At 71.4% G+C, this 110,454-nt stretch carries 110 protein-coding genes, 1 rRNA gene and 1 riboswitch (1 of these 112 only partly in view); of the genes, 59 read left to right on the top strand and 52 right to left on the bottom strand.

All coding sequences use genetic code 11. The features are described from left to right. The 11 genes from rrf to IF54_RS0108610 all read left to right on the top strand — a co-directional run. Positions 1–99, top strand: a 5S ribosomal RNA gene (gene rrf, locus IF54_RS40455); the annotation flags it as partial. Between the two features lie 107 nt (positions 100–206). Next, complete coding sequence (locus IF54_RS0108565) at positions 207–815, top strand: CDP-alcohol phosphatidyltransferase family protein (RefSeq protein WP_030316181.1); 609 nt, start codon at positions 207–209, stop codon at positions 813–815. A 116-nt stretch (positions 816–931) separates the two neighbouring features. Continuing rightward, complete coding sequence (locus IF54_RS0108570) at positions 932–3,427, top strand: mannose-1-phosphate guanyltransferase (RefSeq protein ID WP_030316184.1); 2,496 nt, start codon at positions 932–934, stop codon at positions 3,425–3,427. Positions 3,428–3,532: 105 nt separating this feature from the next. Further along, positions 3,533–4,429 (top strand): DUF881 domain-containing protein, encoded by an 897-nt coding sequence (locus tag IF54_RS0108575; protein WP_234438941.1) that lies wholly within the window; start codon positions 3,533–3,535, stop codon positions 4,427–4,429. Further along, complete coding sequence (locus IF54_RS0108580; protein WP_003988855.1) at positions 4,426–4,758, top strand: small basic family protein; 333 nt, start codon at positions 4,426–4,428, stop codon at positions 4,756–4,758. The genes IF54_RS0108575 and IF54_RS0108580 overlap by 4 nt, the downstream gene beginning before the upstream one ends. A 5-nt stretch (positions 4,759–4,763) precedes the next feature. Then, positions 4,764–5,606 (top strand): DUF881 domain-containing protein, encoded by an 843-nt coding sequence (locus tag IF54_RS0108585; RefSeq protein WP_030316189.1) that lies wholly within the window; start codon positions 4,764–4,766, stop codon positions 5,604–5,606. A 61-nt stretch (positions 5,607–5,667) separates the two neighbouring features. Continuing rightward, entirely contained in the window at positions 5,668–6,576 is a 909-nt protein-coding gene (locus IF54_RS41000; RefSeq protein WP_078851911.1) for an FHA domain-containing protein, read from the top strand. Positions 6,577–6,594: 18 nt separating this feature from the next. Next, positions 6,595–7,332 (top strand): MerR family transcriptional regulator, encoded by a 738-nt coding sequence (locus tag IF54_RS0108595; protein ID WP_030316192.1) that lies wholly within the window; start codon positions 6,595–6,597, stop codon positions 7,330–7,332. Positions 7,333–7,409: 77 nt separating this feature from the next. Then, entirely contained in the window at positions 7,410–7,883 is a 474-nt protein-coding gene (locus tag IF54_RS0108600) for a bifunctional nuclease family protein (RefSeq protein WP_004002801.1), read from the top strand. 264 nt (positions 7,884–8,147) lie between these two features. Beyond that, entirely contained in the window at positions 8,148–8,795 is a 648-nt protein-coding gene (locus tag IF54_RS0108605) for a MerR family transcriptional regulator (protein ID WP_078851912.1), read from the top strand. Positions 8,796–8,853: 58 nt separating this feature from the next. Beyond that, positions 8,854–10,290 (top strand): DNA polymerase IV, encoded by a 1,437-nt coding sequence (locus IF54_RS0108610; protein WP_078851913.1) that lies wholly within the window; start codon positions 8,854–8,856, stop codon positions 10,288–10,290. Here the strand turns inward: IF54_RS0108610 and IF54_RS0108615 are convergent. Continuing rightward, positions 10,206–10,583: a PRC-barrel domain-containing protein gene (locus tag IF54_RS0108615; RefSeq protein ID WP_030316195.1), complete on the bottom strand. Its 378-nt coding sequence runs from the start codon at positions 10,581–10,583 to the stop codon at positions 10,206–10,208. The two genes, IF54_RS0108610 and IF54_RS0108615, sit on opposite strands and share 85 nt — an antisense overlap. Positions 10,584–10,705: 122 nt before the next feature. After that, positions 10,706–10,801: riboswitch (glycine riboswitch) on the top strand. A gap of 179 nt (positions 10,802–10,980) precedes the next feature. On the opposite strand from IF54_RS0108615, the gene gcvP reads away from it, so the two are divergent. After that, positions 10,981–13,866 carry an aminomethyl-transferring glycine dehydrogenase gene (gene gcvP, locus IF54_RS0108620; RefSeq protein ID WP_030316196.1) on the top strand — a complete coding sequence of 962 codons (2,886 nt, stop codon included), beginning with the start codon at positions 10,981–10,983 and terminating at the stop codon, positions 13,864–13,866. A gap of 56 nt (positions 13,867–13,922) precedes the next feature. Here the strand turns inward: gcvP and IF54_RS0108625 are convergent, their stop codons facing one another. The 3 genes from IF54_RS0108625 to IF54_RS42675 all read right to left on the bottom strand — a co-directional run bounded on the left by IF54_RS0108625 (position 13,923) and on the right by IF54_RS42675 (position 16,998). Further along, positions 13,923–14,342, bottom strand: coding sequence for a TOBE domain-containing protein (locus IF54_RS0108625; protein ID WP_030316198.1), 420 nt, complete (start codon positions 14,340–14,342; stop codon positions 13,923–13,925). Positions 14,343–14,405: 63 nt separating this feature from the next. Continuing rightward, positions 14,406–16,358 carry an APC family permease gene (locus IF54_RS0108630; RefSeq protein WP_030316200.1) on the bottom strand — a complete coding sequence of 651 codons (1,953 nt, stop codon included), beginning with the start codon at positions 16,356–16,358 and terminating at the stop codon, positions 14,406–14,408. A gap of 502 nt (positions 16,359–16,860) precedes the next feature. Then, on the bottom strand, positions 16,861–16,998 hold the full coding sequence (locus tag IF54_RS42675) for a hypothetical protein (protein WP_159002102.1): 138 nt from the start codon (positions 16,996–16,998) through the stop codon (positions 16,861–16,863). Positions 16,999–17,190: 192 nt separating this feature from the next. Between IF54_RS42675 and IF54_RS0108640 the strand changes: the two genes are divergently transcribed. Genes IF54_RS0108640 through IF54_RS0108655 form a run of 4 tightly spaced genes read left to right on the top strand, consistent with a single transcriptional unit; the run spans position 17,191 to position 21,427 of the window. Further along, entirely contained in the window at positions 17,191–18,486 is a 1,296-nt protein-coding gene (locus tag IF54_RS0108640; protein WP_030316201.1) for an extracellular solute-binding protein, read from the top strand. A 6-nt stretch (positions 18,487–18,492) separates the two neighbouring features. Beyond that, entirely contained in the window at positions 18,493–19,491 is a 999-nt protein-coding gene (locus tag IF54_RS0108645; protein WP_030316203.1) for a carbohydrate ABC transporter permease, read from the top strand. A gap of 32 nt (positions 19,492–19,523) precedes the next feature. Next, positions 19,524–20,321 (top strand): carbohydrate ABC transporter permease, encoded by a 798-nt coding sequence (locus IF54_RS0108650; protein WP_051735367.1) that lies wholly within the window; start codon positions 19,524–19,526, stop codon positions 20,319–20,321. Between the two features lie 59 nt (positions 20,322–20,380). Then, positions 20,381–21,427, top strand: a complete 1,047-nt coding sequence (locus IF54_RS0108655) for an endo-1,4-beta-xylanase (RefSeq protein ID WP_030316207.1) — start codon at positions 20,381–20,383, stop codon at positions 21,425–21,427. A gap of 124 nt (positions 21,428–21,551) precedes the next feature. On the opposite strand, the gene IF54_RS0108660 is transcribed toward IF54_RS0108655, so the two are convergent. From IF54_RS0108660 to IF54_RS0108670, 3 genes are all read right to left on the bottom strand, one after another. Beyond that, positions 21,552–22,589, bottom strand: a complete 1,038-nt coding sequence (locus tag IF54_RS0108660) for a LacI family DNA-binding transcriptional regulator (protein WP_030316209.1) — start codon at positions 22,587–22,589, stop codon at positions 21,552–21,554. A gap of 257 nt (positions 22,590–22,846) precedes the next feature. Continuing rightward, positions 22,847–23,044, bottom strand: coding sequence for a DUF5999 family protein (locus IF54_RS0108665; protein WP_020140274.1), 198 nt, complete (start codon positions 23,042–23,044; stop codon positions 22,847–22,849). A gap of 370 nt (positions 23,045–23,414) precedes the next feature. Beyond that, positions 23,415–23,981: a hypothetical protein gene (locus IF54_RS0108670; protein WP_030316211.1), complete on the bottom strand. Its 567-nt coding sequence runs from the start codon at positions 23,979–23,981 to the stop codon at positions 23,415–23,417. A 525-nt stretch (positions 23,982–24,506) separates the two neighbouring features. Here IF54_RS0108670 and IF54_RS0108675 point away from each other — a divergent pair. After that, positions 24,507–26,024 (top strand): glutamate-cysteine ligase family protein, encoded by a 1,518-nt coding sequence (locus IF54_RS0108675; protein ID WP_030316213.1) that lies wholly within the window; start codon positions 24,507–24,509, stop codon positions 26,022–26,024. 79 nt (positions 26,025–26,103) lie between these two features. Here IF54_RS0108675 and IF54_RS0108680 read toward each other — a convergent pair whose 3' ends face one another. From IF54_RS0108680 to IF54_RS0108690, 3 genes are all read right to left on the bottom strand, one after another. Further along, the gene (locus IF54_RS0108680) at positions 26,104–27,693 is read right to left on the bottom strand and encodes a hypothetical protein (RefSeq protein ID WP_234438942.1); all 1,590 of its coding nucleotides are present in this window, start codon (positions 27,691–27,693) and stop codon (positions 26,104–26,106) included. Between the two features lie 47 nt (positions 27,694–27,740). Beyond that, complete coding sequence (locus IF54_RS0108685; RefSeq protein ID WP_030316217.1) at positions 27,741–28,310, bottom strand: VanZ family protein; 570 nt, start codon at positions 28,308–28,310, stop codon at positions 27,741–27,743. A 205-nt stretch (positions 28,311–28,515) separates the two neighbouring features. Continuing rightward, on the bottom strand, positions 28,516–30,300 hold the full coding sequence (locus tag IF54_RS0108690; protein WP_030316219.1) for a substrate-binding and VWA domain-containing protein: 1,785 nt from the start codon (positions 30,298–30,300) through the stop codon (positions 28,516–28,518). 187 nt (positions 30,301–30,487) lie between these two features. On the opposite strand from IF54_RS0108690, the gene IF54_RS0108695 reads away from it, so the two are divergent. Continuing rightward, a complete protein-coding gene (locus IF54_RS0108695; protein ID WP_030316220.1) occupies positions 30,488–31,288 on the top strand; it encodes a CPBP family intramembrane glutamic endopeptidase in 801 nt (266 codons plus the stop codon). An 85-nt stretch (positions 31,289–31,373) separates the two neighbouring features. Here IF54_RS0108695 and IF54_RS0108700 read toward each other — a convergent pair whose 3' ends face one another. Next, complete coding sequence (locus IF54_RS0108700; protein WP_030316222.1) at positions 31,374–32,186, bottom strand: PhzF family phenazine biosynthesis protein; 813 nt, start codon at positions 32,184–32,186, stop codon at positions 31,374–31,376. 186 nt (positions 32,187–32,372) lie between these two features. On the opposite strand from IF54_RS0108700, the gene IF54_RS0108705 reads away from it, so the two are divergent. From IF54_RS0108705 to IF54_RS39505, 4 genes are all read left to right on the top strand, one after another. Next, positions 32,373–33,566 carry an NAD(P)/FAD-dependent oxidoreductase gene (locus IF54_RS0108705; RefSeq protein ID WP_030316224.1) on the top strand — a complete coding sequence of 398 codons (1,194 nt, stop codon included), beginning with the start codon at positions 32,373–32,375 and terminating at the stop codon, positions 33,564–33,566. 30 nt (positions 33,567–33,596) lie between these two features. Next, complete coding sequence (locus IF54_RS0108710; protein ID WP_030316230.1) at positions 33,597–34,502, top strand: RNA polymerase sigma-70 factor; 906 nt, start codon at positions 33,597–33,599, stop codon at positions 34,500–34,502. Between the two features lie 200 nt (positions 34,503–34,702). Continuing rightward, a complete protein-coding gene (locus IF54_RS0108715) occupies positions 34,703–35,599 on the top strand; it encodes an alpha/beta hydrolase (protein WP_030316232.1) in 897 nt (298 codons plus the stop codon). A 174-nt stretch (positions 35,600–35,773) separates the two neighbouring features. Next, a complete protein-coding gene (locus IF54_RS39505) occupies positions 35,774–36,403 on the top strand; it encodes a PadR family transcriptional regulator (RefSeq protein ID WP_028810074.1) in 630 nt (209 codons plus the stop codon). Between the two features lie 88 nt (positions 36,404–36,491). Here IF54_RS39505 and IF54_RS0108725 read toward each other — a convergent pair whose 3' ends face one another. Then, on the bottom strand, positions 36,492–36,920 hold the full coding sequence (locus IF54_RS0108725) for an SRPBCC family protein (protein ID WP_030316234.1): 429 nt from the start codon (positions 36,918–36,920) through the stop codon (positions 36,492–36,494). 113 nt (positions 36,921–37,033) lie between these two features. Then, a complete protein-coding gene (locus IF54_RS42680; RefSeq protein ID WP_159002104.1) occupies positions 37,034–37,222 on the bottom strand; it encodes a hypothetical protein in 189 nt (62 codons plus the stop codon). A gap of 197 nt (positions 37,223–37,419) precedes the next feature. Here IF54_RS42680 and IF54_RS0108735 point away from each other — a divergent pair, with 197 nt between their 5' ends. The 3 genes from IF54_RS0108735 (at position 37,420) to IF54_RS0108745 (ending at position 40,222) form a co-directional block, all read left to right on the top strand. Beyond that, positions 37,420–38,016, top strand: a complete 597-nt coding sequence (locus IF54_RS0108735) for a Clp protease N-terminal domain-containing protein (RefSeq protein WP_030316235.1) — start codon at positions 37,420–37,422, stop codon at positions 38,014–38,016. A gap of 105 nt (positions 38,017–38,121) precedes the next feature. Then, positions 38,122–39,120, top strand: coding sequence for an EamA family transporter (locus IF54_RS0108740; RefSeq protein ID WP_030316236.1), 999 nt, complete (start codon positions 38,122–38,124; stop codon positions 39,118–39,120). Between the two features lie 190 nt (positions 39,121–39,310). Continuing rightward, positions 39,311–40,222: a DMT family transporter gene (locus IF54_RS0108745; RefSeq protein WP_030316237.1), complete on the top strand. Its 912-nt coding sequence runs from the start codon at positions 39,311–39,313 to the stop codon at positions 40,220–40,222. 64 nt (positions 40,223–40,286) lie between these two features. On the opposite strand, the gene IF54_RS0108750 is transcribed toward IF54_RS0108745, so the two are convergent. Beyond that, positions 40,287–40,919: an FMN-binding negative transcriptional regulator gene (locus IF54_RS0108750; RefSeq protein WP_030316239.1), complete on the bottom strand. Its 633-nt coding sequence runs from the start codon at positions 40,917–40,919 to the stop codon at positions 40,287–40,289. Beyond that, complete coding sequence (locus tag IF54_RS0108755) at positions 40,919–41,602, bottom strand: pyridoxamine 5'-phosphate oxidase family protein (protein WP_030316241.1); 684 nt, start codon at positions 41,600–41,602, stop codon at positions 40,919–40,921. The genes IF54_RS0108750 and IF54_RS0108755 overlap by 1 nt, the downstream gene beginning before the upstream one ends. A 35-nt stretch (positions 41,603–41,637) precedes the next feature. Between IF54_RS0108755 and IF54_RS0108760 the strand changes: the two genes are divergently transcribed. After that, positions 41,638–42,987 carry an aminotransferase class I/II-fold pyridoxal phosphate-dependent enzyme gene (locus IF54_RS0108760; RefSeq protein WP_030316243.1) on the top strand — a complete coding sequence of 450 codons (1,350 nt, stop codon included), beginning with the start codon at positions 41,638–41,640 and terminating at the stop codon, positions 42,985–42,987. Between the two features lie 5 nt (positions 42,988–42,992). Further along, positions 42,993–43,895 (top strand): LysR family transcriptional regulator, encoded by a 903-nt coding sequence (locus IF54_RS0108765; protein WP_030316244.1) that lies wholly within the window; start codon positions 42,993–42,995, stop codon positions 43,893–43,895. A 1-nt stretch (position 43,896) separates the two neighbouring features. Here the strand turns inward: IF54_RS0108765 and IF54_RS0108770 are convergent, their stop codons facing one another. Beyond that, the gene (locus IF54_RS0108770; protein ID WP_030316245.1) at positions 43,897–44,364 is read right to left on the bottom strand and encodes a pyridoxamine 5'-phosphate oxidase family protein; all 468 of its coding nucleotides are present in this window, start codon (positions 44,362–44,364) and stop codon (positions 43,897–43,899) included. Between the two features lie 137 nt (positions 44,365–44,501). Between IF54_RS0108770 and IF54_RS0108775 the strand changes: the two genes are divergently transcribed. Beyond that, on the top strand, positions 44,502–45,158 hold the full coding sequence (locus IF54_RS0108775) for a cysteine hydrolase (RefSeq protein ID WP_030316247.1): 657 nt from the start codon (positions 44,502–44,504) through the stop codon (positions 45,156–45,158). On the opposite strand, the gene IF54_RS0108780 is transcribed toward IF54_RS0108775, so the two are convergent. Next, positions 45,145–45,618 carry a Rieske (2Fe-2S) protein gene (locus IF54_RS0108780; RefSeq protein WP_030316250.1) on the bottom strand — a complete coding sequence of 158 codons (474 nt, stop codon included), beginning with the start codon at positions 45,616–45,618 and terminating at the stop codon, positions 45,145–45,147. The two genes, IF54_RS0108775 and IF54_RS0108780, sit on opposite strands and share 14 nt — an antisense overlap. 154 nt (positions 45,619–45,772) lie before the next feature. On the opposite strand from IF54_RS0108780, the gene IF54_RS0108785 reads away from it, so the two are divergent. The 7 genes from IF54_RS0108785 to IF54_RS0108815 all read left to right on the top strand — a co-directional run bounded on the left by IF54_RS0108785 (position 45,773) and on the right by IF54_RS0108815 (position 51,959). Next, positions 45,773–46,537 carry a HipA family kinase gene (locus IF54_RS0108785; RefSeq protein WP_030316251.1) on the top strand — a complete coding sequence of 255 codons (765 nt, stop codon included), beginning with the start codon at positions 45,773–45,775 and terminating at the stop codon, positions 46,535–46,537. Continuing rightward, positions 46,534–46,983: a DUF3037 domain-containing protein gene (locus IF54_RS0108790; RefSeq protein ID WP_037819627.1), complete on the top strand. Its 450-nt coding sequence runs from the start codon at positions 46,534–46,536 to the stop codon at positions 46,981–46,983. The genes IF54_RS0108785 and IF54_RS0108790 overlap by 4 nt, the downstream gene beginning before the upstream one ends. 132 nt (positions 46,984–47,115) lie before the next feature. Then, positions 47,116–47,877, top strand: a complete 762-nt coding sequence (gene fabG, locus IF54_RS0108795; protein WP_020140547.1) for a 3-oxoacyl-ACP reductase FabG — start codon at positions 47,116–47,118, stop codon at positions 47,875–47,877. A 12-nt stretch (positions 47,878–47,889) separates the two neighbouring features. Further along, entirely contained in the window at positions 47,890–48,654 is a 765-nt protein-coding gene (locus IF54_RS0108800; protein WP_030316255.1) for an SDR family oxidoreductase, read from the top strand. 191 nt (positions 48,655–48,845) lie between these two features. Further along, positions 48,846–50,426, top strand: coding sequence for an ABC transporter substrate-binding protein (locus tag IF54_RS0108805; protein ID WP_030316257.1), 1,581 nt, complete (start codon positions 48,846–48,848; stop codon positions 50,424–50,426). 147 nt (positions 50,427–50,573) lie between these two features. Next, positions 50,574–51,257, top strand: a complete 684-nt coding sequence (locus tag IF54_RS0108810; RefSeq protein ID WP_030316258.1) for a uracil-DNA glycosylase — start codon at positions 50,574–50,576, stop codon at positions 51,255–51,257. A gap of 186 nt (positions 51,258–51,443) precedes the next feature. Next, on the top strand, positions 51,444–51,959 hold the full coding sequence (locus tag IF54_RS0108815) for a hypothetical protein (RefSeq protein WP_030316259.1): 516 nt from the start codon (positions 51,444–51,446) through the stop codon (positions 51,957–51,959). Between the two features lie 157 nt (positions 51,960–52,116). Here the strand turns inward: IF54_RS0108815 and IF54_RS0108820 are convergent, their stop codons facing one another. Further along, the gene (locus tag IF54_RS0108820; protein WP_051735368.1) at positions 52,117–52,608 is read right to left on the bottom strand and encodes a hypothetical protein; all 492 of its coding nucleotides are present in this window, start codon (positions 52,606–52,608) and stop codon (positions 52,117–52,119) included. A 245-nt stretch (positions 52,609–52,853) separates the two neighbouring features. After that, positions 52,854–53,366, bottom strand: a complete 513-nt coding sequence (locus IF54_RS0108825) for a DinB family protein (RefSeq protein WP_030316261.1) — start codon at positions 53,364–53,366, stop codon at positions 52,854–52,856. 99 nt (positions 53,367–53,465) lie between these two features. Here IF54_RS0108825 and IF54_RS0108830 point away from each other — a divergent pair, with 99 nt between their 5' ends. Beyond that, complete coding sequence (locus IF54_RS0108830; RefSeq protein ID WP_030316262.1) at positions 53,466–54,371, top strand: Gfo/Idh/MocA family protein; 906 nt, start codon at positions 53,466–53,468, stop codon at positions 54,369–54,371. Here IF54_RS0108830 and lnt read toward each other — a convergent pair. From lnt to IF54_RS0108860, 6 genes are all read right to left on the bottom strand, one after another. After that, positions 54,295–55,860: an apolipoprotein N-acyltransferase gene (gene lnt, locus IF54_RS0108835; RefSeq protein WP_030316264.1), complete on the bottom strand. Its 1,566-nt coding sequence runs from the start codon at positions 55,858–55,860 to the stop codon at positions 54,295–54,297. The genes IF54_RS0108830 and lnt overlap by 77 nt on opposite strands. A gap of 65 nt (positions 55,861–55,925) precedes the next feature. Beyond that, positions 55,926–56,405: a nuclear transport factor 2 family protein gene (locus IF54_RS0108840; RefSeq protein WP_037819631.1), complete on the bottom strand. Its 480-nt coding sequence runs from the start codon at positions 56,403–56,405 to the stop codon at positions 55,926–55,928. A gap of 84 nt (positions 56,406–56,489) precedes the next feature. After that, the gene (locus IF54_RS0108845) at positions 56,490–57,662 is read right to left on the bottom strand and encodes an FAD-dependent monooxygenase (RefSeq protein ID WP_030316268.1); all 1,173 of its coding nucleotides are present in this window, start codon (positions 57,660–57,662) and stop codon (positions 56,490–56,492) included. A 103-nt stretch (positions 57,663–57,765) separates the two neighbouring features. Further along, positions 57,766–57,945, bottom strand: a complete 180-nt coding sequence (locus IF54_RS41005) for a hypothetical protein (protein WP_030316269.1) — start codon at positions 57,943–57,945, stop codon at positions 57,766–57,768. A 151-nt stretch (positions 57,946–58,096) separates the two neighbouring features. Beyond that, positions 58,097–58,972 (bottom strand): undecaprenyl-diphosphate phosphatase, encoded by an 876-nt coding sequence (locus IF54_RS0108855; RefSeq protein ID WP_030316271.1) that lies wholly within the window; start codon positions 58,970–58,972, stop codon positions 58,097–58,099. Positions 58,973–59,095: 123 nt separating this feature from the next. Next, positions 59,096–59,569: a winged helix-turn-helix transcriptional regulator gene (locus IF54_RS0108860; protein WP_030316274.1), complete on the bottom strand. Its 474-nt coding sequence runs from the start codon at positions 59,567–59,569 to the stop codon at positions 59,096–59,098. A gap of 95 nt (positions 59,570–59,664) precedes the next feature. Here IF54_RS0108860 and IF54_RS0108865 point away from each other — a divergent pair, with 95 nt between their 5' ends. Next, positions 59,665–60,834, top strand: coding sequence for a thiolase family protein (locus tag IF54_RS0108865; protein ID WP_030316276.1), 1,170 nt, complete (start codon positions 59,665–59,667; stop codon positions 60,832–60,834). A gap of 68 nt (positions 60,835–60,902) precedes the next feature. Here IF54_RS0108865 and IF54_RS0108870 read toward each other — a convergent pair whose 3' ends face one another. After that, positions 60,903–61,670 (bottom strand): TVP38/TMEM64 family protein, encoded by a 768-nt coding sequence (locus IF54_RS0108870; protein ID WP_030316277.1) that lies wholly within the window; start codon positions 61,668–61,670, stop codon positions 60,903–60,905. A 328-nt stretch (positions 61,671–61,998) separates the two neighbouring features. On the opposite strand from IF54_RS0108870, the gene tuf reads away from it, so the two are divergent. Both tuf and IF54_RS0108880 read left to right on the top strand, forming a co-directional pair. After that, complete coding sequence (gene tuf, locus IF54_RS0108875) at positions 61,999–63,168, top strand: elongation factor Tu (RefSeq protein ID WP_030316279.1); 1,170 nt, start codon at positions 61,999–62,001, stop codon at positions 63,166–63,168. Positions 63,169–63,294: 126 nt separating this feature from the next. After that, positions 63,295–64,140 (top strand): spermidine synthase, encoded by an 846-nt coding sequence (locus tag IF54_RS0108880; protein WP_030316281.1) that lies wholly within the window; start codon positions 63,295–63,297, stop codon positions 64,138–64,140. Here IF54_RS0108880 and IF54_RS0108885 read toward each other — a convergent pair. Further along, on the bottom strand, positions 64,102–65,400 hold the full coding sequence (locus IF54_RS0108885) for an MFS transporter (RefSeq protein WP_030316283.1): 1,299 nt from the start codon (positions 65,398–65,400) through the stop codon (positions 64,102–64,104). The genes IF54_RS0108880 and IF54_RS0108885 overlap by 39 nt on opposite strands. A 149-nt stretch (positions 65,401–65,549) precedes the next feature. Here IF54_RS0108885 and IF54_RS0108890 point away from each other — a divergent pair, with 149 nt between their 5' ends. After that, positions 65,550–65,987, top strand: a complete 438-nt coding sequence (locus tag IF54_RS0108890; protein ID WP_030316285.1) for a DUF4442 domain-containing protein — start codon at positions 65,550–65,552, stop codon at positions 65,985–65,987. A gap of 106 nt (positions 65,988–66,093) precedes the next feature. Here the strand turns inward: IF54_RS0108890 and galU are convergent, their stop codons facing one another. Further along, the gene (galU, locus tag IF54_RS0108895) at positions 66,094–67,059 is read right to left on the bottom strand and encodes a UTP--glucose-1-phosphate uridylyltransferase GalU (protein WP_030316287.1); all 966 of its coding nucleotides are present in this window, start codon (positions 67,057–67,059) and stop codon (positions 66,094–66,096) included. Between the two features lie 586 nt (positions 67,060–67,645). On the opposite strand from galU, the gene IF54_RS39510 reads away from it, so the two are divergent. After that, entirely contained in the window at positions 67,646–69,346 is a 1,701-nt protein-coding gene (locus IF54_RS39510) for an RICIN domain-containing protein (RefSeq protein WP_234438943.1), read from the top strand. Positions 69,347–69,490: 144 nt separating this feature from the next. Further along, positions 69,491–70,153: a DedA family protein gene (locus IF54_RS0108905; RefSeq protein WP_030316290.1), complete on the top strand. Its 663-nt coding sequence runs from the start codon at positions 69,491–69,493 to the stop codon at positions 70,151–70,153. A gap of 120 nt (positions 70,154–70,273) precedes the next feature. Here the strand turns inward: IF54_RS0108905 and IF54_RS0108910 are convergent, their stop codons facing one another. Beyond that, positions 70,274–70,807: a gamma carbonic anhydrase family protein gene (locus IF54_RS0108910; RefSeq protein WP_030316292.1), complete on the bottom strand. Its 534-nt coding sequence runs from the start codon at positions 70,805–70,807 to the stop codon at positions 70,274–70,276. Positions 70,808–70,912: 105 nt separating this feature from the next. Between IF54_RS0108910 and IF54_RS0108915 the strand changes: the two genes are divergently transcribed. Then, positions 70,913–71,668: an acyltransferase gene (locus IF54_RS0108915; protein WP_030316294.1), complete on the top strand. Its 756-nt coding sequence runs from the start codon at positions 70,913–70,915 to the stop codon at positions 71,666–71,668. A 153-nt stretch (positions 71,669–71,821) separates the two neighbouring features. On the opposite strand, the gene IF54_RS0108920 is transcribed toward IF54_RS0108915, so the two are convergent. Further along, positions 71,822–72,679, bottom strand: a complete 858-nt coding sequence (locus IF54_RS0108920; RefSeq protein WP_030316296.1) for an EamA family transporter — start codon at positions 72,677–72,679, stop codon at positions 71,822–71,824. A gap of 93 nt (positions 72,680–72,772) precedes the next feature. On the opposite strand from IF54_RS0108920, the gene IF54_RS0108925 reads away from it, so the two are divergent. After that, positions 72,773–73,345: a helix-turn-helix domain-containing protein gene (locus IF54_RS0108925; RefSeq protein ID WP_030316298.1), complete on the top strand. Its 573-nt coding sequence runs from the start codon at positions 72,773–72,775 to the stop codon at positions 73,343–73,345. A 20-nt stretch (positions 73,346–73,365) separates the two neighbouring features. Next, entirely contained in the window at positions 73,366–73,923 is a 558-nt protein-coding gene (locus tag IF54_RS0108930; RefSeq protein WP_030316300.1) for a YbaK/EbsC family protein, read from the top strand. A 157-nt stretch (positions 73,924–74,080) separates the two neighbouring features. On the opposite strand, the gene IF54_RS0108935 is transcribed toward IF54_RS0108930, so the two are convergent. After that, positions 74,081–75,250 (bottom strand): cation diffusion facilitator family transporter, encoded by a 1,170-nt coding sequence (locus IF54_RS0108935; protein ID WP_234438944.1) that lies wholly within the window; start codon positions 75,248–75,250, stop codon positions 74,081–74,083. Positions 75,251–75,259: 9 nt separating this feature from the next. Between IF54_RS0108935 and IF54_RS0108940 the strand changes: the two genes are divergently transcribed. Further along, complete coding sequence (locus tag IF54_RS0108940) at positions 75,260–75,619, top strand: ArsR/SmtB family transcription factor (protein WP_037819635.1); 360 nt, start codon at positions 75,260–75,262, stop codon at positions 75,617–75,619. Positions 75,620–75,647: 28 nt separating this feature from the next. Here IF54_RS0108940 and IF54_RS0108945 read toward each other — a convergent pair whose 3' ends face one another. From IF54_RS0108945 to IF54_RS0108955, 3 genes are all read right to left on the bottom strand, one after another. Continuing rightward, positions 75,648–76,859, bottom strand: a complete 1,212-nt coding sequence (locus IF54_RS0108945) for a 4-hydroxybenzoate 3-monooxygenase (protein ID WP_030316307.1) — start codon at positions 76,857–76,859, stop codon at positions 75,648–75,650. Between the two features lie 97 nt (positions 76,860–76,956). Next, complete coding sequence (locus IF54_RS0108950) at positions 76,957–78,594, bottom strand: APC family permease (RefSeq protein ID WP_030316309.1); 1,638 nt, start codon at positions 78,592–78,594, stop codon at positions 76,957–76,959. A 167-nt stretch (positions 78,595–78,761) separates the two neighbouring features. Beyond that, the gene (locus tag IF54_RS0108955; RefSeq protein ID WP_030316311.1) at positions 78,762–79,169 is read right to left on the bottom strand and encodes a CoA-binding protein; all 408 of its coding nucleotides are present in this window, start codon (positions 79,167–79,169) and stop codon (positions 78,762–78,764) included. 203 nt (positions 79,170–79,372) lie between these two features. Between IF54_RS0108955 and IF54_RS0108960 the strand changes: the two genes are divergently transcribed. The 5 genes from IF54_RS0108960 to IF54_RS0108980 all read left to right on the top strand — a co-directional run bounded on the left by IF54_RS0108960 (position 79,373) and on the right by IF54_RS0108980 (position 85,583). Continuing rightward, on the top strand, positions 79,373–80,089 hold the full coding sequence (locus tag IF54_RS0108960) for a hypothetical protein (protein WP_030316313.1): 717 nt from the start codon (positions 79,373–79,375) through the stop codon (positions 80,087–80,089). Further along, positions 80,086–80,625 carry a SixA phosphatase family protein gene (locus tag IF54_RS0108965; RefSeq protein WP_030316315.1) on the top strand — a complete coding sequence of 180 codons (540 nt, stop codon included), beginning with the start codon at positions 80,086–80,088 and terminating at the stop codon, positions 80,623–80,625. The genes IF54_RS0108960 and IF54_RS0108965 overlap by 4 nt, the downstream gene beginning before the upstream one ends. A 74-nt stretch (positions 80,626–80,699) precedes the next feature. Then, complete coding sequence (locus IF54_RS0108970) at positions 80,700–81,326, top strand: YigZ family protein (protein ID WP_030316316.1); 627 nt, start codon at positions 80,700–80,702, stop codon at positions 81,324–81,326. A 103-nt stretch (positions 81,327–81,429) separates the two neighbouring features. Next, positions 81,430–82,593, top strand: a complete 1,164-nt coding sequence (locus IF54_RS0108975; RefSeq protein WP_030316318.1) for an exonuclease SbcCD subunit D — start codon at positions 81,430–81,432, stop codon at positions 82,591–82,593. After that, a complete protein-coding gene (locus IF54_RS0108980; protein WP_030316321.1) occupies positions 82,590–85,583 on the top strand; it encodes an AAA family ATPase in 2,994 nt (997 codons plus the stop codon). The genes IF54_RS0108975 and IF54_RS0108980 overlap by 4 nt, the downstream gene beginning before the upstream one ends. A gap of 173 nt (positions 85,584–85,756) precedes the next feature. Here IF54_RS0108980 and IF54_RS0108985 read toward each other — a convergent pair whose 3' ends face one another. Beyond that, entirely contained in the window at positions 85,757–86,203 is a 447-nt protein-coding gene (locus tag IF54_RS0108985) for an Lrp/AsnC family transcriptional regulator (protein ID WP_030316323.1), read from the bottom strand. Positions 86,204–86,297: 94 nt separating this feature from the next. Here IF54_RS0108985 and IF54_RS0108990 point away from each other — a divergent pair, with 94 nt between their 5' ends. Together IF54_RS0108990 and IF54_RS0108995 are read left to right on the top strand one after the other, a co-directional pair. After that, the gene (locus IF54_RS0108990; RefSeq protein ID WP_030316324.1) at positions 86,298–86,783 is read left to right on the top strand and encodes a rhodanese-like domain-containing protein; all 486 of its coding nucleotides are present in this window, start codon (positions 86,298–86,300) and stop codon (positions 86,781–86,783) included. 134 nt (positions 86,784–86,917) lie between these two features. Beyond that, positions 86,918–87,433: an immunity 21 family protein gene (locus IF54_RS0108995; RefSeq protein WP_030316326.1), complete on the top strand. Its 516-nt coding sequence runs from the start codon at positions 86,918–86,920 to the stop codon at positions 87,431–87,433. A 58-nt stretch (positions 87,434–87,491) separates the two neighbouring features. On the opposite strand, the gene IF54_RS0109000 is transcribed toward IF54_RS0108995, so the two are convergent. Continuing rightward, a complete protein-coding gene (locus IF54_RS0109000) occupies positions 87,492–89,183 on the bottom strand; it encodes a DUF885 domain-containing protein (protein ID WP_030316331.1) in 1,692 nt (563 codons plus the stop codon). Positions 89,184–89,216: 33 nt separating this feature from the next. After that, the gene (locus IF54_RS0109005) at positions 89,217–89,711 is read right to left on the bottom strand and encodes an Lrp/AsnC family transcriptional regulator (RefSeq protein WP_028810110.1); all 495 of its coding nucleotides are present in this window, start codon (positions 89,709–89,711) and stop codon (positions 89,217–89,219) included. Positions 89,712–89,771: 60 nt separating this feature from the next. Here IF54_RS0109005 and IF54_RS0109010 point away from each other — a divergent pair, with 60 nt between their 5' ends. Then, complete coding sequence (locus IF54_RS0109010) at positions 89,772–90,950, top strand: trans-sulfuration enzyme family protein (protein WP_030316332.1); 1,179 nt, start codon at positions 89,772–89,774, stop codon at positions 90,948–90,950. Here the strand turns inward: IF54_RS0109010 and IF54_RS0109015 are convergent. From IF54_RS0109015 to IF54_RS0109025, 3 genes are all read right to left on the bottom strand, one after another. Continuing rightward, a complete protein-coding gene (locus IF54_RS0109015; protein ID WP_199821192.1) occupies positions 90,928–92,352 on the bottom strand; it encodes a GNAT family N-acetyltransferase in 1,425 nt (474 codons plus the stop codon). The genes IF54_RS0109010 and IF54_RS0109015 overlap by 23 nt on opposite strands. Positions 92,353–92,520: 168 nt before the next feature. Further along, a complete protein-coding gene (locus IF54_RS0109020; protein ID WP_030316338.1) occupies positions 92,521–94,107 on the bottom strand; it encodes an alkaline phosphatase D family protein in 1,587 nt (528 codons plus the stop codon). 165 nt (positions 94,108–94,272) lie between these two features. Beyond that, positions 94,273–95,103, bottom strand: coding sequence for an alpha/beta fold hydrolase (locus tag IF54_RS0109025; protein ID WP_030316341.1), 831 nt, complete (start codon positions 95,101–95,103; stop codon positions 94,273–94,275). A gap of 155 nt (positions 95,104–95,258) precedes the next feature. Here IF54_RS0109025 and IF54_RS0109030 point away from each other — a divergent pair, with 155 nt between their 5' ends. Together IF54_RS0109030 and IF54_RS0109035 are read left to right on the top strand one after the other, a co-directional pair. After that, a complete protein-coding gene (locus IF54_RS0109030; protein WP_030316346.1) occupies positions 95,259–96,143 on the top strand; it encodes an RNA polymerase sigma-70 factor in 885 nt (294 codons plus the stop codon). Between the two features lie 240 nt (positions 96,144–96,383). After that, a complete protein-coding gene (locus IF54_RS0109035) occupies positions 96,384–97,145 on the top strand; it encodes a GntR family transcriptional regulator (protein ID WP_030316347.1) in 762 nt (253 codons plus the stop codon). A 97-nt stretch (positions 97,146–97,242) separates the two neighbouring features. Here the strand turns inward: IF54_RS0109035 and IF54_RS0109040 are convergent, their stop codons facing one another. From IF54_RS0109040 to IF54_RS0109050, 3 genes are all read right to left on the bottom strand, one after another. Further along, positions 97,243–98,400, bottom strand: a complete 1,158-nt coding sequence (locus IF54_RS0109040; protein ID WP_030316348.1) for an ROK family transcriptional regulator — start codon at positions 98,398–98,400, stop codon at positions 97,243–97,245. Between the two features lie 178 nt (positions 98,401–98,578). Next, the gene (locus IF54_RS0109045) at positions 98,579–99,241 is read right to left on the bottom strand and encodes a response regulator transcription factor (protein ID WP_030316349.1); all 663 of its coding nucleotides are present in this window, start codon (positions 99,239–99,241) and stop codon (positions 98,579–98,581) included. Between the two features lie 14 nt (positions 99,242–99,255). Beyond that, positions 99,256–100,425: a sensor histidine kinase gene (locus IF54_RS0109050; protein WP_030316351.1), complete on the bottom strand. Its 1,170-nt coding sequence runs from the start codon at positions 100,423–100,425 to the stop codon at positions 99,256–99,258. 108 nt (positions 100,426–100,533) lie between these two features. Between IF54_RS0109050 and IF54_RS0109055 the strand changes: the two genes are divergently transcribed. Genes IF54_RS0109055 through IF54_RS0109065 form a run of 3 tightly spaced genes read left to right on the top strand, consistent with a single transcriptional unit; the run spans position 100,534 to position 102,686 of the window. After that, entirely contained in the window at positions 100,534–101,454 is a 921-nt protein-coding gene (locus IF54_RS0109055) for an ABC transporter ATP-binding protein (RefSeq protein WP_030316353.1), read from the top strand. A gap of 1 nt (position 101,455) precedes the next feature. Then, positions 101,456–102,181, top strand: coding sequence for an ABC transporter permease (locus IF54_RS0109060; RefSeq protein ID WP_030316355.1), 726 nt, complete (start codon positions 101,456–101,458; stop codon positions 102,179–102,181). Positions 102,182–102,239: 58 nt separating this feature from the next. Beyond that, on the top strand, positions 102,240–102,686 hold the full coding sequence (locus IF54_RS0109065) for a hypothetical protein (RefSeq protein ID WP_030316357.1): 447 nt from the start codon (positions 102,240–102,242) through the stop codon (positions 102,684–102,686). Positions 102,687–102,723: 37 nt separating this feature from the next. On the opposite strand, the gene mug is transcribed toward IF54_RS0109065, so the two are convergent. The 9 genes from mug to IF54_RS0109110 form a co-directional block, all read right to left on the bottom strand. Next, positions 102,724–103,224 (bottom strand): G/U mismatch-specific DNA glycosylase, encoded by a 501-nt coding sequence (gene mug, locus IF54_RS0109070; RefSeq protein WP_030316359.1) that lies wholly within the window; start codon positions 103,222–103,224, stop codon positions 102,724–102,726. 44 nt (positions 103,225–103,268) lie between these two features. Beyond that, positions 103,269–104,708, bottom strand: coding sequence for an adenylosuccinate lyase (gene purB / locus IF54_RS0109075; protein WP_030316361.1), 1,440 nt, complete (start codon positions 104,706–104,708; stop codon positions 103,269–103,271). Between the two features lie 59 nt (positions 104,709–104,767). Then, on the bottom strand, positions 104,768–105,109 hold the full coding sequence (locus tag IF54_RS0109080; protein WP_030316364.1) for a DUF4326 domain-containing protein: 342 nt from the start codon (positions 105,107–105,109) through the stop codon (positions 104,768–104,770). Positions 105,110–105,115: 6 nt separating this feature from the next. Further along, the gene (locus IF54_RS0109085) at positions 105,116–105,889 is read right to left on the bottom strand and encodes an SGNH/GDSL hydrolase family protein (protein ID WP_030316367.1); all 774 of its coding nucleotides are present in this window, start codon (positions 105,887–105,889) and stop codon (positions 105,116–105,118) included. Positions 105,890–105,958: 69 nt separating this feature from the next. Continuing rightward, positions 105,959–106,972 (bottom strand): hemolysin family protein, encoded by a 1,014-nt coding sequence (locus IF54_RS0109090; protein ID WP_030316369.1) that lies wholly within the window; start codon positions 106,970–106,972, stop codon positions 105,959–105,961. Then, positions 106,969–108,330 (bottom strand): hemolysin family protein, encoded by a 1,362-nt coding sequence (locus tag IF54_RS0109095; RefSeq protein WP_030316371.1) that lies wholly within the window; start codon positions 108,328–108,330, stop codon positions 106,969–106,971. The genes IF54_RS0109090 and IF54_RS0109095 overlap by 4 nt, the downstream gene beginning before the upstream one ends. Before the next feature lie 49 nt (positions 108,331–108,379). Beyond that, positions 108,380–108,805 carry a GNAT family N-acetyltransferase gene (locus IF54_RS0109100; RefSeq protein ID WP_030316373.1) on the bottom strand — a complete coding sequence of 142 codons (426 nt, stop codon included), beginning with the start codon at positions 108,803–108,805 and terminating at the stop codon, positions 108,380–108,382. A 139-nt stretch (positions 108,806–108,944) separates the two neighbouring features. Further along, a complete protein-coding gene (locus IF54_RS0109105) occupies positions 108,945–109,970 on the bottom strand; it encodes an LLM class F420-dependent oxidoreductase (RefSeq protein WP_078851915.1) in 1,026 nt (341 codons plus the stop codon). Between the two features lie 49 nt (positions 109,971–110,019). Then, positions 110,020–110,454: the 3' portion of an ABC transporter permease gene (locus IF54_RS0109110; RefSeq protein ID WP_030316376.1), read on the bottom strand. The gene runs 2,133 nt beyond the window's last position; only the last 435 of its 2,568 coding nucleotides appear in the window; its start codon lies off the right edge, out of view; its stop codon occupies positions 110,020–110,022.

The raw sequence follows: 110,454 nt of genomic DNA on the forward strand, positions 1-110,454 counted from the left end.
AGGGAAACGCCCGGTTACATTCCGAACCCGGAAGCTAAGCCTTACAGCGCCGATGGTACTGCAGGGGGGACCCTGTGGGAGAGTAGGACACCGCCGAACTCCTTTTATAGCTCTGGCTCTTGGGCACTGCCCAAGAGCCAGAGCTTTTTTGCGTTGAGGTAGGGTCAGGGAGCATCGTTGGCACGTTTCCCACAGGAGGCCCCCGGGTGGAGGTCCAGGAGACCCGGGTCCAGACGGACCGGGTCCTCACCATCCCCAACATCCTCAGCATGGCGCGGCTCGTTGGGGTGCCGCTCTTCCTGTGGCTGATCCTCAGGCCCGAGTTCGGGGGGCCGAAGAGTGACGGCTGGGCGTTGCTGGTACTGGCGCTGAGCGGGATCAGCGACTACCTCGACGGCAAGCTGGCACGCAAGTGGAACCAGATCAGCAGCCTCGGCCGGCTGCTCGATCCTGCCGCTGACCGGCTCTACATTCTGTCGACCCTGGTCGGACTCACCTGGCGCGAGATTCTGCCGATCTGGTTGACGGCTGCACTTCTCTTGCGAGAGCTGGTTCTCCTGGTGATGGTGGGCATCCTCAGGCGTCACGGTTATCCGCCGCCCCAGGTGAACTTCCTCGGCAAGGCCGCCACCTTCAACCTGATGTACGCCTTCCCCTTGCTGCTGCTCAGTGACGGAACGGGTTGGCTCCCGTCACTCGCTGCTATTTTCGGATGGGCGTTCGCTGGATGGGGTACAACCCTGTACTGGTGGGCAGGAGTCCTCTACGTGGTGCAAGTCCGCCGCCTCATTCGCGCGGACGCCATGGCCGATTGAACTCGTCCCTGCGGCACGGCCGAAGCGGCTCGATGGCCCCCTGCGGAAAAGTGCGGGACAATCTGGACGGGTGAAGTCGGCTAGACCGTCATCTCTTGGAGGAGGACGCTTCCGACATGAAGGCCGTCGTGATGGCCGGAGGCGAAGGCACACGCCTTCGTCCCATGACCTCAAGCATGCCCAAGCCGCTCCTGCCGGTGGCCAACCGGCCGATCATGGAGCACGTTCTGAGGCTGCTCAAAAGGCATGGGCTCAACGAGACCGTGGTCACCGTCCAGTTCCTGGCCTCTCTGGTCAAGAACTACTTCGGTGACGGCGAGGAGCTCGGCATGGAGCTCACCTATGCCAATGAGGAGAAGCCACTCGGTACCGCCGGAAGCGTCAAGAACGCCGAAGAGGCGTTGAAGGACGATGCTTTCCTTGTCATCTCCGGTGATGCCCTGACCGACTTCGACCTCACCGAGCTCATCAACTTCCACAAGGAAAAGGGCGCGCTGGTCACCGTCTGTCTGACGCGTGTGCCCAATCCCCTTGAATTCGGTATCACCATCGTCGACGAAGAGGGCAAGGTCGAGCGCTTCCTGGAGAAGCCGACCTGGGGCCAGGTCTTCTCGGACACCGTGAACACGGGCATCTATGTCATGGAGCCCGAGGTCTTCGACTATGTCGAGGCCGACGTGCCCGTCGACTGGTCCGGTGACGTCTTTCCCCAGTTGATGAAGGAAGGCAAGCCGGTCTACGGCTATGTCGCGGAGGGCTACTGGGAGGACGTCGGTACCCACGAGAGCTATGTGAAGGCCCAGGCCGACGTCCTCGAGGGCAAGGTCGACGTCGAGATCGACGGGTTCGAGCTCTCCCCGGGCGTGTGGGTGGCCGAGGGTGCCGAAGTGCATCCCGATGCCGTTCTCCGCGGCCCCCTGTACATCGGGGACTACGCCAAGGTCGAGGCCGGCGCCGAGATCCGGGAACACACCGTCGTGGGCTCCAACGTCGTCGTGAAGAGCGGGGCCTTTCTGCACAAGGCCGTCGTGCACGACAACGTGTACGTGGGTCAGCAGAGCAATCTCCGCGGCTGTGTCGTCGGGAAGAACACCGACATCATGCGTGCCGCGCGGATCGAGGACGGCGCCGTCATCGGCGACGAGTGTCTCGTCGGCGAGGAATCGATTATTCAGGGGAATGTCCGGGTCTACCCGTTCAAGACCATCGAAGCCGGCGCCTTCGTCAACACCTCGGTCATCTGGGAGTCCAGGGGACAGGCGCACCTCTTCGGCGCCCGAGGGGTGTCCGGCATCCTGAACGTCGAGATCACGCCGGAACTCGCCGTCAGACTGGCCGGTGCCTACGCGACGACCCTCAAGAAGGGCTCGACGGTCACCACGGCCCGCGACCACTCCCGAGGCGCCCGGGCGCTGAAGCGGGCGGTGATCTCCGCCCTTCAGGCCAGCGCCATCGACGTACGCGACCTGGAGAACGTACCGCTGCCCGTTGCGCGGCAGCAGACCGCGCGGGGCAGTGCCGGCGGGATCATGATCCGGACGACACCCGGGGTGCCGGACTCCGTGGACATCATGTTCTTCGACGGGCGGGGCGCGGACCTTTCGCAGGGCAGCCAGCGGAAACTGGACCGGGTGTTCGCACGGCAGGAGTACCGGCGGGCGTTCCCCGGCGAGATCGGGGATCTGCACTTCCCGGCGAGCGTCTTCGACTCGTACACGGGTTCGCTGTTGCGGAACGTGGACATCACCGGAATCGCCGAGTCCGGCCTGAAGGTGGTCGTCGACGCCTCCAACGGCAGCGCGGGTCTGGTGCTGCCCAGTCTGCTCGGCAAGCTCGGAGTGGACTCGCTCACCATCAACCCGGGACTCGACGAGTCCCGGCCGACCGAGACGGCCGACGCACGGCGGTCCGGCCTGGTGCGGCTGGGCGAGATCGTGGCATCCGCTCGGGCCGCGTTCGGTGTGCGGTTCGACCCCGTGGGCGAGCGGCTGTCCCTGGTGGACGAGAAGGGGCGGATCATCGAGGACGACCGCGCCCTGCTCGTCATGCTCGACCTGGTCGCCGCCGAGCGGCGCAGCGGCCGTGTGGCGCTTCCGGTGACGACCACGCGGATCGCGGAGCAGGTGGCGGCGTATCACGGTACGCAGGTCGAGTGGACCACCACCTCGCCCGATGATCTCACCAGGGTCGGAAGGGACGACTCGACGATCTTCGGCGGTGACGGCAAGGGTGCCTTCATCGTGCCGGAGTTCAGCAGTGTCTTCGACGGTACGGCGGCCTTCGTACGCCTGATCGGGCTGGTGGCGCGGACGCAGCTCACGCTCAGCCAGATCGACGCGCGGATCCCGCGGGCGCATGTCCTCAAGCGGGACCTGGCGACGCCGTGGGCCGTCAAGGGACTGGTGATGCGGCGGGTCGTGGAGGCGGCGGGCGATCGCTTTGTCGACACGACCGACGGTGTCCGGGTCGTCGAGACCGACGGACGCTGGGTGATGGTCCTGCCCGACCCGGCGGAGGCGGTCACTCATCTGTGGGCCGAGGGGCCGGACGACGCGTCCGCGCAGGCCCTGCTGGACGAGTGGTCGGCGGTCGTGGACAGCGCCGGCCGCTGAGCCCACGCACGCGCGCGTGCCGGACATGTGTCCCCAAGGGGGCGTGTCCGGCACGCCGATGGGGCCATTCGGAGGTAGGGGCCGCGACGTGCGACGATGTGCGGCATGCCGCAGCAGCCCCCCATTCGGAGCACCCCCACGCGCCCCCCGCGTCCGGACGCCTCCATGTCGCTGCTCACCAACGTCATGGATCACAGCCTCGACGACGGGTACGCCGAGGCGGCGGCCCGCAAGAAGGCCGCCGGCGAGGGTGGGCTGCCCAAGACGTTGCGGGCGAGGCTCGGTCTGGCCCTCGGCCTGGTGCTCGCCGCCCTGGTGGTGACCGTGGGGGCGGCTCAGGCGCGGGTGGCCGCTCCGGTGGTGGCCAAGGAGCGCCAGGAGCTCATCGACCGCATCGACCGCGAGGGCGACACGGCTGACACGCTCGAGGAGAACGTCGACAAGCTGCGCGACGACGTGAGTTCGCGGCAGCGGGAGGCGCTGAAGGCGAGCGGGGAAAGCGGCAAGGCGGACCTCGTGGGCATCCTGTCGGGCGCCGCGGCGGTGCACGGCCCCGGCGTCAAGCTGGTCGTGAACGACGCCAAGGAAGCCACCACGGGCGGTGACGGCGACCCGCGTGAGACGTCGGGGTTCTCCGACACCGGGCGGGTGCGCGACCGGGACATGCAGCGTGTGGTCAACGGGCTGTGGGAATCGGGTGCCGAGGCCATCTCCATCAACGGACAGCGGCTGACCGCGCTGTCGGCGATCAGGGCCGCGGGTGACGCGATACTGGTCGACAACAAGCCGCTGGTTCCGCCGTATACGGTGCTTGCGGTGGGGGACGGGCAGCGGCTCAGCACCAAGTTCCAGAACAGCGCCGACGGGCTGTATCTGCATGCCCTGCAAGGGGACTACGGCATCCGGACCGCGATCTCCGTGGAGGACGACCTCCGGCTGCCGGCCGCACCGAGTGTGATCGTACGTACAGCAAAGCCGAGAACTGAGAAGGGCACATCGTGATCGCCGTACTGGGCCTCGTCGTGGGAGTCGTGGCCGGCCTGTTGGTCCGGCCCGAGGTTCCGGCTGTTGTCGAGCCTTATCTGCCGATCGCCGTGGTGGCGGCGCTGGACGCCGTCTTCGGTGGTCTGCGCGCCATGCTCGACGGCATCTTCGACGACAAGGTCTTCGTCGTGTCGTTCCTGTCGAACGTGGTCGTGGCCGCGCTGATCGTGTTCCTGGGCGACAAGCTGGGTGTGGGCGCCCAGCTGTCGACCGGTGTCGTCGTCGTGCTCGGGATCCGCATCTTCTCGAACGCCGCGGCGATCCGCCGGCACGTCTTCAGGGCGTGACGCCGATGAGCGAGCAGGAGGAGACGCCCGGCAACGGGCTGCGCAGGGAACTGCCCGAGGAACTCCCGGCGGAACAGCCGGCGACGCCTGTCGAGGAGACCGCCGGTCCGGCGGCGGAGCCCGGCCTGACCGGTCGTCAGAGGCTGGTCGAGGGTCTGTGGCCGCCGCGTGTGACCCGGGCCCAACTCATCGTCGCGGTGCTGCTGTTCGGCCTCGGGTTCGGTCTCGCCGTACAGGTGGCGTCGAACAGTGACAGCGACAGTGCGCTGCGCGGGGCGAGGCAGGAAGATCTCGTCCGCATCCTCGATGAACTGGACGACCGTACCCAGCGTCTTGAAGACGAGAAGCAGGGCCTCGAGAAGCAGCGGGACGAGCTGGAGAACAGCTCCGACCAGGCGGAGGAGGCCCGCAAGCAGACGGTCGAGAAGGAGCGGCAACTCGGCATCCTCGCGGGCACGGTGGCCGCGCAGGGGCCGGGCATCGAGATGACGATCCAGGACACCAAGGGGACGGTCGAGTCGGACATGCTGCTCGACGCGATCCAGGAGCTGCGGGCGGCGGGCGCGGAGGCGATCCAGGTGAACGGCGTGCGGGTCGTCGCCGGTACCTATCTGTCGGAATCCGACAAAAGCGTCAGCGTCGACGGGAACAAGATCACCGCTCCGTTTCGTTTCAAGGTCATCGGCAATCCGCAGGACCTGGAACCGGCGCTCAACATCCCTGGAGGCGTGGTGCAGACTCTGGAGAAGGAGCAGGCCACCGTGGTCGTGGAGCGGTCGGACGAGATCGTCGTGGACGCCTTGCGAGCGGCGAAGCAGCCTGACTACGCTCGGTCGTCCTCCCGGTGAACCGGGGGTGCATGCGGCGCGTCGGGCAAGGGCATGAGGTTGCGGGGGGTCGGCGCACCGATTGGGTGGTGCGTGGTGGAAACTGTCTGGTGGAAACGGACGTTGTCAGGGTGTCCGGGTCGGCCGGTGTGTTCAATCAGGGTTCGTCCTGCCCCACGGGCGGGTCTGTTTCGGTCAAGGGGAATCGCCCGTGAAGTTGTTTCAGAAGTTGTTCGGCAAGAGCGCGCGAGAGGGCAGCGACAACAACGCCACCGCTCGGCACCGCGCACAGCCCGAAGCCGAGGGCCAGCGCCCGCTGTTCCGGGACCAGGTCGGCGGCCCGGGCGGAGACATTTCCGGAGGTCAGGACGTGCCGTCTGTTGACCCTGCCCAGTCCGGCGGCATAGGTTTCGGGCAGCCGTCAACCTCAAGTACGGGTGGAGGGTTTTCCCCTATGTCGGCCCAGGTGTGTACGAGGTGCGGTAACCGCAACGCGGAGAACAGCCGCTTCTGCTCCAACTGCGGCGCCCCGCTGCGGGCCGGGGCGGTTCCCGAGCGTCCCTCCGAGACGACCTCCACGATCTCCATCTCCGGCCTCGAGGCCTACGACTCGGAGGTCACAGGCCAGACGCAGATGCCGGCGCTCTCCCCGGAGGCCCAGGCCGCCGTGGACGCGCTGCCGCTGGGCTCCGCGCTGCTGGTCGTGCGCCGCGGTCCGAACTCGGGCAGCCGCTTCCTGCTGGACGGCGAGCTGACCACGGCCGGCCGTCACCCGCAGAGCGACATCTTCCTCGACGACGTCACCGTCTCGCGCCGCCACGTGGAGTTCCGCCGGGGCCAGGACGGCTCGTTCACGGTGTCCGACGTGGGCAGCCTCAACGGCACGTACGTCAACCGTGAGCGGATCGACTCGGTCGCCCTGAACAACGGCGACGAGGTGCAGATCGGCAAGTACCGGCTGGTGTTCTACGCGAGCCAGCAGGGCTACTGACCCTCCCAGGGAAGGTCCATGCTTCAATCACCGAGCGGCGGTGCCGGACACGGCACCGCCGCGACGGACAGTGGACTGATGAGCATCGGCACGGTGCTGAACGTGCTGCGCGACGAGTTTCCCGAAGTGACCATCTCCAAGATCCGTTTCCTGGAGTCCGAGGGCCTCATCGAGCCGCAGCGGACGCCCTCCGGGTACCGCAAGTTCAGCAACCGGGACGTCGAGCGACTCGGCCACGTCCTGAGGATGCAGCGGGACCACTACCTGCCGCTCAAGGTCATCCGGGAGCATCTGGACGCCATGGAGCGGGGCGAGGCCGTCGCGCTGCCCACGGTGGGCCGTCAGCGGGACGGAGAAACGGTCCTGGAGGTCTCCGAGGGACCCACCGCGGCCCGGATCGGCCGAGCCGAGCTGCTGGCCGCCGCCGAGATCGGTGAACCGGAGCTCGCGGAGTGGGAGTCGTACGGGCTCATCACCCCGCTGCCGGACGGGGCGTACGACGCCGAGGCGGTGACCGTGGCCGCGCTCGTCGTCGAACTCGGACGGTTCGGGATCGAGCCGCGGCACCTGCGGGCGATGAAGGCCGCCGCGGACCGTGAGGCGGGGCTCGTGGACCAGGTGGTGGCCCCGCTGAAGCGCCACCGCAATCCGCAGACCCGCGCGCACGCGGAAGCCCGCGCGAAGGAACTGGCGGGGCTCACGGTGCGGCTGCATGCCGCGCTGGTGCAGACCGCCCTCGGTGTGCGGCTGCCCTGAGGACGGCACGTGCAGGAACTGTCACCCGTTTCCTGCCCGACTACCCAAACGTCCCGGGCACGGCCTAGGGTTGCTGTGTGAACGAGCTCGATGTCGTAGGTGTCCGGGTCGAAATGCCCTCCAACCAACCGATCGTGCTTCTGCGTGAAGTGGGAGGCGACCGCTACCTCCCCATCTGGATCGGGCCGGGGGAGGCGACCGCGATCGCCTTCGCGCAGCAGGGCATGGCCCCCGCACGACCGCTGACCCACGACCTGTTCAAGGACGTGCTGGAGGCGGTCGGCCAGGAGCTCACCGAAGTGCGCATCACGGACCTGCGTGAGGGCGTCTTCTACGCGGAGCTGGTGTTCGCCAGCGGGGTCGAGGTGAGCGCGCGGCCGTCCGACGCCATAGCGCTGGCTCTGCGCACCGGGACGCCGATCTACGGCAGCGACGGGGTGCTCGACGACGCCGGCATCGCGATCCCGGACGAGCAGGAGGACGAGGTGGAGAAATTCCGCGAGTTCCTCGACCAGATCTCCCCCGAGGACTTCGGCACCAGCAGTCAGTGAGACGGGGTGCGGCCGGTCCGGCGGATCGGTGGTCCATGACGGGTCGGCCATGTCCGGTCGTCACCAAAATGCCGGCATTTGCCACCGGCGCGTGAGAGCGTCCTGCGGCCCGTTCGGAGCGCATTCGGCTAGCCTTTCCCCGCGGATGGCTACGGGAAACCACTCTCAGGGTGATTATCACTCGGCGTGCCGAGTGTGGCGATCGTTGACGCACCCCTGGTGACTGCCTACCGTCGAGAAGGCAGGTCAAGGACGGAGGTCGGCGTGAGAAGCAGCGGCGACGGTACGGCTGGGGGTGCCCCCGGACGGAGTCTCGGGGCGAGCGGTCCGTACCCGCTTCACAGCAGCGCGGCCGATCATCACGTTCCGCAGCGACCGGCGGCCGTGCCGAGCAGCGGAGGGGCGACGTCCATGGCGTCCGAGCAGATCGGCTATCGCGGCCCTACGGCGTGTGCGGCGGCCGGCATCACGTACCGGCAACTCGACTACTGGGCGCGCACCGGACTCGTCGAGCCGAGTGTGCGGCCCGCCTACGGGTCGGGGACGCAGCGGCTCTACAGCTTCCGGGACGTCGTCGTCCTGAAGATCGTCAAACGGTTCCTGGACACCGGCGTGTCGCTTCAGAACATCCGCACCACGGTCCAGCACCTGCGGGAGCGGGGTTTCCAGGACCTGGAGCGCATGACGCTCATGAGCGACGGGGCCACGGTCTACGAGTGCACCTCGCCGGACGAGGTCCACGCTCTGCTCCAGGGCGGACAGGGGATCTTCGGGATCGCCGTGGGTGTGGTGTGGCGGGACGTCGAGAGCGCGCTGTCGCAGTTGCACGGGGAGCGGGTGGACACCGGCGAGACGCTCGTCGGGAGCAACCCCGCGGACGAGCTGGCGCGGCGGCGCAACCGGGCTGTCTGAGGTCCTGCCCCGCTGTCCCGGCGGGGCATTGTCAGTGGTGTAGGGCAGCATCGGACATGTGAGAAAAGCGCCCACGATCCTGCATCTCGACATGGATGCCTTCTACGCCTCGGCGGAGCAGGCGTCCAAGCCGAGTCTGCGCGGGAAGGCCGTCGTCGTGGGCGGGCTGGGGCCGCGGGGTGTGGTGGCCACCGCGTCCTACGAGGCCCGGGTGTTCGGGGTGCACTCGGCGATGCCCATGGCCCAGGCGAGACGGCTCGCGCCGAACGCCGCGTATCTCGTGCCGCGCTTCGGGTTCTACAAGGCGATCAGCGAGCAGGTGATGGGGCTGCTGCGGGAGCTGTCGCCGCTCGTGGAGCCGCTGAGCCTGGACGAGGCGTTCGTCGATCTGGAGGCCGGTGGAGCGGCCTGGGACGAGGGGTCGGCCCGGCTGGCCGGAGCGAGGCTGCGGGCCGACATACGGGCCGTCACGGGGCTCACCGGGTCCGTGGGGCTCGCCGCCTCCAAGATGCTCGCGAAGATCGCCTCCGAGCAGGCCAAGCCGGACGGGCTGGTGGTGATCGAGCCGGGGACCGAGCGGGCCCTGCTGGGGCCCATGTCGGTGCGGACCCTGCCGGGGGTCGGGCCGGCGACGGGGGACCATCTGCGTCGGGCCGGGATCCACACCGTCGAGGAGATCGTGGAGGCGGGGGAGGACGAGCTCGTACGGCTGCTGGGGAAGGCGCACGGGCACGGCCTGTACGCGATGGCGCTGGCGCGGGACGAGCGGGCCGTGGTGGCGGAGCGGGAGACGAAGTCGGTGTCGGTGGAGGACACGTACGACGTGGACATCCATGACCGGGTCCGGGTCGGGCTCGAGGTGCAGCGGCTGGCGGACCGGTGTGTGCGGCGGTTGCGGGGGGCCGGACTGTCGGGGCGGACCATCGTGTTGAAGGTGCGGCGGTACGACTTCTCGACCCTGACGCGGTCCGAGACGCTGCGGGGGCCCACGGACGACCCCGCGGTGGTGCGGGAGGCCGCTCTGCGGTTGCTGGAGGGGGTGGACTCCACCGGGGGCGTGCGGTTGCTGGGGGTCGGGGTCTCGGGGCTCGCCGACTTCACTCAGGAGGATCTGTTCGCCCAGGCCGCGGGGGAGGCGCATCACGATCACGCCGTGGAGGAGGTCGCCGATGACGTGCCGGTCGAGGGGCGGGAGCCGGCGGTCGAGCGGCGGTGGGTCGCCGGGCACGACGTGCGGCATGCCGAGTACGGGCACGGGTGGGTTCAGGGGAGCGGGGTGGGGCGGGTGACCGTGCGGTTCGAGACGCCGGAGTCCCCTCCGGGGCGGGTGCGGACGTTTCCTGTCGACGATCCTGCGCTGGAGGTCGCCGAGCCGTTGCCGTTGGTCGAGCGGAAGGGTGTGCCGGGGTCTCAGGGCTCCACGTCCTCCGGGCCTGCGATCTTGCCGAAGGAGCGGTCCGGCAGCGGTGGTGGTGGGGCGAGGTCCAGGCCGTAGTGGTGGTAGAGCTGGAGTTCCTGGGCCGGGGAGAGGTGGCGGCCCACGCCGAAGTCGGGGGCGTCCTTGATCAGGGAGCGGTCGTAGGGGACCTTCAGGTTGCCCTCGACCAGTTCGCTGGGCTCCAGGGGGACGAAGGCGTCGCGTGAGAAGAGGCCGGTGCGTATCGCCGCCCACTCCGGGACCCCGGTGGCGTCGTCGAGGTAGACCTCGTCGACGGTGCCGATCTTCGTGCCGTTGCGGTCGAACGCCTTGCGGCCGATCAGGTGGCGCGGATCGATGTCGGTCTGCACGGGCCCTCCACTTGGTCGCACCTCATCCGAAGCGGTCGTAAGACTACGAAAGAGCACATTGGGGTGGGCGGCCACTCGAACGCTCGATCGTGGACCTCGCTGGTAGGCTTGCAAGCGGCTGTCGACCCCGTGCGGGAGAGTCCTCCAGACGACATCGGAGGCGCCGAAGGAGCAAATCCTCCCCGGAATCTCTCAGGCTCACGTACCGCACGGACGAGGTCACTCTGGAAAGCAGGGCGGGTGTCGACGGCGGCCTCCGCTCTCACCGACGGTGAAAGCCGGTGGCCCCTCGGGCGACCGGTGAAGCTCTCAGGTTGAGATGACAGAGGGGGAGGCCGTCGGGGTACCCGCGCCGGGGTACCCCTCGAAGGTCGCGTCAGACCAGGAGGCCTCCGCAATGACCGCCCACCGCATTCCGCTCGCAGAGCTCGAGCAGGGGATCCCGTTCGAGCAGCGTCACATCGGTCCCGACCACGAGGCCCGGGCCAAGATGCTCGCCCACGTCGGGTACGGCTCGCTCGACGAGCTGACCGCCGCCGCGGTGCCCGATGTGATCAAGAACGCCGATGCCCTGGAGCTGCCCGGAGCGCGCACCGAAGCCGAGGTGCTGGCCGAGCTGCGGTCGCTGGCCGACCGGAACCAGGTCCTCGCCCCCATGATCGGACTCGGCTACTACGGCACCTTCACGCCGCCCGTCATCCTGCGGAACGTGATGGAGAACCCGGCCTGGTACACCGCCTACACGCCGTACCAGCCGGAGATCTCGCAGGGTCGGCTGGAAGCCCTGCTGAACTTCCAGACCATGGTCGCCGAACTCACCGGGCTGCCGACCTCCGGCGCCTCGCTGCTCGACGAGGGCACGGCGGCCGCCGAGGCCATGGCCCTGTCCCGGCGCATGGGGAAGAACAAGAAGGGCCTCTTCCTCATCGACGCGGACGCCCTTCCGCAGACCATCGCCGTCATCGAGACCCGCGCCGAGCCGACCGGTGTCGAGGTCGTCGTGGCGGACCTGAGCCAGGGCATCCCGGCCGAGGTCGCCTCCCGTGAGATCAACGGCGTGCTCCTCCAGTACCCCGGGGCCTCCGGGGCCGTACGCGACATCAAGCCCGTCATCGACCAGGCTCACGAGCTCGGCGCGCTCGTGACCGTCGCCGCCGACCTGCTCGCGCTGACCCTGCTGAGGTCGCCGGGTGAACTCGGTGCTGACATCGCGATCGGGACCACGCAGCGGTTCGGTGTGCCGATCGGCTTCGGCGGGCCGCACGCGGGCTACATGGCCGTGCACGAGAAGTTCGCGCGCAGCCTGCCCGGGCGGCTCGTGGGTGTGTCCGTGGACGCCGACGGGAACAAGGCGTACCGGCTCGCGCTCCAGACGCGTGAGCAGCACATCCGGCGGGAGAAGGCGACCAGCAACATCTGCACCGCGCAGGTGCTGCTCGCGGTCATGGCCGGCATGTACGCGGTCTACCACGGGCCCGACGGGCTCAAGGCCATCGCGCGGCGGACCCACCGGTACGCGAACATCCTCGCCGCGGGGCTCACCGCCGGTGGCGTGGAGGTCGTGCACGGCTCCTACTTCGACACGCTCACCGTGCGCGTGGCCGGCAAGGCGGCCGAGGTCGTCGCCGCCGCGCGGCGCAACGGCGTCAACCTGCACCTCGTCGACGCCGACCACGTGTCCCTCGCCTGTGACGAGACCACCCTGCGGGCCCAGGTGACCGCCGTGTGGGACGCGTTCGGGGTCGAGGCCGACATCGAGGCGCTGGACGCGGCCACCGAGGAGGCACTGCCGGACGCGCTGCTGCGGGGCGACGACTTCCTCACCCACCCCGTGTTCCACCAGTACCGCTCCGAGACCGCGATGCTGCGCTACCTGCGCCGGCTCGCCGACCGGGACTACGCGCTGGACCGGGGCATGATCCCGCTGGGCTCCTGCACCATGAAGCTCAACGCGACCACCGAGATGGAGCCGGTCACCTGGCCCGAGTTCGGGCAGCTGCACCCCTTCGCGCCCGCCGAGCAGGCCGAGGGCTATCTGACCCTGATCCGGGAGCTGGAGGAGCGGCTCGCCGAGGTCACCGGGTACGACAACGTGTCGCTCCAGCCGAATGCCGGGTCGCAGGGCGAGCTGGCCGGGCTGCTCGCGGTGCGCGGATACCACCGGGCCAACGGGGACGAGCAGCGGACCGTGTGTCTGATCCCGTCGTCCGCGCACGGGACCAACGCCGCCAGCGCCGTGATGGCGGGCATGAAGGTCGTCGTCGTGAAGACCGCCGGGGACGGCGAGATCGACGTCGAGGACCTGCGGGCCAAGATCGAGCAGCACCGGGACGAGCTCGCGGTGCTGATGATCACCTACCCCTCGACGCACGGCGTGTTCGAGGAGCACGTCGCCGACATCTGCGCGCAGGTGCACGAGGCCGGCGGGCAGGTGTACGTCGACGGGGCCAACCTCAACGCGCTGGTGGGGCTCGCCAAGCCGGGGCACTTCGGCGGCGACGTCTCGCACCTGAACCTGCACAAGACCTTCTGCATCCCGCACGGCGGCGGTGGTCCGGGCGTCGGTCCGGTGGGCGTGCGGGCGCACCTCGCGCCGTACCTGCCCAACCACCCGATGCAGCCCGCGGCCGGCCCCGAGACGGGCGTGGGGCCCATCTCGGCCGCGCCCTGGGGTTCCGCGGGCATCCTGCCGATCTCGTGGGCGTACGTGCGGCTCATGGGCGGTGAGGGGCTCAAGCGGGCCACGCAGGTGGCCGTGCTCTCCGCCAACTACATCGCCAAGCGGCTCGAGCCGCACTACCCCGTGCTCTACACCGGGCCCGGCGGGCTGGTCGCGCACGAGTGCATCATCGATCTGCGGCCGCTGACCAAGGCGACCGGGGTGAGCGTCGACGACGTGGCCAAGCGGCTCATCGACTACGGCTTCCACGCGCCGACCATGTCGTTCCCGGTGGCCGGGACGCTGATGATCGAGCCGACCGAATCCGAGGACCTGACCGAGCTCGACCGGTTCTGCGAGGCGATGATCGCCATTCGCGGGGAGATCGAGAAGGTCGGCTCGGGGGAGTGGGACGCGGACGACAACCCGCTGCGGCACGCCCCGCACACCGCCGGTGCGCTGGGCGGCGCCTGGGAGCACGCGTACACGCGTGAGGAGGCCGTCTTCCCGGGTGGTGTGTCGGTCGCGGACAAGTACTGGCCGCCGGTACGGCGGATCGACCAGGCGTTCGGCGACCGCAACCTGGTGTGCTCGTGCCCGCCGTTGGACGCGTACGAGGACTGAGCTTGAGATGAGGAGGGCCCCGTTTTGGCGGGGCCCTCTTTGCGTGCGCGAGGCTTCTAGGCCGTGGCCAGGGACACCTCGGTCGACTTGATCAGCGCGACGACCGGGGTACCGGTCGTGAGCGCGAGCTCGGTCGCGGATTCCGCGGTGATCGCGGACGTGAGTTCGCCTCCTTCCACGGCGATCCGCACGGTGGCCATGGCGGCTCCGGCGGCCACGCCTGTGACCGTGCCGGGAAGCTGGTTGCGGATGGACACACCGCTGACCGGGGCGGTGGCGAGGGAGACCTCCGTCGCCTTCACCAGGGCGCGTACCGCGGAGCCCTGGGAGAGGCCGAGGTCCTCGACGGCGTCGAGGGTGATCGCGGCCGTGAGGTCCTGGCCGCCGTCGAGGCGGACCTTGACCGTCGCCATGGCGTCACCGGGGGTGACGGCTGTGACGGTGCCGGGGAGCTGGTTGCGGATGCTCAGGGTCATGGGGTCACGGTAGGGCTGGTGCGGGAGCGCGGTCGGCAGGGCACGGCCGGGCGCGCTCGCGGGTCAGCCCGTGTGGACGCGGGGGCGGCGGGCGCGGTCCGGTTCCGCCTCGCGCAGGACCTCCCGGGTGACCGGGGCGACCTCGCCCTGTCCGAAGAGGAAGAACCGCAGGAAGTTGTGGAACGGGTTGCCCTCGGTCCACTCGAAGTAGATGTGGGGCGTGCAGCCGGTCGAGTCGCGGATGTGCAGGAGCAGGGCCGCGAGCGCGTTGGGGATGGAGGAGGACTCCAGGGTCAGGACGCGGTAGCGCTTGTGCAGGACCTCGCCCCGGACGGTGAGGCCGGCCTCGAACTCCGAGGGGTCCAGGACGGTGACCTCGACGAAGACGAAGTCCTCGCCGGGGATGTCGTTGTCCTCGCGGATCTGCTCGATCTTGTCGCGGTACTCGGCGGTGTCGCGCGAGTCCGGTTCGTTGGCGATCAGGCGGATCTTGCGGCTGGCCATGTCTCGGACGAAACGTTCCGCCATCGGGTCGAGCGTGACGCTGGTGACGCGGAGCTCGAAGGCACGGGCCAGCCGGGACAGCAGCGAGACCAGGATGATCGCGGCGATGAAACAGGCACCGATCTTCACGCCGTCCGGGCGTTCGATGACGTTGACGACGGTCGTGTAGAGGAACACCGCGGAGATGACCGCGAAGCCGATCGTCCAGCCCCGCTGACCCGCCTTGTGGGCGGCGATGGTCACCGCGATCGCCGCCGAGCTGATCAGCACCAGCACGCCGGTGGCGTACGCGCCGCCCTGGGCGTCGACGTCGGCGTCGAAGATCCACGTCACCAGGAAGGCGATCAGGATGAAGACGATGACCATGGGGCGGACGGCGCGGGCCCAGTGCGGTGCCATGCCGTAGCGGGGCAGGTAGCGGGGCATCAGGTTGAGCAGGCCTGCCATGGCGGAGGCGCCGGCGAACCACAGGATGGCGATGGTCGAGACGTCGTAGACCGTGCCGAAGACGCCACCGAGGTAGTTGTGGGCGAGGTACGCCAGCGCACGGCCGTTGGCCGGGCCTCCCGACTCGAAGTCCTTCTCCGGGATGAGGAGGGTGGTGATGAAGCTGGTGGCGATCAGGAAGCCGCTCATGATCAGGGCGGCGGTGGTGAGCAGCTTCTTGGTGTCGCGGATACGGCCGGTGGGGCGCTCCTCGGTGTCCTCCGGGTCGCCCTGGACGTGAGGCATGACGGCGACGCCGGTCTCGAAGCCGGAGAGGCCGAGGGCGAGCTTGGGGAAGACGATAAGGGCGACGCCGATCATCACGAAGATGTTGCCGTGCTCCGACGTCAGGGCGCTGGACCAGTCGGTGACGACATGGCTCGCGGTGATGATGTGCCAGAAGCCGACGATCACGACGACGACGTTCAGGGCGAGGTAGAGGCCCACCAGGACGACCGCGACGCCGACCGCCTCCAGGAAGCCCTTGAGGAACACCGCGCCGAGCAGGGCGACCAGGACGAGGGTGATCAGCATCTGCTGGTCGTGCAGGGCGCTGTTCAGGTGCGGGTTCTCGACGAGGTGGGTGGAGGCGTCCGCGGCGGACAGGGTGATGGTGATCAGGAAGTCGGTGGCGGCGAAGCCGAGCAGGGTGAGGACGAAGAGCTTGCCCTGCCAGAAGGACAGCAGCCGCTCCAGCATGGCGATGGAGCCCTCGCCCCGGGGGCTCTCCTCGGCGACCCGGCGGTAGACGGGCAGGGCGCCCGCGAGCGTGACGATCACGAGGACGATCGTCGCGACGGGGGAGAGCAGGCCGGCCGCGAGGGCGGCGATGCCGGGCTGGTAGCCGAGGGTCGAGAAGTAGTCGACGCCGGTCAGGCACATCACCCGCCACCAGCGCTGGCCCCGGTGCGCGGGTTCCGGTTCGGCGTGGGGGCCCGTGTGGCCGCCCGGCCTGCCCATGTCGGACAGGCCTTCCAGCATCCAGGCGCGCAGGCGACTGGCGGGCGGCTGTTCGGTCGTGGCCATCGGGGGGTGCTCCTGCGGTGCGGCTCAGCGGGGTTGCGGCCGCCCGGCAGACGGCGGAACAAGCGTAAGCGGAGAGTGACGTTTGGGCCTTCGGATCGGGGCCTTCGGGGCGTCAAGCTTCCGTTAAGACTCGGTCTGCGGGGGCCCGGAGTGGGCGAATGGGGGATTCGTCCTGGTTCGAGCTCCGCGGGTGGAGGGGCGTTGGGCGGATACGCAGCGTCATGGTGAGAGGCGGCGGGGCGGGGCGGTGAAAGGAGAACTCCACTGCGGTTGTCGGGTTCGGCTGTTGGGGGCGAGGGGGCGAGGGGGCGTGGGGCGAGGCTGCGGGGCGGTCGGCAGGGTGGGGCGTGGGTCTGGGGAGAGGTGTCCGGCGGCGGGTCGCGTGGGTGGGGGCTTCGCCCTGGACGCCTAGAGGGTGCTCACCGGCAGCTCGACAGGTTGCTCCGTAAGGATCGCTTTAGAAGGCGAATGTTTCGGGCGAGCGGGAGGCGATGACCGCCCGTCACGGCGGCTCCGGGCTGAGCGGGCCGGGGCTCGCTGCGGTCCTCTCCTCGCGCTCGTCCTGCTGTGGGCGGCCTCTCCCTTCGTCGGCCGGATCATCGTCGTCCACGGCATCCAGGAGGCCACGGAGTTCGTTCATGGCGATCACCTCACCGCCTCCCGCGACGAGTTGAGTGGTTGTTCTTCGAACATTCCCTCTGCACAGGGGGTTGCCACCCCTCCGTAGCTGTCTCTAGGGTGCGGCAGCAGCGAAGCTTTCTGGATCTCTTTCGAAACTTTCGAGACGCAGGGCGGACCAGGACGTCTCCGTCCCGTACCCAAGGAGCGCAAAATGGGCGACCCGGCACTGTCCCGCCGTGGATTCATAGCGGCGTCCGCCGCGGCCGGTCTGAGCATGACGGCACTGACAGGCTGCGGCGGTGACTCGGACGGAGGGTCGTCCGACGGCACGACCACGGTGGAGTGGTGGAACATCTCCACCACCGAGCCGGCGAAGACGGTCTGGGCCGGTCTCGCCAAGAAGTTCGAGGCGCAGAACCCCAAGGTGAAGATCAAGATCGTCCAGCTGGAGAACGACGCCTACAAGTCGAAGATGACGGCGCTGACCGCCTCCGGCAAGCTCCCCGACATCTTCCACACCTGGGGCGGCGGTGTCCTCAAGCAGCAGGTCGACGCCGGTCTCGTCGAGGATCTGAGCGACCGGACCAAGCCCTGGTCCGATGGTCTGCTGAAGGTCACCAAGGAGCCGTACATCCTCGACGGCAAGCTCTACGGCGTTCCGTTCGACATGGGCATGATCGGCTTCTGGTACAACAAGAAGCTCTTCAAGCAGGCCGGGATCAGCGAACCCCCCACCACCTGGAGCGGCTTCCTCGATGCCGTGAGCGAGCTGAAGGCGAAGAACATCACGCCCATCGCCCTCGCCGGCAAGGAGAAGTGGCCGGGGATGTACTACTGGGCCTACCTCGCGATGCGCACCGCCGGCATCGCCGCCCTCCAGAAGGCCAGCGAGGACAAGGACTTCACCGGCGCCGGCTTCGTCGAGGCCGGCCGCCACCTCAAGGACCTGGTGGACCTCCAGCCCTTCCAGAAGGGCTTCCTCAACGCCGCGTATTCCACCCCGACCGGCCAGGCGGCCGCCGTGGGCAACAGCAAGGCGGCCATGGAACTCATGGGCCAGTGGGCGCCCTCCGTGCAGGCCGACTCCGGCAAGGGACTCGGCTCCGATCTCGGGTTCTTCCCGTTCCCCGCGGTCGAGGGCGGCAAGGGGGCCATCACCGAGGTGTTCGGCGGTGGCGGCGGCCACGCGCTGCGCCGCGGCGCCCCGCAGGCGGCCGTCGACTTCCTGAAGTTCTTCGCCTCCGAGGCCACCGAACTGGAACTGGTCAAGAAGACCAGCATCCTTCCCGTGCTGCCGAACGCGGAGAAGGCCATGACCGACCCCAACCTCAAGCTCGTACAAGCCCAGTTGAAGGCGGCCACCGGCTTCCAGCTCTACCTCGACCAGGCGTACGCGCCCGCCGTCGGCCAGGAGGTCAACGACAGCGTGGCCGCGCTCATCGCCGGCTCCAAGTCCCCCGAGCAGGTCGCCCAGTCGATCACGCAGACCGCGAAGGAAGAGCAGTAGCCCGCGATGACCTCCACGTTCCTCGCAGACAAGCGGAGCGGTCCGGGCACCGAACTCCCGCCCCCGGAATCAGTCAGGGCCCGGGGGCGGGGCCGTCGGCGGATGCTGCACTGGCTCACCGCGGTCGGCTTCCAGCTCCCCGCGCTGGTGCTGTTCATCGGCATGGTCCTGCTGCCGATGCTGTTCGCGCTCTACGCCGCGTTCTTCCGCTGGGGCGGCTTCGGCATGCCGTCGGACTACGTCGGCACCGACAACTTCACGGACCTCTTCGACAACCCGGTCTTCCTGGGCGACCTGTGGCGCTGCCTCCTCCTGGTGCTGCTCTCCCTCGCCTTCCAACTGCCGTTCGCGCTCGCCATGGCCGTCCTGCTCAACCAGCGGCTGCGCGGACGGGCCGTCTACCGGATGCTGTTCTTCGCGCCTTACGTGCTCTCCGAGGCGATCACCGGTGTGCTGTTCAGCATGGTCTTCGCGCCGGACGACGGGCTCGCCGACCACGTGCTGGGCGCGGTGGGGCTCGACGGCGTGGGCGGGCTGTGGTTCGCCGATCCGTCCTACGTCATGGCGACGCTCTTCCTCGTCATGACCTGGAAGTACTTCGGCTTCCACATGATGCTCTACCTGGCCGGACTCCAGTCGATCCCACGGGAGTTGACCGAAGCCGCGCTCATCGACGGCGCCACTGCCTGGCAGCGGTTCCGCAACGTCACCCTGCCGCTGCTCGCGCCCACCCTGCGCATCAGCGTCTTCCTGTCCGTCATCGGGGCGATCCAGCTCTTCGACCTGGTCTGGGTGATCACCCAGGGCGGGCCCGACCACCACTCCGAGACGATGGCCGTGACCATGTTCCAGTACGGCTTCAAGCGCTACCAGGTCGGCTACGCCAGCGCGATCAGCGTGGTCATGTTCGGCATCTGCCTCGTCTTCGCCCTCGCCTACCAGCGGTTCGTGCTCCGCCGCGACCTCGAAGGGGCTACCACGACGATGAGGGGGGACGGCAAGTGACCAGCCGTACAAGCGGTGTTCGCACCCTGCCGATGCACGTGATCCTCGTCGTCGTCGGCGCGGTGATGGTCGTACCCCTCGTGTACGCCGTCCTGTCCGGCTTCAAGTCGACCGACGAACTCTCCAGCAATCCGTTCGGGCTGCCGAGGAAGTGGCTCACCAGCAACTACACCGACATCCTCGGCGGGAGCGACTTCTGGCGGCTGCTCGGCAGCAGCACGCTGATCGCGGTCGGTACGACGGTGCTGGTGGTCGCCCTGTCCGCGCTGGCCGCGTTCTCGTTCGCGCGGTTCGCCTTCCGGGGGCGGGAGGCGCTGTTCACGCTCTTCACGATGGGGCTGATGTTCCCCTTCGCGGTGGCGGTGCTCCCGCTGTTCCTGCTGTTGCGCTCGCTCGGCCTGCTGGACAACCCGCTCGGGGTGATCCTGCCGCAGGCCGCCTTCGGGCTGCCCATGACGATCATCATCCTGCGGGCCTTCTTCCGGGAGATCCCGGGGGAGCTGGAGGAGGCGGCCACGCTCGACGGGTGCAGTTCCTTCGGGTTCTTCTGGCGCGTCCTGCTGCCGATGGCGCGGCCGGCGCTCGGCACGGTGTCGGTGCTCGCCGTCGTCACCAGCTGGAACAACTTCATGCTGCCGCTGCTGGTGTTCACCGACAACACGTGGTGGACGCTGCCCGTCGGTGTGCAGCAGTTCCAGGGGCAGTACTCCGCAGAGTACGCGCGGGTCTTCGCCTATCTCGTGCTGGCGATGGTGCCCGCCCTCGCCTTCTACTCGGTCGCCGAGCGCCAGCTCGTCGGCGGCCTGACCGCCGGAGCAACGAAAGGCTGACACCGGCGTCCGCACAAAAAAGTACGGCTCACCCACCCCCGCACGTGAGGAGTCGCACCATGCGCAAGAACCGTCTCAGACTCGCCGGAGTGCTGGCCGCGGCCCTGGTCGTCACCGGGCTCGGCGCGCCCGCCGCGCAGGCCCAGGCCCATGGCAAGCCGGCCACGCTCGCCGACCTCGCCCAGCGGCACGGCCGGTACTTCGGCAGCGCCACCGACAATCCCGAGCTCGTGGACGAGCCGTACAAGAAGATCCTCGGCAGTGAGTTCAACCAGATCACGCCGGGCAACGGCATGAAGTGGTACGCCACCGAGCCCTCGCAGGGCGTGTTCGACTTCTCCGCGGGCGACGAGATCGTGAACCTGGCGCGGGCCCATCACCAGAAGGTGCGCGGGCACACCCTCGTCTGGCACAGCCAGTTGCCCGACTGGGTCACCTCGCGCGCGTGGACGGCGGGTGAGCTGAGGGCCGTACTGAAGAAGCACATCCAGACCGAGGTACGGCACTACCGGGGCAAGGTGTTCGCCTGGGACGTCGTCAACGAGGCCTTCAACGAGGACGGTACGTACCGGGAGACCGTCTTCTACAAGACGCTCGGTCCGGGTTACATCGCGGACGCGCTGCGGTGGGCCCGGCAGGCCGACCCGAAGGTCAAGCTGTACCTCAACGACTACAACATCGAGGCGGTCGGGGCGAAGAGCGACGCCTACTACAACCTGGCCAAGGAGCTGAAGGCACAGGGCGTTCCGCTCGACGGGATCGGGCTCCAGGCGCACCTGGCGCTCCAGTACGGCTATCCAACCACCCTGGAGGACAACCTCCGCCGCTTCTCCAAACTCGGCCTCGACACCGCGCTCACCGAGGTCGACATCCGGATGATCCTGCCGGCCACGGAGGAGAAGCTGGCCCAACAGGCCGAGTGGTACGCCGACGTGACCGACGCGTGTCTCGCCGTGCGGCGGTGCGTCGGCATCACGGTGTGGGACTGGACCGACAAGTACAGCTGGATACCGGCCTTCTTCGAGGGCGAGGGCGCGGCACTGCCGTGGGACGAGCAGTTCCAGCCGAAGCCGGCGTACTTCGCGATCAGGGGGGCGCTGAAGTAGGAGGCGGACGCGTACGGGTCCGGGGCGGGTCCGGTCGGGGCACCTTCGGGGGGCGCTGACCGGACCTGTGCTGTGGCTCTTCTCGGGGTGGTGGGCGTGCTGGGTTCGAGTGCTGGGGCGTCCGTCAGGGGGCCGCAGGAGGGGCCGTGCTGGATCGGAGCATCAGTTCTGTGCCCAGTTCTACGCGGGGGCTGTCCGGGGGTTCGTTGCGGGTCAGTTTGAGGATGGTGCGGACGGCCAACTTGCCCATCTCCGAGAGAGGTTGGCGGATGGTGGTGAGCGGGGGTGCGGACCAGCGGACTTCCGGGAGGTCGTCGAAGCCGACCAGGCTCATGTCCTCCGGCACCCTGAGGCCGCGTCGTCGCAGGGCCTCGATCGCGCCCAGGGCCATCTGGTCGCTGGCCGCGAAGATCGCCGTCGGCGGCTCGGGGAGGTCGAGGAGCTTCTGACAGCCGGCGAAGCCGGACTCCGGGTGGAAGTCGCCCGGCACCACCAGTGACTCGTCGAGGGGGAGCCCGGCGCCCTCCAGTGCGGCCCGGTAGCCGTCGAAGCGGGCCCGGGAGCACAGCAGTCGGGGCGGGCCCGCGATCAGGCCGATCCTGCGGTGGCCCAGCGACAGCAGGTGCTCCGTGGCCGCCAGGCCCCCCGACCAGTTCGCGGCGCCGATGGTCGGGGCCTCCAGTGCGGGTGAGCCCGTCGGGTCGACGACCACCAAAGGGACGCCGAGGGCGCGCAGTTCGTCGTGGAGGACGGTGTCCAGCGCCGAGGTGACCAGAATGACCCCGTCGGAGGCGCGGGCGCGGAGGTTGCGCATCCAGTCACGGGCCGCGCCGGAACGGCCGTGGATCGCGGAGACCACGGTGCCGACGCCCTCCGCCTGGGCGACCTCCTCGACACCCCGGATGATCTCCACGGCCCAGGGGCTGTCGAGGTCGTGGAAGACCAGGTCGAGCAGGGCGGCACGGGTGCCGGGGGCCGCCGGGCGCCTGCGGTAGCCGTACTGCTGGAGGAGTTCCTCGACCCGGGCGCGGGTCCGTGGGGAGACGTCAGAGCGGCCGTTGACCACCCGGGACACCGTCGGCACCGAGACTCCGGCCTGCCGGGCGATCTCCGTGATGGTGACTCTGCCCCGGGGCTCGGCACCGGCCTCGCCTGTTCTCATCTGCCCACCTCCGCGTCGTAGCCCGAAAGGGTTCGAGTTCCGAAAGCGTCCGCGTGCTGAAAGCACCCGCGTGCCGAAAGCTTCCGAGCTCCGAAACTTCCAGGAGTCTTCCGGAAAAGTGGGTCCATATACAAGGCGTCACGGTAAGTGATCGCCCTCCGATATGCGTCGGGGCCGGTGCGCAGGCGGTCGCTGCGAGCCGGCCCCTCAAGGTCTCCGGGCGGTACGGCGGCCAGGCCGTGGCCGCCGGGCAGTGCTCAGGCCGCCGTGGCCCCCGCGAGCGGGCGGTGCGGGGCGATGACCCGGCCGTCGGGCAGGAGCTCACCGGTGTCCTCGAAGAGCAGGACGCCGTTGCACAGCAGGCTCCAGCCCTGTTCCGGGTGGTGCGCCACGAGGCGGGCGGACTCCCGGTCGGCGGAGTCGGCGGTGGGACACGGCGGCTGGTGCTGGCACATGGGTGGGATCTTTCGCTGTGTTGTGGTCATGACGTCCCCCGTCGTGATTACTCAGTCGGAACCCAGTGTTGCCCTACGGGCGTCAATCCGCAGGTATTTCGCATCACCACTTCTTCACAGATTGGAGACGCGTCACCCGGCCGGGCGGTTCATCTGAACTGCACTGTCACTTCGGGTGGTTCGAGGGGGCCGGATAGGGCTAGTCCCCTTGGATTCAGCATCGTATTCGGCTCTTTCGAGCAATTCCGTGCTCGTACGAGCATCGTGATTTCCGTCGGCCGCTCGTCGACCGCGTCGGTGGCGTCCGAAACGCCGACGTACCCCGCCATCCGGAATTCGGGGCGGGGTACGAGGGGTCTCGGGTGGTTCTTCAGGCCGGTGAGCTCAGCAGGGGTGCCGGAGTCAGCCGATGGGTCAGCAGCGGCAGGAGTTCGGCGGCCCGGTGCGGACGGTGGGCGGCGATGCCCGGCGGGGCCGGGGCGAGCGGGACGAGCAGGTCGGTGGCGGCGGGGGTGCCGGTGGCGGCGTCCGCCGCGCAGTCGCCGTGCAACCACAGCGCGAGCATGTACAGGGCCGGGATCGACAGCAGTCGCGGCTGGTACGGCTGCTGCATCACCTCCGCCTGACGCAGGGCGTGCTCGGTGGACGCCAGGTAGGGGCCCTCGAAGAAGTGCGAGAACGTCCAGCCGTCCGCGGTCAGCCTGGTCTCCGCCGCCGCCACCGAGCGCTCGCCGCAGCGGATCAGGAACCGCCACCCGGTCAGTCGGGTGGCGGTGCCGTCCAGTACGTGCACGGGTAGGGGCAGCTCGGGTGTGACGGGTCCCTGGGCGCGCAGCAGGGAAGGGGTCCGGGCCTCTCGGACGGCGGTGGGCGAGGCGAGGGCGGTGAGGACGGAACGGAGTGCGGGCGCGGGAGCCGGGGGTACATGCAGCGGCATGGTGGGTCGCCTCTCATTCGACAGGCACGATGGCGCGAGGGCGGGGGCGGACGGCGCTGTCAGCTCACGGGGTCAGAGAGGCGGGGGCCGGGGTCCGGTGACGCGGGGGCGGATGAGGATTGCCGTACGTCACCTGACGGCAGGATCCAGGACCGCGGGTGCCAACCCTCTGCCTTGTTCGCGGAGTTTATACGACAAATGTTCACACGGTGTTTCGTCTAGCCGTTTCCTTCGCGCGGGGCAAGGGCCCAATCGGTCGGCGATACGCGGGAATCATCCCGATACCGCGCCCGCTTCACGGCGGTGACCTCGGGGAATGTTCCCGAACTGGTCGGCCAATTCTCGTCGGCGTTTCTCACGAGTTCTTCAGGGAACTCGAAACTGCTGAACGCTTCATGCCGAGTGAATGTGCCACCGGACACATCCAACAGGGTAGCGGCATCGGGGCCGGTGCGGGGACGTTACCGATCGTTCCGGCTGGGCATCCTCTCACCTGACCGATGACGTATCGAGGAGGGACTCCCGATGGGGGAGAAGGTCGTGGCAGGCCGGTTCGACCTGTCCGATCGCCAGAACTACCGCGACAAGCTCCGCAGGTGTCTGACGGGGCTGGAGCGGCTCCTGGCGGAGCAGCGGTTCGATCGCCCCAGGAATCTCATGGGCCTGGAGATCGAATTGAATCTGGTCGGTTCCGACGGCATGCCGAGAATGCTGAACGGGGAGGTCCTCGAACGCATCGCGAGCCGAGATTTCCAAACAGAACTCGCCATGTTCAATCTGGAAGTCAACATAGCCCCACACGAGTTGGGCGGGCGCGTATTCGACCGGCTCGCGGAGGAAATCCGCACCTCGCTGGCGTACGCCGACCGCAAAGCCGGCGAGCTCGATGCGGGAATCGTGATGATCGGCATTCTGCCGACCCTCGACCGGGACGACCTGGTCTCCTCGAACCTTTCCGACGTCGACCGCTACACCCTGCTCAACGACCAGATCGTGGCCGCGCGCGGTGAGGACTTCCTCCTCGACATCGACGGCGTGGAACGCCTCACCTGCACCTCGAAGTCCATCGTCCCGGAGGCCGCCTGCACCTCGGTGCAGCTGCACCTCCAGGTCACCCCGGGCCGGTTCGCCGACGTGTGGAACGCCGCGCAGGCGGTGGCCGGGGTGCAGATAGCCGTGGGCGCCAACTCGCCCTTCCTGTTCGGGCGCGAGCTGTGGCGCGAGTCCCGGCCGCCGCTCTTCCAGCAGTCCACGGACACACGTCCGCCGGAGCTCCAGGTCCAGGGGGTACGGCCGCGGACCTGGTTCGGGGAGCGATGGATCTCCTCGGCGTACGACCTGTTCGAGGAGAACCTGCGCTACTTCCCGGCGCTGCTGCCGATCTGCGACGAGGAGGAACCGCTGGAGGTCCTCGACGAGGGCGGGGTGCCCTCGCTCGCCGAACTCGTCCTGCACAACGGCACGGTGTACCGCTGGAACCGACCGGTCTACGACATTGCCGACGGAGTCCCGCACCTGCGCGTGGAGAACCGGGTGCTGCCGGCCGGGCCCACCGTCACCGACGTCATCGCCAACGCGGTCTTCTACTACGGCCTCGTCCGCGCCCTCGCCGAGGAATCGCGGCCGGTGTGGACCCGGCTGCCGTTCGAGGCGGCCGAGGCCAACTTCGACGCGGCCTGCCGGTACGGGATCGACGCGCGGATGATCTGGCCCCGGCGCGGGCGGCACGGCGGCACGGTCGCGGTCGACGCGGTGAGCCTCGTACGCGACGAACTGCTGCCGCTGGCCGAGCAGGGGCTGGCCGGATGGGGCATCGAGCCCGCCGACCGGGACCTGTATCTCGGGGTGATCGAGGAGCGGTGCCGGCGCCGGACCAACGGGGCGTCCTGGCAGGCGGCGACCTTCCACCGGGCGCTGGAGGCGGGAGTGTCACGGGACGCGGCGCTCGCCGCCACCACCCGGCGGTACAGGGAGCTGATGCACCAGGGCGAGCCGGTGCACACCTGGCCGGTGGGGTTGCCGGAGCCGGTGCCCTTGGGGTGACGGGGCCAGATGCAGCCGGGGCGGTGTTCCCGCGCGGATGCACCGCGCGAGAACACCGCCCTGGCTGACCTACCGCTGGTCAGCGGTGGCTGTGCTGCCGCATCCTCCGGGCCGTGAGGAAGACCAGCGCGCCGCCCGCCACCAGCAGCGCGGCGATGCCCGTGCGCAGCAGGACGCCGTCCGTGCCAGTGGCGGCGAGTCCGCCGCCGGTCGTCGTGCCGCCGCTCCCGGTGCCCGCCCCGGAGCCCGTGGGGCTCGCCGTGGCCGACGGGGACGGGGTGCCGGACGGCGACGCGGAGGTGCTGGGCGACGGGCTCGGCGAGCCGTCGGCCTGCACCGCGATCACCGCGGTGTCGTTCGCCGTGTCGTCGTCACGGTTGGGGTAGTCGGGATTCTCCACGGCCTTGACGCTGCCCTGCGCGCCGGGGACGACCCGGTCGATCCGCACCGTGAACTCCTGGGTCACCGAGTCGCCCGGCCCGAACTCCGTACTGGCGATGGCGCAGGTGTAGCTCTTCGCGCCGGCCTTGCGCGGGGTGCAGTTCCACTGCGGCCCGGGGTCGCCCTGCTCGTCGGGGCCGGGGGCACCGGTGATGGTGGTGCCGGCGGGCGGGGTCACCACGAAGGTGCCGGAGTCGTCGGCGTCCATCCAGCGGAAGTTCATCAGGCCCGGCCCGGCGTTGCGCACACCCACGGTGATGCTCACCGTGTCGCCGACCTTGCCCTCGACGGTGTCACCGATCGCCTGGTAATCGGCGTGCTGGGAGGTGGCGAAGGTGCCGTACCCGGAGCCGGTGAAGCCGGAGCCGGGGGCGACGGACTTCAGGCCGAGCGGGGCACCGGTGCCGGCCTTGGGAAAGTCGGCCGGGTCGAAGGAGTCGGGCGCGGTGCCGCCGACCGGCCACACGACGTAGGTGTTGTAGCCGTACATCGTCTCCGTGGCGGCGGTGTAGCGCAGCGGAGCGTTCGTCTCGTAGGCCGAGCCGGGCGCGACCGAGGTGTCGAAACGGCACCAGGCCCCGGCGTCGGGCCGGTCCGCGTAGTGGCAGTTGGAGTGGTCGCGGGCGAGCTTGACGCCCTCGGAGTCCTGCACCAGCAGCATGACGCCCTTGTCGGCGGGGGCGGTCCCGGTGTTGGCGAAGGCCGGGGTGCGCTCGAAGACGGCGTCGGGCGCGATGTCCTTCAGCGCCGGGTAGGGCCGGGCGACGAGCTTCGGACCGCCGACCAGGACGTCCGTCCTCCCGGTCACGGTGGGGGCGTCGGAGGCGGTGGCGGTGTAGGTGATCGCGCCGGTGTCGCCCGCCCTGGCGGCCGCCGTGGGCTTCAGGAAGAACGGGTCGATCGACTCCTTGCCCGACAGCGCGCCCACCGAGCACGTCACCTTGAGGGAACCGGTGCTCTCGCAGTCCCCCGTGACCACCATCGTCGCCTTACCGGCGAGGGAGGAGGCGTCGACCGCGACCGACACGTCATGGGCGTCCCCGCCCGAGGCGGTGACGGCGAGGTTCAGGTTGGGTCCCTCACCCGCGGTCGGCAGGTAGTAGTTCTCCTGGGTGTCCAGGACGAGCGTCGTTCCGGCGGCGTGCGCGGCCGGGGTCACGACCGCGAGGGCGGCCGTCGCGAAAGCGGCAGCGGCCGCTGTCCGCCAAGATCTGGATATCGTCAGCACGCTACATGGACACGCCAGTTGACTCGAAGGTTGCATCCGAGGGGCCGTCAGTTGACGGACGGGGTGCGTTCCTTCTCTCCCGCAGGCGTCACGCCGTTGCCGGCGGGCCACCAGCGGCGGGACGCCAGTGCGGCCAGTCCGGCACCGGCGGTGTTGAGCAGGACGTCGTCCACGGACGACACCCGGTCCAGGTGCAGGACGTACTGCGCCGTCTCGACCAGGATCGAGCAACCGGCCCCGAGCGCGAGAACCCGCCGCAGCGATGCCAGGGCCGTGAACCGCAGCGGGCCGAGGGAACCCAGCGCCGCGAACACCAGGAGGTTGCCGACGATCTGGCCCGCGTCCATCGTGAGCAGGTCCCGCAGCGGCACCAGGTTCACGACCGCCCGGCCCTCGTCGCCCGGGAGCAGGATCAGCCAGACCGGCGGCACGGTCCCGTAGACGATGCCGACCTCGGCGACCGACCTGCGCCACGCGCCGGCCGCCCCGGCGCCGGGGAGCCTGCGCCGACGGGCCAGAGCCCACGCCGTCAGCGCCGCCACCGGCAGCGCGGCCACCGTGAGGAGCACCACCCCGGTGAACGTACCGACCCAGCCGTGCCATCCTTCGAGCCGCACCTGTTCCCCCAGCTTCCGTCCGGTTGTCCTCAGGAGTCTCACCGGCGGGACGTATCGGGGGCGTATCGGACGGGTCGGTGGCGTATCGGACGGGTGGGCGGTGGACAGGGCGACGGCGTAGGGGACGGGTCGGTGGCGTATCGGACGGGTGGGCGGTGGACCGTATCGGTCCGGTGGCGTATCGGTCGGCGGTCGAGGGCGACGATCAGCTCGTGCCGCTGCTCTGGGCTCCCGCCGCCACGATCGCCTTCAGGATGACCGTGTGGATCTGGGACGGGTCGTTGACCTGTTGGCCCGAGCCGCGGGTGGCGCCGGCCAGCTGCTGGGCCTCGGCCCGGTCGGAGTCGGGGCCGACCGCGATGACGATGAGGGGGACGGGGCGCTGAGGGACGGAGAGCCTTTCGAGTTCGGAGATCAACTTCGCGCGCGAGATGCTGCCCGGGTCCTGGTTGACGCCGTCGGTCAGGACCACCAGCGCGTTGAACTTGCCCCGGGCGTAGGAGGAGGTCGCCGACCGGTACGCGGCGAGCGTGGTGTCGTACAGCCCCGTCGCCCCGCCCGGCACCGGCTTCAGCCCGCCGAACGCCGCCGACAGGCGCTCGCGTTGGGTGCCGGCGCCGCTCCCGCCCCCGCTGCCGCCCAGCCGCTGTGTCGGCACCAGGACCTTGTAGTCCTTGTCGCCGTCGAGCTTGGTGGAGAACTCCCACAGGCCGATCTCGTCCTCCTGGGTGAAGGTCGAAAGGGCCTGGAGGAGGGACTCCTTGGTGACGTCCATCCGGGAACGGCCGGTGCCCGGAACCGTCTCCGACATGGACGCGGACGCGTCCACCACCGTCGTGATCCGCGCGCTCTGCACAGTGATCGTCCAGGTGCCGAGCGCCTGCTGGAGGGCCGCCGCCGAGGCGGGCTCGACCGCTGCCGCCGTATAGGGCTGCGGCACCTTCCCGCCGGCCTTCGCGACCAGGGAGGACGAAACCTGGTCGTCGGACGTCCTGAACCCCTGTTCCGTCAGCAGCTGTTGCTGCTCGGGCCTGCGCAGATACGTCATGAACCGGATCGCCGCGCGGCTCTCGTCCGTGCTCAGCCGGGTCTCGTCGACGAGCGCGTACGGGTAGTCCAGCCGGGGTGAACCGTCCTTCGGGTAGAAGAAGTCGAGGCCGTCCCCCGAGTCCGTCGAGGAGTTGTGCGCGAACGCCGCCTGTTCGGACAGGACCAGCGCCTGGTTGCGCCTCGGGTTGCCCTGCTCGGTGCCGGAGGCGCCCCGGGGAAGCGTCTCCACCACCTGGCCGTCGCTGTCCGAGATGCGCTGCGAGAGCGCCTTCATCATCCCCGCTGCCTGGGTCTCCCCGCCCTTGACCTGCCCGGCCGCGTCACTGAGCCGGGTGAGGGCGAGCAGCCCGGTCGCACTGCGCGCGGGATCGGCGGCGCCCAGCCTGAGGGAGTCGTCCTTCAGCGTGGCACCGGCCAGCTCGAGCCAGCCGTACGTCTTCTTCGGCCAGCCCAGCGACCGCGCGGCGGCCGGCACCATCGCCACCCCGACCGGGCTGGAGGCCACGTTGCCGACCCGTGCCACCTCCGTCGCGCCGCCGTCCGCGTCGATCTGCTCCACCCACACGTCCGAGTCCGGCACCCACACCTGGGCGCCCGGGTCCTTTCCGGCCGCGAGGGTGTCCCGGACCTTGTACGACTCGCGCGCGGTCACCGCGATGTCGACGCAGCGGCCGTCCGAGGTGAGGTTCTCGTCGTGGGCCCGCTCTGCGGCGGCTCGCAGGGCCGGGGCCACGTCGGGGGAGGCGGCGACCTCCAGCCGTACCGCATCGTCCCGGCAGGAGGAGCCGAAGGAGAGCAGACCGCCCTGGACGGCGGCGGCCGTACCGCCGGCGACGGCCAGGGCGAGCGCCGTCGTGATGCCCACGGTCCGGCGGCGTGAGCGTGGACGGGGGTCGCTGCCGCCCGCCTCATACTGATCGGGCAAGCTGTGACGTCCCATGACGGTGGTGCCCTCCCCTGTCGCTCTCTCCGTACCGGCACGGCCGTGTATGGCAGGACAGGGGCGGTGAACCCCGTACGGCGTCCGTCCCCCCGACGGCCTGGCGCACGATCTTCGTCACTTCTTTCGAAGGACCCTAGCGGGGCGGTGGTGGGGATGAGGCTGGATTACTCAACTGGAGGCAGGTGTGCAGGCGGAGGAAGGGGCAGTGGCCGATTCTTTTCCGCAGCGGGCGCTCTCGCGGAAGTTCTTCCGTGACGAGACGCTGCTCGTTCTGGGGCTTTCGCTCGGTGCGAGCGGTGTGTCCGCGCTGATCAGTTTTGTCGGATCGGTCACCAAACCGGGGGGACTCAAGGACCAGGCGGCGACCCTCAACGCCTCGGCCGCGCCCGGCCGTCCCTGGCTGGATCTCGCCTGGCAGCTCTTCGGGATCGCGTCGGCCCTCGTGCCCGTCCTCCTGGTCGCGCACCTTCTGCTGCGGGAGGGCGAGAGCCTCAGGACCCTGGGCTTCGACCGCACCCGGCCGCGGTTCGACCTCGTGCGCGGGGCCGGGATCGCGGCCGTGATCGGCAGTACCGGGATCGCCTTCTACCTGGCCGCGCGCGGGCTCGGCTTCAACCTCACGGTGGTGCCCGAGGCGCTTCCCGACGTCTGGTGGAAGTACCCGGTGCTGATCCTCTCGGCGATGCAGAACGCGATCCTCGAAGAGGTGATCGTGGTCGGCTACCTGCTGCGCCGGCTCGGGCAGCTGGGCTGGACCCCGGGGACGGCGCTGGTGGCCAGTTCCGTGCTGCGGGGCAGCTACCACCTGTACCAGGGCGTCGGCGGGTTCATCGGCAACATGGTGATGGGCGTGGTGTTCGTCTACCTGTACCGGCGCTGGGGGCGGGTGGGGCCCCTGGTGGTGGCGCATTCCCTGCTCGACATCGGGGCTTTCGTGGGGTACGCGCTGCTCGCGGGGAAGGTGGGCTGGCTGCCTACGGCCTGACTCGGGCGAGCAGCCCTTCAACTGGGCAGCTCGCTCCCCACGTTCACTCAAGCAGCGCGTCGACTGGGCGGCTGGCTCCCGCCCTTCATGCGAGCAGCTCGCCCTCGATGACCGTGACCGCGCGACCCGTCAGCAGGGTGCGCTCGCCGCGCAGACGGGTGCGCACCCGGCCGGAGCGGGGTGAGGCCTGGAGTCCCGTGAGTGTCGTACGGCCGAGGCGCTGCGACCAGTAGGGGGCCAGGGCGGTGTGGGCGCTGCCGGTGACCGGGTCCTCGTCGATGCCGACGTTCGGGAAGAAGCAACGGGAGACGAAGTCGTAGCCCAGCTCCGGGTTCTCGGCGCGCGCGGTGGCGATGATGCCGCGCGCCGAGTACGCGGCCAGTGCCTTGATGTCGGGGTGCAGGGCGCGGACCGTCTTCTCGTCGCCGAGTTCGAGCAGCAGGTCGCCGATGTTCGGGCCGGTGTCGAACGCCGTGAGCGGTTCGGCGCCCAGCGCTTCGGCGACCCCCGCGGGGGTCGCCACCGGGGTGAGCGGAGCCGTCGGGAAGTCCAGGGTGATCGAGCCGTCCTCGGCCGGCGTGGCGACGAGGACCCCGCTGCGGGTGGCGAACCGCACCGGGCCCGTGTGGGCTCCGGTGGTGTGCAGGACGTGGGCCGTGGCGAGGGTCGCGTGGCCGCACATGGCCACCTCGGTGGCGGGCGTGAACCAACGCAGCGCCCAGTCGGCCTCGCCACCCCCGGGGAGCCGGTGGGCGAAGGCCGTCTCCGCGTGGTTGACCTCCAGGGCGATGTTCTGGAGCCGGTCGTCGTCCGGGAAGGCGTCGTCCAGGAGCACGACGCCGGCCGGGTTGCCGGCGAAAGGGCGGTCGGTGAAGGCGTCGACGATTCGGATACGCATGGGCCGACAGTAGGGGGCGGATTGGCCTGGAGGAAAAGGCCAATCCGGTGCGGCTGGACCGACTTTCCCGACGTGAGAAGTGATCTGGGCCACATCCTGTCACGGTGGTCCGCCGCCCGGTGTCTTGTGGCCGAACCCCTTGAGGGACGGCCTCGAGGGGGACGCAACCGAAACCAAGGAGACACCATGAACACCGAGGTCCTCGTGATCGGTGGCGGCTACGCGGGCGTCATGGCGGCCAACCGGCTGACCCGGCGCGACGACGTGTCGGTGACCCTGATCAACCCGCGCCCGGACTTCGTCGAGCGGATCCGGCTGCACCAGCTGGTGGGCGGCACGCACCCCGCCGTCGTCGAGTACCGGAAGGTCCTCGCCGAGGGCGTCCGGCTGGTCGTCGACACGGTGTCGCGGATCGACGCCGACAGGCGCGAAGTGGCGCTCGCGAGCGGCGGCTCGCTCGGCTACGACTACCTGGTCTACGCGGTGGGCAGCGGCAGCGCCGACCCGAGCGTGCCGGGAGCGGCCGAGTTCGCCCACCCGATCGCCACCCTGGAGGACGCCGAGCGGCTGCGGCCCCTCGTCGAGGCCGTCTCCGCCGCGGCCCCGGTGACGATCGTCGGTGCCGGGCCGACCGGCATCGAGACCGCCGCCGAACTGGCGGAGCAGGGCCACGCCGTGACGCTGGTCTGCGGCGGCGTGCTCGGCCCGTACCTGCACCGCAAGGGCCGGCGCTCGGTCGCGGGCCGACTCGCCGGGCTCGGCGTGACGGTGGTGGAGGGCGTGCGTGTGACGGCCGTGACCGGCGATGCCGTACGGCTCTCCGACGGCCGTACGCTCCCCAGCGCGCTGACCGTCTGGACCGTCGGATTCGGCGTGCCAGACCTGGCCGTGCGCAGTGGCCTGACCACTGACGCACTGGGCCGACTGCTCACCGACGAGACCCTGACCAGCGTGGACGACGAGCGCATCGTGGCGGCCGGTGACTCCGCGGCGCCCTCGGACCTGCCCCTGCGCATGAGCTGCCAGGCCGCGATCCCGCTGGGCGCCCGCGCCGCCGACACCGTCCTCAGCCGGATCGAGCAGGAGGTGCCTGAGTCCCTCAACGAGGCGTTCGCCGGTCAGTGCATCAGCCTCGGCCGGGGTGCCGGGATCTTCCAGTTCGCCCGCCGCTCCGACGTCGCGGTGGGGTTCCACATCGGCGGTCGTCCCGGCGCACGCGTGAAGGAGTTCGTGTGCCAGGGCATCATCAAGCACCTCGCGGGCGAGGCCGGCAAGCCCGGTTCGTACCGGCTGCACAAGGTCTCGGGCGGCCCCGCGCGACAGGCGCAGCTCGACGCCCGGCGCGCGGAGACCACGACCACCGTCGAACAGATGGCCTGATCCGCTCGGGATCGGGGGAGGGACCGGAACATGACTGATCACGCCACCGACACGTTCGTCGCCCACCGCAACCTGCTCTTCACCGTCGCCTACGAGATGCTCGGATCGGCGGCCGACGCGGAGGACGTCCTCCAGGAGACCTGGATGCGCTGGGTCAAGGTGGACCTGGAGCGGGTGCAGGACCCGCGCGCCTACCTGGTCCGCATCACCACCCGGCAGGCCCTCAACCGGCTGCGGAGCATGACGCGCCGCAAGGAGGCCTACGTCGGCCAGTGGCTGCCCGAGCCGCTGATCACGGCGCCGGACGTGGCCGAGGACGTCGAGCTGTCCGAGAGTCTGTCGATGGCGTTGATGTGCGTCCTGGAGACCTTGTCACCGACGGAGCGCGCGGTGTTCGTGCTGCGTGAGGTCTTCGACGTGGACTACGACGAGATCGCGGCCGCCGTGGAGAAGAGCCCCGACGCGGTGCGCCAGATCGCGCACCGCGCCCGTCGGCACGTCGACGCGCGCCGCCCCCGGAGAACGGCCTCCGCGAGTGAGACCCGGGCCGCGGTGGAGTCGTTCCGGCTCGCGCTGGAGACCGGGGACCTGCAAGGACTGCTCGATGTGCTCGCGCCCGATGTCGTCCTGGTCAGCGACGGCGGCGGTATCAAGCAGGCGGCGATGCGGCCGGTCGTCACCGCCGACAAGGTCGCCCGCTTCATCTTCGGCGGCATCGCCAAGTTCGCCGTCTCCTTCACCTCCGAGCCGACCGTGGTCAACGGCAGCCCGGCGCTCGTGCTCCACGTCAACGGCGAGATGGACGGCGTCCTCGCGGTGCAGGTCGAGGACGGGCGGATCAGCGGCATGTACTACGTCCGGAACCCGGAGAAGCTGACGCGGGTGGGGGCGCAGACGCGGTTGACGTTGGAGCCGGGGGAGCCGGGGGTCGGCTGATCGTGAGCCCCGGGCTCCGGGCCCCGCTGTCCTTGCGGCCGGTACCGGGGGCTTCGCAGTCCGGCCGCCCGGGGCCGGGGCTTCGCCCTCCGAGGGGCCCGTGCCGACGGCGGAGCGGCACGACTGTTGCGCGATGGGCGGACAGACCCCCATCATCAGGAATCCTGTTACTTTAATTTTGTAGCGATGGGTGTCCTGCCATGCCGTTCAGCCCCCGAATCCAGGCCAGAGGGATCCAGCTCCTGCTGGGCCGGGTCATGGCCCAGGTCCACAAGGACCTCCGCTTCACCGACATCCCGGCGTACACCGAGAGCCTCCGGGTGGAGACCGGCGCGGGTCCGGTGAAGTGCACCGTCTACCGCCCCACGGGCACCGCCGCCGACACGCCCGCCCCCGTGTACGTCAACTTCCACGGGGGCGGGTTCGTGGTGGCCCGCCCCGAGCAGGACGACCACCTCTGCCGCTGCATCGCGGCGACCGCCGGCTGTGTCGTGGTCAACGTGGACTACGCCGTCGCGCCGCAGCGGCCGTACCCGGCCGCCGTGACCCAGGCCTACGACGTCACCGCGTGGGTCGCCGGAAACGGTGCCGCGGGTGGCTGGGACGGCTCGCGCCTCGCCGTCGGCGGACACAGCGCCGGGGGCAATCTGGCCGCCGCGGTGTGCCGCCTCGCCAGGGAGCGCGGCACCTTCACGCCCCGCCTCCAGATCATCGACTCGGCCCCGCTGGACCAGCGGGCGGAACCGGCGACCAAACGGTCACTCGTCGCCAAGCCGCTGCTGTCCCCGCGGCTCATGCGGATCTTCACGGCGGCCTACGTCCCGGACCCCGCCGACCGCGCCCACCCCCTGGTCTCGCCCGCGCTCGCCGGCGACCTGGCCGGCCTTCCGCCCGCGTTGGTCATCACGGCGGAGAACGACCGTCTGCGAGACGAGGGCGACGCCTATGCCAAGGCCCTGGAGGCCGCGGGCGTCCCGGTCACCCACCGCGTCTTCGAGGGCGTGGACCACTACTTCACCCACGCGGGTCCGGCGCCGAGCGGGAGGGCGGCGATCGACCTGATGGCGAGCAGTCTGCGGGCGGCACTGGGCAGTTGAGGCGGTCGGGTCGGCGGGCTTCCCGAACTGGACGAACGCTGCCGACCCGGAGCCCCTGCACGCGCTCCCGTCCGCCAACGCACGGGAGCTCCGTCGCCGGGCCTTGCCATGCGAACAGTTCCGATATATCGTTGAAGCATCGCGACAGATCAACGATGGAATGGAGTGATTGCGATGCGTTCCCACGGATTCGAGCGTGGACATGGTGGAGCCGGTCGTCAGGGCCGAGGTGGCTTCGAGGGGCGGCGTGGTGCCTTCGGGCCGTTCGGTCCCGGAGGGCCGGGTGGTCCCGGCGGACCCTTCGGCGGGCCGGGGTTCGGCCCCGGGCCGTGGGGCCCGAGGGGGAGGGGCGGACCCAGGGGAAGGGCGCGGCGCGGTGACGTGCGGGCCTCGATCCTGGCCCTGCTGAAGGACCGGCCCATGCACGGTTACGAGATGATCCAGGAGATCGCCGAGCGCAGCGGCGGGGCGTGGAAGCCCAGCCCCGGCTCGGTGTACCCCACCCTCCAGCTGCTGGAGGACGAGGGGCTGATCGCCAGCGAGAGCGAGGGCGGCAAGAAGCTGTTCTCGCTCACCGAGGCCGGCCGTACCGCTGCCGACGAGGGCCCCGACGCGCCCTGGGAGGAAGCCTCCCGCGGCATCGACTTCGAGGCGCTCGGTGAGATCCGCCAGGCCGGCTTCGGTCTGATGGAGGCCTTCGGTCAGGTCTGGAAGACCGGCAACAAGGAGCAGCGCGACAAGGCGGTGGCCGTCATCAACGAGGCCCGCAAGAAGCTGTACCTCATCCTCGCCGACGAGGACTGACGGTCGCAGGACGGTCCAAGGGCGCCCCGTGGGAGATCCGCGGGGCGCCCTTGGCATGCGTGCCGCTCACTCCATGCTCACTTCGCGCTCACTCCACCAGTCCGGCCAGCTTCCGCAGGGACTCGTTCAGTGCCGCGGTCCCCGAGTCCTTGAGCTTGCCCGCCATCAGCGACACGGCGGCGCCCGTGAACTCCCCGTCGATGCGGACATGGGTGGCGTCGCCGTCGGGGGTCAGCGTGTAGCGCGTGGCCACGCTCACCGCCATCGGACCCTTGCCCCGGATGGCCAGCAGCCGGGCCGGCTCCACTTGGTCGACGGTCCACTCGACCTCGGCGGGGAAGCCCATCAGCTTCATGTTCTCCTGGAAGGTCGCGCCCACTTCGAGCACCGCGGGGCCGCCCTTGGGGAAGCTGGTGTGGGTCGCGTTCCACTCCCCGTACGAGGACCAGTCCGTGAGCTGGGCCCAGACCTTGTCCGCGGGTGCCTGGACGAGTGCCTCCGCGCTGATTTCCGCCATGCGGCCACCTCTTCGTGTCGGGCTGTGGTGTCGCGGAAAGTAGCCGCAGGCGTCGCAACATTCAATACTGATGAACCGTCAGAAAATGTCGGACCCGGCTCGAAAGCGCCGGCTCAGCAGACCGGCCGTATCGTCGCGGCGTCGAACAGGTCCCACGCGCGCGGGTACGCGCTCTCGTCGTGGCAGTGCCAGGCCTGCCAGAACAGGTCGGCGGGCCGTGCGTCCTCCGGGGCGTACACCCGGTACACGTACTCCCTGCCGTCCACGGCCGGCAGGGCCACCAGCCAGCTCCCGCTCTCCACGCCTGTGGGGGACGAGTGGCCCCGCATCGCGGTTGCGCCGGGGGCGCGGGGCGAGGCGGCACGCGCCCCCGGGGCTCCCGTGCCTGATCTCCTCCCTGAGGAGGAGATTTCGCCGCCTCGGGTCCGCTCTGCGTGGGATGCGGAAATGCTTCGCCTCGGCGATGACGCGCCGGGGTGGGGCTGATGAGGTGGGGGATGTGCACCCCCGTATCCCCCGGCAGTCGGCCCGCGGCCAGGACCGCCCGCCGCAGGTCGCCCCCGACGGCGACGCAACGCTCAGCGCGGAACTGGCAGCGGTCGTCTCCGGCGCCCGCAGGCGCGCGCTCCGGGACGGGGACCGGCAGATCGACACGGCCCATCTGCTGCACTCCCTGCTGGACGCCGACCCGGAGGCCTGTGCCGTCTTCGAGGACGAGCCCCATCTGCCCCGCCTGCTCGGCTACCTCGTGCAGCGCAGCATCGGCTACGGACTGCGCTGGCAGGGCGCGGTCGAGGACTCCGGCGCCGTTCCCGTCGTGACCGCGCCTGGCACCCTCGGCGCCGATCCCGCTGCGGCCGAGGGCTTCTCGCCGCTCGCCGCCGAGGCCATGGAGTACGCCCGGGTCCGCGCCGGGCACCGCGACGGCGGCCCGGCCCGGGGCGTCGACCTGCTGGCCGCGATCCTGATGGACCCCGGGTCCCGGGCCGTGGAGGTGCTGACCCGCGCCGGGATCGACGCCGGGGAGGTGCGCGCACGGCTCGACGGCCTGCTGCCGGGAGGCCCGTGGGGCCGGCCGCTGCGCAGCGATCGCTAGGAGCGTGCCACGGTCCAACCGGCACGGTCCATCCGGCACGGTCCAGTCGATGAGACAGGAGTCAACGGGGGTGACGCTCATGTCGTCCCCTGTCATCATGGGTCGGTGCATACCTCTGAGAGCAGCAGGGCCGGTGACGGCAAGGGCGTAGGACTCGGTCTCGCGCTGGTGTCCGCGCTCGCCTTCGGTGGTTCCGGGGTCGCGGCCAAGCCTTTGATCGAGGCGGGCCTCGACCCGCTCCACGTGGTGTGGCTGCGGGTGGCGGGCGCCGCCCTCGTCATGCTGCCGCTGGCCGTACGCCATCGCGCGCTGGTGCGCAGCCGTCCCGCCCTGCTCGCCGGGTTCGGCCTGCTCGGTGTCGCCGGCGTCCAGGCCTTCTACTTCGCCTCGATCTCCCGGATCCCCGTCGGGGTCGCCCTGCTCGTCGAGTACCTCGCGCCCGCCATGGTGCTCGGCTGGGTGCGGTTCGTGCAGCGACGGCCGGTCACCCGGGCCGCCGCGCTCGGCGTGATCCTCGCGGTCGGCGGACTCGCCTGTGTCGTCGAGGTCTGGTCGGGACTGAGCTTCGACGCCCTCGGGCTGCTCCTCGCGCTCGGCGCGGCCTGCTGCCAGGTCGGCTACTTCGTCCTGTCCGACCAGGGCAGCGACAACGGCCGGCAGGCCCCCGACCCGCTGGGCGTGATCGCGTACGGCCTCCTCGTCGGCACCGCCGTCCTGACCCTCGTCGCCCGCCCGTGGACCATGGACTTCTCCGTCCTCACCCACCGCGCCGACATGAACGGCACCCCGGTCGCCGCCGGACTGCTGCTCGGCTGGATCGTGCTGTTGGCCACCGTCCTCGCCTACGTCACCGGTGTGGTCTCGGTGCGCAGGCTCTCCCCGGCGATAGCCGGGGTGGTGGCCTGTCTCGAGGCGGTCGTCGCGACCGTGCTCGCCTGGGTGCTGCTCGGCGAGCACCTCTCGGCACCGCAGATCGTGGGCGGCGCGGTCGTGCTCCTCGGCGCCTTCATCGCGCAGTCCTCGACCCCGGCCAAGGGCACCCTGGAGCCGGTCGCCGGCGGCGGCGCCGAAACCCGGTTGTCCGCCCGGGAGAACGCCGCCTAGGCTCCCGGATTATGCATACGCGCACCCTGATCGTCTCTCCGCCGGCCGCCTGAGGCGGGCCTTCCGGAGTCCACGCCCGGCGACTCGCCGGGCGTGACGGTGCTGCCCGCAGACGAAGTCCGCGGACCCCGCCGATGTGCGGGTGTCCTTTCCGAACTTCCGCGCTGTCGCGCGTCTGCGGAGAGAACACGTGTCGCATGCTTCCTCAGGCCTGCCCATCGGGCGAGGCCTCGTCTACCTGATCATCGCCGGTACCACCTGGGGCACCGCGGGAGCGGTCGCCTCCCTCGTCTACCGCACCAGTGACCTGGGCCCGGCGGCCCTGTCCTTCTGGCGCTGCGCGACCGGCCTGGCGGTCCTGCTCGCCGTGCGCCTCGGCCGGCCCCGCACACGGACGACCGTCCCGGAGCCCCTCGTCCGGCGGGCACTGCGCGTCGGCGGCTCGGGCGTCGCACTCGCGGTGTTCCAGACCGCCTACTTCGCCGCCGTACGCTCCACCGGACTGGCCGTCGCCACCGTCGTCACGCTGGGCGCGGGACCCGTCCTCAGCGCGCTCGGCGCACGGCTCGTCCTGGGGGAGCGGCTCGGCCGGAGCGGGGCCGTCGCCGTCGTGGGCGCGCTCGCCGGACTCGGCGTGCTGACGCTCGGCGGCGCCGGGGCGGCCGTGCGCCCACTGGGTGTGTTTCTCGGGCTGCTCTCGGCGGCGGGGTGCTGTGTGATGACCCTGATCACGCGCGCAGCCGACGCGGAGTCCACCGGTACGTCCATCGGGGTGTTCGCGGTCACCAGCCTGTGCCTGCTGCCTTTCGCCGCGGCCGAGGGGCTGGTTCCGCACACTGGCCAACCCGCCCTGCTCGTGGGTCTGCTGGCGTACTTGGCGACGGTCCCTACCGCCCTCGCCTACGGTCTCTACTTCGCGGCCGCCGCGGTCGTCCGGCCCACGACCGTCTCCGTGGTCATGCTGCTGGAACCGGTGAGCGCGGCGGTGCTGGCTGTGCTGCTGTTCGGTGAGCGCCTCACGGTGACGACGCTGGCGGGGACCCTGCTGATGCTGGGCGCGGTCTCGGCGCTCGCGGTGGCGGAGGCGCGTGTGCCTGCGTGACGGGGCGTGGGGCCCTTCTGGCCGCAGGGATCGATGGATCTCCCTGTGCGAAGGGCCCCTTCGCTCAAGCGCCGTGCCGCCGCAGCAGATGCTCCCGTGCCGCCGCGTCCCCCGGGCCGCCCCGGTCCGCCAGCGCCTCCGCGATCCGTTCCCGCACCTGCTCGGTCCGCTTGCCGGCGTACTTGAACTTCGCCCGCACCTCGGTCACTTCGAGCCGCAGTCCCCGGATGCCCGACAGCATCCGGCCGTACGGCACCTCGCCCACCGCGACCTCGGCGGAACCGCCCTCCGGCTGGAAGTGGCCGACCTGGAGGTTCAGCAGTGCGGCCTTGTCGGCCGGGTCGTCCACCACATGGGCCCGGCAACGGAGTTGGACGGCCGCGTAGAAACTCGTCGGGGTGCCGTGGGCGGCGGGGCCGTCCGGGTCGGCCTGCCAGGGTCCGGGGATGTAGGCGTAGTCGTCGACCACGCTCAGCACGACCTCCGGGTTCGCCTCCAGCGCGCTCCACAGCGGGTTGGGACGCGCCAGGTGGGTCAGGGCCTCGCCGCGCCCGGGGTCGTAGAAGAAGTGCAGGGGCTGGACGAACGGCGGTTCGCCCGCGGGCCCGTTGACAGCCAGCTGGCCGAAGTCGTGGACGGCGAGCCACTGCTGCCACTCCGCGTCGGAGCCGGGCGCGTCCCAGGGGTGGATCAGCATCACAGGGCCCTCAGGTAGCCGGGGACCTCGGTGCCGGGGGCCAGGTCATCGTCGGCGACGGGGGAGCCGTAGCCCTTGCGCAGCGGGAGGACGCCGGCCCAGTGGGGGAGGGCGAGGTCCTCGGGCTCGTCGTTGACCCCGCCGGTGCGGAGCTTGGCGGAGACCTCGTCGAGGTCGAGGCGGATCACAGCGGTCGCGGCCAGCTCCTTCTTGTTGGCGGGGCGGGAGTCCCGGGCGCGGCCCGGGACCACGTGGTCGACCAGGGCGTCGAGGGCGAGGCGCTTCTCCTCGGGGTCCGTGACGTCGTGGGCGAGGCCGTGCACCACCACCGACCGGTAGTTGATGGAGTGGTGGAAGGCCGAGCGGGCCAGGATCAGCGCGTCGACAAGCGTGACGGTCAGGCACACCGGCAGCCCGGGGTCGGCCTGGCCGGTCATCCGCAGCGGGCGTGAGCCGGTGGAGCCGTGGACGTAGAGCCGCTCGCCGACCCGGCCGTAGAGCGTGGGCAGCACCACCGGGGCGCCGTCCCGGACGAAGCCGAGGTGGCAGACGTAGCCCTCGTCGAGTATCGAGTGCACCAGGTCCCTGTCGTACGAGGCCCGGTCGGCGGAGCGCGTTGGGACGGTGCGGTCGGTCGGCGCGTAGGCGGTCGGCTCCGGCGTGGTCGCGGTGGTCCCCTGCATTGCGGTCTCCATTGCACTAGTGCATAATAGGCTTTGTGCTAGGAGGATATCGGATCGAAGGCCGCCGTGCCGCGGAGATTGCGGCGAGCGTCGAGCGCGCGGTGGGGGCGGGAGAGCTGGAGCCCGGTCAACCGCTGCCGCCGATGCGGGAGTTGGCCGTGCAACTGGGCGTGAATCCCAACACGGTCGCGGCCGCCTACCGGAGCCTGCGGGAGCGCGGGGTTATCGAGACCGCCGGGCGCCGGGGCAGCCGGGTGCGGTCGAAACCGGCGACCACGGGACGCGAGAACATCCGCGTGGAAGTCCCCGAGGGCGTGCGGGACGTGGCGGACGGCAACCCGGACCCCACGCTGCTGCCGCCGCTCGGCCCCGCCTTCGCGGCCGCCGCCGCACAGGGCGACCGGGAGCCGGTCCTCTACGGCGACGCGACCGTGGACCCGGAGCTGGCGCGGCTCGCCCGCGGGGCGCTGGACGCGGACGGCGTCCCGGCCGGCCCGCTCGCCGTCGCCTCCGGTTCCCTCGACGTCATCGAGCGGGTCCTGGCCGCCCACCTCAAGCCGGGCGACACTGTCGCCGTCGAGGACCCCGGCTGGGGCAGCCTCCTCGACCTGGTCCCCGCCCTGGGACTGCGCGTCGCCCCGGTGGGCGTCGACGACGAGGGCCCCCTCGCCGAGGACGTGCGCCGCGCCCTGGAGTCGGGCGCCCGGGCCCTGATCGTGACGGACCGGGCCCAGAACCCGACCGGCGCCTCGGTCACCGCCCCACGCGCGCGTGCCCTGCGCTCGGTCCTCACGGACCACCCGGACACCCTCCTGGTCGAGGACGACCATGGCCACGGCATCGTCGACCTCCCCTTGCACCCCCTCGCCGGTGTCACCCGCCACTGGGCCTTCGTCCGCTCGGTGGCCAAGGCCTACGGCCCCGACCTGCGTCTCGCCGTGCTCACCGGCGACGAGATCACCGTCGACCGCGTCCACGGCCGGCACCGCCTGGGCCCCGGCTGGGTCAGCCGGATCACCCAGCGGGCCGTGGTGAACCTGTGGGCTGACGGCGTGCTGGACACGGCGAAGCCGGCCGCGGCCTACCGCGAGCGCAGGGACCGGTTGATCGACGCGCTCGCGGCCCGGGGTGTCGAGGCCCACGGCCGCAGCGGACTGAACGTCTGGATCCCGGTCCAGGACGAGACCGGAGCGGTGGCCCGGCTCCTGCACGCCGGCTGGGCGGTGGCCCCGGGAGCCCGGTTCCGGATGGCCGCGCCCCAAGGCATCCGGGTGACCGTCGCGAGCCTGAAGGCCGATGAGGTCGCCCCCTTGGCGGACGCCGTCGCCAAGGCCGTGGGCCCGGCGGCCGGCCATGCCCGCCCGCACCCCCGCGTGGAAAGGTGACGCGCATGCTGAACCTGGAGCGCCTGCGCACCCTCGACGCCCTCGCCCGGCACGGCTCGGTCAGCGGCGCCGCCGAGGGGCTGCACATCACGACGTCGGCGGTCTCGCAGCAACTGTCCAAGCTGGAGCGGGAGGTCGGCCAGCAACTCCTCGCCAGGAACGGCCGGGGCGTGCGGCTCACCGACGCCGGCCGCCTGCTGGCCGAGCACGCGGCCCGCATCCTGTCCCACGTCGAACTCGCCCAGTCCGACCTTGAGGCCCAACGCGGCCAGGTGGTCGGGGAGTTGCGGCTCGCCGCCTTCCCGACCGCGGCCCGCGGCCTCTTCCCGGCCGCGCTCGCCGCCCTGCGCTCGACCCACCCCGGGCTCCGGATCACCTCGTGCGAGACGGACCCGGAACTCGCCCTGCGCACGGTGCTCCGCGGCGGCTACGACCTCGCGGTCGTCCTGGACTGGTACAACAAGCCGCTGCCCGTGCCGGACGGACTGATGAAGGCGTCGATCGTCGACGACACCGCCGACGTGGCGATGCCCGCCACCCACCGCCATGCCCATCGCGCCGAGGTCGACCTGGAGGACTTCGCCGACGACGACTGGGTGACCTGGGGCGAGAACGAGTTCTGCCACGAGTGGCTGATGCACACCCTGCGGGCCAAGGGCATCGAGCCGCGCGTCGCGCACCGCGCGGAGGAACACGCGACCCAACTCGCCCTGGTCGGCGCCGGACTCGGCGTGTGCGTGGCGCCCCGGCTCGGCCGCGGCCCGGTCCCCGACGGGGTGCGGACCGTGCCGGTGCGGCAACCGGTCAGCCGGCACGTCTACGCGGTGTGGCGCGCGGACGCCGACCGCCGCCCGTCGATCCGGGCGGCGGTCGAGGCGCTGAAGTCGGCTGCGCGGCAGGCCGGTTGAGCTAGGCCGAGCCCAGCTTGCGGAAGTCCCAGGACACGATCTTCTCGGGCGTCAGCCGTATCCACGCGTGCCGGCCGTCGTGCGGCATCTCCTCCAGACGGAAGTTCTTGCGCGCGAACAGGGTCTCGGGGACGTCGAGTTCGGCACACAGCTCACCGGTGCGCGGCGCCTCGCCCACGAAGTCCACGGTCCCGGACAGCTCGACGCCGCGCAGTTCGTCGTACTCCTCACCGGTGTCGACCACGATCGCGACCCGTGGATCGCGGCGCAGATCGGTCCAGCGCTTGCTGCGCACGACGGAGTACAGCCACATCGACGTGCCGTCCCAGGCGAACCACAGGGTGCTCACGTGCGGGGCACCGCCGCCCGAGACCGTGGCGACCCGGCAGGTGCGCTGGCTGGTCAGGAACTCGTCCAGCTCGCCCGGCGTCATCATGATCTTCCGGCCTCGGCGCTGAGTGACGGTCATGCATCCCCCTCTTTCTCTCACGTCGTGTCAGAGGAGAGATCCTCTGACATCACGTCAGAAAAGGATGGGTCGTCTTCCGTCCGCACGCAATGGTCGCTACTGTCACCGGCTCCGGCCACCCGCGACGAGGGGGAACCGTGCCGTCGTACGGACAACTCAGCCAGCTCCTCGCTCCCGAGGCCACCGTGCTGCTCACCGTCGAGTGCCAGCAGGGTGTCGTCGGACCCGAGAGCGCCCTGCCCGAACTCGCCCGCGAGGCACGGAAGTCGGGCGCGCTCGCCAACGTCGCCCGGCTCGTCGCCGCCGCCCACGAGAGCGGGGTGCAGGTCATCCACGCGATCGCCGAACGCCGTCCGGACGGGCGCGGCGCGAACCGCAACGCCCGGCTGTTCCAGGCCGCCGGACGGCTGCCCGTCCAGCAGCTGTCCGGGACCGCCGCGGTGCGGGTGGCGGCCCCGATCGAGGTGAGCGAGGAGGACTTCGTCGTACGGCGGCTGCACGGGCTCTCGCCGATCCAGGGCACCGAGGTCGACGCGCTGCTGCGCAACCTCGGCTGCCGCACCCTGGTGGTGACCGGCGTCTCCGCCAACGTGGCCGTGCCGAACGCCGTCTTCGACGCCGTGAACCGCGGGTACACCGTCGTCGTGCCGAGCGACGCCGTCGCGGGGGTGCCGTCCGACTACACCCCCGTGATGATCCGCCACACCCTCGCCCTGGTCGCCACGATCGCGACCACCGACGAGGTGCTGGGCGCGCTCGGCGGGCCCCGGCGGCCGCGGGTCAGGCCAGCGTGATCGAGTCCCCGCTCACGCTGATCTGCGCGGCCGGCAGCGGCTGGGTCGCGGGCCCCTTCTTGACGCTGCCGTCCTCGACCGAGAAGTGACTGTTGTGGCACGGACACACGATGACGCCGTCGGCCACGCTGCCCACCGCGCAGCCCTGGTGGGTGCACTTGGACGAGAAGGCCTTGAAGGTGCCCGCCGTCGGCTGGGTCACCACCACACCCTTGTCCTTGAAGATCGTGCCACCGCCCTCGGGGATGTCACTGGTCTTCGCCAGTGCGGTGCCGCCGGAGCCGGACGAGGGACTCGCCCCGCCGCCCGCGTTCGCGTCGGCCTGGCTGGTGGACGAGCCTGAGGAGTCGCTGTCCGATCCACATGCGGTCAGCGCGACGGCGAGCCCCGCCGCGCCCACCGCCGCCACCACGGTACGACGGGCAGGTGCCGGAACGGATTGAGGCAGTTCGCTGGTCATGCTGAACGTCCTTCCAGTGCGGAAATCGTGGCTTGTCCAGAGGTACGGCCGCCCGGCGCCCCCTGTTCAGACGGTGTCGAGATCTAAACGTGTTCGAGATCAGGGGCGGGTAAGCCCAAGCTGTCGCTTCGCTGTCGGCCAGTAACCTGGGGCGATGCTCAAGGAAGCCATCGCGACCCGCTACATCACGCCCCTGCGTGAGGGCGGCTCGCTGCCGGGACTCGTCGAGGCCGACGACCGCGGGACGTACGTCATCAAGTTCACCGGCGCGGGCCAGGGCCGTAAGACGCTGGTCGCCGAAGTGGTGGCCGGGGAGCTCGCCCGGCGGCTCGGCTTCCGGGTGCCGCGCCTGCTGACCCTCGACCTCGACCCCGACCTGGGACTCGGCGAACCCGACGAGCGGGTGCAGGAACTCCTCAGGTCCAGCGGCGGCACCAACCTCGGCATGGACTTCCTCTCCGGCGCCCTCGGCTTCGACCCGCTCGCCTTCCCGGTGGACCCCGGGGAGGCGGGCCGGATCGTCTGGTTCGACGCGCTCGTCAACAACGTGGACCGTTCCTGGCGCAACCCCAACCTGCTGTGGTGGCGGAGCGAGGTGTGGCTCATCGACCACGGCGCGACGATGATCTGGCACCACAACTGGCCCGGCGCCGAGAAGTCCGCCGCGCGCCCCTACGACGCCTCGGACCACGTTCTGAGGCCCTTCGCCCCGGACATCGCCGCGGCCGCCGCCGCCCTGGCCCCCCAGGTCACCGAGGACCTGCTCGCCGAGGTCACCGCCGAGATCCCGGACGCCTGGCTGGCGGACGAGCCGGGCTTCGGCACCCCGGACGACCTGAGGCGGGCCTACGTCCGGCCCCTGCTCCAGCGGGCCGCCGCCGTCCACGAGCGCATCACGGGAATCGAGGGGGACAAGTGAGCGAGCGGCACATCCACATGGCCGGCAGCGTGGTCGAGCGGCACGTCATCAAGGGCGGGCGGGTCAGTGAACGGGACGTCTTCGAGTACGTCCTGCTGAAGGTCGTCCCCCGCGTCGAGCGCGGGGAGTGCATCAACGCCGGCGTGCTCGTCTACTGCCGGGCGAAGGCGTACGTCGGGGTGCGCACCCACCTCGACGAGGACCGGCTGCGCGCGCTCGACCCCGCCGCGGACGTGTCCGGCGTCCGGGCCGCCCTCCGGGCCGTCGAGGCGGTGTGCGCGGGTGGCGAGGCGGCCGGGCCCGCCGCGCGCGACGACGCCGGGCGCCGCTTCCGGTGGCTGGTCGCACCCCGCTCCACGGTCGTCCAGCCGGGCCCCGTGCACACCGGACTCACCCTGGATCCGGCGGCCGAGGCGGAGCGCCTTCTCGACCTGCTGGTGAGGTAATGGATCACACCGGTCCCGTGGGACGTTGACACCGCGTGCCAGGGCTTCTAGCGTCACGTCTGTCGAAGGTACTAAGCGGTCGCTCACCGACCTGGTCGGGCCGAACGTTCTCAACGGCGAGGAGAATCAGCAATGTCCACCACTGAGCAGCGGGTAGCCGTCGTCACCGGTGCCGCGCGCGGCATCGGCGCCGCCACCGCCGTCCGACTGGCGGCCGAGGGCCGCGCGGTCGCCGTCATCGACCTCGACGAGGCCGCTTGCAAGGACACCGTCGAGAAGATCACCGCGGCCGGTGGCAAGGCGATCGCCGTCGGCGCCGACGTCTCCGACGAGGCCCAGGTCGAGGCGGCCGTCGCGAGGGTCGTCGCCGAGCTCGGTGCCCCGACGATCCTCGTCAACAACGCGGGCGTGCTCCGCGACAACCTGCTGTTCAAGATGAGCGTCTCGGACTGGGACACCGTCCTCAACGTCCACCTGCGCGGCTCCTTCCTGATGACCAAGGCCGTCCAGAAGCACATGGTCGACGCCGGCTTCGGCCGGGTGGTCAACCTGTCCTCCTCCTCGGCGCTCGGCAACCGCGGCCAGGCCAACTACTCGGCCGCCAAGGCCGGTCTCCAGGGCTTCACCAAGACCCTCGCCATCGAGCTCGGCAAGTTCGGCATCACCGCCAACGCCGTCGCGCCCGGCTTCATCGCCACCGACATGACCGCCGCGACCGCCGCGCGCGTCGGCATGGGCTTCGAGGAGTTCAAGGCCGCCGCCGCCACCCAGATCCCGGTCGCGCGCGTGGGCGAGCCCGACGACATCGCCAACGCCATCGCCTTCTTCACCGGCGAGGCGGCCGGGTTCGTTTCCGGCCAGGTGCTGTACGTGGCCGGCGGACCGCTCGACTAGAGGAAACGGAACATGACTTCGCAGCTCCCCGAGCTCTCGGGCAAGGTCGCGCTCATCACGGGCGCCAGCCGCGGCATCGGTTACGGCGTCGCCGAGGCGCTCGTCGCCCGCGGTGACCGGGTCGTCATCACCGGCCGCAACGAGGACGCCCTCAAGGAGGCCGTCGAGCAACTCGGCTCCGACCGGGCCGTCGGCGTCGCGGGCAAGGCGCACGACGAGGCCCACCAGGCCGTCGCCGTCGAGCGCGCCATGGAGGCCTTCGGCCGCGTCGACTACCTGGTCAACAACGCCGGAACCAACCCGGTGTTCGGGCCGATCGCCGACCTCGACCTCAATGTGGCCCGCAAGGTCTTCGAGACCAACGTGATCTCGGCGCTCGGCTTCGCCCAGAAGACCTGGCACGCCTGGCAGAAGGACAACGGCGGCGCGATCGTCAACATCGCCTCCGTCGCGGGCATCGCGCCCTCGCCCTTCATCGCCGCCTACGGCGTCAGCAAGGCCGCGATGATCAACCTCACCCAGCAGCTCGCCCACGAGTTCGCGCCCAAGGTGCGGGTCAACGCGATTGCCCCGGCCGTCGTGAAGACCAAGTTCGCGCAGGCTTTGTACGAGGGCCGCGAGGCCGAGGCCGCCGCGTCCTACCCGCTGGCCCGGCTCGGTGTGCCCTCCGACATCGGCGGCGCCGCGGCCTTCCTCACCTCCGAGCAGTCCGACTGGGTCACCGGCCAGACGCTCGTGGTCGACGGCGGCATCTTCCTCAACGCCGGCGTGGGCTGACCTTCCCTGGCTCGGCACGGGCGTCCGTTGACAGCGACGGCGCCCGTGTCGACGCACAAAAGCCGCACAACGGCATCACAGGGTCATCACCAGGACGGTGATCAAGCAGCCTGTGGACGAACCGGTTGAGTGTGCGCGGCCCTGCGGTATGTTTTGCCGACTCTCGGCACGGCATTTCGAGGAGCGAGCGCGTGTTCATGCGGAACCGATACCTGCCGCCTTTCGCGGCCCTCGTGTCCCTTTCCACGGTGGCCGGATGCGGTGTGTTCTCCTCGGGCTCCTCCGACGACGGCAAGACGATCGTCGTGGGGACCACCAGTGCCCCGGCCACGCTGGACCCGGCGGCCTCCTGGGACAACTCCTGGGAGCTGTTCCGCAACGTCTACCAGACGCTCCTCAACTACTCGCCCGGCGGCTCCGACCCCGAGCCCGACGCCGCCGAGCACTGCGAGTTCACCGACACGTCGAGCACCGTGTACAGCTGCACGCTGCGCGAGGGGCTGAAGTTCTCCGACGGTCACCCGCTGGACGCCCAGGCGGTCAAGTACTCCTTCGACCGCATCAAGAGGATCAACGTCAACGGCGGCCCCGCGGGCCTGCTGGGCACCCTCTCCCGGGTCCAGACCAAGGGCGACCGCGAGATCGTCTTCCACCTCAGCCAGCCCGACGCCACCTTCCCCCTGGTGCTCACCACGCCCGCCATGTCGATCGTGGACCCCGAGGAGTACTCCGCGACCGCGATCCGCAAGGACGGCAAGATCAACGGCTCCGGGCCGTACCGCCTCGACTCCTACCAGGAGGGCGAGAAGGCCGAGCTGGTCCGCAACGACCACTACAAGGGCATAGCGGACCTCCAGAACAACGCCGTCACCATCCGCTACTTCTCGCGGTCCGACGAGATGGTCAAGGCCCTCAAGGACAAGGAGATCGCGGTCGTCTACCGGGGCCTCGGCGCCTCCGACACCGTGGACATCGAGGTCAACCAGCGCAAGGAGGGGCTCCAGCTCGTCGAGAACCCCACCACCGAGATCAGCTACCTGGTGTTCAACCCGAAGGACCCGTGGTCCGCGAAGCCCGCCGTCCGCAAGGCCGTCGCCCAGGTCGTCGACCGCCCGGCCCTCGTCCACTACGTCTACAAGGACACCGTCGAACCGCTGTACTCGATGGTCCCGGCCGGACTGACCGGCCACACCACGGGCTTCTTCGACGACTTCGGGGACCCCAGCGTCCCCAAGGCCAGAAAGCTCCTCAGGGACGCGGGGATCACCGAGCGCGTGCCGCTGACCCTCTGGTACACCAGCGACCGCTACGGCTCCACGACCAAGCCCGCCTTCGAGGAGCTGAAGAAGCAGCTGGAGTCCTCCGGCCTGTTCACGATCACCCTCAAGAGCCGTCCGTGGAAGACCTACGTCGCGGGCTACCAGAACGGCGAGTACCCGGTGTTCGGGCGCGGCTGGTTCCCCGACTTCCACGACGCCGACAACTTCATCTCCCCCTTCGTCGGCAAGCAGAACGCCCTCGGCACCCCGTACGACGCCCCCGAGATCACCGGCAAGCTGCTGCCGCAGTCCCGCGCGGAGAGCGACCGCGGGGCCGTGGGGCCGCAGATCGAGGAGGCCCAGCAGGTCTTCGTGAACGACGCGCGGCTGGTCCCGCTGTGGCAGGGCAAGCAGTACGTGGCCGCGAGCGAGGAGATCGCGGGCCTCGAGAAGGTCATCGACCCGGCGACCATGATGACGATGTGGGAGCTGTACTGGAAGACCAGCTGGTAGGTCCCGGATTCCGGGGCGATCGCGGATTCCGGGGCAGCCGCGGATTCCGGGGCGGGCGGCGGCGATTGTCAGTGGTCGGTTGTAGGTTCTGAAGCCTGCAAGAAGGCTTTCGAGCCCGTAAGTGACCGCACATCGTGAGGAATTGACGTGACCGACATCGCCATGCTGCCCGAGTCCTGGCGCGGGGTTCTGGGCGACGAGCTCCAGCAGCCGTACTTCAAGGAGCTGACGGAGTTCGTCGAGGACGAGCGGGCGAAGGGTCCCGTCTACCCGCCGCGCGAGGAGGTCTTCGCCGCGCTGGACGCCACGCCGTACGACCGGGTGAAGGTGCTGATCCTCGGCCAGGACCCTTACCACGGCGAGGGGCAGGGCCACGGGCTGTGCTTCTCGGTCCGGCCCGGTGTGAAGACCCCGCCTTCCCTCCGGAACATCTACAAGGAGATGAAGGAGGAGCTGGGCACCGAGATCCCGGACAACGGCTACCTCATGCCGTGGGCCCAGCAGGGCGTCCTGCTGCTCAACGCGGTGCTCACGGTCCGTGCCGGTGAGGCCAACTCCCACAAGGGCAAGGGCTGGGAGAAGTTCACCGACGCGGTGATCCGGGCGGTGGCCGAGCGGCCCGACCCGGCGGTCTTCGTGCTGTGGGGCAACTACGCGCAGAAGAAGCTCCCCCTGATCGACGAGAGCCGGCACGTGGTGGTCAAGGGCGCGCACCCCTCCCCGCTGTCGGCGAAGAAGTTCTTCGGCTCCCGCCCCTTCACCCAGATCAACGAGGCGGTCGCCGCACAGGGCCACGAGCCGATCGACTGGACCATCCCGAACCTGGGCTGACGTTCGTCACCGGGTCGGTGGGACGGGGGAACGACCCGGGGGCGGTTGTTCGGCCGGCGGCGGGCGCAGGTGAGCGGTGATGTCGCAGATGGGCGTACCGGAGCACGCGCCGTCGGCATGAACCCTCGCACAGGGCCTAGCGTCGGGAGGGACAGCGAGACAGTCGTACGAGGCCCGGAGGACTCTTTGACGGAGCGACAGGAGCAGGCGGTGCCGGATGCCGTGATGACGCGGATCGGGCAGGTCGTCATGCTGTGTCACGCGGGGGACCGCGAGGAGGCCCGGCACCGTTACCTGGCCCTGTGGGCGGAGATCGGCGAGGACGGCGACCCGCTGCACCGCTGCACCCTCGCGCACTACATGGCCGACGCCCAGGACGACCCCTGCGACGAACTCGCCTGGGACCTCAGAGCACTGACGGCCGCCGAGGAACTCACCGACGACCGGCTCATCCGTCACGAGGGCGCGCTCGCGGTGCGCGCTCTGTACCCCTCCCTGCATCTGAATCTGGCCGCGGACTACGTGCGCCTCGGCCGCACCGACGCCGCCCGCTCCCATCTGCGCCGCGCCCGTAGAGCCTCGGCCGAGCTCGGGGAGGACAGCTACAGCGACGGGGTACGGGCCGCGATCAGCAGACTGGAGCTGCGGCTCGGCGAAGGTGGCGGCGGCGACGGGTGGGGGCCGCCGCGGCAGCGGCCCTGACCCGCCGGCGGCCGTACTGCTGTTCGGTCGGCCTTAACCCAGACCGGCGCGAACCCGGACCGGCGCGAACCCGGACCGGCGCGAACCCGGCTCAGCCGAAGCCCCGCCCAGCCACAGTCCCGGCTCAGCCGAAGCTCCCCAGCCGCCGACCGGTTCCTCAGCGCGGGTACGTCTGGTCGCAGATGACCGACTCCGTGCTGCCCTCCTGCCAGCGCCCGTACTTCCTGCCCAGCGCGCAGACGTCCTTCTGGCTCCTGGGGACCGACTTGGGGATCGACGTGGTCACGTCCGGGATCTCGACGCGCGGCAGCCGCGGGTGGCGTACGTCCGAGTGCCGCCGCTCGGGTGGCGCCGCGTGCACGGGGTGCTCCGGACGCGGGTGTTCCGGGTGTCGGTGCTCCGGTCGTACGGCGGCCGCCGCGGTCCCGGGGGTCGCGCGCGGCGCGCCTCCGCCCGGCTTCGCCGACCGGGACGGGTCGATCATGGACAGGGCCTCCTGGGCCGGAGCCTGCACGATCTGCGGCTCCGCCTGACCGTCCGGCCGGGCGTCCCCCGAACCCGGCAGCCGGGAGGGCGACGTGGTGGGCGGCGGCCCGGTCACCGGTGGACGCTGGATCGTCACACAGCCGGTGAGGGCCGAGACAGCCACGGTGACCAGGAGCGTTGCGGTAGTCGTGGTTCGATGCACCCGCGTCACTCTGCTGGTTCGGACGACCCGGGCGACAGCGGACAAGCGGAGGTTGCCCCGCACGGGTGATCTCCGTGCCCGTACGGCGTGCTCATGCCTCCCGATGCTGACGGCACCGGCCTCCCGGCACCGGCCTCCCGGCACCGGCCTCCCGGCACCGGCCTCCCGGCACCCGCCTCCCGGCACCCGCCTCCCCGGCACCCGCCTCAGTCGCCGGTCGAGCCGTCGATGCGCTCGCGGATCAGGTCGGCGTGCCCGTTGTGACGGGCGTACTCCTCGATCATGTGGGTGTAGAGCCAGCGCAGGTTGAAGCGCTCGCCGGTCCTGCCGTGCTTGCCCACGGTGACGTCGTCCAGGCCGAAGCGGGCGGTGTTCTCGCGGGCCCTGTCGATCTCGGCCTGCCAGGTGCCGTACGCCTCCTGCCAGGTGTCGGCCTCGGTGAGACGGAACTCGCCGTCCGGGTCGGCCTCGCTGTAGTAGATCGGTCCCGCGTCCTCGTCGGTCAGGACCCGGCGGAACCAGCTGCGCTCCACCTCGGCCATGTGCCGGACCAGGCCCATCAGGGACAGCGTGGACGGCTCCACCGAGGCGGTCCGGAGCTGGGCGTCGGTCAGTCCTTCGCATTTCCAGGCGAGAGTGCCCCGGTGGTAGTTCAGCCAGCCTTCCAGCATGGTGCGTTCGTCGGCGGTCGTCGCGGGTTCGGTGCGCTCGGTGCTCATGGCCGCATCCTCCCCCGGGGATGCACCGGCCACCAACGATTTCGCGGCCGCCCGTATGCTTCCGGCAAGGCCCCGCAGACAACCGTTGGAGGAGTCCACGTGAAGGTCGGCTGCATCGGACTCGGTGACATCGCGCGGAAGGCCTACCTCCCGGTGCTCGGCGGCCGGCCCGACGTCGAACTGCACCTCCAGACGCGCACCCCGGCCACCCTCACCAGCGTCGCCGACAGCCTGCACCTCCCGGCCGACCGGCGCCACGCCGACCTCGACGCGCTGCTCGCCCAGGACCTCGACGCGGCCTTCGTGCACGCCCCGACCAGCGCGCACCCCGACATCGTCGAACGGCTCCTCGATGCGGGCGTACCGACCTACGTCGACAAGCCGCTCGCCTACGAACTCGCCGACTCCGCGCGGCTGGTGGCGCTCGCCGAGGAGCGGAACGTCTCGCTGGCGGTCGGGTTCAACCGGCGGTTCGCGCCCGGGTACACGCAGTGCGCCGAGCACCCGCGCGAGCTGATCCTCATGCAGAAGAACCGGATCGGGCTCCCCGAGGAGCCGCGCGCGATGATCCTCGACGACTTCATCCACGTCGTCGACACCCTGCGCTTCCTGGTGCCAGGCCCGGTCGACGACGTGACGGTACGCGCGCGCGTGCGGGAAGGACTGCTGCACCACGTCGTGCTCCAGCTCGCCGGGGACGGCTTCACCGCGCTCGGTGTGATGAACCGGCTCAGCGGGTCCGCCGAGGAGATCCTGGAAGTGTCCGGGCAGGACACCAAGCGGCAGGTGCTCAATCTCGCCGAGGTCGTCGACCACAAGGGCCAGCCGACCGTGCGGCGGCGCGGCGACTGGGTGCCGGTGGCCCGGCAGCGCGGCATCGAGCAGGCCGTGTTCGCCTTCCTCGACGCCGTGCGGGCGGGAAAGGTGCTCAGCGCCCGGGACGCGCTGGCGACCCATGAGCTGTGCGAGCGGGTGGTACTCGCGGTTCAGGAGCGCTCCGCCTGAGCCGGAGCGTGCGCAGGCCGTCGGTGGCGCACCACACCAGCAGGACCAGCAGGGCCAGGTGCACGGTCCAGTCCCCGAAGCGGACGTACGGCGTCGTGCCGTCGGCCAGCGGTACGTCGTACACGCGCGCGGTGCTGGCGTCGGTGCCGACCCACTGCCCGACGCGCCGGCCGCTCGCGTCGTAGACCGCGGAGACCCCGGTCAGGGTCGAGTGGACCATCGGGCGGCCCGTCTCGGCGGCGCGCAGGGCGGCGAGCGAGGCGTGCTGCTCGGGGGCCCAGCTCCGCTGGAAGGTGGAGGTCGCCGACTGGGCGATCAGCACCTGGGCGCCGTCCTCGGCGAGATGGCGGCTCATGTCGGGGAACGCCGACTCGAAGCACACCATCGGACCGACCTTCAGGCTGTGGCCGACGTCCATGACGACCTGCTCGGAGCCGTGCCTGCGGTTCTCGCCGGCCGCCTTGCCGACCGAGGTGGCCCAACCGAGCAGCGAGCGGGCCGGGATGTACTCGCCGAAGGGGACGAGCCGCATCTTGTCGTAGCGGTCGCCGGTGAGCCCGTCGGGGCCGACGAGGACCGAGCTCTTGTAGATGCCGGGCTTGTCGGAGCGCCGGGCGTCGACGTTGACCAGGATGTCGGCGCCCGTCTCCTGGGAGAGCCCGGCGATCCGCTGCGCGAGGTCGGGGCGGTCCCCGAGGTCGAAGCCGACGCTGCTCTCGCCCCAGACGATCAGGTCGACGTCCTTCCCGGCGAGGTCACGGGTGAGCCGCTCCTCGCGGGCGAAGCGCTGGTCGGGGCCGTTGATGACACCGGGCTGGACGACCGCGATCCGTGTCGTGCCCCCGCTGTCGGGGCGGGGCGCCCCCACCCAGGCCGCCGAGGTCACGGCGGCCGTGGCGACGAGGCCCGCCACCGCGGGGACCCGGGAGGCACGGATCGTCACCAGCACGGCGACACAGACGTTGAGGGCCACGATCAGGAAGCTGATCAGCCACACGCCGCCGACCGAGGCGATCCGCAGCGCCGGTTCGACCTCCCACTGGCTGGCGCCGAGCACGCCCCACGGACCGCCGAGGCCCTGCCAGGAACGGACCAGTTCGATGCCGAGCCAGCCCGACGGCAGTACGACGACGGCCGCGGCCGTCCGGCCACGCGAGGGCGTCCCGGCCAGGAAGTGCCGCACCAGCGCGCCCCAGGGGGCCCACAGCACGCCGAGCAGGGCGCCGATGACGAAGATGAACACGTTCAGGCTCGGCAGCAGCCAGTGGTGCATCCCCACCATGAAGCCGAAGCCGCCGGCCCAGCCGTCGTAGGCCGCCCGTTTCGCCGTCGGAGCCGAGCGGATCAGCGCGATCCACGGGACGAGGGCGACGTAGGCGAACCACCACAGGGACGGGGCGGGGAACGCGAGCAGGGGCAGGGCGCCCGCCAGCACGGCGACGGTCGTGCGCCGCCACGGGGAGGCGAGCCAGTGGCCGAACGTGTTCATACGGCGCCTCCTACCCCGTGAGTGTCATCGGTGATCGTGGGGTTGACGATCCGACGGGCGTCGGTTCAGTTGATCACAGGTGCCGGACGCGGGCCGGGCAGACGCCGCCATTTCTCCTGGACGACGACCTCGCGCATCCGCCAGCCGTCGTCGGTGCGCCGGAGGTCGAAGGCGTAGCGGCCCCCGCAGACGAAGTCCGGGGCGGTGGCGTCCGTGCCGGCCAGGCGCATCGGGTTGAGGTAGTCGGCGCGGACGCGGGCCGTGTCGCCGGTGTCCTGCTCCAGGGTGCCGAAGCGGACCCGGCGGTTGACGATCAGGTGCTGTCGCATCGAGAACAGCCCCAGGCTGTCCGCGAGCCAGGCGGCGACGCCGTCCGCGTCGCCCTCGACCCCGCCCGCCGAGCGGTAGTCGGCCCGTCCGTCGGAGGTGAAGAGTCCTCGGTACGCCTCCCAGTCGCCGTCGTCCACGGCGGCGGCGTAGTCGGTGACGAGTGCGTCCACGGCCAGCCGGTCCATCACGGTCGCGAGCTCCACACGCTGCGTCATCGGCTCAGTGTTGGGCATGGGGCGAGCGGCGGCTAGGGGCGTGCGGGGACATTCGGTGGGTGGGGCGGCGCGGGGTGGGCCGGGTCAGTCCTCTGCCAGGACGTCTGCCGGCCAGGCGGCCGAGTGCGGGCCGAATCTGTTCTCGGCGGCTAGGGCGACCAGGCGGGCGTTGCGGGCGTCGGCCTCGGGGCCGTCGGCGAGGTGGTAGTCGTGGCCCGCGCGGGCGGAACTGGTCTGCACGGCCGTGGCGGCGGGCAGGCGCCTGCGGACGTAGTGGTCGAGGGCGTCGGGGACCTCGCCGGGTGCCGTGCCGGTGAGACTGTCGCCGAGGACGGCCGCGTCCATGACGGCCTGGGCGGCGCCCTGGGCCTGGAACGGCACCATCGCGTGGGCGCTGTCGCCGAGCAGGGTGACCCGGCCGAGGCTCCAGCGGCTGAGCGGGGCGCGGGTGTGGATGCCGTAACGGAAGACCTGGCCCGCCCGTTCGAGGACGGTCAGCAGGCGGGGGTCCCAGCCGGCGAACGTGCGCAGTTGCTCACCGGGTTCCGCCGGCGCGGTCCACGACTCCTCGGCGGGCCGGTGCGAGCCGAACACGGCGACGACGTTGAGGAGTTCACCGCGGCGCAGCCAGTAGTGGACGACATGGCCGCCCGGCCCGAGCCAGCCGGCGTACTCCGGCAGGTCGAGGTCGGCGACCTCGGCGGCGGGGAGCAGGGCCCGGTAGGCGGCGGTGTGCGAGAACAGCGCCTCGTCCGCGCCGAAGAGCCACTGGCGGGCGGCGGAGCGGATGCCGTCGGCGGCCACGACGAGGTCGGCCTCCAGGTGTTCGCCGTCCGCCATGGTCACCCGGGCAGACTTGTCGTCCTGGTCGATCCCCACGACGGCGGTGGCCAGGCGCAGGGATCCGGGCGGCAGGGCGGCGACCAGGGCTTGTTGCAGATCGGCCCGGTGGACTTGGAGGTACGGCGCCCCGAACTCCTCCTCCGCCTCGGGGCCGATGACGTAGCGGCAGATCTCGGAGCCGTCGGACCAGGTGCGGAAGCTGACGTGGTCCGGGCGGGTGGACTGCTGCGCGACGGCGTCGAGGAGGTCCAACCGGCGCAGTACGCGGGTGGCGTTGGGGGCGAGCTGGATGCCGGCGCCGATCTCGGTGAGCCGCCGCGCCCGCTCGACGAGGATCACGTCATGGCCGGCCCGACGCAGGCTCAGGGTCGCGGTCAGTCCTCCGATGCCGGCGCCCACGACGATCGCTCGCATGACGAACCTCGCTTCGAGGGGGCCCGGGGGTGGGTCCGGCCAGGGTAGCGGAGCGAACTGTGAGACTGTGCAGGGCATTTGGGCCCTGTGATCGGGGCTCGGCTCAGGCCGCTTCGATGATGTCGGCGCGGATCGCGGCCGCCCACTCGACCACCAACAGCTCGTACTCCGCGCGCTCCTCGGACGACAGGGTGCCGCCGGCGCGCATCCAGAGCGCCCGGATCTGCTCGTTCACTTCGGCGGCAGACCGCACGGAACCAGGGATCACGGAATCGGGGGACATGCGCCCAAGCCTAGGCGCAAGAACTGACAGTCCGCTACCGGACGGCTACGCAGAACGCGTGCGATAGGTCACGGGAACCGGGTCGGCCACCCCGCGATCGAGCCTCCGCCCAGCCGGCCCAGGTCACGTACCGGCGTCCCCAACAGCTCCGTCAGCCCGCCGACTCCGCCGCGTGCGGGCTCAGGACCCCCGTCGTGACCAGGGCGATGATGACGATGCCGAGGGCGATGCGGTACCAGACGAAGGGCATGAAGCTCTTGTTGGAGATCCACTTCATGAACCACGCGATGACCGCGTACCCGCTCGCGAAGGCGATCACCGTGGCGAAGATCGTGGGGCCCCAGGACACGTGGTCGCTCTCCATCGCGTCCTTCAACTCGAAGAGGCCGGAGGCGAGCACGGCCGGGATGGCGAGGAGGAAGGAGTAGCGGGCCGCCGACTCGCGCCTGTAGCCCATGAAGAGGCCGCCGCTGATGGTCGCGCCGGAGCGGGAGACGCCGGGGACGAGGGCCATGGACTGGCAGAAGCCGAAGATCAGGCCGTCCTTGACGCCCAGGTCCTCAAGTCCCTTGCGCTGCTTGGGCGCGCGGTGCTTGCCTCCGGTCTCGTCGCGTGCCGCGAGCCGGTCGGCGACGCCGATGACGATGCCCACGACGATCAACATCGTGGCGGTGATGCGCAGATCGCGGAACGGCCCCTCGATGTGGTCCTTGAACAGCAGCCCCAGCACACCGATCGGGATCGAGCCGACGATGACCAGCCAGCCCATCTGGGCGTCGTGGTCGCTGCGCAGCTCCTTCTTCACCAGCGAACGGCTCCACGTCGAGAGGATCCGCCCGATGTCCTTGCGGAAGTAGATCAGCACGGCGGCCTCGGTGCCGATCTGGGTGATCGCGGTGAAGGCCGCCCCGGGGTCCTCCCAGCCCGAGAAGGCCGCGGTCAGACGCAGATGCGCGCTGGACGAGACGGGGAGGAACTCGGTCAGTCCCTGGACGAGTCCGAGGATGAGTGATTCAAACCAAGACATGAAGTTACGGCGTCCAAGTGCTGGTCGAGTGGAGGGAGTCGGGCACGCCGCATCACCGGGAGCGGTGATCGGGGTACGGGGGAAGCGTAGCGTCCCGTGCCGACAGCTCCGCCACAGGGGCGGTCAGGCGGCGGCCGTGGGACCGCTCACCGTCCAGCCGGGGGACTGCGGGTGGGCCGTCAGGTCCTCGTGGGCCACCGCGCTCCCGCAGACCGCGCAGGAGACGACCGGCAGCAGTTCGTTGCCGCAGCTGTGCTCGACGACCATGGGCCGGTCGTCGTCCCCTCGCAGATGCCGGTCGCCCCACGCCATGAGCGTCAGCAGGACCGGCTCCAGCTCCAGGCCCGCCCGCGTGGGCCGGTACTCGAAGCGCTGCGGCCGCTCGCTGTAGACCTGCTTGGTCAGGATCCCGGCGTCCACGAGCCGGCGCAGCCGGGTGGCCAGGATGTCGCGCGGGGCCCCGATGTTGCGCACCAGCTGGTCGAAGCGGCCGTTGCCCAGGCAGACCTCCCGCAGCACGAGCAGGGAGTACTTCTCGCCTACGAGCGTCAGGGCGTCGGCGATCGAGCAGGGGCGCGGGTCCTTGGTGGCGGCCATGTGCCCAGTCTAGGTGAGGGTTTGCTTTTCCAACTCACGGAGTTATGGTGAGTTTGATTTTCCTACTCGCTGGTAGCCCCGTGGAGGCCCGCACCATGCGTGACGCAGTGATCGTCGAAGCCGTACGCACTCCCATCGGCAAGGGCAAGCCGAACGGCGCCCTCGCCCATGTGCATCCCGTCGAACTCCTCGCCCACACCCTGCGCACCCTCGTGGAGCGCTCCGGCGTCGACCCGGCGCTCATCGACGACGTCATCGGCGGCACCGTCGACCAGGTCGGCGAGCAGGCCATGAACACCACCCGCTACGCGGCCTTGTCCGCCGGCTTCCCGGAGAGCGTCCCGGCCACCACGGTGGACCGCCAGTGCGGCTCCTCCCAGCAGGCCGTGCACTTCGCCGCCCAAGGAGTGATCGCGGGTGCCTACGACATCGTCGTGGCCTGCGGGGTCGAGTCGATGAGCCGCGTGCCGATGTGGTCGAACGTCCCCGAGGGCAAGGACCCCTTCGGGCCCGGCATCGCCGCACGCTACGAGGAGGGACTGGTGCCGCAGGGCATCAGCGCCGAGCTCATCGCCGCCAAGTGGTCGATCACCCGCGAGCAGATGGACGCGTTCGCCGTCTCCTCCCACCACAAGGCCGCCGCGGCCTGGGAGAAGGGCCTCTTCGACGCCGAGCTGGCACCCCTGGACGGAGTCTCGCGCGACGAGTGCGTCCGCCCGGGCAGCACCCCCGAGATCCTCGCCGGCCTCAAGCCCGCCTACTACGACCCGCACTTCGCCGAGCGCTTCCCCCAGATCGAGTGGAACGTCACCGCGGGCAACGCCAGCCCTATCAACGACGGCGCCTCGGCGGTGCTCGTCATGTCCGGCGAGACCGCCGAACGGCTCGGTCTGCGTCCCCTGGCCCGGCTGCACTCGTTCGCCGTCACCGGCTCCGACCCGGTCCTCATGCTCACGGGAGTCGTCCCGGCCACGGAGAAGGTCCTGCGCAGGGCTCACCTCACCCTCGACGACATCGACCTCTTCGAGGTCAACGAGGCCTTCTCCAGTGTGGTCCTGGCCTGGCGGCAGGAGACGGGCGCGGACCTGGCCAGGGTCAACGTGCACGGCGGTGCGATAGCGCTGGGCCACCCCTTGGGCGCGAGCGGCACCCGCCTCACCACGACCCTGGTGCACGCCATGCGGGAGCGTGGGGCGCGCTACGGGCTCCAGACCATGTGCGAAGCGGGCGGCTTGGCCAACGCGATGATCCTGGAGCGGGTCTGAAGGCACATCGTGTGTCTGCTGCGCCGTCGTGGCTGGTCGCTCAGTTCCCCGCGCCCCTGAAGGGGCGCTCAGCGCGCACGCAGATGGTGCCGCTTGCGCCAGGCCACCACGGCCCCGGCCAGCCCCGGCAGGGCGATCGCGGCCATGGCGATCAGGAAGGCGGGTGACGTGGGCGCCGAGGCCCGCGCGCCCGCGACGACATACGCGGCGGTGTTCGGAATCGACCCGAGCGCCGTCGCGACCAGGAACGGTACGTACCCCATCCGGGAGACGGCGGCACAGTAGTTCGCCGCCCAGAACGGCACCCCGGGAAACAGCCGGGCCGCCAGCATCGACCGGAACCCGTGCCGGCTGAGCTGCCCGTCCGCGGCCTTCAGCCACCGCCCCCGCAGCAGCGGCCGCAGCGCGTCCTGACCGAGCACCCGGCCGAGACCGAAGGCGACCCCCGCCCCGAGCACTGTCCCGGCGAGCGCCGAAGCGAGCCCGAGCTGTGAGCCGAAGAGCGCGCCCGCGGCGAGGTTCAGCAGCGGCCGGGGCACGAACGCCACCGTGCACAGCCCGTAGGCCACCCCGAACACGATCGCGGCCGCGATCCCGCCGAGCTGGGGCGGCCAGCCGTCCGAGAGCAGTCTCTGCGGTTCGAAGAGCAGGACCGCGGTGGCGGCCCCCGCGAGCAGGGCGATCAGCAGGGAGAGCCGGGCCCACGGCGACAGCAGCACTCTCGAGCAGCGGGCGGTGAGACCCACCGGAGCCGGGACGGGGAGAGCGAGCTCCGTGGCGATGGCCGGGGGAGTGGCCGTGGCGGTGCCCCCAGAGCGGGTGGTGGCATCGAGCATCCTGTGACGGTAACCGACCCGGACGGGTGATCGCCCTACGGATGCCGCCGGTTGTGCGGAGGAACGGCGACGGGCGGCCGTGAAAAACCGTTCGACGTGGGACGACGGGTGGGACATGATCTGCGTCATGTTCCGGTACGCCTTCGCTCTCGCAGCATCCGCAGTCGCGGATGCGCCGAAGGCTGCCGTTCCCTTTTTCCCGGCCGCCGCAGACGGCGCCCGAAGCTGACCCTTCCCGGATCGTCCGGCGGACCCCGCAGGGGGAGGGTCGGCGAGTCCTCGGGGTCCCCGTTCTTCCACGAACACGAAGAGGCTTCGAGGTACAGCCATGTCCAAAACCGCTTACGTGCGCACCAAGCCGCACCTGAACATCGGCACGATGGGCCACGTCGACCACGGCAAGACCACCCTGACCGCCGCCATCACCAAGGTCCTCGCCGAGCGCGGCAGCGGCACCTTCGTGCCGTTCGACCGCATCGACCGGGCCCCGGAGGAGGCCGCGCGCGGGATCACCATCAACATCGCGCACGTCGAGTACGAGACCGACACCCGGCACTACGCGCACGTGGACATGCCGGGCCACGCCGACTACGTCAAGAACATGGTCACCGGGGCCGCGCAGCTCGACGGGGCGATCCTCGTCGTCTCCGCGCTCGACGGGATCATGCCGCAGACCGCCGAACACGTGCTGCTCGCCCGCCAGGTGGGCGTCGACCACGTGGTGGTCGCCCTCAACAAGGCGGACGCGGCCGACGAGGAGCTGGTCGAGCTCGTCGAACTGGAGGTCCGTGAACTGCTCACCGCGCACGGATACGGCGGCGACGCCGTGCCCGTCGTACGGGTCTCGGGGCTGAAGGCCCTGGAGGGGGACCCGCGCTGGACGGCGTCGATCGAGGCGCTGCTCGACGCGGTGGACACCTATGTGCCCATCCCCGAGCGGTATCTGGACGCGCCCTTCCTGCTGCCCGTCGAGAACGTGCTGACCATCACCGGCCGGGGGACCGTGGTGACAGGTGCGGTCGAGCGCGGCACCGTGCGGGTGGGCGACCGAGTGGAAGTCCTCGGGGCCGCCGTGGAGACGGTGGTGACCGGCGTCGAGACCTTCGGCAAGCCGATGGAGGAGGCGCAGGCCGGGGACAACGTGGCGCTGCTGCTGCGGGGTGTCCCGCGGGACGCCGTACGACGTGGGCATGTCGTGGCCGCACCCGGCAGTGTGGTGCCGAGTCGTCGCTTCACCGCGCAGGTGTACGTGCTGTCGGCGCGGGAGGGCGGGCGTACGACGCCCGTCTCCACCGGGTACCGGCCGCAGTTCTACATCCGTACGGCGGATGTGGTCGGGGACGTCGACCTCGGTACGGTCGCCGTCGCTCGGCCCGGGGAGAAGGTCGTCATGACCGTCGAGCTGGGGCGGGACGTGCCGCTGGAGGCGGGGCTCGGGTTCGCCATCCGTGAGGGTGGGCGGACGGTCGGGGCGGGGACCGTGACAGCCGTGCCATAGGGGCGGTGCCGGTGCCGGTGCCTGTGCCGGTGCCTGGGGGCTGCGGGGCTGTTGCGGCTGGTCGCGCCCGCGCGGCGGAGTCGCAATTGAAACAGCCCCGCGCCCCTGGGTTGGCACACTGGGCCTGTGAACGACTCGATACCCGTCGCCAAGGACACCGACTTCGGCTTCGTCAAGCTCATGCCCGACGTCGACCGTGAGCGAGCCTGGCTGCTCACGGTCGACGGTGCTCCGCAGTCCTACGTCGATCTCGACGAGCCGACGCACCTGGAGTTCGAGTACGCGCGGCGGCTCGGGCATGTGCTGGACCTCGTCGGGGAGGCGGGGCAGCCGCTGGACGCCGTACACCTCGGTGGGGGTGCGCTGACGCTGCCGCGGTATCTGGCCGCCACCCGGCCGGGGTCCCGGCAGGATGTCGTCGAGGCCGATCAGGGGCTCCTGGACCTGGTCGTCGAGCATCTGCCGCTTCCGGACCGGGCGGGAATCGCGGTGCACGCCGCCGACGCCCGGAGGTGGCTGGAAAAGGCTCCGGCGGACTCCGCCGACGTGCTCGTCGCCGACGTCTTCGGCGGGTCGCGGGTTCCTGCGCACCTGACGTCCCTGGAGTACGCCAGGGAAGCCGCGCGGGTGCTCCGCGGTGACGGGGTCTATCTCGCGAATCTCGCCGACTCCGCGCCCTTCGCCTTTCTGCGCTCCCAACTCGCCACGTTCGCCGAGGTCTTCGAGGAGCTCGTGCTGATGGCCGAACCCGCGGTGCTGCGGGGACGGCGGTTCGGGAACGCGGTGCTCGTCGCGGCGCACCAGCCGTTCGACACGGTGGCGCTGGCGCGGCGTACGGCGGCCGACGCGTTTCCCGCGCGGGTCGAACACGGCGACGGGCTGCGGAAGTTCACCGGCGGCGCGCGACCGGTGCCGGACGCGGACGCCGTGGCGTCACCCGAGCCCCCCGACGGGGCGTTCGGCATCGGCTGACTCCAGCGGCGTGACCTGGGTGACCAGCTTGGTGCTCCGGCGCAGGTTGCGCACGTCCGGCACGCAGAGGACGGCCGCCGTCACGGCCGCGACCAGGCCGGCGCAGCCCCACAGGGCCGTACCGCGTCCGAACGCCGACTCCGCGGGGCCCGCCAGCGCCGCCGCGAGCGGCATGAGGGCGACCGAGCCGAACCAGTCGTAGGCCGAGACCCGGGAGAGCTTGTCCTCCGGTATCTCCTGGTGCAGGGCGGTCATCCAGGAGACGCCGAACACCTCGACGGTCGCGCCGGCCACGAACATCGCCGTGCACAGCAGGGGCACCGGGACCGGCACGGCCAGTGCGGCGGACGGCAACGCCATCGGGAACACGCACAGGATGCCCACGAAGAGCAGGCGCTGCGGCTTCCAGCGGGTCATCAGGAGGGCGCCGACGACCGTGCCCGCGCCGAAGAAGGCGAGCGCCACGCCCCAGGGACCCGCCCCGCCCAGGTGGTCCCGGGCGACGAGCGGGCCGTAGACCGCGTCGGCGGCGCCCACGACCGCGTTGGCCAGGGAGAACTGCACGACGATGCCCCACAGCCACGGCCGCCCCGACACCTCGCGCCAGCCGTCCCGCAGGTCGGCGAGGATTCCGGAGCCCGGTTCGCGGGCCGGGATGTGGCTGACGTCCAGGAAAGCCCGCAGGGAACCGGCGAGCGCGAACGCGACGGCGTCCGCCGCGAGGACCCAGCCCGGGCCGACCGCGGCGACCAGTGCGCCCCCGAGTGCGGCACCGCCGAGCGCCGCGCCCTGCATCGCCATCCGGAAGACCGCGAAGGCGCGGCCGGCCTGTTCGCCGCGCACCGAGGACAGCAGCATGCCCTCGGCGGCCGGACTGAAGAACGCCTGCCCGGTGCCGCCCAGCGCGGTCAGCAGCATCATCTGCCAGAGCCGGGGCTCGCCGGTCAGGACCAGGACGGCGAACGCGCCCTGGGAGAGGAAGTTGAGGGTGTTGGCCGCGACCATCACCCGGTGCCGGGGCAGGCGGTCGGCCACCGCGCCGCCGATCAGCAGGAACACCACCAGCGGCAGGGTCCGGGCGGCGGCCACCAGGCCCACGTCGCCGCTGTCGCCGCCCGCCTCCAGCACGGCGAACGCGGCGGCGATGAGGGCCCCGTTGCTGCCGAGGTTCGTCACGAACGCGGCGGCGGTCAGCAGGCTGTAGTTGCGGCCGGCCCAGGCGGGACCGCGGGTGCGGGAGGAGGCGGCGGAGGGGGTCACCGGCCGACTATCGCCGTCGCGGACCCGGCTTGCCAAACCATTTGCGGGCCGAGTACGGGGTGCCGGGCGAGAAGAGACGGCGATCACGGGTACCGACCCTGTCCGGGTTGGCTACCCATGGGTAACATCGCGGCATGAGCGCAGACCAGATGTCCGTCGGCGAGATGCTCGCCGCGACCGTGCCCATGGTGCGGACCCTGAACCTCGAGTTCCTCGAGACCGGCCCGGAGAAGGTCGTGGTGGCCCTGCCCGACCAGGGCGAGTTCCACAACCACGTCGGCGGACCGCACGCCGGAGCGATGTTCACGCTCGCCGAGTCCGCCAGCGGGGCCGTCGTGCTGGCCGCGTTCGGCGACCAGCTCTCGCGCGCGGTGCCGCTCGCCGTCAACGCCGAGATCGCCTACCGCAAGCTCGCGATGGGCGCGGTGACCGCCACGGCGACCCTGGGCCGCCCGGCCGACGAGGTCATCGCCGAACTCGACGCCGGGCAGCGCCCCGAGTTCCCGGTCGCGATCGAGATCCGTCGTGCGGACGGGGCGGTCACGGGCGAGATGACCGTGGTGTGGACGCTGCGGCCGAACGGCTGAGCCGGCGGCGAGCGTCGTGGCCTGAGCGGGGTTGTCGCCCTGGGGGGTTTGTCCGCCCCCAGGGCCCGGCAGGCCGTGGGACCCCCGCGGCCGTACGGTTCGCTCCTCAGGCCGCCGACCGTCGCCGCTCGACCTCTTCCTTTTGCTCCAGCCCCGCCACGAAGCCCTTCAGCCAGGTGATGAACTCCGGGCCCAGGTCGTCCCGGGCGCAGGCCAGGCGGACCACGGTGCGCAGGTAGTCCGCCTTGTCGCCGGTGTCGTAGCGCAGGCCGTCGAAGACGACGCCGTGGACCGTACCGGTGGCCGCGAGGGACTGGAGGGCGTCGGTGAGCTGGATCTCGCCGCCGCGGCCCGGTGGGGTGCGGGCGAGGGCGTCGAAGACCGCGGGGTCCAGGACGTAGCGGCCGATGACCGCGTAGGCGCTGGGCGCGGCTTCGGGGGACGGCTTCTCCACCAGACCGGTCACCCGGACCACGCCCTCCTCGCCCGTGGGTGCCACCGCCGCGCAACCGTAGAGGTGGATCTGCTCGCGCGGGACCTCCATCAGCGCGACCACGCTCCCGGCATACCGCTCGCGGACCTCGAGCATCGAGCTGAGCAGCGTCTCGCGTGGGTCGATCAGGTCGTCGCCGAGCAGGACCGCGAAGGGCTCGTGGCCCACGTGCCGGCGGGCGCAGAGCACCGCGTGTCCGAGGCCGAGCGGTTCGCCCTGGCGGATGTGGTGGATGTTGGCCAGGCGTGCCGGGTCACGCACCGCGTCCAGGCGTACCGCGTCGCCCTTGGCCGCGAGGGCCTGCTCGAGTTCGAAGGCGTGGTCGAAGTGGTCCTCGATGGCCCGCTTGTGGCGGCCGGTGACCATCAGGACGTCGTCGAGCCCGGCCGCCGCGGCCTCCTCCACGACGTACTGGATGGCCGGCTTGTCGACGACCGGGAGCATCTCCTTCGGTGTCGCCTTGGTCGCGGGCAGGAACCGGGTCCCTAGCCCGGCGGCCGGAACGACCGCCTTGCGGACCGTGCGGGCGAGGGTGGGTTTCGTGGGGGCGGGCGCGGCGGCCCGGTGGGGGGCGATCATGCGGATCATGCTGCGGCACCCGGATGAGAGCCCACCGGGAGCCGCCTTGGAACGTCCTGTGGACCGTTCGCGGGCCCCTTCGTGCCGCGTGGGCACTTGGAGATTTCGTGTGCCAAGCATCTGGCGGCACGCACAACTTGAGGCCGTCGCCCCGCTTAATTTCGAAAACCGGTGCGGATACCGGGGGTAACTTTTCTGAAGAGGACTCGTTTTGAACATAGGTCACTCGAACTTCTTGTTCGCTCTGCATCAATTGTGCGAAGGTGATCGCCCCTCCGAAGGCCGGGTCGCCTCTGACCTGGCATAGGTATGCACCAATCAGGCACCTGCTTTCCGGGGACTGGCATATTCCATGCCGTCCTGCGGATTGGAAGGAATTGGTCCCGTGCAATCCGCTCACCCGCCCCGCCCCCCTTACCCCCCACGCCCCGGATCGAGCCCGGGAGAGTCCGACCGCACGCTTCTTGCCCGGCTGGGTGTGAACGGTACGGACAGTCATGCCGTCGCGCTGTTGATGGCGCGGCACTGGCAGGCCACGTACGAATACTCGGTCATCTGTCTTGCCACCTGGTCGCCTTCGGCCTCCATGGCAACCGCCGCGGCCTTCGACCGGGTGCTCGGCCGGGCGGGTGAAGGCGCGCTGCGTCCTCAACTTCTCGTTGCGGTACGGGAGTTCGTCAAGGAGTGGGCCGCGGACGACGAAATCGCCGGGGCACTGCCGGAACTTCGCAAGACGATCGGCGGCCGTGGTCTACGCGCGGCGAGGTCCGTCACCCCGGAAAGGCGACAGCTCGCCGAGCGCGCATTCCGAGCTCTTCCCCATGCCTCGCAATGCCTGTTGTGGCATGCCGAGGTCGAGGCCGAACCCATATCCGTATCGGCCGGTCTGCTGGGCGTGGACACGGCCCGTGCGGCGGCCGCTCTGGAGCAGGCGCGCGAGCAATTCCGGGCCGGCTGCGTCCGCGCCCACCGGGAACTCGCGCCCAGCAGCGAATGCCGTTTCTACAACCGTCTCCTGGATGTCCCGATTCGCCGGGGCGGAGACCTTCTGCCCGATGTCCGTGAACACCTGGCGGAGTGCCGCTACTGCCGGCACGCCGCCGAACAGCTCAGCCATTTCGAGGGCGGTCTGGACGTGCTGCTCGCCGAGACGGTGCTCGGCTGGGGCGCCCACCGGTACCTCGACTCCCGGCCCGCCCGCGCCGCCGGCCGTCCGGCACCCGACCTGCACGGGGCGGCCCGTCCACGGCCCGGCGGACGCCACCGCCCCGCGAACTCCGGACTGTTCGGCCGGCCGCGGCGCCACGCCAAGACCCTCCTCGTGGGGGTCGGCGTGACCGCCCTCGCCCTGCTGGCGACGGTGCTCGTCACCAAGGGCTGGTCCGACGAAGGCGTGCCGTCCTCCGACGCCACCTGGGGCGCGGCGGCCGGGAACACCGTGCGGCCGAGCCCGGTGGAGGCCTCGCGCTCCGAAGGCTCCCCGTCGCCCGCCTCGGTGGGCGAACCCGTCGAGGTCGGCCACGGGCGGCTCCGCAACCTCGACGCCGGACTCTGCCTCGACATCCCCGACGGCCGGACCGCCGCCGGAGCGGAGGCCGTGCTCGCCGCGTGCTCGACCGCCGGGTCCCAGCAGTGGTCGTACCAGGAGGACGGTCTGCTGCGCAGTGCCGTCGACCCGCGGCTCTGCCTCGACTCGGATGCCGGGAAAGGCTCGGTCCTCGTCGCGGACTGCGAGGGGCCGGCGGGTGAGGTCCGCTACGACCTCACCGTGCGCGGCGAACTGCTGCTGCGCCGCGGCAAGGGACTGCTGGTCGCGCCCGGCAAGGGTGACACCGTGGTCGTCGCCGCCCGGGACGGTTCGGAACGGCAGCGGTGGTCCCTGGAGTTCGCCGACGGGAGCGCGCCGACCGGGCAGGACACCCGGCCCCCGAAGGGCGTGCAGACCGACGACCCCTCCGAGGCCCCGGACGGGAAGCCGCTCGCCCCGCACCTCGCCACGCCCCCCGGAGCCGACGGGCACCCCGACCAGGACTCGGGCCAGGCGCCGCCGTCGGACCGGCACGGAACGCCGTCGAGGCAGTACGAGACCCGGGTGGCGCCGGTCGGCGACAGCCACTCCGGCTCGGGTTCCGGGAGTGACGGCGGCTCCGGCCTCACGACGCCGGTCGTCGAGGCGGGTGGGGCGGTCGGGGCGGGCGCGATCGTGGCCAGCCTGACGCCGGTGACGGTACCCCTCTCGTCCGCGGCGACGGCCGTCACCTCGACCGTGCAGGGCGCGCTGCCGTAGCGAGCGGCCGGGTGGCAGGGCGGACGGGGCGGCGGGAGCCGGTGGGCCGTTGCTCCGGACGGTCGTTCGCGTGACCCGGTAGGCTGCCACGGCGCGCGCCAGTACGTGGCACGCGCCGGGAAAGCGACTCAGGAGGAACCGGCGTTGCACGTCCAGGAATGGCTCGACACCGTGCCCCCGGCCGCCGTCTACGCCCTGGTGGGCCTGGTCATCGGCCTGGAGAGCCTGGGCATTCCGCTGCCCGGCGAGATCATCCTGGTCTCGGCCGCGCTGCTGTCCTCACAGCACGCCGGGATCAACCCGGTGGTGCTCGGCGCGTGCGCCAGCGTCGGGGCGGTCGTCGGCGACTCCATCGGCTACGCCATCGGCCGCAAGGGCGGACGGCCGTTGCTCGCCTGGCTCGGCAACAAGTTCCCCAAGCACTTCAGCGAGGGCCATGTCGCCACGGCGGAGCGGTCCTTCGAGAAGTGGGGCATGTGGGCGGTGTTCTTCGGCCGCTTCGTCGCCCTGCTGCGGATCTTCGCGGGCCCGCTCGCCGGTGTGCTGCGGATGCCGTACTGGAAGTTCCTGATCGCCAACGTGCTCGGCGGGATCGTCTGGGCGGGCGGCACGACGGCCGTCATCTACTACGTCGGCATCGTCGCGGAGTCCTGGCTGAAGAAGTTCTCGTGGCTGGGGCTGGTGCTTGCCGTCCTGATCGGACTCACCTCGATGCTGGTGCTCAGGCGCAAGGCGGCCAAGGCAACGGCTGCGGCGGCGGCCCAGAAGCAGGCGGCCGAGCCGGAGACCGTCCCGGCGGCGGACTGACCCGACCGCCGCACCGACGCCCACCGCCGCCCCGATGGTTGCCGCCGCACCGACATCCACCGCCGCACCGATGGTTGCCGCCGCACTGACGCCTTCCGCCGCACCTGCCCCGCCCGGTCCTCACGGCGTCCCGTGCACCTCGTCGTGGGCCTTGGCCAGGTCGGCGTACAGCGTCCCGTTCAGGGTGACCCCCTGACGCTCCTCCTCCGTCAGCTCCCGCCGGACCTTCGCCGGCACGCCGGCCACCAGTGAGCCTGGCGGCACCTGCATGCCCTGAGGTACCAGGGCCTGAGCAGCCACCAGGGAACCCGCGCCGATCACCGCGCCGTTGAGGACCGTGGCGCCCATGCCGATCAGGCAGTCGTCCTCGACCGTCGCACCGTGCACGACGGCGTTGTGGCCGACGGACACGCGCTCGCCGATCGTGACCGGGAAGCCGGGGTCGGCGTGGAGCGTGCAGTTGTCCTGGATGTTGCTCCGGGCGCCGACTGAGATGCGTTCTACGTCACCGCGGGCCACCGCGCCGTACCAGAGGCTGGCCCCGGCCCGTAGCGTCACGTCCCCGATCACGGACGCCGTGGGCGCCACGAAGGCAGCCTCGTCGATCGCCGGTTCCTTTCCGCCGATGCCCGTGATCAAAGCCTTGTGCGCCATGTCGCCTCCTGGTTCGGGATATCCCGAACCGTACGCCACCCGGTGGGGCGAAGATCACAAGCCCCGCCTCTCAACCGGGCGCCGTGCGCTCAGTACGGTGACCTCGTGCCGAAAAGCAAGAACACGTTCTCATCCTGGCGGGGCCGCCTCGCACAGCGCGCTGTCCACGCGGGCTGGGCCTGGGTGCAGCGCGCCGGCTCCGTCACCGCCGAGCGCCCGGGACGCCTCCGCTTCGGCGCGCTGGGGGCGCACAGCCGACTGGCCTTTCCGCTCGGCACGGTCTTCGGCGAGCCGTGGATCCATGTCGGCTCCCACTGCATCGTCGGCGAGCAGGTCACCCTGACCGCGGGCCTCATGCCCGACCTCGACCTCGGCCCGGAACCGATCCTGCGCATCGGCGACGGAGTCGTGCTGGGGCGCGGCAGCCATGTCATCGCCGACACCACGGTGACCATCGGCAGCGACTGCTACTTCGGGCCCTACGTCTACGTGACCTCGACGAATCACTCGTACGACGATCCCCACGAGCCCATCGGCAAGCAGTGGCCGCGGATGGAGCCGGTCGAGATCGGGCCGGGGTGCTGGATCGGGACCGGGGCGGTGATCCTGCCCGGCGCGCGGATCGGACGGAACGTCGTGGTCGCCGCCGGGGCGGTGGTCCGGGGCGAGGTGCCGGACCATGCCGTGGTGGCGGGGGCCCCCGCACGGGTCGTACGGCGATGGACGGCGGAGGAGGGCTGGCAGCCGCCGCTTCGGACGCCTGCGCCGGTACCGATCCCTCCGGGGGCCACGGCGGAGGGGTTGAGTGCGTTGGCGGGGTTGGACGAGGCGGCTGTGGCGAGGCTGGCAGAGCTGGACTGAGTGCCCAAGGGGGTGCCGGGTTCGCGTGTCCGGCGGCTGCGGGTGAGTGGGGGGCTTGTCGCGCAGTTCCCCGCGCCCCCGAAAGGCGTGTTGCAGCGTTACCCGTTGGCAGGAGCACCGTTGCCCAGCAGGGCCGAAATCGCGTCCCTGCTCCTACCCCGTTGCCAGGAGCAGGGTGCCCACCAACGCCAGACCCGCCCCCGTCGCCTGGAGGGTTCGTAGGCGTTCGCTCAGGAAGCCCCGGGCGGCCAGGGCCGTCACCACCGGGTAGAGGGAGGCCAGTACCGCGGCCACGGTCACCGGGCCGTGCTGGGCGGCGACCGCGTACGTGCCGTTGGCCGCCACGTCCGCAAGGCCGACAAAGGCCAGTGCGGGGAGGGACCGCCAGGGGAAGCCGGTGTCCGGGAGGGCGGGGGCGCCCCGGCGGACCGAGACGTACAGCGCGGCGCCGCCCACCGCCACATTGACCACGCGCTGCACGAACAGGGCCAGGAACAGGCCGGTGACGGTGGCGGACGCCTCCGCGATCAGGGCGAACACCGTGCCGAAGCCCAGTGCAGCGATCAGGGACAGGACGATCGCCCGGCGCTGTACAGGAGCGCCCCGCAACTGGGGGCCGCCGGCCAGGACGACCCCGGTGACGGCTACGGCGATCCCCGCGGCCTGCACCGGTCCGGGCCGTTCGCCGAGGAAGAGGCCGACGCCGACCGGGACCGCCACGCCCAGCGTGCCCAGCGGTGAGACGACCCCCATCGGACCCAGCGCGAGCGCCTTGTAGAAGCTGATCAGGGCAACGGGTCCCACCAGGCCCGCGGCGAAGGCGAACCAGAGGCGTGGTCCAATCTCGCTCCAGCCGCCCGTGGCCACCACGATCGCGCCGAGCACGGCTGCCGCGACCGCCTGCGAGACGACCACCACCGTGAGCGCCGGGAGCCGTCGGGTCAGCACTCCGCCGCCGAAGTCGGCCAGGCCCCACAGCAGGCTGGCGGCCAGGGCGAAGAATGCCGTCACGGGGTGCCTCGCAGTACAGTTCGGTGAACGATCGGGTGCACCCCACCGTAGTTCATTCAGTTGTACCGTGTCATACAGAATATTGGACGTGACGTGTCGGACCTCGACCTGCTGACCCAGTCCCTCGCGCGCAACGTCAAGCGCTGGCGGACCGACCGCGGCTTCACCCTGGACACGCTCGCCGCCCGGGCCGGAGTCAGCCGCGGCATGCTGATCCAGATCGAGCAGGCCCGCACCAACCCCAGCCTCGGCACCGTCGTGAAGATCGGCGACGCGCTCGGCATCAGCATCACCACCCTGCTCGACTACGAGCAGGGCCCCAGGGTGCGGGTCGTCCCGCCCGAGCAGGTGGTCCGGCTGTGGAGCACGGAGGCGGGCAGCTGGAGCCGGCTCCTCGCGGGCGCGGAGGCCCCGGGGCCGCTGGAGATGTGGGAGTGGCTGATGATGCCGGGCGAGAGCAGCCGGTCGGACCCGCACCCCGTCGGCACCGTGGAGATCCTGCACGTCACGGAGGGCGAGATGACCCTGACCGTCGACGGTGTCGAGCACCGGGTGCCCGCCGGGGCGAGCGTCACCTTCGAGGCCAATGCCGAGCACGTGTACGCCAATCAGGGCGACGTCCCGGCCCGCTGGATGCTGGCGGTCTCGGTACCGGCCGTGTCCTGAGCGCCTGTTAGCGTGCCGCCATGGACGCGCCCCTCGGACACTTCGACCACGCCACCCCCGCTCCCGACGCCCTCGACGAACTGACCCGCCCGGTCGCCGACGCCGTACGCCACTGGAGCGGCAGCGTCCCCGCCGAGCAGATCGTGTACGTCGACACCGACCCCCGCTGGGCGGACACGGCCGTCTTCGTGGAGCACTACGGCCGCGAGCTCCTGGAGCGGTCGGCGAACTGCGTGGTCGTCGCGGGCAGGCGCGGCGGCGAGACCATGCTCGCGGCGTGCGTGGTGCTGTCCACCGCACGGGTCGACGTCAACGGTGTCGTCCGCCGCCAACTGGGCGCCCGCAAGGCCTCGTTCGCCTCGATGGACACGGCGACCGGGGAGACCGGCATGGAGTACGGCGGCATCACCCCGCTCGGACTCCCGGCCGACTGGCCGCTGTTGGTCGACCCGGCCGTCGTGGACCTGCCCTATGTCCTCGTCGGCAGCGGGCGCCGGCGCGGGAAGCTGCTGGTGCCGGGGAAGGCGTTCGCCGAACTGCCGGGCGCGGTGGTGCTGGAGGGGCTGGGCGTGGCCTGAGGCCTCACCGGGCATGACCGACGCCGACCCTGCCCCGTCCACCTGGCCGGAGTGTGGGCCTCTGCCGTCCACCTGGCCGGAGTGTGGGCCTGCCCCGTCCACCTGGCCGGAGCGTTAGCCTGCCCCGTCGACCGGGCCGGAGTGTGGGCCTGCCCCGTCACCGGGCCGGCGCGTGGTGGGCGAGGGCGTGGTGCGGGTCCGTGTCGCCCGGTACCGGGGCCGGATCCGCGTGCACCAGCGCTGCGGTGAGGCGGGGCACGGCGTGCAGCAGGGCGTGCTCGGCCTCGACGGCGACGGCGTGCGACTGACGTACCGTCATCTCGCCGTCCACCACGACCGCCACCTCCGCGCGCAGCCGGTGCCCGATCCAGCGCAGCCTCAACTCGCCCACTTCGCGCACGCCTTCGACCGTCCGCAGCGCGCTCTCGGCGCGGTCGACCAGGGCCGGGTCGACGGCGTCCATCACCCGCCGGAACACCTCGCGTGCCGCGTCCCGCAGGACGAGGGCGATCGCGGCCGTGATCGCCAACCCCACGATCGGGTCGGCGAGTTGCCAGCCGAGGGCGGAGCCGCCGGCACCGACGAGCACGGCGAGTGAGGTGAACCCGTCGGTGCGGGCGTGCAGTCCGTCCGCGACCAGCGCCGCCGAGCCGATGTCCCGGCCCACCCGGATGCGGTACCGGGCCACCCACTCGTTGCCCGCGAAGCCCAGCAGCGCGGCCACCGCGACCGCCGGGACATGGGCGACCGGACGCGGGTCCAGCAGCCGGTCGACCGCCGCCCAGCCCGCGAAGGCCGCGCTCGCCGCGATGGTCAGCACGATCGCGATGCCCGCGAGGTCCTCGGCGCGGCCGTAGCCGTAGGTGAACCGGCGCGTGGCCGCGCGCCGGCCCAGCACGAAGGCGATGCCCAGCGGGACGGCGGTCAGCGCGTCCGCCGCGTTGTGCACGGTGTCACCGAGGAGGGCGACGGACCCGGACACGATCACCACGACCGCCTGTGCCAGGGCCGTCACGCCGAGCACCGCCAGCGAGACCCACAGGGCACGCATGCCGCGCGCCGAGGACTCCAGTGCGGAGTCGAGCTTGTCGGCGGTCTCGTGGGAGTGCGGGGTGAGGAGGTGGGCGAGCCGGTGGCGGATGCCGGGGCGCGCGTGCTCGTGCCAATGCCCGTGGCGGATGCCGGGGCGGGCGTGCTCGTGCGGATGCCCGTGGTGGACGCCGGGGCGCGTGTGCTCGTGCGGATGCCCGTGACGGTGGTCGTGATGGCTCACGTGATGCCCCTTCCGATGCGCGCGGCGGTGGACGTGACGAGCCCACGGGACCATTATGTGCGTATGAGCGCACGCATGCACCTATCACCTGCGCACGATGCGCATCCGCGTACCCCGGGCGAGGAACAGTTCGCCCTCGCCGCCGAGATCCTCGCCCTGCTGGGCGACCGCACCCGCCTCACCCTGCTGCACGCGCTGACCAGGTCGGAGGCCGATGTCACGACACTCACGGAGGCGTGCGGGGCGGCCCGGCCGGCCGTGAGCCAGCACCTCGCGCGGCTCCGGCTCGCCGGACTGGTGAGCACACGGAAGGAAGGGCGCCGGGTGATCTACGCCCTGCGCGACGGCCATCTGCGCCGACTGCTGGACGAGGCGCTGAACGTGGCCGACCACCGGCTCAACGACCGGCCGGTGCACGACTGACGGCCCGGCCGGGGCCGGGGCCGGCGGTTCAGTACGCGGACGCCGTACCGAGGTACTGCTCCGCGAACGCGGCGGCGGCCGCGGGGGAGGTGAACAGACGGCGGAGGCGGGCGAAGGTGGTGCCCGCGCGGTACTCGTCGCCCGAGGAGGTGCCGTGGTACACCTCCGAGAGCCACTGGGAGAACTCCTGGTAGTCCCACACGCGCCGCAGGCAGGTCTCCGAGTAGCCGTCGAGGCCGCTGCCGTCGTCCTTGCCGAGGTAGGCGACGAGCGCGTCGCCGAGCAGGAAGGCGTCGTGCAGGGCGAGGTTCATGCCCTTCGCCGCGATCGGCGCGGTCAGGTGGGCGGCGTCGCCGGCGAGGAAGAGCCGGCCGAACGTCATGGGTTCCACGACGTGGTTGTGCATGTCGAGGACGCGCTTCTCGATCAGCCGTCCCTCGGTGAGCGGCGGGGAGCCGTCCGCGCGGAGGCGCGACTGGAGCTCGCTCCACACGCGTTCGTGGGGCCAGTTCTCCGGGTCGTCGCCGGGTGGGCACTCCAGGTAGTAGCGGGTGACCTCGGGGCTGCGGGCCATGTGCCCGGCGAAGCCGTTCGGATGGATGCCGAACAGGACGCAGTCGGAGGACGGTGGCGCCTCGGCGAGCAACGCCAGCCAGCCGACGCCGTAGTCGTGCCGTGAGACGGTGGTGGTCGGCGGCAGGACCGTACGGGTCACCCCGCGCGCCCCGTCGCAGCCTGCCACGAACTCGCACTCCACCACGTGTTGTTGACCGGATTCCGCATCGGTGTACGACACGGAGGGCCGGGACGATTCCAGGTCGTGGAGCTCGATGTCCTGGACGCCGAAGCGGATCTCGCCGCCCCGTGCGTCGGCGTACTCGCGCACCAGGTCCGTCACCAGCAGCGGTTGCGGATAGATGAAGTGGTGCTGTCCCGTCAGTTCGCCGTAGGAGAAGCGGAAGCGGTCGCCGGCGAAGCGGAACTCGCACTCGGTGTGCAACTGGGCTCGCTCCAGCAGGGTGTGGGCGAGCCCGCGCCGCTCCAGACCGCGGACGGCCCACTCCTCGATGACCCCTGCCCGTGGCCGCTGCTCGATGAACGCGCGGGTCTCCGCCTCCAGGACGAGGCAGTCCACGTCCGCGGCCCGCAGGATGTTGCCGACCGTCAGTCCGGCGGGCCCGGCACCGACGATGACGACCGGAAAGCGTTGGGGCGTAACGGAGTTGGGGTGGGAGATCACCCGGCCATTATGTCGGTGCCCAGGTCGGACGGGTATGCGGGCCGGATGGCTCCGCACACGGAGGCATCCGGCCCGCTCCCTCTTTCCCCCCCGTATCTCAGTGCGCGGGCGCGTCCGTGACGACGACCTCCTGGATGCTGCGTTCGATCTGCGCCGCGGGGGACGCGGTGGCGCGGGCCCAGTAGTAGATCACCAGGGAGAACGCCGCGATCAGCAGGATGTCCCACCACAGCGCGATCCGGCCCGAGCCGCCGAAACCGCCCTGCCAGGAGATCAGACCCATGCCCACCAGGTAGACCGGCAGCCACTGGGCGGCCTTCCAGTCCATGCGGGGCGCGTCCGGCAGCCGCTTGGCGACCGCGTGGAGGGCATAGCCACCGAGCAGCACATAGCCGAGCACGATCGCGATACCGAGCCGCCAGAGGGTGTTCCAACCCGCCCAGTAGATGATGAGGTTGGCGACCACGAAGGACGCGGGGGACAGGATCGAGCCCGCGGGCAGCCGGTAGGGCCGCTCGTACCGGGGCAGCCGGTCGCTGAAGACGCCGTACGCCAGCGGGGCGCCCGCGTACATCAGAACGCTCGCCGAGGTGATGAAGCTGACCAGCTGCTGCCAGCTCGGGAAGGGCAGGAAGCAGACCACTCCGGTCACGAAGGAGATGACGAGGCCGAACCACGGCACGCCGCGGTCGTCGGTGCGCTCGAACAGCTTGGGCGCGTAACCGTTTTTGGACAGGCCGTAGGAGACCCGGGAGGTGGCGGTCGTGTAGATGAGACCGGTGCCGCCCGGTGAGATCACGGCGTCCAGGTAGAGGATCCAGCCCAGCCAGCCGAGGCCCACGAGGGTGGCGAGACCGGCCCAGGGGCCGCTGATGCCGGCGTAGTCGAGCTTCGCCCAGCCGTGGGCGAAGGAGCTGTGCGGCAGCGCGCCGATGAACACGACCTGGAGCAGCACGTAGATGACGGCGCCGATGGCGACCGAGCCGATGGTCGCGCGCGGCAGGTCGCGCTGCGGGTTGCGGCTCTCGCCCGCCAGCTGGATCGCCTGCTCGAAGCCCAGCAGCGCGAAGATGATGCCGCTGGTGCTGATGGCGCTCAGTACGCCCTTGGCGCCGAACGGGGCGAAGCCCTCGGAGTGGAAGTTGCCCGGGTGGAAGTTGCCGACCGCGATGATGAAGATGGTCGCCAGGGGCACGGCGATCTTCCACCAGGTGGCGGCGCTGTTGGTGTGCGCGAGCACCCTCACGCCGAGGAAATTGACGACCACGAAGACGGCCATGAGGACGATGGCGACGAGGAACCCGCTCGTGGTGAGCGTCTTGTCGGCGTGCTGGAATCCCTGCGCCCACGACCAGTGACCGGCATAACCGATCATCGCCTCGACCTCGATCGGCGCGACGGTCGCCGCCTGGAGCCAGGAGAACCAGCCGAACGACATTCCGGCGAGACCGCCGAAGGCATAGTGGGGATATCGGGCGGTGCCGCCCGCCACCGGGAACATTCCACCGAGTTCCGCGTGGACGAGGGCGAGCAGCACGATGGCCACCGCGCCGATGACCCACGAGATCACGGCGGCGGGGCCGGCCACGACGACCGCCTCCTGTGCGCCGTACAGCCAGCCCGAGCCGATGATGGAACCGACCGAGGCCCACATGAGCCCGATCAGCCCGATGTCCCGCCGCAGGCTGCTGCCCGGCGTCCCCTTTATTCCAGGTACTGAATCGACGCTTACCATAATTTAGGGGGCCTCTCACGAAATACACACATTTGCTGTGTGAGGGGCCTCAGGTTACGAATCAACAGCCTTTGAATTAAAGGAGGTTGTCGTCTATTTGACTTCCTTGCGGGGAGTTTATTGCGAGCGTTTCAGGAATTCGAGAAGGGAAGGGAGGGGAATCGGAATCAGCCCAGGCGGGGGATCTCTATGGCCGGGCACTTGTCCATGACCATGTCCAGACCGGCGGCGCGGGTGCGGGCGTACGCGGACTCGTCGATGACGTCCAGTTGGAACCACACGGCCGTGGCGCCCTTGGCGACCGCCTCGTCGGCGACCGATCCTGCGAGGTCGCTGTTGACGAACACGTCGACCACGTCGACGTCGAACGGGATCGCCGCCAGGGAGGGGTAGCCCTGCTCGCCGTGCACCGTCTCCGCCTTCGGATGCACCGGCACGATGCGCTTGCCGTAGCGCTGGAGGACGCCGGCCACTCCGTACGCCGCGCGCCGCTGGTTCGAGGACAGGCCCACGATGGCCCAGGTGTCACCGAGCTCGGTGAGGATCTTGCGGATCGTTGCCGGGTCGCCGTACACGCTCGGTCTCCTTGGGTCGGTGCGGTCGCTGTGGCGCACAACAGTGCGCGGGGCGCGGTGATTCCTCGGCCGTTCTCGGCCCGGTCCCTCGCTCGATCCCGGCCCGGTCCCTCGGTCGATCCCGGCCCGGCCGAACGGCGTCCTGTTCACACAATCCGCGCCAGTCGCCCGCACCGAGCCCGCCGTCCGCCTACGCTCGCCCCGTGCTGCGCATCATCGACGCCCGAACCGGCGAGCCCGTCGACGCCGTCCCCGCCCGCAGGGGCCTGACCCGAGTGGAGGCCCATGTACCGGGCTACGACGGCTCCGGGCTCCGCGTCCTGCTCGTCGCCGACGTCCTCCTGCGGGCCCTGGAACTCGGCGGCACCCCCGTGTGGGCGCTGCTCACCGCGGACCGCGACCGGGCCGAACTGCACGCCGGAGCCGCCGACCTCGGCGTCCGGCCCTTCGAGGACGTGGAGGACGTCGGCCCCGCGTGGGGGGAGTCGCAGGTCATCCATGTGGTGGAGGAGGGCGGTGCGACGCCGGACGGCGTACGGGTCGGCGTCGCGCCCGTCGAGACCCTGAGCGAGGTGGCGGGCACCGACCCCTCCGTCGTCCGGCTCGCGCTGCTCACCCCGCCCCGGAACACGCCCGTGCGGCTCGACGAGAACGCCCTGGGCCGGGCCCAGGAGACCCTCGTACGCTGGCGTCGGGCCGTCGCCGCGTGGGCGCGGCAGCCGTCCCGGCCCGTCCCCGACGAGGTGCGCGGACGGCTCCGCACCGCCTGGGAGGACGACTTGGACGTACCTGAAGTGCTGCGCGTGCTGACGTGGGTCGAGGAGTCGGAGCTGCCGGAGGGCGCCCGCTTCGAGACGTACGTCTACGCGGACCGGCTGCTCGGCCTCGAACTCGCCCGTGACCTGGGGTGCCCGTCATGATCGAGCGTGCCGGAGCGGGTCCGCTGCGCCGACTGGTGGTCCTCAGACACGCCAAGTCCGCCTGGCCCGAGGGGGTCGCCGACCACGAGCGACCGCTCGGGCCGCGCGGATACCGGGACGCGCCGGAGGCGGGCCGTGTCCTCGCCGCGTCCGACCTGCTCCCCGACCTCGCCCTGTGCTCCACGGCGGTCCGCGCCCGGCACACCTGGGAACTGGCGTCCGCGCAGTGGGGAAGCCCGCCGCCGGTCCGTTTCGACCCGGAGCTGTACGGCGCCGAGGTACCCGAACTGCTGGCAGCCGTCCGCAGCACACCGCCCGAGGTGGTGACGTTGCTGCTCGTCGGGCACAACCCCGGCCTGGAAGAGCTGGTCCTGACCCTGGCCGGCGACGGCCTCGACGACTCGCTGGAGGAGGTACGCCTGAAGTTCCCGACCGCGGCGATCGCGGTACTGGCCTGGCACGGGGCGACCTGGCGGTCCCTGGACCCGGGGGCGGCGCTGCTCACGTCCGTGATGGTGGCGCGGGGCCGGAAGTGACCCGGCCCTGAGATGCCGGCCACCACCTCCCGGCGAGCGCCGGGCCGTCTTCGACCACGGACTAGGCTGGCCGGATGCAGGACGAGTACCGCACAGTGGCCCGCGTGGGTGTGCATGAGGTCGAGGTCAATCGGTCGCGTTTTCTGTGTGCGCTCGCCCCCGTGGCCACCGAGCAGGAGGCGCAGGACTTCATCGCCGGGGTCCGCAAGGAGCACGCCGACGCCAGTCACCACTGCTTCGCGTACGTCATCGGCGCCGACGCCGCGATCCAGAAGGCGAGCGACGACGGCGAACCCGGCGGCACCGCCGGTGTCCCCATGCTCCAGATGCTGCTCCGCCGCGACATGCGTTACGTCGTCGCCGTCGTCACCCGCTACTACGGCGGCGTCAAGCTCGGCGCGGGTGGCCTCATCAGGGCGTACGGCGGCGCCGTCGGCGAGGCCCTGGACACCCTCGGCACCCTCACCCGTCGCCGCTTCCGCCTCGCGACCGTCACCGTCGACCACCAGCGCGCCGGCAAGGTGGAGAACGACCTGCGCTCGACCGGCCGCACCGTCCGCGACGTCCGCTACGGCGAGGCGGTCACCATCGAGATCGGACTGCCGGACGCCGACGTGGAGGCGTTCCGGGGGTGGCTCGCGGACGCGACCGCGGGGACGGCGGCGCTGGAGCTCGGGGGAGAGGCGTACGGGGACGCCTAGTTGTGCTTTTCGGGCATAACGGGCCGGTCGGAGTGTGGTCATGACGGGTCGATACGGGAGTAACCGCACGTGATGTCAGACCCGGCCGTTAGGGTCGGGGATCATGAGGCTGTTGCACACTTCCGACTGGCATCTCGGCCGGGCCTTCCACCGGGTCTCCATGCTGGGGGCCCAGGCCGAGTTCATCGGTCACCTCGTGGCGACCGTGCGGGAGCGCGCGGTGGACGCGGTGGTCGTGTCGGGAGACGTGTACGACCGCGCGGTGCCGCCGCTCGCCGCGGTCGAGCTGTTCGACGACGCGCTGCACCGCCTCGCCGACCTCGGCGTGCCCACCGTGATGATCTCCGGGAACCACGACTCGGCCCGCCGCCTGGGAGTCGGCGCGGGACTGATCGGGCGCGCCGGCATCCACCTGCGGACCGAGCCCGCCGCGTGCGGCACACCGGTGGTGCTCGCCGATGCCTACGGAGACGTGGCGTTCTACGGGCTTCCCTATCTCGAACCCGCCCTGGTGAAAGACGAGTTCGGCGTGGCGAAGGCCGGGCACGAGACCGTGCTCGCCGCCGCCATGGACCGCGTCCGCGCCGACCTCGCCACCCGCGCTCCGGGCACCCGGTCCGTCGTCCTGGCCCACGCCTTCGTCACCGGGGGCGAGGCCAGCGACAGCGAGCGGGACATCACCGTCGGGGGAGTGGCCGCCGTCCCCTCCGGCGTCTTCGACGGGGTCGACTACACCGCCCTCGGCCACCTGCACGGCAGCCAGACCATCACCGAGCGCGTGCGCTACTCCGGCTCCCCGCTGCCGTACTCCTTCTCGGAGGCCGACCACCGCAAGAGCATGTGGCTGATCGACCTGGACGCCGAGGGCGCGATCAGCGCCGAGCGCGTCGACTGCCCCGTACCGCGCGCGCTGGCCCGCATCCGCGGGACGCTGGAGGAACTGCTCGCCGATCCCCGGCTCGTGCACCAGGAGGAGGCCTGGGTCGAGGCCACCCTCACCGACCCGGTCCGCCCGGCCGAACCCATGGCCCGGCTCAGCGAGCGGTTCCCGCACACCCTCAGCCTCGTCTTCGCCCCCGAGCGGGCGCCCGACGACCCCGACGTGTCGTACGCCCGGCGGCTGGCCGGCCGCAGCGACCAGGAGATCGCGGAGGACTTCGTGGCCCATGTGCGCGGTGCCGGACCCGACGAGCGGGAACAGGCCGTGCTGCGGGACGCGTTCGACACCGTGCGCGCCGACGAGGCCGTCCGGGAGGTGGCGCGGTGAGGCTGCACCGGCTCGACATCACCGCCTTCGGACCCTTCGGCGGCTCCCAGACGGTCGACTTCGACGAGCTCTCGGCGGCTGGGCTGTTCCTGCTGCACGGCCCGACGGGCGCGGGCAAGACCTCCGTGCTCGACGGGGTCTGCTACGCGCTCTACGGCGCGGTACCGGGCGCCCGGCAGAGCGGCCAGGGACTGACACTGCGCAGCGACCACGCCGCCGCCGGCACCCGTACCTCCGTGACACTCGAACTCACCGTGGCCGGACGGCGGTTGGAGATCACCCGGCAGCCGCCCTGGGAGCGCCCCAAGAAGCGCGGCTCCGGCTCGACGCTCGACAAGGCGCAGAGCTGGCTGCGCGAGTACGACGGCACGGCCGGGAGCTGGAAGGACCTGAGCCGGTCCCACCAGGAGATCGGCGAGGAGATCACCCAGCTGCTCGGCATGAGCCGCGAGCAGTTCTGCCAGGTCGTGCTGTTGCCCCAGGGGGACTTCGCGCGCTTCCTGCGGGCCGACGCGGAAGCGCGTGGCAAGCTGCTGGGCCGGCTCTTCGACACCCACCGCTTCGCCGAGGTCGAGAAGCGGCTGGCGGAGCGCCGCCGCACGGCCGAGGCACAGGTCCGGGAGGGCGACGCCGCCCTGCTGGCCGACGCGCACCGCATGCAGCAGGCCGCCGGTGACGCCATGGAGCTGCCCGAGATCGCCCCCGGGGAGCCGGGGCTGGCCGAGGCCGTTCTGAGCGCTGCCGCCGTCGCCCGTGCCACCGCCCGTGAACAGCTGACGATCGCCCACTGCGGGCTCGCCGCCGCCGAGTCACGTCAGGCCGCCGCCGAGCGCGACCTGGCCGACGTACGCGAACTCGACCGGTTGCAGAGGCGTTTCGCCCAGGCACGCGAGCGTGCCGCTCTTCTGGAGGAGCGCGCCGACGGCTACCACCAGGCGCAGGCCCGGATGGAGCGGGCACGCAAGGCGGAGGCGGTGGCGCCCGCGCTGGAGCTGCGGGAGGCCGCCGAGGCCGAGCACCGACGGGCCGCCGCGGCCGAGGCACGCGCGCGGGGGCTGCTGCCGGAGACCTTCGCGGAAGCCGGTGCCGCCGGACTCGCGAGCGCCGCACGCCGGTCCGCCGAGGAGCTGGGCGGGCTGGACTCCGCCCGGCGCGCCGAGCAGCGGCTCGGTCAACTGGTCGCGGAGCGCGCCGATCTGGAGCACGAGGAGCGGTCCGACGAGGACGTCCTTCAGGAGGCCGAGACCTGGCTCTCCGGCTGGGAGGAGTCCCGCGCCGGACTCCAACAGGGCGTGGAATCGGCCCAGGAGGCGGCCACCCGCGCCGAACAGCTCGCCGTGCAGCGGGAACCCGCCCGCAAGCGGCTCGCCGCCGCCCGGCAGCGCGACGAGTTCGCCCGGGACACCGACGACGCCCAGCGGCAGGTGATCGAGGCCACCGAGCGCGCCCTGAAAGCCCGCGCCGAGTGGCTGGAGGTGAAGGAACAGCGGCTGAACGGCATCGCCGCCGAACTGGCCGCACAGCTCACCGAGGGCGCACCGTGCGGGGTCTGCGGGGCCACCGAGCATCCCGCGCCCGCCCGCAAGGACGCCGGGCACGTCGACCGGGAGACCGAGGAGAGCGCCCTGGCCGCTTCCCAGCGCGCCGACGAACAGCGCGCCGAGGCCGAGCGGCGCCTCGCCTTCGTGCAGCGGGCCCTGGCCGCCGCCCAGGGCGAGGCCGGTGACACCTCCACCGAGGAACTCGCCGTCCAGGTGGAGGAGTTGGAGCGCGAGTACACCCGGGCGCGCGGCCTCGCCTCGGCGCTGCACACCGCGATGGAACAGCTGCGCCAGGCCGAGCGGGAACGCGAGCGACGCCTGACCGCCCAGCGCGAGGCCGCCGTGCGCACCGCCTCGCGCGGCGCCCGCCGGGACGCGCTGGACCGGGAACGGACTGCCCTGGAAGCGGAGTTGGCCGAGGCGCGCGGCGACGCCGCCAGCGTGGCCGTGCGTGCCGCGCAGCTGGAGCGGCGGGCCGCGCTGCTCACCGACGCCGCCGACACCGCGCGCGTCGCCGAGGACACCGCCCAGCGGCTCAAGGACGCCGACGCCCGGCTCGCCGACGCCGCCTTCCGGGCCGGTTTCGACACCCCGGGGGCCGCGGCCGCCGCCCTCCTCGACGACGCGGCCCACCGCGACCTCCAGCACCGGCTGGACGCCTGGCAGGCCGAGGAGGCCGCCGTCCGGGCCGTACTCGCCGAGACCGACACCGCCGACGCGGCCCGCCGGCCGGACGCCGACGTGACCGGGGCCGAGCGGGTCGCGGCCCACGCGGCCGGCCGGGTCCGGGAGGCTGCCTCCGCGCGGGACGCCGCCGCCCGGCGCTGCGCCGAGCTCGACCGGCTCTCCGCCCGCGCCGCCGGCGGCCTCAGGCGGCTGGCTCCCCTGCGGGAGGAGTACGACCGGGTGGCCCGGCTCTCCGCGCTCGCCGCCGGTACCTCCGCGGACAACGAACGCAAGATGCGTCTGGAGTCGTACGTGCTCGCGGCCCGGCTCGAGCAGGTGGCCGCCGCCGCGACCGTACGCCTCCAGCGCATGTCGTCCGGCCGCTACACCCTCGTCCACTCCGACGACCGCAGCGGGCGCGGGCGCAGCGGTCTGGGGCTGCACGTGGTCGACGCCTGGACCGGGCGGGAGCGGGACACGTCCACGCTGTCGGGCGGCGAGACGTTCTTCGCCTCGCTCGCCCTGGCCCTAGGTCTCGCGGACGTCGTCACCGACGAGGCGGGCGGGGTCCGGCTCGACACCCTCTTCATCGACGAGGGCTTCGGCAGCCTCGACGACCAGACGCTGGACGAGGTCCTCGACGTCCTGGACGCACTGCGGGAACGCGATCGCAGCGTCGGCATCGTGAGCCACGTGGCGGATCTGCGGCGGCGCATCCACGCGCAGCTGGAGGTCGTGAAGGGGCGGTCGGGGTCGGTGCTGAGACAGCGGGGCGGGGGCTGAGGGCGGCGCGGGAGGGGCGAGGCCGGGCTCAGCGGCTCAGCGGCTCCGCAGCTCAGGGGCTCCGCAGCTCAGCGGCTCCGCGGCTCAGCAGGTCAGCGGCTCCGCTGCTCAACGACTCCGCTGCTCAGCGGCTCAGCGGCTCAGCAGGTCAGAGGCCGAGGGGACTCAAAGGCTCAGTGGCCCAAGGGCCGTCGCGGAAGCGGCGAGGAGTACACCACGCTCGTGGTCACCGAGCCCAGCGTGCCGAGCCGGCCGGACACCTCCTCCAGATGGCGCATCGAGCGGGCGGCGACCTTGATGACGAAACAGTCGTCGCCGGTGACGTGATGGGCCTCCAGGATCTCGGGCGTCACGGCGACCAGGTCGTGGAAGGGCTTGTAGTTGCCGGTCGGGTAGCGCAGCCGGACGAACGCCAGGATCGGCAGGCCGAGCCGTTCGGGGTCCACGACGGCGGCGTACCCCTGGATGACGCCCGCCTCCTCCAGCCGCCGCACCCGCTCGGTGACCGCGCTCGCGGACATCGACACGGCCCGGGCGAGCTCGGCGAAACTGGCCCGGCCCTCCCGCTGGAGGACATCGAGGATCCGCCAGTCGGTGGCGTCCGGGGAATACGTGCTCATGCCCGACAGATAGCAGGGGATTCCCCGGCGGGGCAAGGTTCACGCCGGGGAATCCCACTTCCCGGCCGCGATCATGGACCGTAGATTTCCTGCCATGACGACCACCGAGACCCTCACCGCGAACCCCGTCCTGCGCGTCGCCCCCGCCCCGCCGGCCGAGGCCGCCGCCCACTTCCGCGCGAGCCTCGCCTTCCAAGCGGACGTCTCCGACGTCGCCGCCGCGCTCGAGGCCGGCGGGGACCCGGGCTTCGTCGTCCTCGACTCCCGCTCCACCGCCGCCTGGGACCAGGGCCATGTCCCCGGCGCGGTCCACCTGCCCACCGCCCTCATCCCCGAGCAGGCCGGCCAACTCCTCGACAAGGCGGTGCCGGTGGTGACGTACTGCTGGGGCCCGGGCTGCAACGGCGCCACCCGCGCGGCGCTCGCCCTCGCCGAACTCGGCTACCAGGTCAAGGAGATGCTCGGCGGCTTCGAGTACTGGGTGCGCGAGGGCTTCGAGTTCGAGACCTGGGAGGGCCGCGAACGGCGCCCCGCCGACCCGTTGACCGCGCCCTCCGACGCCGGTGACTGCGGCTGCTGAACCGTGCGCTGCGGCTGCTGAACCCTGCGCAGCGGCTGCTGAACCCTGCGCTGCGGCTGCTGAGCCTCGCGGAATTCAGTGGGGTTCCTGTGCAGGTGCAACCCTGGGATTGCGCTGCGTGTAGGTTCTGGCCCATGGTGCGATACGCGGAGCCGGGCGCGGTGGAGTGGGTGGAGTCGGGCGGCGGTCCGCTCATAGCGGTGCCGGAGACGGTGCTGCCGTTCTGGGCGGGCGCCGATGGTGACGAGACGGCCTCCGACTACGACCGGGCCTGTGAAGTCGACGGCTGCGTGGGCCTGTTGCCGGTGGGGGACGCCGCCGCCCTGGTCCTCGGCGACGAACCCGCCTCGACCTCCTACCTCCCCGACCACGACACGTTCGTACGGTGGTGCGCCGCCGACTCCGAGGACGAACTCCTCGCCGAGGTCCCCGCCGCCCTGGCCGCGGCCGTCTGGGAGCAGGAGGTGAGCTGGACGGTGTCCGGCCCGGTCGTTCTCTTCGACGCGGCCTGGCCCGGCAATGACTCGGTCACCACCGACCACCTCAAGATCTCGCTCGCCCCCGGCAGGTACACGGTCCGCGCGGCCAACGTGCGCCCCGGTCCCGAGACCTGGCTCGGGCTCGTCCAGTTGAGGCGACTGCCCGACTGATGACCCTTCCCGCGCGAGGCGCACCCCCCACTGCCCGGGATGCGCCTCGCCAGGTGCGTCAGAGCCGGGCCAGCTCGTCCACCAGGTCGTCCAGGCCGAGGGAGCCCTGCGACAGCGCCGCCATGTGCCAGGCCTTGAGGTCGAACGCGTCGCCGTGCCGCTCCCGTGCCTTCTCCCGGCCGAGCAGCCAGGCCCGTTCGCCGAGCTTGTAGCCGATCGCCTGGCCGGGGATCGTGAGGTAGCGGGTCAGCTCGCTCTCCACGAAGTCCGCCGGACGGCTGCTGTGCGCGCCGAAGAACTCCTGCGCCAGCTCGGGGGTCCAGCGCTCGCCGGGGTGGAAGGGGGAGTCCGCCGGGATCTCCAGCTCCAGGTGCATGCCGATGTCGACGATGACCCGGGCGGCCCGCATCATCTGCGCGTCGAGATAGCCCAGCCGCTGCTCGGGGTCGGTCAGGAAGCCGAGCTCGTCCATCAGCCGCTCCGCGTACAGCGCCCACCCCTCGGCGTTGGCGCTCACCCCGCCGACGGAGGCCTGGTAGCGGGAGAGGTTCTCGGCGACGTGCGTCCACTGCGCGAGTTGGAGGTGGTGGCCCGGCACGCCCTCGTGGTACCAGGTCGAGACCAGGTCGTAGACCGGGAACCGGGTCTGCCCCATTGTCGGCAGCCAGGTGCGGCCGGGGCGGGAGAAGTCCGGCGACGGGGCCGTGTAGTACGGAGCCGCCGCGCCACCGGGCGGGGCGATGCACGACTCCACCTTCCGCACCCGCTCGGCGAGTTCGAAGTGGGTGCCGTCCAGCGAGTCGATCGCCTGGTCCATCAGGCCCTGGAGCCAGTCGCGGACCTCGTCGACGCCGTCGATGTGCTTGCCGTGCTCGTCGAGGTGGGCGAGCGCCACCCACGGCGTCTCGGCCCCGGGCAGGATCTTCTCGGCCTCCTGCTTCATCTCGCCGAGCAGCCGGTGGTACTCGGACCAGCCGTACGCGTACGCCTCGTCGAGGTCGAGGTCGGTGCCGTTGAAGTAGCGCGCCCAGCGGGCGTACCGCTCCCGGCCCACGGTGTTCGGGGCGCCCTCGATCGTCGGTGCGTACACGTCCCGCATCCAGTCGCGCAGCTCGACCACCGCGCCGGTCGCGATGCGGGCGGCCTCGTCCAGCTCCGCACGCAGCGACTCGGGGCCGGCCGCGGCGAAGTCCTCGAACCAGCCCCGGCCGTTGCCGTCGGTGTCCGCCCACTCGGTGAGCTGCCCGACGAAGGTGGCGGTCGGACGCGGCGCCGCGTACAGCTTGCGCTCCAGACCGAGCGCGAGGGACTCGCGGTAGCCGGCGAACGCCGCCGGCACGGCCCGCAGCCGCTCGGCGATCGCGGCCCAGTCCTCGTCGGTCTGGGTCGGGGTGAGGGTGAAGACCTCACGGACCGAGTGCGGCGGCGTGGCCATGTTGCCCACCGCGCGCAGGCCCTCGTCGGCCTCGTGCACCGCGAGTTCGGCCGTGAGCCGTTCCCTCAGCAGTCTGCCGCATCGGCGTTCGATGTCACTCTCCGCGCCGGGCTGCCGCTCGGCCTCGTCGAGCTTGGCGAGGGTGGCCCGCAGCAGCTGGGCGAGCGCCTCCTGGCCGGCCGGCGAGGTGTCGGGCAGCTTGCTCGAACTCTCCTTCACTCCGAGATAGGTACCGGTGACCGGATCGAGGGCGATGAGCTCGTCGACGTAGGCGTCGGCGACCTGACGGGGCAGCGGGATCTGGGTCTCAGACATGCGGTCCATCCTCATACGTGGACCGCGCGGGAGTCACCCCGATTCCGCTGTCGGCGTGGCAGGCGGCAGCAGCGGCCCGCAGTCCCACTGCTGGAAGATCAACCGCGTCTCCACCCGGGCCACTTCACGATGGGCCGTGAACTCGTCGAGGACCAGCCGCTGGAGATCCGTCATGTCCGCGACGGCCACATGGACGAGGTAGTCGTCGGGGCCGGTCAGATGGAACACGGTCCGCGATTCCGGCAGCGCCCGGATCCGCTCCACGAACGGCCCCACGAGTTCCCGCCGATGCGGCCTGACCTGCACCGACAGCAGCGCCTCGAGCCCCCGGCCGAGCTTCGCCGGATCCAGCCGCAGCTGGTGGCCCAGGATCACCCCGCAGCGGCGCAGCCGGGCCACCCGGTCCAGACAGGTCGACGGGGCGACGCCGACCTGCGCGGCGAGATCGCGGTAGGTGGTCCGTGCGTCGTTCTGAAGCAACCGCAACAGATGCAGGTCCACCGGATCCAGTACGACGGATTCGGCCATCGGGCGAACGTAGCACGGAGTTCTGCCGCAATACTCCGGTAGGTGTTCACCCTGGCGGGCATGGACTCAGCGCGCACACCCACCGCGTCCCGTACCCCGCTCAGAGCACTGGCCACCGAGGCCGTCCACGCCGGCCGCGACGACCTCGCCCGGCAGGGACTGCACGCCCCGCCCATCGACCTGTCGACGACCTACCCGTCCTACGACAGCCGCGACGAGGCCGCCCGCATCGACGCCTTCGCCGCCACCGGCGCCGAACCGGACGGGCCGCCCGTGTACGGCCGCCTCGGCAACCCGACCGTCGCCCGCTTCGAGACCGCCCTGGCCCGCCTGGAGGGCACCGAGGCCGCCGTCGCCTTCGCCAGCGGCATGGCCGCGCTCACGGCGGTCCTTCTCGTACGGGCTTCCCTGGGCCTGCGCCACGTCGTCGCCGTACGTCCCCTCTACGGTTGCAGCGACCATCTCCTCGACACCGGGCTCCTCGGCACGGAGGTCACCTGGACCGACCCGGCGGGGGTCGCCGACGCGCTGCGCCCGGACACCGGACTGGTCCTGGTGGAGTCCCCGGCCAACCCGACCCTGGCGGAGATCGACCTGCGGGCCCTGGCGCACTCCTGCGGTTCCGTGCCCCTCCTCGCCGACAACACATTCGCCACCCCGGTGCTCCAGCGCCCCGCGGAACTCGGCGCCCGTCTGGTCCTGCACAGCGCCACCAAGTACCTCGGAGGACACGGGGACGTGATGGCGGGCGTGGTGGCCTGCGACGAGGAGTTCGCGGGCCGGCTCCGGCAGATCCGCTTCGCCACGGGCGGTGTGCTGCACCCGCTGGCCGGCTACCTGCTGCTGCGCGGCCTCGCCACCCTCCCCGTCCGGGTGCGGGCGGCCTCCGCGAACGCGGCCGCACTGGTCCGGCGCCTCGCGGCCGACCCCCGCGTCACCCGGGTCCACTACCCGCGCGTCGGCGGGGCCATGATCGGCTTCGAGGTGGCCGGAGACCCGCACGAGGTGATCGCGGGCGTCCGGCTGATCACCCCGGCGGTGAGCCTCGGGAGCGTCGACACCCTCATCCAGCACCCGGCGTCGATCAGCCACCGCATCGTGGACGCGGACGACCGGAGGAACGCCGGGGTCAGCGACCGCCTGCTGCGTCTTTCGGTGGGCCTGGAGGACGCCGAGGATCTCTGGAGAGATCTGGACGCGGCGCTGGACTGCTCCGTCAGGGGCGCGGAGCTGTATTGACCTGCGGTTCCGCCGCGTGGGCGGGCTCGGCGTCCACCGGGGCGTCCAGGCGGGCCGTGATCACCAGGGTGCCCTCCTCGATCTGGTAGTCGAGGGGGAGCCCCAGCCCGCGCATGGCCGCGACCATCCCGGTGTTGGACGACTGCGTCACCGCGTAGACGCTCTCGCACCCGGCTTCCGCCGCCATGGCGACCAGCCGCTCCAGCAACTCGCCCCCGATGCCCCGACGCTGCCACGCGTCCTCGACGAGCAGCGCGACCTCCGTCTCGTCCCCGTCCCACAGCAGATGTCCGAGCCCCACGATCCGCCCCGACGCGGTCTGTACGGCGAGGGTACGGCCGTAGCGGGGACTGAGCAGGTGGTTGAGATACCGGTCGGCGTCACCGACGGGCCCGTGGTACCGCGTGCTCAACGTCCGCGGGGAGCACCGCTCGTGCATCTCCCGCGCGGCCTCCAGATCACCGGTGTCGGCCCGCCGTACGGTGATGTCATGGCCCTCGGGCAGCGTCAGCACGTCCTGGCCGTGCGGGATCCGCGGCCCGAGCCGGGCATCCAGCTCGACCAGGGCGCGGGCCCGGGCGAACTCGGTCGGTGTGAACGGCAGATACGGCCGCTCCACAGTGATCACTCCGCCTTCGGGGGCCCGCAACCGCATCACCGTCTCCTCGAGAACGCCCTCGACCGGCACGCCCTCCGGCCCGCGGCCACCGCCCACCGGCATGGCCGGCAGGGAGCGGATCGTGCACCGGCCGAGCAACTGCCGCAGCGCCAGAGGCAGTTCCGCAGCGTCCAGCGCGGTACGGGTGGCCAGGCCCAGCACCCGGGTCGGCGCGTCCACCAGATCGTGGGCGTCGGCCCGCTCGATCCAGGTGTCCGCACCGCCGGCTCCCGAGACGGCCCGGGTGAGCTCGGAGCCCTCCAGTGCCCCGGGGGCGCGCAGCAGGAACTCGTCGACGGTGCCCTGCGCCAGCGGATGGGTCTGGAGGCTCAGGATGTCCACCCGGTGCCCGGCGAGGGCCGCGCAGAGGGCGGCCAGCGAGCCCGGCTCGTCCTTCACCGTGGTCCGCATCCGCCACAGCGTGCTCTCCCCGGCCACGGGGTCCGCGCCCTGCGCCGACTGGTCGGACAGCCCCGCGGGCTCCCCCTCCAGTGGCCGGGCGCCGGTATCGCTCGTCGGCGGAGCGTGGCCGTGGCGGCGTGCCCACCAGGTGTGGAAGCCCGCCGTGGCCGCCAGGGCGACCGCCGAGATCACCAGCAACGCCGTACCGTCGGGGCCGTGCCCGATCAGGTTCGCCACGGTGTCCGCCACCGCGACGGCCGTGAACAGGGCCGCGAGTTCGATCAGGTCACGCCGCCAGTGGTGCACGGGGCGACCGCGTTGCGCACGGGTCACATCAGACATGTCTCGAGTCATGCAGCCACTGTGAAGGAGTGGTGTTGCGTGATCACGAACGCATTGTGACTGGGCGGTAAAGTGTGGGTCCGTACGCTTTGTACCTTTTTCAACCGTTCGTGGGCCGCGCACCGGGGGATGACGCCGGTGCGCGACCCGCCGTCGAGGGTACGGGAGTTACTGGCCCACCCGGCCCGGCTGGAGCACCTGGGTGAACAGCACCGTGCCGTCCGCCTCGCGCAGCCGTACCGTCAGTTCGCCGCTGTGGCCGTCGATGTCGACCTCTCCGAAGAACTGGTAGCCGCCGGCGGGGGAGACGTTGGAGGCGGTCGGCGCCTTCACGAACACCCGCTCCGGGCCGAAGGTGCCGTCGAGCGCGCTGGCCGGGAAGGCGCCCGCGTTCAGCGGACCCGAGACGAACTCCCAGAACGGCTCGAAGTCCGTGAACGCGGCCCGCGAGGGCTGGTAGTGCTGGGCCGAGGTGTGGTGCACGTCCGCGGTCAGCCATACCGTGCCCGTGATCCGGCGGTGCTTGATGTACCGCAGCAACTCCGCGATCTGGAGCTCGCGCCCGAGCGGCGCACCCGGGTCGCCCTGCGCCACCGCCTCGATGTTGGGCTTGCCCTCCGTGGCGTCGGGCACGACCAGGCCGAGCGGCATGTCGGAGGCGATCACCTTCCACACCGCCCGCGAGCACGACAGCTCACGCTTGAGCCACTCCAGCTGCTCCCGGCCGAGGATGCCCTGCGGGTCCACGGTCTGGTCGTCGGGCGAGTTGGCGTTGCGGTACGTCCGCATGTCCAGCACGAACACGTCGAGCAACGGGCCCTGGTGCAGCACCCGGTGGACCCGGCCGTCCCGGGCGCCCGGGCGGAGCGTGGAGATCGGGAAGTACTCGCTGAACGCGCGCCGGGCCCGGCCCGCCAGTACGTCGACCCGCTTCTCGGTGTAGCGGGTGTCGGAGTCCAGGATCGTCTGGCCCGGGTACCAGTTGTTGCGGACCTCGTGGTCGTCCCACTGGATGATGGACGGGACCTGGGCGTTGAACGCCCGGAGGTTGTGGTCGAGCAGGTTGTAGCGGAAGTTCCCGCGGAACTCGGCCAGGGTCTCGGCGACCTTGGACTTCTCCTCGGTGGTGATGTTCCGCCAGGTGCTGCCGTCGGGCAGGGTGGCGGTCGACGGGATCGGGCCGTCGGCGTAGATGTTGTCGCCGCTGCACAGGAAGAAGTCGGGGTCGAGCTTCGCCATCGCCCGGTAGATGGTGTAGCCGCCGAAGTCGGGGTTGATGCCCCAGCCCTGTCCCGCGAGGTCACCGGACCACAGGAACCGCACCCCGTCCTTGCGCTTGCCGGACACCGTACGGAAGGTGCCCGCGACCGGCTCTCCGGTGCGGCGGGGGTCGTCCGGGTCGGCCAGCAGCACCCGGTAGTGGATCTGCTCGCCCGACGGCAGCCCATGCAGCCGGGTGGTACCGGTGAAGTCGGTGTCCGCGCCGAGGAGCGGGCCGTGCCAGCGGCGCGGATTGCGGAACGACTCGGTCGCGGACGTCTCCACGATCATCCGGGCCGGGCGGTCGGAACGCACCCACACCAGACCGGAGTCGGAGGTCACGTCTCCCGTCTGCACGCCCCAGCCCGCTCCGGGGCGCCCGGAGAGCGCGAAGGCCGGGGCGGCGCCGGCCGCCGAGGGCAGGGTGAGGGCCGCCGACGCGGCGAGGGAGCCGCGCAGAACGCTGCGGCGTCCGGGGAGCGGACGGTGTGACATGGAGACGCCTCCAGGGACGGGATCCGGCCAGTGTGCGCTGCCACAACTACTGGGGCGCCGCAGCGCACACGGAAACCGCAAGTGAACAACTGGCCCTGGGAACAGATGACCCCGTGTGTGAAATGCCGTCTTTGCCCATGGCCGGCCCGGCGTTGCGGAGAGCCCTCAGCGGCTGCCGTCCAGGATCACGCGCGCGACCAGGGCCGGGTCGTCGTTCATCGGGCAGTGGCCGCAGCCGGGCAGCCGGACGAGCCGGGCCTTGGGGATGATCCGCTTGGCCCGCACGCCCTGGCGGCGCACGAGCAGCATGTCCCTGGTGCCCCAGGCCACGGTCACCGGCAGCCCGGGCACGTCCTCGGTGAACTGGACCGCGGTACCGGACCTGAGCGTCTCGTCGAAGCCCGTGGCCCGCACGAGGGCGAGTGTCTCGGCGACCACGGCCTCGGGAGCGCGCAGACCCGGGCGTGCGTAGATCGTGCTCGTCAGCATCGTGCGACCGGCCGCGCTGCGCGACAGCCGTTCGACCAGCGGCAGCGGCATCCGGCGGGCGATGTGCCGCATCGTGAGCAGCACGCCGAACGCGTACCGCCGCTCGGCCTGCGACCAGAACCCCGCGGGGGACAGCGCGGTGACGGACCGTACGAGCTTCTCGCGGCCCAGTTCCAGGGCCAGCAGACCGCCCAGGGAGTTGCCCGCCACATGCGGCCGGTCCAGTTCCAGCGCCTCGCAGAACGCCCCGAACACGGAGGTCGTCGTGGCCAGGTCGTAGGCGAGCCCCTCGGGGAGTCCCGGCGAGGCGCCGAAGCCGGGCAGGTCCACGGCGATCACGTCCCGCTCCGTGGCCAGGATGTCCACCACCGGGTCCCAGGCCTGCCGGTGGTGACCGATGCCGTGCAGCAGGAGCAGCGGCTCACCGCGGCCCACGCGCGCGTACGAGACGGTCACGGGCTGCGGCCCCGCGGGGGAGGGGACCTTGAAGGAGACGGTGGTGGACATGAAGGCTCCTTGACGGTGACTCAGGGGCTCTACCGAGGCGCTGGGCGTGCTGGCCGTAGACAGCTTGTCAGCAATTGCTACTCGCGGGTAGACCCGCCGGAGCGCCGCTTCGATATCGCCTGGACACGAACCGGCGGGTGGGTTGGGATGAACCGGTGGCCACCGACACCGAGACCGACGTATTCGAAGAACACCGTCCCGTGCTCCAGGGCGTCGCCTACCGCATGCTCGGACGCGTCAGCGACGCCGAGGACGTGGTGCAGGACGCCTGGCTGCGCTGGTCGGCCGCGGACCGCAGCGAGGTGCGCGAGCCGCGCGCCTATCTGGTCCGCGTCACCACACGCCTCGCGATCGACCGGCTGCGGCAGGTCAAGGCGCGGGGGGAGACGTACGTCGGTCCGTGGCTGCCCGAGCCGTATGTCACCGACTTCGGGGACACCGTGCCCGACACCGCCGAGCAGGCCGTCCTCGCGGACTCGGTCTCCCTCGCCGTCATGGTCGTGCTGGAGTCGCTGTCACCGCTGGAGCGGGCGGTGTTCGTGCTGCGCGAGGCCTTCGGCTATCCCTACGCCGAGATCGCCGCCATGCTCGACCGCGGTGAGCCGGCCGTGCGTCAGCTCGCCGGGCGGGCCCGCAAGCACGTCGACGAGCGACGGCCGCGCTACGAGGTCGACCCGGCCCGGCGCCGGGATCTGACGGAGCGTTTCCTCGTCGCCGCGGGCGGCGGCGACCTGGAGGCCCTGATGTCGCTGCTGGCGCCGGACGTGCGGCTCGTCGGGGACAGCGGAGGCAAGACCAAGGCGCCGCTGCGGGTGCTGGAGTCCGCGGACCACGTGGGCCGCTTCATCGTCGGCGTCGCCGAGAAGGGCGCCCAGGACCTCACCTGGCGCTTCCTGGAGCTCAACGGCGGACCGGCCGCGCTCGCGCTGTCCGGCGGCAAGCCCGACTCGGTGTTCCAGCTCGACATCGTCGACGGTCGCATCCAGTCCGTTTACATCATTCGCAACCCCGACAAGCTGCGCTCCCTGCTGAACCTCTGACATTCCGCATACGACGAGGCCCCCGTTCATGACGGGGGCCTTGCCGTCGTGTTGCACACCCGGGCGAGCACGAACGCGGCGTGAACGTTCACGGCAACGTGCCCGGGAGTTGCTCCGAGGATCGAGGATTGGTCTTGACCAAGGGTGGGGGCCGCCCTATGGTCGCAGAGAAGTGCAACAACCTTTAATAAACAAGGGCGCTAAAACGCCGCCGGACCAACGGCGATTGCGGAGGCAAGGGTGGGGACCACGCAGCTCGAAACGGTGCCGGAACCGAAGTACTGGCACCTCAAGACCGTGCTCAGTGAGGCACTGGACTCCGAATTCTCCGTGGGCGAGATCCTGCCCAACGAGCGCGACCTCGCCGCCCGCTTCGGCGTCGCCCGCGCCACGCTCCGTCAGGCCCTGGAGCAACTGGAGCTGGAGGGCAGGCTCCAGCGCCGCCGGGGTGTCGGCACGACCGTCGCGCCGCCCCGCGTGGGCGTGGCCGTCGGCACCGAGCAGCAGGCGTGGCCCGGGTCGGCCGGTGACGACTGGCAGACCGTCGACTGCGCCGTGGCGGTGCCGCCCGCCGCCGTCGCCGACGCCCTGGAGACTAGCCGCGAGCAGCAGGTGCACATCGTCCGCCGCTCCCGGGTGACCCACGGTCAGCCCGTCGCCGCCGAACTGCTCTACGTCCCCGAGGCCTCGGTGCCGGAGCTCTCCGCCATCGACACGCCCTCGGGCGCGGCCCGCGCGCGTGCCGTGCTGCGCGAACTCCAGCGCCTGGAGCTGGACAGCCGGGAGAACGCCGTCGAACTCGGCTCGGCCCGCGCCGACGACGCCAAGGAACTCGACCGCCTGCCCGGGGCCCCGGTCCTCGTCGTCACCACCCGCTATCTGGCGGGAGGCCGCACCGCCGCCCTCTCGGTGGCCACCTACCGTGCCGACACCTGCCGGCTGACCTTCGGCGACTCCGGCACGGTCGAGATCCACGAGGGACCGGAACGCCAGGCGTCCTGAACGCCAGGTTCCTGAACGGCACAGCGGTGCACCGGACTTGGATCGGACCCGGGTCCGGGGCACCGCCGCAGGTCATCCGTAGCCGGTGTCGGACCGCTCACCGCCGGGCCGTCACCGTGCCCTCCACCGCGAACAGTTGCGCCTCCACATGGTCGAGGGCGAGGCGCAGCGCCCCGGTCGCGACGGCGGCCTCGCCGAGGAGCGACAGGGTCACCTTCGGCGGGCGCAGACAGTAGCGGGCCAACTCGCCCCGCAGCGGCTCCAGTACGTCGTCGAGCCCGGTCGCCCAGCCGCCGACCACGACCAGTTCCGGATCGACCGCCAGGACGAGCGCGGCCACGTCGTGCACGAGCCGCTGGATGAAGCGGTCCACGGCCGCCCGGGCCCGCTGGTCGCCCTTCCGGGCCTGCGCGAAGACCTCGGCGACCGCCTGCTCGTCGAGCGGGTGCAGGGGTTCGTCCGTGGTGGACAGCAGGGTCTCCGGGGTGACCTCACGGCCCAGCAGGTGCAGCGCGCCGATCTCGCCGGCCGCCCCGCCGTACCCCCGGTGCAGCCGGCCGCCGATCAGCGAGCCCGCACCCGGGCTCAGCCCGGCCAGCACGAACACCACGTCGTCGGACTCGGTGGCGGCGCCCTTCCAGTGCTCGGCGACGGCGGCCGCGTTGGCGTCGTTCTCCACCAGCACCGGGCACTTGAAGGAGCGGCTGAGCCGTTCGCCGAGGCGCAGGCCCGTCCACTCCGGCAGCGCGGCGCACAGCCGTATCGTGCCGTCCGCCTCCACGATGCCCGGGGAGGCGACTCCCACGGCCCACAGCGAGTCCCGCGCCACCCCGGCCCTGCGCAGCAGTTCGGCGACCGCGGTGCGCAGCCGCTCCAGGCGTTCGTCGGCGGACGCCGTCTCGTCGACGTCCTTGGCCACGGCGCCCAGCACCCGGCCGTCCAGGTCGGACAGGAGCGCGGCCACCCGGTGCGGTCCGATGTCCAGACCCAGCAGATGGCCCGCCTCGGCCCGGAACCGGAACCGTCGCGCGGGCCGCCCCTGGCGCCGGGCGACGCTCTCGTCGGCGGCCTTCTCGACCACCAGACCCCCCTCGATGAGCCCTTCGACGACCCCCTCGACCGTCGGCCGGGACAGGCCCGTCACCCGGGTGATCTCCGTGAGCGTGGCACAGTCCGTGGCACGCAGCGCGTGCAGCACCACCGCGGAGTTGATCCTCCGCAGCAGCGAGGGATCCCCGCCGGTCAGCCGCCCCAACGTCCGTCCTCCCAGCTCGTGCGCGTGTTGGGGCGGATCGTACAGGTCGCTGGGGCAGGTTGCGCCGGGCGCTCGGCCCCTTTTTCGTCCGCCACGCCGTGGTGGCCGGGTCGCACACCCCGGTGGAACGCCCTCTCGATCTGCGGCCACCCCCGCGGAACGCCCTCTCGATCCTTGGTCACCCCGGCGCGACGAACCCCGACTCGTACGCCGCGATCACGGCCTGCGTGCGGTCCCGCGCCCCCAGCTTCGCCAGCACCCCGCTCACATGCGACTTCACGGTCTCCGTGCCGACGACCAGCCGCTCGGCGATCTCCGCGTTCGACAGTCCGCGCGCCATCAGCCGCAGCACCTCCGCCTCCCGGTCGGTCAGCCGGGCCCGCTCCATCGCCGCGCGGGCCGCCAGGTTGCCGCCGCCCTCGCCGTACCGGGCGGCGAGCTGCCGTACGGACGCCGGGAACAGCAGGGACTCGCCCTCGGCGACCAGTCGCACCGCGTGCACGATCTCGGCCGGCCGGGCCCGCTTCAGCAGGAACCCGTCGGCACCGGCCCGCAGCGCCTCGTACACGTACTCGTCGTTCTCGAACGTCGTCACCACGAGGATCTTCGGCGGCCGATCCACCGTCCGCAGCACCGCGCGCGTGGCCTCGATCCCGTCCAGCAGCGGCATCCGTACGTCCATGGCGACCACGTCGGGCCGCAGCTGCCGTACGAGGGGGATCACCGCCGCCCCGTCCGCCGCCTCACCGACCACCTCGATGTCGGGCTGGGCCTCCAGCACGGCCCGCAGACCGGCGCGTACGAGGGGTTCGTCGTCGACGAGGAGAACGGTGACCGGCATCGGGTCAGCCTAGATCAGCGCAGCGGCAGCTCGGCGTGCACCTGCCAGTCGCCCTGGTCGGGGCCGGTGTGCGCGCGGCCACCGAGCAGGGCCGCGCGCTCGCGTATGCCCCGCAGACCGCTGCCCCGGCCCGGGCCGGGAACGCCCGCCGGTGCGGGATTGCGGACCTCGAGGGCGAGGGTCTCCCGCGAGACCTCGACCCGGACCCGGACCGGGACGGCACCCGCGTGCCGCAGCACGTTGGTCAGCGACTCCTGGAGGATGCGGTAGCCCTCGCGCGAGACCGGGCCAGGCACGGTGTCCAGCGGCCCGCTGAACTCGGCGTCCACCTTCGCCCCCGACGCGCGGGCGGACTCCAGGAGCCGGTCCGACTCGGCCAGTGTCGGACGGCCGCTCACCGGCCCCCCGGACTCGCGCAGGACGCCCAGCACCCGCTCCAGGTCCTCCAGCGCGGCCCGCCCGGTCTCCTCGATGGCGTCCAGGGCGCGGTCGGTGAAGTCGGGGTCGCCCGCCGCGCGGGCCGCTCCCGCCTGGACCACGGCGACGGTCAGCGCGTGCCCGATGGAATCGTGCAGCTCGCGGGCGATGCGGGTGCGCTCCAGGAGTTGCTCGGTGCGCTCCTCCAGAGCGGCGAAGCGGTCGGCGGGGGAGGGGCCCAGCAGCCGCAGCGCGAGCGCGGTGACGAGACGGCCCGCGCCGAACACGGTCGCCGCCAGCGCGGCCAGGGAGAGCGGTGCGAGCAGGATGTGCCACCACCGGTGGCCGTCGAGCAGGACGAGCACGCCTTCGTCCACGTCCCGCCCGAACGCCGACGCCACCAGGTCCACCGTGCTGATCAGCAACTGGACGGAGAGCCACGCCGTCGAGAAGCCGAGCAGCAGCCGCGCCTCCAGCCACAGCGCGAGCCGGCCCCGGTCGCGCCAGGACCCGGACGGCGCGACCACGACGGCACTGCTCTCGTTGTCGTGCCGATGCCCCGTCAGCAGCAGCCTGGCCTGCAATCCCTCCACCGTGCGCATCGCCGGAACCAGGGCGGCCGGGGCGAGCGTCGCCGCCGCCACCGGCCAGGTCCACCACGCCTCCTCGACGAACATCCACATGGCCGGCCACACGGTGGCGATGAACAGATGCAGCCACCGTGTGTACGTCACCGCCCGGCCGAACGGGCGCAGCAAACGGACCATGCGGTCATCGTGCCAGCCGCCACCGACAACGGCCCTCCCCCGCACGGGGGAGACGATCTCCACGCGCGGGGGAGGCCCCGGCACTGCGGCACCGGCGAGGCTGCTGCCATGACCTGCATCGAAGTCCAGTCCCTCACCAAGGAGTTCGGCACCCGACGCGCCGTGGACGACCTCACCTTCCGGGTGCTGCCGGGCCGTGTGACCGGCTTCCTCGGCCCCAACGGCGCCGGAAAGTCCACCACCATGCGGCTCGTCCTCGGCCTCGACCGGCCCACCTCCGGCACGGCGACGATCGGCGGACGTCCCTACACCGCTCTCGCCGAACCCCTGCGCCATGTGGGCGCCCTGCTCGACGCGCAGGCCGCGCACGGCTCCCGCACCGGCCGCGACCACCTGCGCACGCTGGCCGCGAGCAACCGCATCCCCGGCCGCCGGGTCGACGAGGTGCTGGAGGCGACGGGGCTGGCATCGGTGGCCCGGCGCCGGGTGCGGACGTACTCCCTGGGCATGCGGCAGCGGCTCGGCATCGCGGCCGCCCTGCTCGGCGACCCCCCGGTGGTCCTGCTCGACGAGCCCTCGAACGGACTCGACCCCGAAGGCATCATCTGGATCCGTGGGTTGCTGCGCCGCCTGGCCGGCGAGGGACGCACGGTCCTGGTCTCCAGCCACCTCATGAACGAGACCGCGTCCTTCGCCGACCATCTCGTCGTCCTGGGCCGGGGACGTCTGCTCGCCGACACACCCATGCGGGAGTTCATCCACGCACGCGTGCAGCCGAGCGTGCTGATCCGCACGCCCGACCCCGTCGCCCTCAAGGCGGCCCTGGTCGGGCACGGCCATGACGCCGTGGAACACGAGGACGGGCACTGGAGCGTGCAGCACGCACGCGTGGACGAGATCGGTGCCCTCGTCTCGGCGGCGGGTGTCCCCATCCTCGAACTGGCCTCCCAGGAGGGCACCTTGGAAGACGCCTACCTGGATCTCACGGCGGCCGAGACCGAGTTCACCGCACACCCCCAGGAGACCTGACATGCCCTTCACCCCCGTCCTCCACTCCGAGTGGCTGAAGATACGTACCCTCCGCTCGCTCCTCGGCGCCCTGCTCGCCCTGTTCGCCGCGACCACCGCGTTCTCCGCGCTCGCCGGTGCCTCCGAGACCTCCGACCCCGACTTCGACGCGCTGTTCATGGCACTGTCCGGGGTCGCGCCGGGCCAGATCGCGGCCATGTGCTTCGGCGCCATGGCGGTGTCCTCGGAGTTCCACGGGGGTGGGCTCCGGACGACACTGGCCGCGGTGCCCCGGCGCGGGCGCTGGTTCGCGGCGAAGGCCACGGCCATCGCCGTACCCACGCTCGTGGTCGGCCTGGTCACCGCCGTCGCCGCGCTCGTCGTGGCCCGAGCCGGTCTCGGCGAGGCGGCGCACGGTCTCAGCACCGGTGAACAGGTGCGCGGTGTCGTCGGCTGCGGGATCTACCTCACCCTCATGGCGCTGCTGGCGGCCGGTCTCGCGGCGGTGCTGCGCAGTGGGGTGGGGGCGCTCTTGCTCCTGATCCCGTTCGTCCTGATCGTCTCGTTCGTGATCGGGGACGTGGCCGGCGGGGCCACCGACTTCATGCCGGACAGGGCGGGCCAGATCGTCCTGTACGAGTCGTACGACGGACCTCTGGGGCCGTGGACGGGACTCGCCGTGACGGCGGCCTGGGCGGCCACCGCCCTGGCCGCGGGGGCCTGGAGCGTACGGCACCGGGACGCCTGACCCCGCGGATCGCCTGACGCACCGCCAAATGTCAGTGGCGGCCGGTTTACTGGATCACATGGACAGCGCGAAGTACCTCGCCGCCATCGACTCGCTGTGCGCCCGCGACCTGACCGCGGCGGACGGCGGGTCGGGCGCGTACCTGTCGGGGCCCGGTTACCGCATCGAGTCGTTAGAGGTGAGCCACGGGACGCGGGACGGCGACGCGGGGCCGCGCATGGCGATCGTGGAGGACTTCTACGCCCTCAAGAGCCGCATAGGCCAGGAGCTGGACGACCGCTGGGGCAGACAGCAACTGCCCTGGGGCATGGCCACGCTCAAGGTGCGGCTCGACCGGGGCGAGGAGATACCCGAGCCCTGGTTGACGACGAGCATCGTGACGGACGACCTCGACCTCTGGCAGCCTCCCGGCTCGGACCGCTGGATCGCCCTCGGCGTGGGCTACCGCGACAAGGCCGACGAGGTCCATGTCCTCGCCGTGGCCTCGGACATCGACCCGGTGTGACCTGCGCGAGGGGCCCATCGCGCCACAAGGACAGGCCCTAGCCCTGCTCCGCCGCCACCCGCAGCCGGGCGAACTCCTCCGCCATCGTGGCCGCGGTCCAGTGCGCGTTGAGGCCGCTCGGGTTGGGCAGCACCCACACGCGTGTGTCGCCGATGGTCCGTTCCTGCGGCCCGACCTGTGCCTTGCGGTCGTCGAAAGCGGCGCGATAGGCGGTCACCCCCACCACGGCCAGCCAGCGCGGCTTCAACCGTGCCACCTTCTCCGCCAGCAGCCGCCCGCCCTCGCGGTACTCCTCGGCGCTCAGCTCGTCCGCCCGCGCCGACGCACGGGCCACGACATTGGTGATGCCGAGCCCGTACGACAGCAACTCCCCCTGCTCCGAAGGCTTCAGGAGCCTTGGGGTGAACCCGGACAGATGCAGTACCGGCCAGAACCGGTTTCCGGGACGGGCGAAGTGATGGCCGGTCGCGGCGGTCATCAGACCGGGGTTGATGCCGCAGAACAGAACGCGGAGACCGTCCGCGACGACATCCGGCACGAGCCGGTCGCGGGCGGCCTCCAGATCCGCGGGGGTGAGCCGGGTCAGAGGATCGCCCCCGGCGTGTAGCCCGCGGCGGCCGGGTGCTGCTTGACGATCTCCTCGATCCGGCCGACCACGACGGCGACCTGGTCGGCCGCGGCACCCGTGAAGGACAGCTTGTCGGCCATCAGCTCGTCGAGCTGGGCACGGTCGAGCGGGATGCGCTCGTCGGCGGCCAGCTTGTCGAGGAGTTCGTTGCGCTCGGCACCCTGCTCGCGCATCGCCAGCGCGGAGGCGACGGCGTTCTCCTTGATCGCCTCGTGCGCGACCTCACGCCCGACGCCCGCGCGCACCGCGCCCATCAGCACCTTGGTGGTGGCGAGGAACGGCAGGTAGCGGTCCAGCTCACGGGCCACGACGGCCGGGAAGGCGCCGAACTCGTCGAGCACGGTCAGGAAGGTCTCCAGGAGGCCGTCGAGCGCGAAGAACGCGTCCGGCAGCGCGACCCGGCGCACCACCGAGCAGGACACGTCGCCCTCGTTCCACTGGTCGCCCGCCAGCTCGCCGGTCATCGACGCGTAGCCGCGCAGGATGACCATGAGGCCGTTGACGCGCTCGCAGGACCGCGTGTTCATCTTGTGCGGCATCGCGGAGGAGCCGACCTGGCCCGGCTTGAAGCCCTCGGTGACCAGCTCGTGCCCGGCCATCAGCCGGATCGTCTTGGCGAGCGAGGACGGGGCTGCCGCCAGCTGCACCAGCGCGGTGACGACCTCGTAGTCCAGTGAGCGCGGGTAGACCTGGCCGACCGAGGTGAAGGCCTGCGAGAAGCCCAGGTGACCGGCGATCCGGTCCTCCAGCTCGGCCAGCTTGGCGGCGTCCCCGCCCAGCAGGTCCAGCATGTCCTGCGCGGTGCCGACCGGGCCCTTGATGCCGCGCAGCGGGTAGCGGCCGAGCAGCTCCTCCACGCGCGCGTAGGCCACGAGCAGCTCGTCGGCCGCGGTCGCGAAACGCTTGCCGAGGGTGGTGGCCTGCGCGGCCACGTTGTGCGAGCGGCCTGCCATGACGAGCTCGCCGTACTCGCCCGCGAGCTTGCCCAGACGCGCCAGGACCGCCACCGCGCGGTCGCGGATCAGCTCCAGGGAGAGCCGGATCTGGAGCTGCTCGACGTTCTCCGTGAGGTCGCGGGAGGTCATGCCCTTGTGGACCTGCTCGTGCCCGGCGAGGTCGTTGAACTCCTCGATCCGCGCCTTCACGTCGTGCCGCGTGACCTTCTCGCGCTCGGCGATCGAGGCCAGGTCGACGGTGTCCAGGACCCGCTCGTAGTCGGCGAGCGCCTGCTCCGGCACCTCGATCCCGAGGTCCTTCTGCGCCCGCAGCACGGCGAGCCAGAGCTGACGCTCCAGCTTCACCTTCTGCTCGGGCGACCAGAGCGTGGCGAGCTCGGCGGAGGCGTAGCGGCCGGCGAGAACGTTCGGGATGCGGGGCTTGGCGGGAGCAGTCACGTGTACGGATTCTACTGGCGATTCGTGCAGGCCAGCGCCGGGGCCCCGTTCGTCGGAACCTACGAGAGCGTTTCCGCGAGCTCCGCCAGGACACCGGCGTGGCACGGTGCGGGTGCGCACCAGCAGGCCAGCGCCCTGCCCCGCAGCTCGGGCACCAGGGCGAGCAGATCCGGCCGCTCCAGCAGATATGCCCGGTACTTCGCCATCACCTCGGCCCGCGTGCCGTCCCTGCGGCGCGTGGGGGTGTCGTAGGCGAAGGGGTTGTGGAGCGGGTGCCTGGGCAGGTCCCAGCCGCCCATCGTCCAGCGGCGGCCGACGTAGACGAGGTCGGCGGGCGCGTGTTCCAGCCGGGGGCCGTACTCGTGGAGCCGGCCCCGGACGTTGACCACGCGCGTGTGCACGGTGTCCTACCGGTCGTAGGGCAGGAGGTCGGGGCGCTTGGGCGGCATGCCGTCCCCCGAGGAGCGGCCCGTCAGGCGCCGGCCGATCCAGGGCAGGAGATGCTGCCGGGTGAAGCGGACGTCGGCGATCCGGCGGGCCAGCCACTTCGGCGGCACGGTCGCCGGCAGCGGCGTGCGCCACTCGGTGTCCTCGGGGTCGTAGCCGAGGGACTGCCACACGGCCTCGGCGACGCGGCGGTGGCCCTCGGCCGTCAGGTGCAGCCGGTCCACGTCCCACATGCGCTGGTCGGAGAGCGAGGGGGCGCCGTACAGGTCGACGACCAGCGCGCCGTGCCGGTCGGCGAGCTCGTCGACGACCGTGAACAGCTCCTCCATGCGCGGCCGGAAACGCGCCTGGACCGGGCCCTGGCGGCCGGGGCTGCGCATCAGCACCAGCTGTTTGCAGGACGGGGCGAGTCGCTCCACCGCCTCCGTCAGCAGGTCGCGCACCCGGACCATGTCGACCTTGGGCCGCAGGGTGTCGTTCAGGCCGCCCACCAGCGTGATCACGTCCGCCTTCATCGCCGCGGCCACGTCGACCTGCTCGTCGACGATCTGCTGGATCAGCTTGCCGCGCACCGCGAGGTTCGCGTAGCGGAAGCCGGGCGTCACGGCGGCCATCCGGCCGGCGAGGAGGTCGGCCCAGCCCCGGTAGGTGCCGTCCGGGAGCAGGTCCGACATGCCCTCGGTGAAGGAGTCGCCAACCGCGACCAGGCTGGAGTAAGTGGGATTCGTCTGCATGGCGGAAGAAATGGTATCCCGTGCACATACCCGACGGTCGGTCGCCCCTGGGGCGCACACAGTCGCAGTTCACACCTGCCGGCCGAACAGCTCCCGCAGCACGTCCTCCATCGTCACCAGGCCCGCCAGCCGCCCGTCCGCTTCCAGGACCGCCGCCAGATGGGTCCGGCTGCGCCGCATCGCCGTCAGCACGTCGTCCAGGGGTGTGCTCTCCCGGATCCGGGCGATCGGCCGCATGTCGCGCACCGGGAACGGCAGGTCCCGCGGCGAGGCGTCCAGCGCATCCTTGACGTGCAGATAGCCGACGATCCGCCGCCCCTCGTCCACCACCGGGAAGCGCGAGAACCCGGACTCGGCCGACAGCGCCTCCAACTGCTCCGGGGTGACGCCCACGCGCGCGTACACGACCCGTTCCAGGGGCATCACCACGTCCCGCACCGGCCGGCGTCCCAGTTCCAGCGCATCGTGCAGCCGCTCCCGTGCCCGCTCGTCGATCAGGCCCGCCTCGCCGGAGTCCCGGACGATCCGGGCCAGTTCGGCGTCCGAGAAGGTGGCCGTGACCTCGTTCTTCGTCTCCACTCGCAGGAGTTTCAGCAGGGCGTTGGCGAAGGCGTTGATCGCGAAGATCACCGGGCGCAGCCCGCGCGCCAGGGTGACCAGGGGCGGTCCCAGCATCAGTGCGCTGCGCACCGGTTCCGCGAGCGCGATGTTCTTCGGGACCATCTCGCCGAGCAGCATGTGCAGATAGGTCGCCAGGGCCAGCGCGATGACGAAGGACACCGCGTGCCCCGCGCCCTCCGGCACGCCCACCGCGTGGAACACCGGCTCCAGCAGATGCGCGATGGCCGGCTCCGCGACCACACCCAGGACCAGCGTGCACAGCGTGATCCCGAGCTGCGCGGCCGCCATCAGCGCGGAGACGTGCTCCAGGCCCCACAGCACGCTCTTCGCCCGCCGGTCGCCCTGCTCGGCGTAGGTCTCGACCTGGCTGCGCCGCACCGAGATCAGCGCGAACTCGGCGCCGACGAAGAAGGCGTTGACGACGAGGGTCGCCAGACCGATCAGCAACTGGACGACGGTCATTCGGCCCCCTCCCCGGACTCCCGGACGACCCCTTCGGACTCCCCGGAGCTGTCGATCGGCGACGCGTGCAGCAGCACCCGCGCGGCCCGGCGCCCCTGTGCGTCCACCACCTCCAGCCGCCAGCCGGCGACCTCCACCGAGTCGCCGACGGCCGGGATCCGCCCGAGCTCCGTCGCCACCAGTCCGGCCAGCGTCTCGTACGGCCCCTCGGGCGGCCGCAGACCCACCCGGGCGAGCTGGTCCGTCCGGGCCGAACCGTCGGCGTGGAACAGCTGCCTGCCCTCGTCGTCGGTGCCGGCGGGGGCGAGGTCGGGGGTCTCGTGCGGGTCGTGCTCGTCCCGGACCTCGCCGACCACTTCCTCGACGATGTCCTCCAGCGTGGCCACACCCGCCGTCCCGCCGTACTCGTCGATGACGACCGCCATCGTCCGCTTGCCGGACAGCCGGTCCAGCAGCCGGTCCACGGTGAGGGACTCCGGCACCAGCAGCGGCTCGCGCAGCAGCTCGGCGACGGAGGCCCGGGGCCGCCGATCGGCCGGCACCGCGAGCACGTCCTTGATGTGCGCGATGCCCACCACCGAGTCCAGGCTGCCGCGGTAGACGGGGAACCGGGACAGCCCGGTCGCGCGGGTCACGTTCGCCACGTCCTCGCAGGTCGCCTGGACGTCGAGGGCGACCACCTGCACGCGCGGGGTCATCACGTTCTCCGCCGTCAGGTCGGCGAGGTTGAGCGTGCGCACGAACAGTTCGGCGGTGTCCGCCTCCAGCGCGCCCGCGCGCGCGGAGTGCCGGGCGAGCGCCGCCAGCTCCTGCGGCCCGCGCGCCGAGGCCAGCTCCTCCGCGGGCTCCACGCCGAAGCGCCGTACGACCCGGTTGGCGGTGCTGTTGAGATGCGTGATGAAGGGGCGGAAGGCCGCGCTGAACCAGCTCTGCGCGGGGCCCACCCGCTTGGCCACCGCCAGCGGCGAGGAGATCGCCCAGTTCTTCGGCACCAGCTCGCCCACCACCATCAGGAACACGGTGGACAGCGCGGTGCCGAGCACCAGTGCCAGCGACCTCGACGTGGACGCCGGGATCCCGAGCGCTTCCAGCGGCCCGGCGATCAGCGCCGCGATCGACGGTTCGGCGAGCATGCCGACGACCAGGTTGGTGACGGTGATCCCGAGCTGCGCCCCGGACAGCTGGAACGTCAGATTCCGTACGGCTTTCAGAGCGCCGGACGCGCCCCGCTCGCCGCGCTCCACCGCACGCTCCAGCTGTCCGCGCTCGACCGTCGTCAGCGAGAACTCCGCGGCCACGAAGGCACCGCAGGCGAGCGACAGCAGAATCGCGACCAGCAGGAGGAGCACTTCGGTCATCGGGTCACCTCCGTCCCATGATCGGACAGGGTCCCCAGGATCGCCCGTCCTAGCCGGCGAAGGGCTTCACCCAGCGCCGCCACTTCTCCTCGGGCGCATACCCAGCGGCGCGCCACGCGTGCTGTGCGGTTTCGTTGCGCACCAGCACCATCGCGTCCCCGCGCCGCCCGCCCAGCCGTACGAAACGTTCCTCGGCGGCCGCGAGCAGCGCGGCCCCGATGCCCCGACGCCTGCGCCCGGGGTGCACCGCGAGCCGGTACAGATGGCACCGCCAGCCGTCGAAGCCCGCGATCACCGTCCCCACCAGCTCACCGTCGAGCTCCGCGAGGATCAGCGCCTCGGGGTCGCGGGACACCAGGCGCTCCACGCCGTCCCGGTCGTCGCTGATGCTCGTGCCTTCGGCGGCCCGCTTCCAGAAGGCCAGCACGGTGTCCAGATCGTCGGGCACGGCGGCCCGTATCCGCAGGTCGGTCATACGGCGATCCCATCACCCGGGACGGCGCGGCACCCGGAATTCCACCATCCGGACGTCCGCCGCCCGGCGGCTCCGCCGGTACCGCCCCGCAGGACCCGGCTTCGGCGACTACCGTCCCCGCAGGACCCGGCTTCGGCGACTACCGTCCCCGCAGCTCCGCCAGCACCGGGGCGAACGCCTCCATGGACGCCTCCAGCACCGTCAGATACGTGAAGCCGTACCTCTCGCGCTGTGCCAGCACCTGCGCCACGATCTCCTCGACCGTGCCGATCAGGATGATGGGCAGGTCGAGGGCCTGCTGGAGGGTGAGGTCCGGGAACCGGTGCAGGAACGGGGTGGCGACGGCCTCCCGGTCGTCGGTGACGACCACCGTCTGGACGAGCAGGTTCAGCTCGGCCGGTTCCTTGCGGCCCTCGGCCAGTCGCCGGTAGTGCGCGACGCGTTCGTCGAGTTGCTCGGCGGTGGTCGGGATCAGCTTGCCGGTCGTGTTCCCCGGCACCAGCGTCGCCCCTGTGAAGGCCGTGATGTCGGCGTGCTCGGCGGACAGCCGCAGCATCCGGTTGCCGATCCCGCCGATCAGCAGGGGCACCCGGGGCCGCTGCACCGGCCGCGGCACATGGTCCTCGGCCGACAGCAGCCGCTCCAACTCCTCGACAGTGTGCCGGAGATGGTCCACCCGCTCACCCGCCGACCCGAAGGGCAGCCCGGCCCGGTCGTGCTCGGACTGCACATAGCCGGTGCCCAGGCCCAGTTCGAGGCGGCCCCCGGTGAGGGCGTCCACCGTGGCGACCTCGCGGGCGAGCAGTGCCGGGTTCCAGAAGCCCGCGTTGAGGACGAACGTGCCGAGCCGTGGCCGCTCGGTGACCTCCGCCGCCGCGACCAGCGCCGGGAAGGGCGCGACCTTGCCGAGATGGTCGGGGACCAGGATCACATCGTACCCGAGCTCCTCGGCCTGCCGGCACCTGGAACGCCAGGCTTCGTCGGTGGCGGCGGCGGTCAGATTGACGGCGAAGCGGAAGGGGCGCGGCCGGACGGGGTGGGACTGATCGAGGCGGGACCGATCGGGGCGGGACTGATCGGGGCGGGACTGATCGGAGCGCGGCTCATCAGGGCGTGGTTGATCGGGGTGCGGCTCATCTAGGCGAGGCTGATCGGCGCGGGGCATGAACTCTCCTCAGCAGTAAGCGACTTGAGTTTCCTGCCCCACGATGCCGTCATTCGTGCGCGATGGCCGCCAGTACGTTCATGCGCGAGGCGCGCAGGGCCGGCAGCAGCGCCGCGACGACGCCCACCACCGCCGAGCCGACGACGACCGCCACGAGCGTGCCCCAGGGGATCGCCAGCGCGTTCATGCCCTGGAGCGCCAGCACCTGCTGGGTGCACACCCCCCACACCAGCCCCAGTGCCAGCCCCAGCACCGCGCCGAACACCGCGATGACCACCGACTCCAGTCGGATCATCCGGCGCAGCTGACGCCGGGCCAGCCCGATCGCGCGCAGCAGCCCGATCTCCCGGGTGCGCTCCACGACCGACAGGGCGAGGGTGTTGACCACCCCGAGCACCGCGATGACGATCGCCAGTCCGAGCAGCGCGTACACGAGGTAGAGCAGGACCGCGATCTGGTCGTGCACCAGGTCCTTGTAGTCGGC

It is taken from the genome of Streptomyces sp. NRRL B-3229, from assembly GCF_000719505.1.
GTDB classification, from domain to species: Bacteria; Actinomycetota; Actinomycetes; order Streptomycetales; family Streptomycetaceae; genus Streptomyces; species Streptomyces griseorubiginosus.

What these genes read in the sequence shown, in the direction of transcription:
- IF54_RS0108655 (WP_030316207.1), top strand. Translation starts at nt 20,381, where the DNA reads ATGCGCAAGAACCGTCTCAGACTCGCCGGAGTGCTGGCCGCGGCCCTG.
- IF54_RS0108970 (WP_030316316.1), top strand. Translation starts at nt 80,700, where the DNA reads ATGCAGGACGAGTACCGCACAGTGGCCCGCGTGGGTGTGCATGAGGTC.
- IF54_RS0108640 (WP_030316201.1), top strand. Translation starts at nt 17,191, where the DNA reads ATGGGCGACCCGGCACTGTCCCGCCGTGGATTCATAGCGGCGTCCGCC.
- IF54_RS0108785 (WP_030316251.1), top strand. Translation starts at nt 45,773, where the DNA reads ATGCTCAAGGAAGCCATCGCGACCCGCTACATCACGCCCCTGCGTGAG.
- IF54_RS39510 (WP_234438943.1), top strand. Translation starts at nt 67,646, where the DNA reads ATGGCAACCGCCGCGGCCTTCGACCGGGTGCTCGGCCGGGCGGGTGAA.
- IF54_RS0108950 (WP_030316309.1), bottom strand. Translation starts at nt 78,594, where the DNA reads ATGGTAAGCGTCGATTCAGTACCTGGAATAAAGGGGACGCCGGGCAGC.
- IF54_RS0108840 (WP_037819631.1), bottom strand. Translation starts at nt 56,405, where the DNA reads ATGACGCAGCGTGTGGAGCTCGCGACCGTGATGGACCGGCTGGCCGTG.
- IF54_RS0108575 (WP_234438941.1), top strand. Translation starts at nt 3,533, where the DNA reads ATGCCGCAGCAGCCCCCCATTCGGAGCACCCCCACGCGCCCCCCGCGT.
- IF54_RS0108750 (WP_030316239.1), bottom strand. Translation starts at nt 40,919, where the DNA reads ATGCTGATCCACCCCTGGGACGCGCCCGGCTCCGACGCGGAGTGGCAG.
- IF54_RS0108985 (WP_030316323.1), bottom strand. Translation starts at nt 86,203, where the DNA reads ATGAGCACGTATTCCCCGGACGCCACCGACTGGCGGATCCTCGATGTC.
- IF54_RS0109015 (WP_199821192.1), bottom strand. Translation starts at nt 92,352, where the DNA reads ATGTCTGATGTGACCCGTGCGCAACGCGGTCGCCCCGTGCACCACTGG.
- IF54_RS0109085 (WP_030316367.1), bottom strand. Translation starts at nt 105,889, where the DNA reads ATGCAGACGAATCCCACTTACTCCAGCCTGGTCGCGGTTGGCGACTCC.
- IF54_RS0108690 (WP_030316219.1), bottom strand. Translation starts at nt 30,300, where the DNA reads ATGGGACGTCACAGCTTGCCCGATCAGTATGAGGCGGGCGGCAGCGAC.
- IF54_RS0109045 (WP_030316349.1), bottom strand. Translation starts at nt 99,241, where the DNA reads ATGCCGGTCACCGTTCTCCTCGTCGACGACGAACCCCTCGTACGCGCC.
- IF54_RS0108765 (WP_030316244.1), top strand. Translation starts at nt 42,993, where the DNA reads ATGCTGAACCTGGAGCGCCTGCGCACCCTCGACGCCCTCGCCCGGCAC.
- IF54_RS0108725 (WP_030316234.1), bottom strand. Translation starts at nt 36,920, where the DNA reads ATGGCGGAAATCAGCGCGGAGGCACTCGTCCAGGCACCCGCGGACAAG.
- IF54_RS0108710 (WP_030316230.1), top strand. Translation starts at nt 33,597, where the DNA reads ATGACTGATCACGCCACCGACACGTTCGTCGCCCACCGCAACCTGCTC.
- IF54_RS0108700 (WP_030316222.1), bottom strand. Translation starts at nt 32,186, where the DNA reads ATGCGTATCCGAATCGTCGACGCCTTCACCGACCGCCCTTTCGCCGGC.
- IF54_RS42675 (WP_159002102.1), bottom strand. Translation starts at nt 16,998, where the DNA reads ATGAACGAACTCCGTGGCCTCCTGGATGCCGTGGACGACGATGATCCG.
- IF54_RS0109060 (WP_030316355.1), top strand. Translation starts at nt 101,456, where the DNA reads ATGCCCTTCACCCCCGTCCTCCACTCCGAGTGGCTGAAGATACGTACC.
- IF54_RS0108595 (WP_030316192.1), top strand. Translation starts at nt 6,595, where the DNA reads ATGCTTCAATCACCGAGCGGCGGTGCCGGACACGGCACCGCCGCGACG.
- IF54_RS0109105 (WP_078851915.1), bottom strand. Translation starts at nt 109,970, where the DNA reads ATGCCCCGCGCCGATCAGCCTCGCCTAGATGAGCCGCACCCCGATCAA.
- IF54_RS0108860 (WP_030316274.1), bottom strand. Translation starts at nt 59,569, where the DNA reads ATGGCCGCCACCAAGGACCCGCGCCCCTGCTCGATCGCCGACGCCCTG.
- IF54_RS0108585 (WP_030316189.1), top strand. Translation starts at nt 4,764, where the DNA reads ATGAGCGAGCAGGAGGAGACGCCCGGCAACGGGCTGCGCAGGGAACTG.
- IF54_RS0109050 (WP_030316351.1), bottom strand. Translation starts at nt 100,425, where the DNA reads ATGGTCCGTTTGCTGCGCCCGTTCGGCCGGGCGGTGACGTACACACGG.
- IF54_RS0108800 (WP_030316255.1), top strand. Translation starts at nt 47,890, where the DNA reads ATGACTTCGCAGCTCCCCGAGCTCTCGGGCAAGGTCGCGCTCATCACG.
- IF54_RS0108975 (WP_030316318.1), top strand. Translation starts at nt 81,430, where the DNA reads ATGAGGCTGTTGCACACTTCCGACTGGCATCTCGGCCGGGCCTTCCAC.
- IF54_RS0109025 (WP_030316341.1), bottom strand. Translation starts at nt 95,103, where the DNA reads ATGTCCACCACCGTCTCCTTCAAGGTCCCCTCCCCCGCGGGGCCGCAG.
- IF54_RS0108935 (WP_234438944.1), bottom strand. Translation starts at nt 75,250, where the DNA reads ATGGTCCCGTGGGCTCGTCACGTCCACCGCCGCGCGCATCGGAAGGGG.
- IF54_RS41005 (WP_030316269.1), bottom strand. Translation starts at nt 57,945, where the DNA reads ATGTCCCCCGATTCCGTGATCCCTGGTTCCGTGCGGTCTGCCGCCGAA.
- IF54_RS0108990 (WP_030316324.1), top strand. Translation starts at nt 86,298, where the DNA reads ATGACGACCACCGAGACCCTCACCGCGAACCCCGTCCTGCGCGTCGCC.
- IF54_RS0108650 (WP_051735367.1), top strand. Translation starts at nt 19,524, where the DNA reads ATGCACGTGATCCTCGTCGTCGTCGGCGCGGTGATGGTCGTACCCCTC.
- IF54_RS0109090 (WP_030316369.1), bottom strand. Translation starts at nt 106,972, where the DNA reads ATGACCGTCGTCCAGTTGCTGATCGGTCTGGCGACCCTCGTCGTCAAC.
- fabG (WP_020140547.1), top strand. Translation starts at nt 47,116, where the DNA reads ATGTCCACCACTGAGCAGCGGGTAGCCGTCGTCACCGGTGCCGCGCGC.
- IF54_RS0108665 (WP_020140274.1), bottom strand. Translation starts at nt 23,044, where the DNA reads ATGTGCCAGCACCAGCCGCCGTGTCCCACCGCCGACTCCGCCGACCGG.
- IF54_RS0108845 (WP_030316268.1), bottom strand. Translation starts at nt 57,662, where the DNA reads ATGCGAGCGATCGTCGTGGGCGCCGGCATCGGAGGACTGACCGCGACC.
- galU (WP_030316287.1), bottom strand. Translation starts at nt 67,059, where the DNA reads ATGATCGCCCCCCACCGGGCCGCCGCGCCCGCCCCCACGAAACCCACC.
- IF54_RS0109095 (WP_030316371.1), bottom strand. Translation starts at nt 108,330, where the DNA reads ATGACCGAAGTGCTCCTCCTGCTGGTCGCGATTCTGCTGTCGCTCGCC.
- IF54_RS0108780 (WP_030316250.1), bottom strand. Translation starts at nt 45,618, where the DNA reads ATGACCAGCGAACTGCCTCAATCCGTTCCGGCACCTGCCCGTCGTACC.
- IF54_RS0108630 (WP_030316200.1), bottom strand. Translation starts at nt 16,358, where the DNA reads ATGGCCACGACCGAACAGCCGCCCGCCAGTCGCCTGCGCGCCTGGATG.
- IF54_RS0108670 (WP_030316211.1), bottom strand. Translation starts at nt 23,981, where the DNA reads ATGCCGCTGCATGTACCCCCGGCTCCCGCGCCCGCACTCCGTTCCGTC.
- IF54_RS0108770 (WP_030316245.1), bottom strand. Translation starts at nt 44,364, where the DNA reads ATGACCGTCACTCAGCGCCGAGGCCGGAAGATCATGATGACGCCGGGC.
- IF54_RS0108965 (WP_030316315.1), top strand. Translation starts at nt 80,086, where the DNA reads ATGATCGAGCGTGCCGGAGCGGGTCCGCTGCGCCGACTGGTGGTCCTC.
- tuf (WP_030316279.1), top strand. Translation starts at nt 61,999, where the DNA reads ATGTCCAAAACCGCTTACGTGCGCACCAAGCCGCACCTGAACATCGGC.
- IF54_RS0109100 (WP_030316373.1), bottom strand. Translation starts at nt 108,805, where the DNA reads ATGACCGACCTGCGGATACGGGCCGCCGTGCCCGACGATCTGGACACC.
- IF54_RS0108870 (WP_030316277.1), bottom strand. Translation starts at nt 61,670, where the DNA reads ATGCTCGATGCCACCACCCGCTCTGGGGGCACCGCCACGGCCACTCCC.
- IF54_RS0108715 (WP_030316232.1), top strand. Translation starts at nt 34,703, where the DNA reads ATGCCGTTCAGCCCCCGAATCCAGGCCAGAGGGATCCAGCTCCTGCTG.
- IF54_RS0108995 (WP_030316326.1), top strand. Translation starts at nt 86,918, where the DNA reads ATGGTGCGATACGCGGAGCCGGGCGCGGTGGAGTGGGTGGAGTCGGGC.
- IF54_RS0108625 (WP_030316198.1), bottom strand. Translation starts at nt 14,342, where the DNA reads ATGACCCTGAGCATCCGCAACCAGCTCCCCGGCACCGTCACAGCCGTC.
- IF54_RS0109020 (WP_030316338.1), bottom strand. Translation starts at nt 94,107, where the DNA reads ATGTCACACCGTCCGCTCCCCGGACGCCGCAGCGTTCTGCGCGGCTCC.
- gcvP (WP_030316196.1), top strand. Translation starts at nt 10,981, where the DNA reads ATGACCGCCCACCGCATTCCGCTCGCAGAGCTCGAGCAGGGGATCCCG.
- IF54_RS39505 (WP_028810074.1), top strand. Translation starts at nt 35,774, where the DNA reads ATGCGTTCCCACGGATTCGAGCGTGGACATGGTGGAGCCGGTCGTCAG.
- lnt (WP_030316264.1), bottom strand. Translation starts at nt 55,860, where the DNA reads ATGAACACGTTCGGCCACTGGCTCGCCTCCCCGTGGCGGCGCACGACC.
- IF54_RS0108570 (WP_030316184.1), top strand. Translation starts at nt 932, where the DNA reads ATGAAGGCCGTCGTGATGGCCGGAGGCGAAGGCACACGCCTTCGTCCC.
- IF54_RS0109055 (WP_030316353.1), top strand. Translation starts at nt 100,534, where the DNA reads ATGACCTGCATCGAAGTCCAGTCCCTCACCAAGGAGTTCGGCACCCGA.
- IF54_RS0108940 (WP_037819635.1), top strand. Translation starts at nt 75,260, where the DNA reads ATGAGCGCACGCATGCACCTATCACCTGCGCACGATGCGCATCCGCGT.
- IF54_RS0108825 (WP_030316261.1), bottom strand. Translation starts at nt 53,366, where the DNA reads ATGAGCACCGAGCGCACCGAACCCGCGACGACCGCCGACGAACGCACC.
- IF54_RS0108660 (WP_030316209.1), bottom strand. Translation starts at nt 22,589, where the DNA reads ATGAGAACAGGCGAGGCCGGTGCCGAGCCCCGGGGCAGAGTCACCATC.
- IF54_RS0108855 (WP_030316271.1), bottom strand. Translation starts at nt 58,972, where the DNA reads ATGTCTTGGTTTGAATCACTCATCCTCGGACTCGTCCAGGGACTGACC.
- IF54_RS0108910 (WP_030316292.1), bottom strand. Translation starts at nt 70,807, where the DNA reads ATGGCGCACAAGGCTTTGATCACGGGCATCGGCGGAAAGGAACCGGCG.
- IF54_RS0108865 (WP_030316276.1), top strand. Translation starts at nt 59,665, where the DNA reads ATGCGTGACGCAGTGATCGTCGAAGCCGTACGCACTCCCATCGGCAAG.
- IF54_RS0108705 (WP_030316224.1), top strand. Translation starts at nt 32,373, where the DNA reads ATGAACACCGAGGTCCTCGTGATCGGTGGCGGCTACGCGGGCGTCATG.
- IF54_RS0108890 (WP_030316285.1), top strand. Translation starts at nt 65,550, where the DNA reads ATGTCCGTCGGCGAGATGCTCGCCGCGACCGTGCCCATGGTGCGGACC.
- IF54_RS0108675 (WP_030316213.1), top strand. Translation starts at nt 24,507, where the DNA reads ATGGGGGAGAAGGTCGTGGCAGGCCGGTTCGACCTGTCCGATCGCCAG.
- IF54_RS0108755 (WP_030316241.1), bottom strand. Translation starts at nt 41,602, where the DNA reads ATGCAGGGGACCACCGCGACCACGCCGGAGCCGACCGCCTACGCGCCG.
- IF54_RS0109010 (WP_030316332.1), top strand. Translation starts at nt 89,772, where the DNA reads ATGGACTCAGCGCGCACACCCACCGCGTCCCGTACCCCGCTCAGAGCA.
- IF54_RS0109000 (WP_030316331.1), bottom strand. Translation starts at nt 89,183, where the DNA reads ATGTCTGAGACCCAGATCCCGCTGCCCCGTCAGGTCGCCGACGCCTAC.
- IF54_RS0109005 (WP_028810110.1), bottom strand. Translation starts at nt 89,711, where the DNA reads ATGGCCGAATCCGTCGTACTGGATCCGGTGGACCTGCATCTGTTGCGG.
- IF54_RS0108645 (WP_030316203.1), top strand. Translation starts at nt 18,493, where the DNA reads ATGACCTCCACGTTCCTCGCAGACAAGCGGAGCGGTCCGGGCACCGAA.
- IF54_RS0109065 (WP_030316357.1), top strand. Translation starts at nt 102,240, where the DNA reads ATGGACAGCGCGAAGTACCTCGCCGCCATCGACTCGCTGTGCGCCCGC.
- IF54_RS0108930 (WP_030316300.1), top strand. Translation starts at nt 73,366, where the DNA reads ATGGACGCGCCCCTCGGACACTTCGACCACGCCACCCCCGCTCCCGAC.